Origin of the sequence: Lepagella muris (assembly GCF_004793975.1) — a bacterium.
Taxonomy (GTDB): Bacteria; Bacteroidota; Bacteroidia; order Bacteroidales; family Muribaculaceae; genus Lepagella; species Lepagella muris.
The window spans coordinates 1-105094 of record NZ_SRYB01000017.1 but is presented as its reverse complement, the minus strand read 5'-3'; the positions used below and the strand labels follow the sequence as shown (position 1 = coordinate 105094).

At 47.0% G+C, this 105094-nt stretch carries 85 protein-coding genes, 1 tRNA gene and 1 other RNA gene; 20 read left to right on the top strand and 67 right to left on the bottom strand.

Translation table 11 applies throughout. The features are described 5' to 3' along the window. Positions 1 to 70 precede the first annotated feature (70 nt). Together E5331_RS12120 and E5331_RS12115 are read right to left on the bottom strand one after the other, a co-directional pair. On the bottom strand, positions 71 to 1834 hold the full coding sequence (locus E5331_RS12120; RefSeq protein WP_168355221.1) for a tetratricopeptide repeat protein: 1764 nt from the start codon (positions 1832 to 1834) through the stop codon (positions 71 to 73). Between the two features lie 129 nt (positions 1835 to 1963). Continuing rightward, positions 1964 to 2554, bottom strand: a complete 591-nt coding sequence (locus tag E5331_RS12115; protein WP_123482306.1) for a DJ-1 family glyoxalase III — start codon at positions 2552 to 2554, stop codon at positions 1964 to 1966. A 140-nt stretch (positions 2555 to 2694) separates the two neighbouring features. Here E5331_RS12115 and E5331_RS12110 point away from each other — a divergent pair, with 140 nt between their 5' ends. Then, positions 2695 to 3723, top strand: coding sequence for an FAD:protein FMN transferase (locus E5331_RS12110; RefSeq protein WP_123482307.1), 1029 nt, complete (start codon positions 2695 to 2697; stop codon positions 3721 to 3723). Here E5331_RS12110 and E5331_RS12105 read toward each other — a convergent pair. The 5 genes from E5331_RS12105 to E5331_RS12085 all read right to left on the bottom strand — a co-directional run bounded on the left by E5331_RS12105 (position 3680) and on the right by E5331_RS12085 (position 11059). After that, positions 3680 to 6007: a patatin-like phospholipase family protein gene (locus E5331_RS12105; protein WP_123482308.1), complete on the bottom strand. Its 2328-nt coding sequence runs from the start codon at positions 6005 to 6007 to the stop codon at positions 3680 to 3682. The genes E5331_RS12110 and E5331_RS12105 overlap by 44 nt on opposite strands. 353 nt (positions 6008 to 6360) lie before the next feature. After that, a complete protein-coding gene (serB, locus tag E5331_RS12100) occupies positions 6361 to 7605 on the bottom strand; it encodes a phosphoserine phosphatase SerB (RefSeq protein WP_123482309.1) in 1245 nt (414 codons plus the stop codon). Between the two features lie 96 nt (positions 7606 to 7701). Further along, positions 7702 to 9651 carry a DUF349 domain-containing protein gene (locus E5331_RS12095; RefSeq protein ID WP_123482310.1) on the bottom strand — a complete coding sequence of 650 codons (1950 nt, stop codon included), beginning with the start codon at positions 9649 to 9651 and terminating at the stop codon, positions 7702 to 7704. 103 nt (positions 9652 to 9754) lie between these two features. Further along, the gene (locus E5331_RS12090; protein WP_123482311.1) at positions 9755 to 10621 is read right to left on the bottom strand and encodes a peptidylprolyl isomerase; all 867 of its coding nucleotides are present in this window, start codon (positions 10619 to 10621) and stop codon (positions 9755 to 9757) included. 42 nt (positions 10622 to 10663) lie between these two features. Then, positions 10664 to 11059 carry a hypothetical protein gene (locus E5331_RS12085; protein WP_123482312.1) on the bottom strand — a complete coding sequence of 132 codons (396 nt, stop codon included), beginning with the start codon at positions 11057 to 11059 and terminating at the stop codon, positions 10664 to 10666. A gap of 222 nt (positions 11060 to 11281) precedes the next feature. On the opposite strand from E5331_RS12085, the gene E5331_RS12080 reads away from it, so the two are divergent. The 6 genes from E5331_RS12080 (at position 11282) to E5331_RS12055 (ending at position 18968) form a co-directional block, all read left to right on the top strand. After that, a complete protein-coding gene (locus E5331_RS12080; protein WP_123482313.1) occupies positions 11282 to 11968 on the top strand; it encodes a cytidylate kinase-like family protein in 687 nt (228 codons plus the stop codon). A 38-nt stretch (positions 11969 to 12006) separates the two neighbouring features. Further along, positions 12007 to 12371: RNase P RNA component class A (rnpB, locus tag E5331_RS12075), an RNA gene on the top strand. 142 nt (positions 12372 to 12513) lie between these two features. After that, positions 12514 to 13941 carry a YihY/virulence factor BrkB family protein gene (locus tag E5331_RS12070; RefSeq protein ID WP_123482314.1) on the top strand — a complete coding sequence of 476 codons (1428 nt, stop codon included), beginning with the start codon at positions 12514 to 12516 and terminating at the stop codon, positions 13939 to 13941. 291 nt (positions 13942 to 14232) lie between these two features. After that, entirely contained in the window at positions 14233 to 16206 is a 1974-nt protein-coding gene (locus E5331_RS12065; RefSeq protein WP_123482315.1) for a glycogen debranching enzyme N-terminal domain-containing protein, read from the top strand. Then, positions 16203 to 17468 carry a glycosyltransferase gene (locus tag E5331_RS12060; RefSeq protein ID WP_135984976.1) on the top strand — a complete coding sequence of 422 codons (1266 nt, stop codon included), beginning with the start codon at positions 16203 to 16205 and terminating at the stop codon, positions 17466 to 17468. Before E5331_RS12065 ends, E5331_RS12060 begins: the two co-directional genes overlap by 4 nt. Positions 17469 to 17513: 45 nt before the next feature. Next, entirely contained in the window at positions 17514 to 18968 is a 1455-nt protein-coding gene (locus E5331_RS12055) for a glycoside hydrolase family 57 protein (RefSeq protein ID WP_123482317.1), read from the top strand. A gap of 146 nt (positions 18969 to 19114) precedes the next feature. Here the strand turns inward: E5331_RS12055 and E5331_RS12050 are convergent, their stop codons facing one another. The 6 genes from E5331_RS12050 to E5331_RS12025 all read right to left on the bottom strand — a co-directional run bounded on the left by E5331_RS12050 (position 19115) and on the right by E5331_RS12025 (position 25230). After that, the gene (locus tag E5331_RS12050; RefSeq protein WP_123482318.1) at positions 19115 to 19816 is read right to left on the bottom strand and encodes a Crp/Fnr family transcriptional regulator; all 702 of its coding nucleotides are present in this window, start codon (positions 19814 to 19816) and stop codon (positions 19115 to 19117) included. 214 nt (positions 19817 to 20030) lie between these two features. After that, positions 20031 to 20978 carry an AMP-binding protein gene (locus tag E5331_RS12045; RefSeq protein ID WP_168355220.1) on the bottom strand — a complete coding sequence of 316 codons (948 nt, stop codon included), beginning with the start codon at positions 20976 to 20978 and terminating at the stop codon, positions 20031 to 20033. Between the two features lie 116 nt (positions 20979 to 21094). After that, positions 21095 to 22153 carry an o-succinylbenzoate synthase gene (locus tag E5331_RS12040; RefSeq protein ID WP_123482320.1) on the bottom strand — a complete coding sequence of 353 codons (1059 nt, stop codon included), beginning with the start codon at positions 22151 to 22153 and terminating at the stop codon, positions 21095 to 21097. 2 nt (positions 22154 to 22155) lie between these two features. Continuing rightward, positions 22156 to 22977 carry a 1,4-dihydroxy-2-naphthoyl-CoA synthase gene (menB, locus tag E5331_RS12035; protein ID WP_123482321.1) on the bottom strand — a complete coding sequence of 274 codons (822 nt, stop codon included), beginning with the start codon at positions 22975 to 22977 and terminating at the stop codon, positions 22156 to 22158. Positions 22978 to 23105: 128 nt separating this feature from the next. After that, positions 23106 to 23924, bottom strand: a complete 819-nt coding sequence (locus E5331_RS12030) for an HNH endonuclease family protein (RefSeq protein ID WP_135984974.1) — start codon at positions 23922 to 23924, stop codon at positions 23106 to 23108. Further along, positions 23905 to 25230 carry an AAA family ATPase gene (locus E5331_RS12025; RefSeq protein WP_123482323.1) on the bottom strand — a complete coding sequence of 442 codons (1326 nt, stop codon included), beginning with the start codon at positions 25228 to 25230 and terminating at the stop codon, positions 23905 to 23907. Before E5331_RS12025 ends, E5331_RS12030 begins: the two co-directional genes overlap by 20 nt. Positions 25231 to 25558: 328 nt before the next feature. On the opposite strand from E5331_RS12025, the gene E5331_RS12020 reads away from it, so the two are divergent. Then, positions 25559 to 26527, top strand: coding sequence for a DUF4595 domain-containing protein (locus tag E5331_RS12020; RefSeq protein WP_123482324.1), 969 nt, complete (start codon positions 25559 to 25561; stop codon positions 26525 to 26527). Positions 26528 to 26823: 296 nt separating this feature from the next. Here E5331_RS12020 and E5331_RS12015 read toward each other — a convergent pair whose 3' ends face one another. From E5331_RS12015 to E5331_RS11815, 42 genes are all read right to left on the bottom strand, one after another. Beyond that, positions 26824 to 27435 (bottom strand): hypothetical protein, encoded by a 612-nt coding sequence (locus tag E5331_RS12015; RefSeq protein WP_123482325.1) that lies wholly within the window; start codon positions 27433 to 27435, stop codon positions 26824 to 26826. Positions 27436 to 27514: 79 nt separating this feature from the next. Next, entirely contained in the window at positions 27515 to 28300 is a 786-nt protein-coding gene (locus E5331_RS12010) for a PEGA domain-containing protein (RefSeq protein ID WP_123482326.1), read from the bottom strand. Beyond that, positions 28297 to 29889 carry a PEGA domain-containing protein gene (locus E5331_RS12005; RefSeq protein ID WP_123482327.1) on the bottom strand — a complete coding sequence of 531 codons (1593 nt, stop codon included), beginning with the start codon at positions 29887 to 29889 and terminating at the stop codon, positions 28297 to 28299. Before E5331_RS12005 ends, E5331_RS12010 begins: the two co-directional genes overlap by 4 nt. A 97-nt stretch (positions 29890 to 29986) precedes the next feature. Further along, complete coding sequence (locus tag E5331_RS12000) at positions 29987 to 30961, bottom strand: nuclear transport factor 2 family protein (RefSeq protein WP_123482328.1); 975 nt, start codon at positions 30959 to 30961, stop codon at positions 29987 to 29989. Positions 30962 to 31070: 109 nt separating this feature from the next. Further along, positions 31071 to 31913 (bottom strand): hypothetical protein, encoded by an 843-nt coding sequence (locus tag E5331_RS11995; RefSeq protein WP_123482329.1) that lies wholly within the window; start codon positions 31911 to 31913, stop codon positions 31071 to 31073. Continuing rightward, positions 31906 to 32907, bottom strand: coding sequence for a hypothetical protein (locus E5331_RS11990; RefSeq protein ID WP_123482330.1), 1002 nt, complete (start codon positions 32905 to 32907; stop codon positions 31906 to 31908). Before E5331_RS11990 ends, E5331_RS11995 begins: the two co-directional genes overlap by 8 nt. 21 nt (positions 32908 to 32928) lie before the next feature. Continuing rightward, a complete protein-coding gene (locus tag E5331_RS11985; RefSeq protein ID WP_123482331.1) occupies positions 32929 to 33672 on the bottom strand; it encodes a hypothetical protein in 744 nt (247 codons plus the stop codon). 1 nt (position 33673) lies between these two features. Further along, complete coding sequence (locus E5331_RS11980; RefSeq protein WP_123482332.1) at positions 33674 to 36781, bottom strand: tubulin-like doman-containing protein; 3108 nt, start codon at positions 36779 to 36781, stop codon at positions 33674 to 33676. A gap of 7 nt (positions 36782 to 36788) precedes the next feature. Continuing rightward, complete coding sequence (locus E5331_RS11975) at positions 36789 to 37292, bottom strand: hypothetical protein (protein WP_135984972.1); 504 nt, start codon at positions 37290 to 37292, stop codon at positions 36789 to 36791. Positions 37293 to 37913: 621 nt separating this feature from the next. Further along, positions 37914 to 38039 carry a hypothetical protein gene (locus E5331_RS20735; RefSeq protein ID WP_275441195.1) on the bottom strand — a complete coding sequence of 42 codons (126 nt, stop codon included), beginning with the start codon at positions 38037 to 38039 and terminating at the stop codon, positions 37914 to 37916. Between the two features lie 179 nt (positions 38040 to 38218). Next, positions 38219 to 42799: an FG-GAP-like repeat-containing protein gene (locus E5331_RS11970; RefSeq protein WP_123482334.1), complete on the bottom strand. Its 4581-nt coding sequence runs from the start codon at positions 42797 to 42799 to the stop codon at positions 38219 to 38221. A gap of 792 nt (positions 42800 to 43591) precedes the next feature. Then, positions 43592 to 44503 carry a hypothetical protein gene (locus tag E5331_RS11965; protein ID WP_123484844.1) on the bottom strand — a complete coding sequence of 304 codons (912 nt, stop codon included), beginning with the start codon at positions 44501 to 44503 and terminating at the stop codon, positions 43592 to 43594. A gap of 47 nt (positions 44504 to 44550) precedes the next feature. Continuing rightward, positions 44551 to 45495 (bottom strand): hypothetical protein, encoded by a 945-nt coding sequence (locus tag E5331_RS11960; protein ID WP_135984970.1) that lies wholly within the window; start codon positions 45493 to 45495, stop codon positions 44551 to 44553. 663 nt (positions 45496 to 46158) lie between these two features. After that, on the bottom strand, positions 46159 to 46629 hold the full coding sequence (locus E5331_RS11955) for a DUF234 domain-containing protein (RefSeq protein ID WP_275441194.1): 471 nt from the start codon (positions 46627 to 46629) through the stop codon (positions 46159 to 46161). Between the two features lie 16 nt (positions 46630 to 46645). After that, positions 46646 to 46795: an ATP-binding protein gene (locus tag E5331_RS20990; RefSeq protein ID WP_123483151.1), complete on the bottom strand. Its 150-nt coding sequence runs from the start codon at positions 46793 to 46795 to the stop codon at positions 46646 to 46648. 69 nt (positions 46796 to 46864) lie between these two features. Then, complete coding sequence (gene menD / locus E5331_RS11945; protein WP_123483152.1) at positions 46865 to 48571, bottom strand: 2-succinyl-5-enolpyruvyl-6-hydroxy-3-cyclohexene-1-carboxylic-acid synthase; 1707 nt, start codon at positions 48569 to 48571, stop codon at positions 46865 to 46867. After that, positions 48568 to 49524: a methionyl-tRNA formyltransferase gene (fmt, locus tag E5331_RS11940; RefSeq protein WP_123483247.1), complete on the bottom strand. Its 957-nt coding sequence runs from the start codon at positions 49522 to 49524 to the stop codon at positions 48568 to 48570. The genes menD and fmt overlap by 4 nt, the downstream gene beginning before the upstream one ends. A 73-nt stretch (positions 49525 to 49597) precedes the next feature. Continuing rightward, positions 49598 to 51400: a chloride channel protein gene (locus tag E5331_RS11935; protein WP_123483153.1), complete on the bottom strand. Its 1803-nt coding sequence runs from the start codon at positions 51398 to 51400 to the stop codon at positions 49598 to 49600. A gap of 11 nt (positions 51401 to 51411) precedes the next feature. Then, positions 51412 to 52836, bottom strand: a complete 1425-nt coding sequence (locus E5331_RS11930; protein WP_135984968.1) for an exopolysaccharide biosynthesis polyprenyl glycosylphosphotransferase — start codon at positions 52834 to 52836, stop codon at positions 51412 to 51414. Positions 52837 to 52882: 46 nt separating this feature from the next. Beyond that, the gene (locus E5331_RS11925) at positions 52883 to 53449 is read right to left on the bottom strand and encodes an L-threonylcarbamoyladenylate synthase (RefSeq protein WP_123483155.1); all 567 of its coding nucleotides are present in this window, start codon (positions 53447 to 53449) and stop codon (positions 52883 to 52885) included. 17 nt (positions 53450 to 53466) lie between these two features. Then, positions 53467 to 55419, bottom strand: coding sequence for an NAD(+) synthase (locus E5331_RS11920; protein ID WP_123483156.1), 1953 nt, complete (start codon positions 55417 to 55419; stop codon positions 53467 to 53469). Positions 55420 to 55579: 160 nt separating this feature from the next. After that, positions 55580 to 56728 (bottom strand): ATP-binding protein, encoded by a 1149-nt coding sequence (locus tag E5331_RS11915; RefSeq protein ID WP_123483157.1) that lies wholly within the window; start codon positions 56726 to 56728, stop codon positions 55580 to 55582. Positions 56729 to 56883: 155 nt separating this feature from the next. After that, positions 56884 to 58353, bottom strand: coding sequence for an NADH-quinone oxidoreductase subunit N (locus tag E5331_RS11910; RefSeq protein ID WP_123483158.1), 1470 nt, complete (start codon positions 58351 to 58353; stop codon positions 56884 to 56886). 36 nt (positions 58354 to 58389) lie between these two features. Then, the gene (locus E5331_RS11905; protein WP_123483159.1) at positions 58390 to 59907 is read right to left on the bottom strand and encodes a complex I subunit 4 family protein; all 1518 of its coding nucleotides are present in this window, start codon (positions 59905 to 59907) and stop codon (positions 58390 to 58392) included. 34 nt (positions 59908 to 59941) lie between these two features. Beyond that, the gene (nuoL, locus tag E5331_RS11900; RefSeq protein ID WP_123483160.1) at positions 59942 to 61891 is read right to left on the bottom strand and encodes an NADH-quinone oxidoreductase subunit L; all 1950 of its coding nucleotides are present in this window, start codon (positions 61889 to 61891) and stop codon (positions 59942 to 59944) included. A 3-nt stretch (positions 61892 to 61894) separates the two neighbouring features. Further along, positions 61895 to 62206 carry an NADH-quinone oxidoreductase subunit NuoK gene (gene nuoK / locus E5331_RS11895; RefSeq protein ID WP_275441193.1) on the bottom strand — a complete coding sequence of 104 codons (312 nt, stop codon included), beginning with the start codon at positions 62204 to 62206 and terminating at the stop codon, positions 61895 to 61897. Positions 62207 to 62212: 6 nt separating this feature from the next. Continuing rightward, complete coding sequence (locus E5331_RS11890; protein ID WP_123483162.1) at positions 62213 to 62740, bottom strand: NADH-quinone oxidoreductase subunit J family protein; 528 nt, start codon at positions 62738 to 62740, stop codon at positions 62213 to 62215. 36 nt (positions 62741 to 62776) lie between these two features. Further along, positions 62777 to 63409 carry a 4Fe-4S binding protein gene (locus tag E5331_RS11885; protein ID WP_123483163.1) on the bottom strand — a complete coding sequence of 211 codons (633 nt, stop codon included), beginning with the start codon at positions 63407 to 63409 and terminating at the stop codon, positions 62777 to 62779. A gap of 44 nt (positions 63410 to 63453) precedes the next feature. Continuing rightward, positions 63454 to 64344: an ATP synthase F1 subunit gamma gene (gene atpG, locus E5331_RS11880; protein ID WP_123483164.1), complete on the bottom strand. Its 891-nt coding sequence runs from the start codon at positions 64342 to 64344 to the stop codon at positions 63454 to 63456. A gap of 112 nt (positions 64345 to 64456) precedes the next feature. Continuing rightward, entirely contained in the window at positions 64457 to 66031 is a 1575-nt protein-coding gene (gene atpA / locus E5331_RS11875; protein ID WP_123483165.1) for a F0F1 ATP synthase subunit alpha, read from the bottom strand. A 4-nt stretch (positions 66032 to 66035) separates the two neighbouring features. Beyond that, a complete protein-coding gene (locus tag E5331_RS11870; protein WP_123483166.1) occupies positions 66036 to 66581 on the bottom strand; it encodes a F0F1 ATP synthase subunit delta in 546 nt (181 codons plus the stop codon). Positions 66582 to 66585: 4 nt separating this feature from the next. After that, positions 66586 to 67080, bottom strand: a complete 495-nt coding sequence (gene atpF, locus E5331_RS11865; RefSeq protein WP_123483167.1) for a F0F1 ATP synthase subunit B — start codon at positions 67078 to 67080, stop codon at positions 66586 to 66588. 30 nt (positions 67081 to 67110) lie between these two features. Next, positions 67111 to 67356 carry an ATP synthase F0 subunit C gene (gene atpE, locus E5331_RS11860; protein WP_123483168.1) on the bottom strand — a complete coding sequence of 82 codons (246 nt, stop codon included), beginning with the start codon at positions 67354 to 67356 and terminating at the stop codon, positions 67111 to 67113. 46 nt (positions 67357 to 67402) lie between these two features. Further along, positions 67403 to 68722: a F0F1 ATP synthase subunit A gene (atpB, locus tag E5331_RS11855; RefSeq protein ID WP_275441192.1), complete on the bottom strand. Its 1320-nt coding sequence runs from the start codon at positions 68720 to 68722 to the stop codon at positions 67403 to 67405. Positions 68723 to 68759: 37 nt separating this feature from the next. Next, positions 68760 to 68996 carry a F0F1 ATP synthase subunit delta/epsilon gene (locus E5331_RS11850; protein ID WP_123483169.1) on the bottom strand — a complete coding sequence of 79 codons (237 nt, stop codon included), beginning with the start codon at positions 68994 to 68996 and terminating at the stop codon, positions 68760 to 68762. Between the two features lie 43 nt (positions 68997 to 69039). Further along, positions 69040 to 70542, bottom strand: coding sequence for a F0F1 ATP synthase subunit beta (atpD, locus tag E5331_RS11845; RefSeq protein WP_123483170.1), 1503 nt, complete (start codon positions 70540 to 70542; stop codon positions 69040 to 69042). 32 nt (positions 70543 to 70574) lie between these two features. Then, on the bottom strand, positions 70575 to 71651 hold the full coding sequence (nuoH, locus tag E5331_RS11840) for an NADH-quinone oxidoreductase subunit NuoH (protein WP_123483171.1): 1077 nt from the start codon (positions 71649 to 71651) through the stop codon (positions 70575 to 70577). Between the two features lie 54 nt (positions 71652 to 71705). After that, positions 71706 to 73337, bottom strand: a complete 1632-nt coding sequence (locus E5331_RS11835; RefSeq protein WP_123483172.1) for an NADH-quinone oxidoreductase subunit D — start codon at positions 73335 to 73337, stop codon at positions 71706 to 71708. A 45-nt stretch (positions 73338 to 73382) separates the two neighbouring features. Next, entirely contained in the window at positions 73383 to 73994 is a 612-nt protein-coding gene (locus E5331_RS11830; RefSeq protein WP_123483173.1) for an NADH-quinone oxidoreductase subunit B, read from the bottom strand. Next, positions 73985 to 74356 (bottom strand): NADH-quinone oxidoreductase subunit A, encoded by a 372-nt coding sequence (locus E5331_RS11825; protein WP_123483174.1) that lies wholly within the window; start codon positions 74354 to 74356, stop codon positions 73985 to 73987. Before E5331_RS11825 ends, E5331_RS11830 begins: the two co-directional genes overlap by 10 nt. Before the next feature lie 258 nt (positions 74357 to 74614). Then, a complete protein-coding gene (locus E5331_RS11820) occupies positions 74615 to 75613 on the bottom strand; it encodes a hypothetical protein (RefSeq protein WP_123483175.1) in 999 nt (332 codons plus the stop codon). A gap of 98 nt (positions 75614 to 75711) precedes the next feature. Continuing rightward, on the bottom strand, positions 75712 to 77943 hold the full coding sequence (locus E5331_RS11815; protein ID WP_135984966.1) for a TonB-dependent receptor: 2232 nt from the start codon (positions 77941 to 77943) through the stop codon (positions 75712 to 75714). Between the two features lie 138 nt (positions 77944 to 78081). On the opposite strand from E5331_RS11815, the gene E5331_RS11810 reads away from it, so the two are divergent. Beyond that, complete coding sequence (locus E5331_RS11810; RefSeq protein ID WP_123483177.1) at positions 78082 to 79296, top strand: L-serine ammonia-lyase, iron-sulfur-dependent, subunit alpha; 1215 nt, start codon at positions 78082 to 78084, stop codon at positions 79294 to 79296. Continuing rightward, positions 79289 to 80203, top strand: a complete 915-nt coding sequence (locus tag E5331_RS11805; RefSeq protein WP_123483178.1) for a ribonuclease Z — start codon at positions 79289 to 79291, stop codon at positions 80201 to 80203. The genes E5331_RS11810 and E5331_RS11805 overlap by 8 nt, the downstream gene beginning before the upstream one ends. A gap of 149 nt (positions 80204 to 80352) precedes the next feature. Here the strand turns inward: E5331_RS11805 and E5331_RS11800 are convergent, their stop codons facing one another. From E5331_RS11800 to E5331_RS11785, 4 genes are all read right to left on the bottom strand, one after another. Next, entirely contained in the window at positions 80353 to 86112 is a 5760-nt protein-coding gene (locus E5331_RS11800; protein ID WP_135984964.1) for an alpha-2-macroglobulin family protein, read from the bottom strand. 88 nt (positions 86113 to 86200) lie between these two features. Continuing rightward, positions 86201 to 86686, bottom strand: coding sequence for a periplasmic heavy metal sensor (locus E5331_RS11795; protein WP_123483180.1), 486 nt, complete (start codon positions 86684 to 86686; stop codon positions 86201 to 86203). Between the two features lie 63 nt (positions 86687 to 86749). Continuing rightward, entirely contained in the window at positions 86750 to 87232 is a 483-nt protein-coding gene (locus E5331_RS11790) for a hypothetical protein (protein ID WP_123483181.1), read from the bottom strand. Positions 87233 to 87491: 259 nt separating this feature from the next. After that, complete coding sequence (locus E5331_RS11785) at positions 87492 to 88046, bottom strand: RNA polymerase sigma factor (protein ID WP_123483182.1); 555 nt, start codon at positions 88044 to 88046, stop codon at positions 87492 to 87494. Between the two features lie 205 nt (positions 88047 to 88251). Between E5331_RS11785 and E5331_RS11780 the strand changes: the two genes are divergently transcribed. Both E5331_RS11780 and E5331_RS11775 read left to right on the top strand, forming a co-directional pair. Continuing rightward, positions 88252 to 88932 carry a hypothetical protein gene (locus E5331_RS11780; RefSeq protein WP_123483183.1) on the top strand — a complete coding sequence of 227 codons (681 nt, stop codon included), beginning with the start codon at positions 88252 to 88254 and terminating at the stop codon, positions 88930 to 88932. A gap of 245 nt (positions 88933 to 89177) precedes the next feature. Further along, positions 89178 to 89672 carry a thioredoxin family protein gene (locus tag E5331_RS11775; protein WP_123483184.1) on the top strand — a complete coding sequence of 165 codons (495 nt, stop codon included), beginning with the start codon at positions 89178 to 89180 and terminating at the stop codon, positions 89670 to 89672. Between the two features lie 107 nt (positions 89673 to 89779). Here E5331_RS11775 and E5331_RS11770 read toward each other — a convergent pair. Then, positions 89780 to 89860 (bottom strand) — tRNA-Leu (locus E5331_RS11770). 209 nt (positions 89861 to 90069) lie between these two features. Beyond that, positions 90070 to 90633: a flavin reductase family protein gene (locus E5331_RS11765; protein ID WP_123483185.1), complete on the bottom strand. Its 564-nt coding sequence runs from the start codon at positions 90631 to 90633 to the stop codon at positions 90070 to 90072. 453 nt (positions 90634 to 91086) lie between these two features. On the opposite strand from E5331_RS11765, the gene E5331_RS11760 reads away from it, so the two are divergent. From E5331_RS11760 to E5331_RS11745, 4 genes are all read left to right on the top strand, one after another. After that, positions 91087 to 91974 carry a DUF5106 domain-containing protein gene (locus E5331_RS11760; RefSeq protein WP_123483186.1) on the top strand — a complete coding sequence of 296 codons (888 nt, stop codon included), beginning with the start codon at positions 91087 to 91089 and terminating at the stop codon, positions 91972 to 91974. Between the two features lie 168 nt (positions 91975 to 92142). Beyond that, positions 92143 to 94893, top strand: a complete 2751-nt coding sequence (locus E5331_RS11755) for a DNA gyrase/topoisomerase IV subunit A (RefSeq protein ID WP_275441191.1) — start codon at positions 92143 to 92145, stop codon at positions 94891 to 94893. A gap of 11 nt (positions 94894 to 94904) precedes the next feature. Then, the gene (locus E5331_RS11750; protein ID WP_123483187.1) at positions 94905 to 95807 is read left to right on the top strand and encodes a DUF3316 domain-containing protein; all 903 of its coding nucleotides are present in this window, start codon (positions 94905 to 94907) and stop codon (positions 95805 to 95807) included. Position 95808: 1 nt separating this feature from the next. Then, positions 95809 to 96870 (top strand): S41 family peptidase, encoded by a 1062-nt coding sequence (locus tag E5331_RS11745; RefSeq protein WP_135984962.1) that lies wholly within the window; start codon positions 95809 to 95811, stop codon positions 96868 to 96870. A gap of 25 nt (positions 96871 to 96895) precedes the next feature. Here E5331_RS11745 and E5331_RS11740 read toward each other — a convergent pair whose 3' ends face one another. Next, entirely contained in the window at positions 96896 to 97132 is a 237-nt protein-coding gene (locus E5331_RS11740; protein WP_123483189.1) for a hypothetical protein, read from the bottom strand. Positions 97133 to 97354: 222 nt separating this feature from the next. Between E5331_RS11740 and E5331_RS11735 the strand changes: the two genes are divergently transcribed. From E5331_RS11735 to E5331_RS11720, 4 genes are all read left to right on the top strand, one after another. Then, entirely contained in the window at positions 97355 to 98317 is a 963-nt protein-coding gene (locus E5331_RS11735; protein ID WP_123483190.1) for a type I phosphomannose isomerase catalytic subunit, read from the top strand. A 213-nt stretch (positions 98318 to 98530) separates the two neighbouring features. Further along, positions 98531 to 100294 (top strand): aspartate--tRNA ligase, encoded by a 1764-nt coding sequence (aspS, locus tag E5331_RS11730; RefSeq protein ID WP_136013257.1) that lies wholly within the window; start codon positions 98531 to 98533, stop codon positions 100292 to 100294. Between the two features lie 20 nt (positions 100295 to 100314). Next, entirely contained in the window at positions 100315 to 101115 is an 801-nt protein-coding gene (locus E5331_RS11725; RefSeq protein ID WP_123483192.1) for a Nif3-like dinuclear metal center hexameric protein, read from the top strand. A 16-nt stretch (positions 101116 to 101131) separates the two neighbouring features. Then, entirely contained in the window at positions 101132 to 101944 is an 813-nt protein-coding gene (locus E5331_RS11720) for a zinc ribbon domain-containing protein (RefSeq protein WP_123483193.1), read from the top strand. A gap of 67 nt (positions 101945 to 102011) precedes the next feature. Here the strand turns inward: E5331_RS11720 and E5331_RS11715 are convergent, their stop codons facing one another. The 5 genes from E5331_RS11715 to E5331_RS11695 form a co-directional block, all read right to left on the bottom strand. Continuing rightward, the gene (locus E5331_RS11715) at positions 102012 to 102611 is read right to left on the bottom strand and encodes a 7-carboxy-7-deazaguanine synthase QueE (protein WP_123483194.1); all 600 of its coding nucleotides are present in this window, start codon (positions 102609 to 102611) and stop codon (positions 102012 to 102014) included. Next, positions 102598 to 102930: a 6-carboxytetrahydropterin synthase QueD gene (queD, locus tag E5331_RS11710; RefSeq protein ID WP_123483195.1), complete on the bottom strand. Its 333-nt coding sequence runs from the start codon at positions 102928 to 102930 to the stop codon at positions 102598 to 102600. Before queD ends, E5331_RS11715 begins: the two co-directional genes overlap by 14 nt. 3 nt (positions 102931 to 102933) lie before the next feature. Beyond that, a complete protein-coding gene (gene queC, locus E5331_RS11705; protein WP_123483196.1) occupies positions 102934 to 103590 on the bottom strand; it encodes a 7-cyano-7-deazaguanine synthase QueC in 657 nt (218 codons plus the stop codon). A 13-nt stretch (positions 103591 to 103603) separates the two neighbouring features. Beyond that, positions 103604 to 104074 (bottom strand): preQ(1) synthase, encoded by a 471-nt coding sequence (gene queF / locus E5331_RS11700; RefSeq protein WP_123483250.1) that lies wholly within the window; start codon positions 104072 to 104074, stop codon positions 103604 to 103606. A gap of 225 nt (positions 104075 to 104299) precedes the next feature. After that, the coding region (locus E5331_RS11695) for a TlpA family protein disulfide reductase (RefSeq protein WP_136013256.1) at positions 104300 to 105094 on the bottom strand (795 nt) is incomplete at its 5' end.

Here is a 105094-nt window from a genome sequence, read left to right as displayed (position 1 = left end):
AATAAATTACGGAAAAATTACGGTTTTAAAACCGTAATTTTTCCGTAATTTATTAGTCGTCCAAACTTATTCATAATAAACGAATTACTTTGTCTATAATTTTTACGCTCATCTTTTCATCAAATATCTTACAACATATTGAATCTCGTCGAGAACCTATGGCTGCAATTGATCTTCCACACAATTTTGCCATGTCAGATGGACGAACGCCACATTTTATCAAAAGACATGTTCGGAACTCCGGTTGTGTTATTTGTCCAAATGTAAGAAGATTCAGTCTTTCCTTAAATTGTGGAGAACTATCAAGCACCGCATTTTCCAATTCTATCCATAAATCATCATCATTTATTGATAAATCAGCCTTGATATATTCAAGAATTTTCGCATAAGCCGCTGACTGAAGTATTATCGGAGAAATGATTTTAACCTTATCCCCCTTAGATGCCAACGACAACAATTCTTTCCTAAGCCTATTACGCAAATCTATCTCAATATTTTTGGGATTAACCGGAGAATCTTGATGATTGTCAATACAATCCCCATTGTCTTGTGGAGCATCCTCATCCAATTCTGAATAAGTCTTTTGATTTTCAGCATTACCTTTATCTTCACTCTCAACTATATTGCTCAGCATATTGACTTTATCAAGAGCTGATTTCAATATAATTATACGATCAAGAAGTTTATTCCTTTTATATAATACAATTGCAACCATAAACATCCCGACAATCAATATGCCAAAAATAAGGATTATCAGATTTTCATTCAAATTCTCCGCTTTTTTTCTTTCCCTCTCATGAATAATATAATTATATTCTGCCTGCTGCATCAATGCCAGATCCTTATTGTTGGCATTAAACTCAGATTCCAATAAATTCCTATAGGCTGAAACGTGTCCAATCAAAGTATCCACGTCTACCTTATTGTAGAACTCGGAAGAAAGTATAATCTTATAAGCCTTCCTTTTATTGAGATTATCTTTACTATTTACAATTTCAAGAGCATACATATATGCTGTATCCAGAATCCCTGCCGAATAATAAATCTGTGCTGCATAATTCATGGCAGCCTGTCTGGATATCTTGCTAACACGATCCGGAATGCCTCGGATTATTTTAAGAGCAGAATCATTCTTTCCTTTATAATATTTCACGGCAGCAAGATACATCAAACTTTTCGCCTTAAAAGAATCACGAAGGTTAACACTTCTATCAAGTGCTTCTAAAAAATGTTGCTCCGCCTTGTCCAATTGTGAATCTCTCAAACATATCGCACCCAACAACTGAAGATCGTAAATTTCATTTAATGTATCCTTCTTCTCTCTGCTGATATCAATGACTCGTTCAATACATGGTATTGCCTGGTCATACAGACGCAGTTTATCCAACAACCGACCAGTCTGACTCAACACCCGACAATACAATTCCATATCCGAGTTATCTTCTGTCAACTCATCCAATGCTTTATTAAAATATCTTAGAGCCGTAGGATAATCTCCAATATCAGCATATACCCGTCCGCCATAATACAACGCCTCCGGATAATACCCATCGTCTTTATGAGATTTTGCATAATCCATCACTTTCCTAATAAGACTATCAGAAGTATGGACTACATATCGTTTATCATTGAGTTTTATTGTCAGCAGATCATAATAATTACAGTCTGATTTTGAAAGAGAATCCCTATTAATCGTCGCAAACAATACCGTAGCTTTATCCAAAGAATCTCTTGAAAGCTCATCCACACGCGATAAGCGAGCATCCCTTTCTCCCGAACAGGCAGAGAATACACTCAATAAAATCATAAAGAGCAATAATCTGACATATATCATATTAAGCATATATATTGAAGTAGTACCATTTATTTAAATTACAAATTATATATAACCGACCCACGGATTGTCGTGAATCTGTGGGTCGGTTTTGGTGTCTATTCGGTGAGATTGACGAGGGAGTCGGAATCAGCCGAAGAAGTTGCCGAGCTCGGCATTTGATTTCGGATAGAGGAGCATGTCGTTGGCTATCTGTGTCGCCACTCTCGTGCCTTTTGTCTCTTTTACTATTGTGAGTGCCCATTGCAATGCGCTCGACGGACCGTTGGCAAGCACATATTTGCCGTCAACCGTGACGCGTGCCGCCTGCACGTCAGCTCCTTCAAGCATCTTCTCAAATCCGGGATAGCACGTAGCCTTAACCCCTTTCAGGAGTCCGAGCTGACCGAGCACTACTGCCGGAGCTGCACATATAGCCGCAATTCTCCCCTCCGGCGAGGATGCCTGACGCTGAAGAAGACCACGCAACGGTGCGAACTCGTAGAGATTTGTGGCTCCCGGCATACCTCCGGGAAGAATCAGCCATTCGGGTGCTGAAAAATGAGTGTTGTCAAAGAGCACATCTGCTGTCACTGTGATGCCGTGTGCGCCTGCCACACGCAGCGATGATGTGATGGAAACTGTCTTTACAGGGATATTCGCTCTGCGGAGCACGTCTACAACTGTAAGGGCTTCAATCTCCTCAAAACCTGCCGCAAGAAATAAAAATGATTCGTTCATATCGGTTATTTTTTTAGGTGTGATATCAAGAAGAATTAGGTTATGTAATTTTTGTCAAATTTACGCCTCAAAATTAAACATAATTATTCATTTTTACTAATTTTGCGTTATATTTTTTCAATTAATATCTCATTTATTTCATGATACGATATTTTTCAGCCTTATCTGTGGTGGTTGCGGCTTTCGCAACCGCAATTTTATCCATATCCTGCAACCGCCCGAAAGCATTTTTACGGGAGGAGGGGATGATATGGAACACGGTGTACCATATCACATACGAAAGCGAAAAGGATCTAAGTGATTCCATAATATCCACTCTCGATATGGTAGGGAAAAGTCTGAACGTATTCGACAAAGCATCGCTGCTGAGCCGAGTGAATGAGTCTGACAGCATTGAGGTAGATGATCTGTTCCGCAGAGTCTACGAGGCATCTCTCTGCATCAACGAGGCAAGCGACGGCATGTTTGACCCCACCCTCTCCCCGCTTATCACAGCCTGGGGGTTCGGACCGGGACATAAACTATCTGCCGACACGACTGCTATCGACAGTATCCTATTATTCACCGGTATCCGCAAGACACACCTCAACGGCAACATGATTGTTAAAGACGACCGCCGCACCCAGTTTAATTTCTCAGCCATAGCCAAGGGATTCGGATGCGACATGGTTGCCGAGATGATGCGGCGCAACGGTGTGGAGAATTATCTGGTGGAGATAGGCGGTGAACTGACCGTCAGTGGGCATGGTCCGAGTGGTGATGAATGGAAGATATCTATCGACCGTCCGATACAGACCGACACCACGGAGATACATGACTCAAACGCCATTATTCAGATTACCGACTGCGGCGTCGCCACGTCAGGCAATTACCGTAATTACAAGAAGACCGACAAGGGGATAATCGGACACACGATCTCACCCTTGACGGGGCGTCCTGTATCAACAGACGTAATCAGCGCGACTGTAGTGGCTCCCTCTTGCATGGAAGCCGACGGTGCAGCCACTGCCTGCATGGCTGCCGGATCAGAGATAGCAAAAAGGATGCTTGATACACTCAAATATGAGGGTATGCTCATATTGTCAGATTCCTCCACGTGGATGACTGATGGATTCAGGCTTATGGTCATCGAAGAAGCTTCGGTGCCTGGAAATAAAGTCCGAAATTGATACCGAAATTCCAGTTCCCTCGCGGTGAACTTAAATAGTTGGCATATAGCGATAGGCTCGCAAACGGGAAGTTGTAAACCAATGCAACCTCCCCTATAAACTGCGGATGACGCATCCAGCCGTCATAGACAGCATTCCCAGCCGCATCCGCAGCTACATCTCTTATCGGGCAATAGGCGAAGAAGTCGCCACGGAGCTGCGCACGGCTATATGGAGTCCATACGGGCGACAACCCTATGGCTCCGTAATTGTCGGATCGGAACGCGACGTTGAAGTAATTGCGGGTGGCTGGCGTCGGCGCAAATGCCGGGGCATGAACGAGGGTGGCGGTATAATTCTGATACAGTTTCTGCAATGTCACTATACCGTTGACCATTGCTCCAAGTTTGAACTTCGGATGAAGTGAGAAATAATGTTTCCACATCAATTCTGCGGAACCACGCAGATGTGAAGTCCACCAGTCGGATTCATCAGAATCACCTTGCATGAACTTGTTCTGCTCGTGGCTGAGTAATATATTGAGCCGCCATTCCTTTCCAGATGAAGGATACATCTGATCGTTGAGCGTGTTCAACTCTACACCAGTCTTAAATGCAGCTATCCGATAATGGCTCTTATCCTTATCCCCGTCGGCAAAGTCGCCTGAATTATACGGGAAATAGTCATTGCTCTCCCAACCCCACGTAAGGTTGGCGAACCCCTTGGCTTTCCTTCCCAATGCCCAGCAATAGTCAAGACGGAAGAAGCCTTGAAGATCAGTGATGAATGACGGGGTGGAATTCTGATAGAAGAGCAATTCAGAATCGTAATATTTCTGCCTACTGACCACGGCACTCAACTCCATATATGAGGGTAATGCCGATCTCATCGCGAAACGAGAACGCAGTTTGGCGGCATAGTATGACTGCCCGATCCATCCGCTGAGGTCGATATCCATACTGTTGAAGCTCAATGTGTGATACCCTAAATTGATGTAGAGCATATTGTTGGTGGATGACGTGATCCAGCCTCCCACTCCGAGACTCCACGGATTCTTCACTGTTGCCTCAAGTAGAAGCGTGTTGTGTCCGTCCTTACCGAGTTCCGCCTGTGGGAGAAGGTCAGACAGCTTACCGTCGGTCACAGCACGATAGTAGGCATTCTGCACCTGATCCATTGAAATCTTATCATTGGGTTTCCCTTCGTCGAAGAGATACTTCAGATAACGCGCCTGACCGGGTGTTGCACCTGTCACGGACACAGAATCAAACATCACATCCGGAGTGGCGGCGGCAAAACGTTGCCTGCGTGCCGTGACGTCGCCAAGCGGCTCGCGTGCGGAAAGACGACTCTTTATTGAATCCACCATTGACAGACCCGTCTTGTAGCCTATCGAATAAATCTCCTCTGCAGCCCCGAAATCAAGCACCCCGAAATCAAGCACAGGCACCTGTATCTTCACTCCTTCCGCTGCCGGAAGGCTATAATTGTTATTCTGGATAATCATATCCTCCAGCTGACTATATATATCCCCCTTCTTAGGTTTTGTATCGGCTGATGAGACCGACACTCCGATTATGAAATCCGGCTTGAAATCCTCCCTCATCACATCTACCGGGAAATTATCGTAGATTCCGCCGTCATACACCAGCACCCCATCCATCTCTATCGGCCTGAATACAAGAGGGAAGCTCATTGAAGCACGCACGGCATCCCCCAATGATCCCGAACGGCACACTATCTTGCGCTTATGATAGACATCACTCGTAACACAACGGAACGGCACAAACAGATCATTGAAATTCTCCCCACATTGCTCTGAATATGGTGCGTAAAGACGCATAAACTCGATGTTCATCGGCAATGGGCTTATAAGCGACGTCGGTATGATCTGACCGACCATATCGGTGGTATCCTTGAAATTCACATTCAACGACAACCATTGCGGCGTAGGGGCAGGCGTATTGAAGTAGTACACCTCATCCTTGCTTATGGTGCCGGTGCTCCAGTTGCTGAAATCCTTTGACGTGAACATTTTAAGCATCCTTTCCGGCGACCATCCGCAACTGTAAAGGCTACCCACTATCGCACCCATCGACGTGCCCGCCACATAGTCTATCGGAATATCATTATCTTCAAGTGCCTTGATTATGCCAACATGGGCTATGCCTTTCGCTCCTCCCCCACTGAGCACCAAACCTACTTTCTCCCTCTCTCCGGCATGGGCGAATGTCGTCGGCAATGCCATGACTACCGACAACAGGACAGTCCTGACGACTATTTTAGATAATTTATGAAGCAACATGATTGTGTAATATGGTTTATAGTTTATAGTTTATAGTTTATAGTTTATGGTTTATAGTTTATAATTGAAAATTGAGAATTTAGAGTTTGGAATTGGGAATTGAAGTTTAATAGTCAAACATTAACCATAAATTCTCCATTTTCCATTTTCCATTTTAAATTCTAAATTTTATTATCATAATTTATAATCTTATAATGCCTTCACTCCATAAATTGTTTGCCAGAATCATGGGTAATCATGGCTCAGGAGCCGTGTCAACAAAAAATCAGACGGATTGAGCTGTCCGTTCTTATAGAATCGGAGCCTCAATCCGTCTGAATTATATATTTACCGTGGTCCTTACACCGGATGGTTTATATCTGATGATTTATATAGGAATCCTTGAATCCGAGGAAATAGAGAACCCCGTCTATACCTATAGTGGATATACTCTGTCCTGCCTCCGCCTTCACCTTAGGTTTCGCATGGAAGGCTATGCCCAAACCTGCCTCAGAAAGCATCGGGAGATCGTTCGCTCCGTCGCCCACGGCAATAGTCTGCGCAATGTCGATGTTCTCCACCTGTGCCAACAGACGCAACAATTCCTTCTTCCTTCTGCCATCGACGATATCTCCGAGATGCCTGCCTGTCAGTTTCCCGTCGGGACCCACCTCCAGATCATTGGCATATACATAATCAAAATTATACTTCTGCTTCAGATAGTTGCCGAAATATGTGAAGCCACCCGACAGGATAGCAGTCTTATAGCCCGAACGCTTAAGCACCTCCATCATGCGATCCACACCCTCCGTGATAGGAAGATTCTCTGCGATCTCCTTCATCACGCTGACATCAAGACCTTTCAGAAGGGCGACACGACGCTTGAAGCTCTCCTCAAAATCGATCTCTCCCCTCATGGCGGATTCTGTTATCGCCCTCACCTCCTCGCCGACTCCTGCTCTGTCAGCAAGTTCATCTATCACCTCCGTGCGTATCAGCGTGGAATCCATATCAAAGCAGATCAGACGTCGGCAACGGCGGTAAAGGTTATCCTCCTGGAGAGATATGTCGTAGTTGAGTTTGCTCGACAGCTCCATCAGTTCCTTCTGCATGGAAAGCAGATCAGTAGGCGTGCCTCTCACCGAAAATTCTATACACGCCTTGGTGGCAGGCTGCTCCTTCTCGTCAAGGGGGATACGACCTGTCAGACGAGATATTGAATCTATGTTAAGCCCCTGATCTGTTATGACGCGGGTGGTCTCCGAAATCTGACGCGCTGTGATCTTGCGTCCGAGAATCGTGATGATATAACGGTTCTTACCCTGCATCCCTACCCAGCGGTCATATTCCTCTTCTGAAATGATATTGAACGACACCTGCACTTTCAGATCATTTGTCTTGAAAAGCAATTCCTTAAGAATCTCACCGCTATTCCGGCTATTGGTCTTGAAAAGTATTCCGAGAGAGAGGGTATGATGGATGTCGGCCTGACCCATATCAAGGATATCGGCATCATAGCGTGCAAGGATTTCAGTCAGTGCCGTAGTGACGCCGCATCGGTCGGCACCGGTCACATTGATAAGTATCAGTTCGCGTTCGTCCGCTTTTTCATTCTCCATATATTTGCTCTTATAAAATTAGGACGACACCGCATGGCGTGATGTCGTCCCAATAATCCGATTATAAGTCACATATTACGCATTCTTCTGCAATCTTCATTCAGCCTCGGAAGATTTCTCCTTCTTGTCAAGAAGAGCTATCTTCTCCTTGATCTGGCTTATATCCTCCTTGATCTTCTGAATCTTGCGCTCCATATCCTTCAGGAGGGAATTACCTGCCGAAGATTTGATGTTGAAGAATCCGAGGTTGTTCTCTATTGTCTTCAGCTCTGCCTGACGTGCCTCCATAGCTCTGACAAGACGGTCGCGCTCCTTACCGAGCTTATTGCCGTCGCCCTCCATCTTCTTGACCTCGCCTTCAAAGCGACGCATGCGCTGACGGGATTCGCGCAGGTCAAACGCACCGTAAAGACGGTCGAGTTGCTCACGATATTCGGCATTGATGGCATCCTTCTGCTTGAAGGGCACGTGTCCGATTTTCTGCCATTCAGCCTGAAGCTCACGGATAGTTCCGATCACGTCCTTGCGCTCAGCCTCCTCGGAGATGGCACTCAGTTTCTCAATCACGGCTTTCTTAGCCTTCAGGTTCTCGGTCTCCTCATCACGTCTGCCGTTGAGAAGCTTCTTACGTGCATCATGGAAAGCATCCACCGCAGCACAGAAGCGTTTCCACACCTCGTCGCCCTGCTTGCGGCGCACGACGCCGACAGTACGCCATTCCTTCTGGAGAGCCACCATCTCATCGTAGGCGGCACGATCCTCGTAGCGGTCTTTAAGAGCCTCCGCCTTCTCGCAAAGAGCCTCCTTCTTGGCGAGGTTATCCCTGAACTCCTCCTTGGTCTTCTTGAAATATTCAGCCTTCGCTGTGAAGAAATCATCACAAGCCTTTCTGAATCTGTTGAAGAGAAGAGTGTTCATCTTCTTGGAAGCGTAGCCTACACCCTTCCACTCTGCCTGCATCTCGATTATCTCCTTAGTCACCTTATCCCAGTCGGCGAAGCTCTTGAGGGAAGCCATATCCACAGCCTCAGCCTTTTCGCAAAGAGCTGTCTTGGCATCCTCATTTGCCTGCTCGGAAGCCTTGCGAGCCTGGAAGAAGTCCTGATGACGCTTGTTGATGATAGTGGACAGCTCCTTAAACTGGCTCCAAATCTCCTCCCTTATCTCACATGCAACCGGACCAATCTCGCGCCACTGCTCATGTAGAGTCTGAAGGCGCTTGAAGGCATCGATCGGATCCGGCTCCTCGGTCAGTTCCCTGGCTTTCTCTATGAGGGCGTTTTTCAGTTCAAGATTCTTCTTGAAATCAAGGTCGCGCAGCTCCTTATTCATCTTCAGACGATCATAGAACAGCTCTACCACGCTCTGATATGCTTTCCAGATATCGTTGTCAGCACCAGCAGGCACCTCACCGACAGCCTTGAAATCCTGCTGCAGCTGCTGGAACTTGGGGAAATGCACGTTGATATTGTCGATATCTTCGGCAAGAGTCTTAAGCTCCTCTATGATTCTGTTTTTCTCCTCAAGATTTTTACGACGTGCCTCCTCTTTCTCCTCAAGAAATGCATTCCTCTTCTCACGGAAATCGGCAAGGAGCGTCTTAAACACAGCCTCATTCTCATCGGGAGTGGCAGAGAATGTCTCCGGAGAATTTCCGGCAGACACAAAAGCATCAAGCTCTTCGGCAAGCTGCTTGTTGTGGAGAATATAGAAGGCCTGCTTCAATGCCGCCACATCCTTGTGTGCCTCCATGTCGCCGGCAGCGACAATCTCTTTGAGGGCATCCACCATCTCCTCTTTTGTCATGGAGTGGTAGTTGCGCACGGGCTCTTCCTTCTCACCCTCCGCCTGGTCGGCGACGGCTGCGATGTCGAGAGAGGGAGATGTTTCTTCGGCGCAAACGTTGTCACGTTCTGCGCATTCGCATGCTTCTGACGCTGCTTCGGCAATTGCCTCAGCGTCTACACGATTCAGGTCGTCTCCCGATGGAGACAGCTTATCAAGCTCATTCATAGCTGACAGGTAGATTTTGTTCGGGTCAGGCATCCTCCGCTTCGTGCAGAATGCTCCCGACCGTCTTGGTTGCTTATTTATGCGTCAAAATTAACAAATATATCTCAATCGGCAAATTTTAACGCACCTTAATTTATTAATTATTCTTTTTTAAAACTTTGGCGGATATTATCCTTATATCCTCCTTCGGGCGATCAGACGGGTCAGTCTCCACTTTTTGTATCTTCTCGACCACGTCCATCCCTTTGACCACTTGCCCGAAAACGGTATAGCCGCCGTCAAGGTGCGGGGTGCCACCCACTCTGGAATAGTCAGCCTTCATCTCTGCCGGCAATTCCTCATGAGCCACGTTATCCTCCGTCTCCTTTATAAGCTGCTGGCGCAGTGCCTCCAGCTTCTCGTTGTCGCCGGCATTCTGAAGAGCCATGATGCTGTCGCGATGCTGGAGAGCAAGTTTCTGGAAATAGTCCTGCATCTCTTTGCCACGCTTACGCTCCATCATCATTTCAAACTGCCGCTCACTCATCTTGGTGCCGGTCACGATATAGAACTGAGAGCCTGACGAACGCTTCTCCGGATTCATGGCGTCGCCGGTGCGGGCCGCAGCCAAGGCTCCATACTTGTGGTAATGCTTAGGATATACTATCTCCGCCTCCACCGTATAGCCAAGGTCGCCCGACCCGAGACGAGCACCGGGCTTTGCATCCTTTGATTCCGGATCACCCGTCTGCACCATAAACTCATCAATTACACGATGAAACAGCACGCCGTCATAGACACCCTCGCCTACAAGCTTCAGGAAATTGTCGCGGTGCAACGGAGTGTCGTTATACAGTTCGACTGTTATATCGCCCATTGTGGTCTTAAGCTCCACGAGCGCGTCATTGCGGTCTGCCAACACGCTGTCGGGCACTTCTTCATTAGTATTATTCATTCTTGTCTGCGAACATGCGGTGGCCACACAGAAAATTAATGCTGCCACCACGGTGAATATCTTTTTCATTCAGTTTCTTATAAGGTTGCATGATTGCCGGCAATGACGGCATCAGATGTTATGTCGCAACGTCTCGCTTGCCTGATTAGGATATATCCTCTTGTATATCCTACGGAAATTGTCGTCTTCAGCGATAAGTTCGGTTGCACGCGCCTTATAATCGGCGCCCCATATCGCCTCAAGCAACGACCCTATGTAGCGACGTTCCCGATCTTTTACTATAGCTGCCTCTATAAGCGGAGAGATCCACGGAGAGAACGATTCCTTGTCGACGGCATTGAGGAATCGCGCCGTGCTCGACAGAAACTGACCGGTATGATCCACCTTCTTTAAAATCTCTATAAGACCGGGCATATCGTCGGCAACAGTATCCACATTGTTGACAATATACTCATACGTCGACATTCCATCCGGATCGTTCTCCAGGTTCTTTAATATTGGATTCATGATTTCTTTTTTTTCACGTTTTGCCACTGCCCGGAGAAGTCGGCAAATGACATTGAAAACATAATTTGATTAGTTTTGGAAACGCAAAAGTAAATAATTTTACTCAATTAGCTAAATTAAACCCAAGATTTTTTTCCATCTTAATCCGATTTATTAATTTTGCAGAAGAAAAACAGGGTTGTTCCCATCTTTTATGGAGACAATATATGACAAAATCCGTGTATGCAGACAGAAAAAAACATAGAGAACCATAGCCGACATCCACTCCCGGCAGGCACCATCATCGTGATCGGACGGCAATTCGGGAGCGGCGGACGACGCATAGGCAGGCTCGTGGCGGAGAAGACCGGTTTCCGGTACTACGACAAGGAGCTTCTCGCAAAGGCGGCGGAAAGTCTCGGGTTCAGCCAAAAACTGTTTGACAAGCACGACGAGAGGAAGCCATCTACGCTCCATACCCTTCTTCAGGGAATATATGGAATCGCCGACAACTTCCATGATACATCTATCTGTGGGGAAAGCCTCTATCAGGCACAGAGCCGAGTGATAAAGGGGATATGCAAGGATGAGGGATGCGTGATCGTGGGGCGAACCGCCGACTATATCATGCGGCACCATCCGGGGTTGGTGAGCGTATTTCTACATGCCCCTATAGAGTTGCGTGCCGCCGACATAGTGAAAAGAGGCGACGCCGCCGACAAGGCATCGGCTATGGAGCTGGCAAAGCGTAGAGATCGCGAACGTGAAAGCTACTACAATTTCTACACCGGACGCGAATGGGGAAAGGCATCCAACTATCATCTGACCATCGATGCCTCAGGCATCCAGGAGGATATGGCAGCCGACCTGATAATCGGCTTCGCAAGGATAAGGCTCATGCCCTCATTCCGGAAGGAATTAACGACATGATAGCCAGCAAACGGAATCTTGTATTAACGACATATTAGGCAGAAATGAGGTCTGTCGCTTGGAGGAGAGCCTCCAAGAGGAAAGTCCGGGCAACATCGGGCACCATGTTTCCTAACGGGAAGCCGACGGCGACGTCGGGGATAAGTGACAGAAAACGACCGCCTCTCAGGAGGTAAGGGTGAAAAGGCGGGGTAAGAGCCCACCGGCTCCTGTGGCGACACAGGAGGCCGCACATCCCATGGGTTGCAAGGCCAAATACACCGGCAGTCAAGGGCTGCCCGTCCATTGCCGGGGGGTAGGCTGCTTGAGCCCGCGGGCAACCGCGTGGAGTAGATAAATGACAGGCACCGTCTTCTCTTTATGACAGACGGCACATAACCCGGCTTATATCATTTCTGCCGCCATTTCCGGAGAATGCCAATAGGTGTTCTCCGGTTTTTTTGAACAATTGTCATCTTTTCTGCATTTTTATAAGTGAAATAAGTTTAAATGACTTCATTGAGATAAGTTTAAATGACTCCGATAACCGAAATAAAAAATTCCACATGGCAGACAAAAAGGATTCACTGATAACAAGGATAATCAACAAGACATCCGAGATAATAAACTATTGCTGGAAAGGCGTATGGCAAGAGACTCGCGACACTACTGGAATACGCCTGCTAAAAGTGGCGAATCTCTCTGTGAGATCATTTCTCGACAGAGATCTTCAGACTAAATCAATGTCGCTGACGTATTCCACCGTGTTGGCAATCGTGCCGGCTCTCGCTCTAATATTCGCGATAGGCAGGGGATTCGGATTCCAGAATCTTCTTGAGGAGCAACTGTTCAAGAGCTTCCCAGCCCAGAAGCAAGGCATAACGTTTGCCCTGAATTTTGTAGATTCCTATCTTAAAGAGGCATCTCAAGGAATATTCGTGGGAATCGGCATCATATTCTTATTGTGGACCCTCATCTCCCTCCTATCTTATATAGAGGACGCGTTCAATCAGGTGTGGGACGTCAAGCATCCCCGATCCCTATATCAGAAAGTAACCGACTATATCGCGATATGCCTCATGGTGCCGGTGCTGATGATTTGCTCATCGGGTGTATCCATATTCATGTCGGCAACCATACAGGACAACACCCATCTGGCGTTTCTGACCCCATTCGTCAACATCGCGCTTGAAGCCGCCCCTTTCTTCCTCGCTGCGATAGCCTTCACCCTATCGTTTTTCCTGATACCCAACACCAAGGTGCAGTTCAAATATGCAGCCATCGCAGGCGCAATATGTGCCGTAGGATTCCAAATCCTACAGATGCTTTTCGTCAACGGTCAGTTGTACGTGGCTAAGTACAATGCAATATATGGTTCTTTCTCGTTCCTCCCGTTGCTGCTTATCTGGCTACAGCTGTCATGGCTTATACTCCTCGCGGGTTGCGTGCTCACATACTCGCTACAGAACGTATTCGCATTTAATTTTATCGACGATATGTCAGGGATGTCGATCAACTATTCAAGGAAAGTCTCGATCATTCTGACAGCTGCAATCGTGGGACGGTTCCGCAAAGGGAAAACGCCCCTGACCCCACAGCAACTCAGCTTCTACTATGACATTCCGCTCAGGATAGTAAGCCGCATCTGCGAACGCCTCAATAAGGCGGGACTCACGAATTATATAGTACTCCCCAATGACAAGACAGGAATCGCACCAGCCACGGAGACCGGCAAGCTTTCGGTAGGAGAATTGCTGTCGCGGCTTGACCACGTAGGAGGACACGACTTCATCCACCGATTCGCAATCGTATATTCCGGGATACTCCTGAAAATCGACAAGTGGCTCAACGAAGCATATTCTTCACTCAATAATATACTGATAGCTGACATTGACCTGCCGGAAGACTCCAACAAAGAACAAGCGATCGTCGATTCCAACAAAAAGTTTATCAATTTAGACGGCAACCCCACCACCTCCTCCGGCAATATTTAATTCTTCAAAAATAGGGCTACACTACAATTTTATCCGTATGTGTAGCTTTTTTTTTACACATTTGCCATGATTATATCTGTTATTTAGCATAATTCGGGATTTTTATCAACAAATTATTTGATTTTCTTGGAAAAATGTTGCATCTTTGCCGTCAGAATTTTCCATGTATGGGTTTTATGACGCATATCCGTATTTCTACTACAAACCTGTCTCCTCAAAGATGACAACCACAGACGCTCTCCTTACATAACCATAGACTCAAAAATACCTTAAATACAGATATAAATTCCTATGAGCTATCTGAAATTTGACAAGAACCTGATGATCAACCTGGAGCAGAGCCTTCCGAAAGAGATGCTCCGCACCAACAAATCGGGTGCTTACCATTGCACTACAATTGTGGGATGCAACACCCGCAAGCAGCATGGACTACTTGTTATTCCGATACCGGAGATGGACGACAAGGCTCACGTGCTGCTTTCATCGCTCGATGAAACCGTAATCCAGCATGGCGCACCTTTCAATCTCGGACTGCATCAATATGGCGAAGGCGTGTTCAGCCCTAACGGACACAAGTATATCCGCCAGTTTGACTGCGAATCTGTCCCGACAGTGACCTACCGTGTGGGGGGAGTTATTCTTACCAAGGAGAAAGTTTTCATCTCTCATGAGAACAGAATCCTTATAAAGTACACTCTCGTGGAGGCTCACTCCCCTACAAAACTGCAGTTCCGTCCATTCCTTGCATTCCGAAACGCCAACGACCTGTGCGTACAGAACGGAGCAATCAATACGGCAACAAATCCGGTGAAGAACGGAATATCTACATGCCTATATGCAGGCTACCCGAATCTCTTCATGCAATTCTCCAAGCAGCCCGAATGGGTCGCCGACGGGCATTGGTATAACGGCGTGGAGTATTACAAGGACCGTGACCGTGGAATCCCCTACAAGGAAGACCTGTGGGTGCCGGGATATTTCGAGCTCCCCATCAGCAAGGGGGAATCAATCATATTCTCCGCGTCCACTTTTGAGGCAGACCCCGACACGTTTATCGAGACATACGAGAATGAGCTGACGAGCAGGACATGCCGCACAAGTTTCTACAACTGTCTGAAAAATTCCGCAAAGCAGTTCTATCTGAAAAACAAGAGCGGGATGTATATCATGGCAGGGTATCCTTGGTATAACGTGCGTGCCCGCGACGAGCTCATGGCTCTCCCCGGATGTACGCTGGCTATTGACCATAAAGAGGATTTCGAACTGATTATGGAGACTTTCCTTAATGCCCTTTCTCATCTGCTGAACGACGGCATAAAGGATAGGACTATCGGCGAAATTGACCTGCCGGATATCCCCCTATGGACAATATGGGCGATACAGCAATACCGGCGCGCCACTTCCTCACGCGAATGTCGTGAGAAATATGGCGAGAACGTGCGCTACATTGTTGAGGCTATACGCAACGGAAAGGTTAACAACCTGCAACTCGACCAGAACGGGCTGTTGACATCCAACGGCATCGATTCGCCGGTGACATGGCTGTCGGCTTCAATCAACGGGCGCCCGATTATTCCTCGCACAGGATATATCCTTGAATTTAACGCCCTATGGTATAACGCGCTCCGCTTCCTCATCTCCTTATACGACGGCGACGCTGCATCTGTAGACTACGTTGACGAGATCAACGGTCTTGCAGAGAAAGTGAAGGAATCTTTCGTAGCCACTTTCCTCAACGACTACGGCTATCTCTACGATTACGTCAACGGCACTTACACCGACCTTGAGGTGCGCCCCAACATGGCGATTGCCATCGGTATGGAATATTCCCCGCTTGACCGCCGCCAGCGTAAGAAAGTGCTCGACCTCATCACTCGCGAGCTGCTGACGCCAAAGGGTCTGCGCTCGCTTAGCCCGAAGAGCTATGCCTACCGTCCGGTCTACGTGGGCGACCCGATACAGCGTGAGTATGCCGTGCATCAGGGTCCGGCACGCCCATGGCTGTTCGGATTCTACGCCGATGCTTATTTCAAGGTGTTTGGTGTGAGCGGCGTCGGATTTATCGAAAGAATGCTCATCGGATATGAGGATGAGATGACGGAAGGATGCATCGGTTCGCTTTCCGAGCTGTATGACGGCAATCCTCCCTATACCGGACGCGGTGCAGTCAGCACGGCAAAAAATGTCGGCGAGATTCTCCGTACACTTAAAAACGTAAAAGAATTAAATAAACTACAAACCTTAGAAACCGAAGAATCGAAATGAAGGCTTTAATGTTCGGATGGGAATTCCCTCCGCATATCCTCGGCGGTCTCGGCACAGCAAGCTACGGTCTGACTAAAGGCATGCACAACAATGGCGATATGGACATCACTTTCGTGATTCCGAAGCCTTGGGGTGATGAGGAACGCGGCTTTGCCAACATCATTGGAGCGGGCAACACTCCGGTCGCATGGCGCGACGTGTCTTGGGATTATGTCAATACCAGAATCGGGAAGGTAATGGACCCGCAGACTTATTTCAATCTGCGAGACCATATTTACGCCGACTTCAACTATATGCGTCTCAACGACCTGGGATGCATCGAGTTTTCCGGAAAATATCCATCCAATCTGGTCGAGGAGATCAACAATTATTCTATAGTGGCAGGTGTCATTGCAAGAACCGTGCCGTGCGACGTGATACATTCCCACGACTGGCTGACTTATCCTGCAGGGATACATGCCAAGAACGTCACCGGCAAGCCACTCGTAATCCATGTGCACGCTTCCGAATTCGACCGCTCGAGAGGGAAGCCAAACCCGACGGTGTTCGCAATCGAGAAGGATGGCATGAATAATGCCGACCATATCATCACGGTGTCAAACCTGACCCGCAACACCGTCATCGAGAAATATGGCATTGACCCGGCGAAGGTCACTACCGTGCATAATGCCGTGATCCCCTTGAGCGATGAGCTGCTCAACCTGAAACGCACCACTTCGAAGGATAAGGTGATCACTTTCCTCGGGCGTATCACGATGCAGAAAGGTCCGGAATATTTCGTGGAGGCTGCCGCCAAGGTGCTCAACAAGAACCGTAACGTGCGCTTTGTCATGGCAGGCGGCGGCGACATGGAGGAAGCTATGATCCGTCTTGCTGCCAAACACGGAATCGCCGACAGATTCCACTTCACAGGATTCCTTCGCGGGAAAGAGGTATACCAGATGTTCCGCGACTCCGACGTCTATGTGATGCCCTCCGTGTCGGAACCATTCGGAATATCCCCGCTTGAAGCCATGGAGATGGGCGTGCCATCTATCATTTCAAAGCAGAGCGGTTGTGCTGAAATCCTTGACAACGTGATAAAGACCGACTATTGGGACGTAGATGCTATGGCAGACGCAATGCACTCTATCATCACCAACAAGGCTCTATACAACACCCTGCGAGACCGTGGCATCGAGGAGATACACAACATCACTTGGGAAAAGGCAGGAAAGAAGGTGATCGATATTTACAAGAAGGTGATCGACGCCCGAAAATAATTTATCCACTCTCCGATAACATCAGAATATAAAAAAATCAAGATAATGAAATCAGTTTGTTTCTATTTTAAGATTCATCAGCCTTTCAGACTGAAACGCTACAGATTCTTCGACATAGGCAACGACCACTACTATTATGATGATTTCGCTAATGATGAGATTATCACGCGTCTTGCCGAATCAAGCTATATACCCATGGCGGAGACTCTCCTCCAGATGATCAACGACAGTAACCGCTCTTTCAAATGCTCCCTCTCCATATCCGGCACCGCCATCGAGCAGTTCCAGCTATACGTGCCGGAATTTATCGACCTGTTGAAGAAACTCGCCGACACGGGATGCGTGGAATTCCTCAGCGGGACATATTCCCATAGCCTCGCTTCGCTTGAGGATCCGGAGGAGTTCATGCGTGAGGTGAAAGAGCATGACAACCTTATCCAGCGTCTGTTCGGAGTGAAGCCTTCCGTATTCGCCAACACTGAGCTTATCTACGACGACGACATCGCTTGCCTTATCGGGGCAATGGGATTCAAGACAACCCTCACTGAAGGAGCAAAGCATATTCTCGGTTGGAAGTCGCCTGACTATATCTACTCCGCCGCTACCGCACCCGACGTGAAACTCCTTCTCACCAACGATAAGCTCGCTGAAGACATTTCCAGGAATTTCAACAACACTGCCTGGGATGAGTATCCTCTGACTGCCGACAAATATGTTGACTGGATCGCTTCTCTCCCGAATGAGGAGCAGGTGGTCAACCTGTATCTGAGCATGGATACTTTCGGCTCATTCCTGCCGAGAGAGACAGGCATCTTCGATTTCATGAAGGCTCTCCCTCGCTTCGGAAAGGAGAAAGGCGTGATGTTTACCACTCCTTCCGACGTGGTTGCAAAACTGAAACCGGTAGGCGAGATTTCCGTGCCGTTCCCCATCTCTGATATTGACGAGGCTCGCGACGTATCGGCATGGAAAGGTAATGAGCTTCAGAATGAGGCTCTCGGCAAACTATATGCCGTGGCAGAACGCGTCAATCTTTGCCAGGACCGCCGTCTGAAACAGGATTGGGAATATCTCCAGAGCAGCGACCATTTCTACTATATGAGCACGAAGAATATGGCTGACGGCGCAAGCCACGCCGCTTTCAGCCCGTATGATTCTCCGTTTGCTGCGTTCACCAATTATATGAACGTGCTTGCCGACTTCCTCGTGCGTGTCGAAGAGCAGTATCCTGAGTCAATCGACAATGAGGAGCTTAACTCTCTACTTCTGACGATCCGCAACCAGTCGCAGGAAATCAACCAGCTCAACAAGGAAGTTGCCACCCTACGTAATAATATCCTCAACTCCGACGACTCCAACAACGCTCCCAAAGAGGAACTTCTTGAGATCGCAGAGAAGGACGACGTGGAGGCTCCCGCCGAAGAGACCAAGAAAAGAGGTCGTAAGCCGGCAAAAGAGGAGAAGGCAGCCCCGGCAAAACGTGGCAGAAAGAAGAAATAAATCCGAATTAGGATTCCATTGACAACAAATTCCGGATTCAATATCGTCAACTTCAATATTGAATCCGGAATTTGTATTTTGTCGGATATTGGGTATGTGTATTGTGTATGGGTATTGTGTATTGTCGGATATATCAGCCGGATATGTCAGCCGAATTTTGAGATCTTGCGGAGTTGCGACTCGTTGAGAAGCTTGATGCGTCGCCCGTCGACGAGTATCAGTTTCTCATTCATAAACGCCGTGAGCGTGCGGATGGCATTGGAGGTAGTCATGTTCGACAGATTTGCCAGATCCTCACGACTCATGTAGATCTTCAAGGTGGCATCATCATCCTCAAGACCGTAATTATCGGCAAGCATCAGAAGAGCCTCAGCAAGACGTCCACGGATATGCTTCTGAGTGAGATTCACAATCTTCGTGTCTGAACCACCAAGATTCCTTGACAACTCATGAATAAAGAACATGGCAAGGTCATTGTTCTTACGTATCATCGACTCAACTATATGCATGGGGATACAGCCGAGGACTGAAGCCTCAAAAGCAGCACAGGAGGAGACATAATTTTCTCTGGCAAAATATGCCCTGTAGCCGAAATACTGCACAGGCCGGTATAGACGCAGAATCTGGACACGATCGCCAATCCCGCTTTTATACATCTTAACCTTTCCTTTCAGAAGGCACCATAGGTTTTCCGGCTCTTCGTGCTCCGCATATATGATCTGTCCTTTCTTATAATGAAGAATGGTGAAATTATCCGTGACTATTCGCTTCTCCTCCGGTGAGAGGATATTCCATAATTCGGATAAATCTTCACTTATAATCTGCACAAGAGTACTCTTCTTTAGCATTACGGTTCGAAAAATGATTATGGTATAGGTGTGCTGACGGCCTGAACAAGCTCTCTATCGATCTCGCTGGTTATAAGGTGAATAGCGACACTCTAACTATTTTATATGTTTCAGAACACAAATTTATAACATTTTTTTGTAACATAAAAAGTTTTTTTATACTTTTTCGCCGAAATAATTTATTTATACGGAATTTATTAAATTTTCCTATCCCCTAACGTTTCAATTTTCCGTTTGGTGTGCGTGGTAATGACTCGACAATACGTATCTCCTTTGGCATCTGCCATGGCGGCAACACCTCCCTCATCTTCGACAGCATGACGCCTTCATCATAATCCTCTATGTCATCGCTCCTCTCCATGAGCAGTACAACACGGTTGCCCCATTTCTCATCCGGAACCGAAGTGACCATAAACTCACTATCTATCAACGACGACAATCTCCTCTCAACCTCCACCGGATTCAACTTCTTGCCGCCCGTTATGATCACGTGGTCGTAACGCCCCTCTATCCTGAAGCTGTAAGGCGACTGCAATGTGGCGAGATCATTCGTCACAAAACGTTCACCACCGGCATATTCTATCACAAGGCATCCTCGTTCATCAAGGGATACTGAGATTCCATCAAGGGTAGAAAACCATTCATTACCTGCGACAATGTGCCGCAGGGCTATGTGAGATGCGGTTTCGGTCATGCCGTAGGTCTCGTAGGCATTGAGTCCAGAACGTTCAATTCTCCCTCTCAATGCTGCATTGATAGGCGAACCTCCGATAATATACGCCCTGACTTTCGGCATTTCATCTGCATGGTCAAGGATATGAAGCATCTGCGAGGGCACTATCGCCACAAGATCAAGCTCGTCGTGCGGACTGAATGCGCCAAGAGGACGGTTGGATGGAATTTCCCAAGTCAGACGGCAGCCTGCCAACACCGCACGCACCCCCATCATCTTACCTCCGATAAAATCCGGTGCCACACACGAATGGATATGACTCTCGGCAGATATGGAGAAATAGCGGATAGTGCGCCGCGCACTATCTGCCACAAAAGACTTGGAGAGCCGAATGCACTTCGGCTCCCCGGTCGACCCGGAAGTATGCGCCTCAATATAATCGGCATCATTCTTCCATTCTTTAATAAAGTCTTCAAATGAATACATCATGCACATTAAGATTTAACATCATGCACATTTTTCTTCATGATACATCATGTTACATCATGATAACACATGATACATCATGATAAATCATATCACGACGAAATCCAACTCTCCGATAGCTACAAATGCCATTTAAGATCCGCGAATTGCGCGTAATCAAAGCCCGCTGCCGGATCAAACGACAATCGTTCGGATTCAAGACGTATCGGAGTGACAAAATTATCCGAGAACACGCCACCCGTACCCAGTCCCTGCGGACCCTTAGCACCTATAAATGCCGTCCACTGAGCTATGGCATTAAGACCCACATTTGATTCCAATGCCGACGTCACCCACCAACCTATACCGCGTTTCTGAGCAAGGTCAATCCAGTCTTCCGCACCGCTGAAACCTCCACAGAGTGCCGGCTTCAATATTATATATGCCGGACGTATCGAATCGAGTATCGCCATACGTTCGCCGGAAGTGCCCTTTCCTATCAGTTCCTCATCAAGAGCGATGGGCACCGGCGAGATTGTGCAAAGGAATGCCATCAGCTGAATATTGCCCGGAGGTATCGGCTGCTCGATGGAATGCACTCCAAGGTCAGCGAGACGTTTAAGACGGGGGATCGCGTTATCCATTGAGAAACCACCGTTGGCATCCACCCTTATGGTAAGTTCAGACGGGCTGAAACGCCGGCGGATATACTCTATCATCTCCACCTCTCGTGCCCAGTCGATGGCTCCAATTTTCAATTTTATGCAGCGGAACCCTGCCCTCACCTTCTCATCTATCCTCTCGATCATCTTGTCGAAATCCCCCATCCATACAAGACCGTTTATCACGATCTCACTCTTCCCCTCTGTGAAGGTGGATGGGTAATATATGCCTCGGCATCCGTTGGAGTAGTCAAGAAGTGCCTGCTCAAGTCCAAACTGTATGGAGGAATGGCGCGACAGATCGGTATGCTTGCCTATGGCTACGTTGGCAAGGAGTTCCGTGAGTTTCCACACGTAATTTCCGTTTGCCTCCGGCGACAGACCGGGGAAAACGGCAGCCTCCCCTATTCCGAAATGTTCGGGATCCTGCTCATCGAATATCTTAACGAGAAACGTAGGTTTCTCAGTCATGACGCCGCGCGACGTGCCTCCCGGCTCCTTAAAATGCAGCAGATATGGTGCGAATGCAAATCGCATGATCAGGGGAATTTAGGGAATTGTTCGAAATCGGGATCTCTCTTCTCAAGAAAAGCATTCTTACCCTCCTGTGCCTCATCCATCAGATAATACATCAGGGTGGCATCTCCGGCAAATTCCATGAGACCTCGCTGTCCGTCGAGTTCAGCATTAAGACCTCGCTTTATCATACGGATGGCAAGCGGGGAACGCATCATGATGGTGCGGCACCAGTCTACAACCTCATCCTCAAGTTTGTCAAATGGCACTACCTTGTTGACCATACCCATATCGAGTGCCTCCTCGGCAGTGTACTGACGGCATAGGAACCAGATCTCGCGAGCCTTCTTCTGCCCTACGCAACGCGCAAGATAGGAGGAACCGAATCCGGCATCAAAGCTACCCACTTTCGGACCTGTCTGACCGAAACGTGCATTATCGGAAGCGATTGAAAGGTCGCAAATCACGTTCAGCACATTGCCGCCGCCGATGGAATATCCGTTGACCATTGCAATGACCGGTTTCGGTAGCGAACGTATGGCATGATGAAGTTCAAGCACATTCAGACGTGGCACACCATCGGCATCCACATATCCGCCGCGCCCCTTGGCATGCTGGTCGCCGCCACTGCAGAAAGCCTTGTCGCCGGCACCGGTCAACACCACCACACGTATATCCTGACGCTCCCTACAGATAGCCATAGCATCAAGCATCTCCTTATTCGTCAGCGGACGAAACGCATTATACACCTCCGGACGGTTAATCGTAATCTTCGCAATACCCTCAAATTCCTCAAACAGGATATCGGTATAGTCCTTTATCTTTTTCCAATTATACATATCCATTTCTTTTAACTATCGAAGTCTCCAAAACTTCATCTGCAAAATTAATAAAAATCCATCACAATACATTTCCCTCCACAAAGATAATTACATAACCGACACAACAAGACAGCATTATTTATAGATGGGTCTTAAGACAATTTCTGTTTGCTTAGCGAACGAATTTTTTTTGTCAGATAATAGATTGCGATACCCCTGAATTCCATATAAGCCTCGTATGTCTTTTGTGTTCCATCAAGTGGAGACACATAGGAATATGGAATGGTCTTGTTTTCATATTGTCTCAATATCTTTTCCAACCATTCTATCGTCACTTTATTCTTTTTCTCTCTGATTTTCATCGATTGAATAATACCCTTGACAACACTGATTCGTGATTCCCGTAATGTAGGATGATTCAGGTTGAGTATATTGTCATTGCTATTGTAGCACTTGTCTCCGCATCCTCCAATTTCCGTCATGATTGTTTCGTCAGATGAGATAATAGCACCTGCACGCGGATCTTTTGTATTTGTGATATAGCTAAGTGTTTTCTCTATATCCGAAGAGAGCGGCGAAAAATGTATCATACGATTTTTCTTACGAGAATCGCAATGCATTGACTTTTCAATAGATATTCCCGGGATTCTTTTTACTGACCCCGGACAACATACCACAAGATTATGATAATCCATACGTCCTAAGGCGTCTGTGTCTGCAAATGCATTCTGTGGAATAATATGCTCTATCTTTGAAGTTTCAGGCACGTATGAATCTGTTTGTCCCATTTTTGAATCCCGACAAGGGATTCTACGCCCGCAATAGGCGCATACAAATCCCTGGTCGCGCAGCAACGATAGTCGTAACGCTTCTTTAGATTCTGCATCGGCTGAGTCATAATCAGCTTGTGGCTGCAGACGATGATATGTCCATTCCGAAGGCTCTTGTCCCTTAATTATCCTCTTCATCATCCAATTCGTTGATTGAAATCATTGTCTCTGCCTCAATCAGGTCAGGAAGCGAATCCCCGTATTTCTCACGCATTCTGCCGAGAATCCGGCGAGCTTCCCGATTACTCCCAGCCTCTATGAGATCAAATAAATTGAGAAGCTCACATTCAGTTTCCGCATTTCTCGTGCGGAGGTTTAGCAATTGAAGAATCGAATTAACATCGCGTCCGAATGTGGGAAGGGTATGAGCCACAATGCCATCATCATTATGTTTTAGAAAAAGAACTTGATCACTATCGTTATTCTCAACTCCACTCATTACAAGCGGAGAATGAGTGGTAGCAATAAACTGAATTTTTGGGAAAGCATGTTTAAGAGCTTTTATGACCGTTGACTGTAAAGAGGGATGAAGATGCATGTCTATCTCATCAATAAGCACCACACCATGAGTCTGGCGCGGTGCGTCTTTGCCATAAATCTCTCCATTTAGCAACAATGCACGGAAGGCAATGTTAATGACGATATCCAGCAGACGCAAGTATCCGTCAGGAAGAATATCATACGTTACCCTCTCCCCGGACTTGTATACCACAAAAATTTCATTTAATGACACTACCGGAATCACTTCCGAAATTATATCGCATCCTTCCGGACCAAGTGCATTGACAACCGACTCTTTGACCCCTTCCAGTTCCCAAACCCTTTGATGTGTCTCGGCAAGCATTTTTATACGTTGCCACCATTGCACACCATATCCGCCTCCTGTCAGCGCATTATTATAACCTAAAGTGCATTTAGGCTTTAGAGATAAGAAGCGATTCCCTTTTACGGGTCGTGCTGTATGGGTATAGATTGTGGAAATTGAGTCAAATAGTGGGAGTGGAGCTGTCCGTGTGTAGATTTTCCCTTCCTCTCCAATTGTGTATAAATTGCTCATCAATCCACGTCCCAAGTCTCTCAATGGCTTAATCCCCTCAAGTATGTTTCGTGATTTAGGACTATTCTTCCGTATATATAACTTTTCTCCAAGCAAATATTCACTATCTTGAAAGAGTTCCGGATAGAATGAAAAATCAATTTGGATAGGTTTTTCTGTAATGGTATAATCACTGACTTCCACACGTCGGAAGTCGGCATTGTCAGGGGATTGCCACAATGTATTTTCATCGCTGAATCCACTAAAGAAAGAACTGAGCGCAAATCTTGCTGCCCGAAGCAAAGAAGTTTTGCCGGAGGCATTATCGCCTACGATAAGATTAAATCCGGAAGCAAACTGAATATCAATCTTGTCGTAACATCTAAAACCGGAAAGCGAAATAGTTTTCATACCACACAAATTTATGCAAATTTATTAAAAGCCTCAAATATATCCAACTTTTCCATATAAAAGTTAGGTGATTTTTTGAGATATGAAGTCTAAGACCATATCTCTCAAAAAATGAATCTGTAACCATTTCATAAATGACAATATAGCTTAAATGCAGTAAAGCCGTAAAGCAAAATAGAAGCTGAACGAATAAAATATCTGAAAAAATCTTGACATAGAGAATTAAAAATAGTAAATTTGCAACAATTATTAAGACATTGATAGATTTTGCAAACATTGAAGTTTAGATAGCTTCAACTTTTCACATCATAATATAAAACCATTATTTATGCAGAAAATCTTTACTTTAGTAGCTATTATGGGCGCCGGATTCGGATTGGCATCAGCCCAGCAGAATGGATCGCAGGTGAATGTGGGCAACTCTTTTCCCGGTAAATTTGTGACGGGAATCACAATGGATGAAGGTTATGGATCAAGTGCAAATTCCGTGCTCAACTATAATGATGCCCGTCAACTCATCTCTGTAGATAATAACTATGGAAATTTTTATACAGAACGTATAGAATTTGGCTACACAGGCGGTACTATCGACGGTCGCACATACGACATGACAATATCTGAAATAGATGAGGATGACGAAATAATGATCTACATCAAGATAGAGAATGGCGTAGCCGTATCTGCCTATTCAATAAGCAAGGATACGTATGAGACCGAGACAGAAGACTGGTCGTTCGCATACGACAAAGAGGGTCATCTGACAGAGGTGAAACGCAGTCAGGATGACTCCAATTCAACCATCACATTAGAATATAAGGATGGAGCCGTAATCAGTGTCACTTCCGTAGAAAACGATCTGGAAGATAACACCACCGAGACCTCAGTTTCCACATTCACATATAACGACATGTTGGAAAATACATGCGGACTCATGCTATTCGACGGCTTGTATAATGCAGATCTTGACGAGATGGATGTGGCATACATGGCAGGGGTACTCGGAAAACCGGCACGTTATCTCCCCAACTCTTGCAAGGACGAAGAAGACACGGTAAATTTCCAATGGACATTCACCTCTGACGGATACGTAGAAAGCCTGATAATGACGTGTGATGATGAAAAAGAGACCGCCAACTTCAAATGGGGTACCACTTCCGGAGTAAATGACATAACCATTGACAACGAGAACGGCTCTCAAGTATGGTACGATCTTCAGGGAGTACGCCGTCAGGGACCCACAAAAGGACTCAACATAGTACGCGATGCCGACGGCACAGTACGCAAAGTCATGCTCTAAATCCGATACCTACATCACTCCGAATCGGATATAATCAGCAATCTGAAAAAGACACAGTCATCACCCTATACAACACAACGAAAGTGGTCGCCCCGGCTTGGAGCGACCACTTTCCACATAGACTTAGAACGTAGCAGAACAAAGACATAACGTCTCTTTATCATTAGTTTTTTGCCTTTCCTCTGCCAGATGCAAAGTATATTCTTCAAACAGGTCATTTCCATCGGTATCTTCCACGATGTGACCAATTTAATGTCAATTGTCAGTTGTCGTTTATTGAATAAGATTCCTAAGGATTATATTTTATAGAATCTGCCGTCGCCTTTGAGTTCGTAGTTGCAACCATCGCTTCCATGCCATGATTTTTCGCCGAGTATGCCTGTCTCTTCTGTGACGGTCACTCCATTGGGAAGCTTGTAAGTCTTTCGTCCAAACGTATCCTTTTTAGCTGAACTTCCAGATCCGGGACTTATGAATTGGAATACGACCCACAATATCAACCCTCCCACTAAGACAAATACCACAATATTGGTGAGCATAATGGCGACTATGGTTCCTGCTCCCACCAGGAAGAGCACATACAGCGTGCGCCAGACCCTTACATTTGTGGCAGTCATTACGGTGAAGTTCTGGCGCAGAAGCTGCACGATACAATAAATGTTGTAGAGTGCAACAATGGACAGACCTATGCCGAGGACTGTCTCTTGTGTGCTTTTTTTCGCCCAGATAGTGCTTATCAAAGCAATACCCATCACCACGATAAACGTGATTGTGGCTGAGTAGACAACCAGTCCGGAAGAGAGATAGGGTCCTGTGACGTGTTTGTCGAAAATTTTACTGTCGATTGTTGTGAGTGGATTTACAATCCAGCGCTTGAGAAACCAAGGGCGTGCTTCATTTGTTTCCATTGTAAAAATATTTTTAGGTTAATGAAAAAGTGAATAATTTGCTGTAGTTAATATTTTGCGGAGAACCCAATCCAAGACGTTATCTAAGATTTATCACAGTGTCAGATTTGCACTCCAAAGTTTTCTTCATGAGCTTGCCATTGATTAGGCATTCCACCTCATGCTTCCCTCGAGTTGTGCGTTTCTCATAAGGAGCCGAAAGCGATTCCTTGTCAAACAGGATCCGGCTACCCTTCGGTGCTGTAAAACGTACAGTCACCAATCGTTCCGCAATACTTCTCGACAACTCAAATTCCAACTTCAGTGATTCTGTTGAATCAACCTTTAATGGTTTTCGTAAAGTCTGATACCCATATTTCGATATAACTATCTTATGGATACCCGGTAACAATTCCACCTCACATGGAGTGCGTCCCAAATCCTTTCCGTCAACATTAATCTCAGCAACTGAAGGACGTGATTCCATCAACACTGTAGCCGTATTCTTACTCGCCACCACATTCAAATAATAGACACCACCTCTTTGCAATGGTCTGTCATTGTCCCATAATAAAACTTCCGTTAAAGCATACTTCTCATGCCGGATTGTGAGCGTTTTCTTTGGTTTAGCCGGAGGGAATAGATATATCACCGACTTACCGTCTACAATCTCAGTCTTGGATATGAGATCTGACTCAAGTTCCAGATTCCCTACATTACAATCAACAATAATCTTGACTGAGCTCTCGCCATTGTTGTCAGAAGGCCAGAACACGGAATCCTCACCCATACCTGAAAATTTGAATCCGTCTGCACCAAGGGTCTGTGCAGACAGATTCAAATTAATTGTAATAAAGGATATTATCAGTGCGACCAGATATTTCATATCACCACGCCAATTGAGATATTTAGATTGGTAAAGAAAGGAGTGATCTTCTTCCCAAGTATAGCATTATAACCAAATCCGAAATATACTTTTTTAAATACCGAGAAACCGATGCCGGCATCAAGATCCACGCCTCTGTATTTCCCGACAGGATCATAATGAGTATCGTGCTGCTCCCCATCCTTGTTGACGGTATATCCTGCACTTTCATATTCTCCATATCCTACGCCAAGATTGACATAAAACCAATTGTTGGGGTTATATACTCCACCGATTGCCCCATAATATGATTTTATACCAAACAGATAGTATTCTGCACCTCGGTGCTCATTCTTACTCATGGTGTCAGGTTTCTTTGTTATTGCAAAATTGGTGCCTCCCGCTGCATACAGCCCCCATACAGAACGTAGATACGCCACGAAAAGTCCTAAAGGTGCACGCAGTGAACCCCTGTATGCCACAATGGTCTTGCCATAGCCGGCACGCTCAAGCTCATAATTGAAAGATCGGCTTTCATTAGAGCCAATATGAATAGTATTATAAATCGGTTCTGACATATACGACTCCACTGCCACCTCATAATCTCCATACAATCCATCAAAGAGATGCTTCGTATCGCGTTTACCATGGTGAGTATCCACAACATATTTTGTTGTGTCTGAATCGTAAAGTGGCTTAATCGATATCTTTGTACGACGCCCCGGAACAGCGGATTTCGCACGTATTAAGACAGCTCCGGTGAAACGTATCGAATGGTTGATATTTGGATTATCATCATCTGCCGTGATTATCATTGATATTGGAGAATAATTGAGTTGACTGCCATTTACACTACGATAAGGTGCGGTGGCGGTCAATTGATGCAGTCCATAATCGACAATACCTTTGTAAGGAAGACTTACTGATTCATCATCTATTGTAGCTGTTGCATCAGGCATGTCTGTTCGGATACGTATGTTAGACATACCGGCTCTCAAAGAGGAAGCTATCTGCTTCGTCTCATTTTCACTGACATTCACGACAGTGTCGGTATATAGAAATCCCGGCTTACGGAAAGATATGGTGTGCTCTTCATTTGCAAAGACCACATCTTCCAAGGGCTGATCGGACGTTACACCGAGTTCAACCCCATCTACAAGCACTTGTGCTCCGGCAGGGTAACTGCTGATCTTTATCGCGCCTTGTGGTGCATTCGCATCATGATGTCTTTCTATAATCACCTGATATGCCTCGCCACCTTTAAGTGGCTGTTGTTCTGCGAGAAGATCAAGCTTCAATTTTCCCTCTCTACCGGCATCAATTATGACATGATTCCTCTTCTTATCATTGCCAACCTTTGCAAAAAACTCATATCTACCGATTTCATGATCAACTTCTCCTATTACGACATCCGGATTGCTGATTGTCACGTTAGGTGCGTTCAATTCGACAATTATCTTTGCCACACCATCTTTCGTCCCGACATTAATAAAATCAGCCTTGGGCACCGAACCAACATGTTTCAAAGGAGATTTTATTTCCAAACGTTGTGCATTAACGCACACCCCGCCTATCAACATGGCGAAAACTATTATAAAAACGTTTCTCATATATGATGTAATGATTAGTCGAGCGATGCAAACCGCTCCATGTTAATTGTAAAACTACTTTAAATTATTGTATTGAAAGTGTCTAACCTTCATTAAATTATTTCACTATGTTCACATCGTCCATTCCAAAAATTTCGTCCTCTGATATTTTAAGTTGTGTCTCAGGATCCGTATCCGCTTGCCAGGAACGAACATGAATAGTAGGGTTATCCTCATCTGTAAAATCCCAAAGGAGGAATAGCCAACCATCATCATGATACCTATCGGCGGTATATCCTTGATGAAGTGTGACACCATACCAATCAGCCTCCGTTGGATGCATCTGCACCTTTATCTCATCAAAAGTTACTCTAATAGTTCTGTTATTTCGAAAGACCTGCGCAAGTTTCTTAAGATAAGTCTTCTTATCTTGAACACTATATTTTGTAGTAGAGGATATAAAGTTATTCTCCCGAGAAGGCTTTACCTTTACAACATGCCCAGTGATAATAAGAGCGTCCTCACTGTAGACCTGCTGAAGAAAAGGCATATCTTTAGTGCAGTAGGCAGTACGGAATTGCTCTACGTAATCAAGAATCAACTGTCTGCGACGCGCGTCTTTCACTGCCGCTCCGGATTTCATCACCTTTCTATACAGATTTTGACTTATCGCCATGTGAAAACCTGTAATTTTCCCATTATTATCAAATGAAACTATACACTCATGGTATTGGTCATCCTTTTCAAAATCTGTAAATATGAAGGGGATATTGCGTATCTGCCACCAACCTGAGACATCAGTGAATGCCGGTTCAATCACCTCTGTCTCCTCACAACGGAATGGAGAACTCTCCCACATCATCATTATTGATTCAGAGACCCTATCCGACAGGTCAATACCCTTCAATTTGGGAGTACGTTTCTCAGCACATGCCGTATTTATCTCAGATACAAGTTTTCCGAGATTGTCCTGTACCTTAGCAGTAAGAACATCGTTATTGATATCAGTTATTTCAAAAGAAGTCAGATATTGCGCCCATGATGACAGTTGGAACGCAATTGTCAATATAAATAATAAAATTATACGTTTCATTTTGTTAATTGACTATTCAATTTTAATATAATAAAGGTAGTTGTCAATAAGCTGCAAACGAAAGAAGCATTAATCCACCCATCCTCTACTCTCAAAACATATCCCATACTTATTCATATATGATAATCCAGAGTTTAGGATAGGATACATATTTATCCGCATCTATCTGCATTCCGGTCAGTAAATCTTTCGTTTTTGTCTGATCAAGAAGGGCTATCATCTTACGATCATTATTGTATATTACCCAATACGATTCAGCATCATTGAAGCTTTTAGTAAGACCAAACATTATATCATGCTCTTTCTGTTTCCTATCTTCAAGCCATTGCTTCTGATTCGCATAGTCCGACATACCGCCTAACACCGACAATATCTCTACACTTTTTGCCGACATATCCGCCTGATTCATCTGATTCATCCGATTTGACTGATTCAGTTCTATTTTTTCTTCCTGCTTTTCTTTTGTTGCACCCGGCTTGGAATTAATTAATTTCGGATTAACCGGATCTTTATGATCTGAAGAAACATTCCCAGGCTTATCAGCTTGATTTTTTGATACCTTATCATTTGTCAGATTGATTTCCTGTTTACCTTCGACATTCTTGTATAACGGTTTGATATCTGCCTTATTAATATAAAGACATACCACCTTTACATTAACTCGCCTGTCAAATGAAATCTTCTTAATCGACTTATTAATCGTAGGCATCATGACTGCAAAAGCATCCTTCAGTTCAGGCATACTTTCAATATAATTTTGCAAATTACTCATGAATTTTTCATTAGCAAGCTCATACGCCTCCTCCTCGGTTGAACCCGTTGATTCTCCAAATATATACTCCGTTCGATTGCGTTTGATTGAATTGACTTGCTGCTGGGGAGTCAATTCCTCTTGCGCAAAAGCCAATAGCCCTATCAGGGAGAAAATATATGCAATTAAATATTTATTCATATTCCGAAAAAAGTGATTTCAAATTATGTGTAGGAATATATGTGTAAAAATCAGCGGTCGCCCTCGATTCTTTCTCTGCAATATCTTCAACCGCGATAGTCATATAAAGAAGATGATTATAGGAGAAAAAATTATTACGGTAGACCAAGACTGCCTTTATTTCCCTATCATCCGCTGATTCAATACCAATATAGGGACGACAACCCGTAGCAGCACAATAATCAGCCAACACAGACATAGGAAGCGAAAAACTTCTTTTTTTATACCCATACAATCTCTGAGTGATATCAAGGTTCATATCCGAATCAATCACAGACAGCAACTGGTTACTGATTGTCTCTATCGGAAATTCCTTACTATAGACAGGGACCAATGAATCTGATGAAGATGAGCGGATATAGAATTTATCTGTATTTATCCCTTGAATCATATAACTTTCACCAATCCTTTTTACAATCGAATCGCCGACGGTAATGGTATTTTGCTTCTGTGGCAATGGTTTACGGTCCATAAGTCCGTAGTATATATAATCGTCCGACTCCTTCTTATTCAAGCCATATATCTGTGAAAAAGAATTTGGGAAAGAGATGCACCATCCTCCACAAGACACGGTGATTGTAGTGCCATTATTATCGATTGAATAATCCGACTTGGGAGATTCTCCGATTGTAAGTAACCCATTCTCTTTAATTTTGTCATCATCCGAAAGATATTTCGCCTCTATTGCCGGAAGCAACTTCTTATGGAGTTTGACACGTTCGATATATCTCAACACCGCATCTACGTCATCATTTCCCGACATATTGAAAAGTGGTAATCCAAGATGCATGATTTTATCTGTCAGAGTATCTTTCTCGCATTTATGACTTATGTTTCGATTAGCTAAAAGAAGCCCAATCCCTTCAAGTTCTGAAGAGGCATATTGAGTCTGCGCATAAGCCCCTGAAGAGCTTATGCACAGACCTAACAATATGAGTGCATATCTATTATTCATATATGCTTGATAATACGGAATTTATTTTTGATCGTATGCATTTGACACAGGCACACCGATCATAAGAGTCTCAATCAGATTACCATCAGAATCATAATGCTTACCCTGCACAAAGAAACCTCTTACAAATTCACCTATCACATAGTCGCCTGCATCAGCCATGCGTCCTTTTGAATCATATTTATTGATTTGACGTGATTTGGAATAAGTGAGACGTCCCATTCCGTCAGGATAACCTCCTTTGATATCTCCTGAATAGGAACCATAGCTCAACGATAATTTCCCATTCTTTTGGGATACGATGTTGGTCTCTGACGATTTCTTATCCTTATTATCTGTCGCAACCTTGTTATCTTCCGTCTGTTGAATGGCGACAGCTCCCTCTTGCTCCAACTTAATACTGTCAGTTTTCACCTGAGCCAATTCAGGACTGTCGGTCTGTGTCTCACTCGGTTCATTCGCGACAACGGATGCCACATCTTTCACTGAAGTATTGCTATCAGAAGACTCACCGCCACGCATAAATAACCATACTAAGACTCCGATGATAATGAGTGCCACTATCACGAAAAGGGCTATAACTCCAGTCTTTTTATTATTTCTACTGCCTGACCTTTCTTCCATAATGTCCTCTTTCACCTCTTCAAGAGGCTCATGACATTCCGGACATTCAAACGGTTCGTTATCATCGTTTATGATGATAGTCTCATGACGGTTTGCCTTATTGCAGATACCTACATTTTTACATATTCCTTTACGTTGCATATTACATGTCGTTTATGCGTTCAAACATATCCTTGATACTCTTGAACGCAAGGTTAAACTTCTTAGAAATCTCACTGAAAGCACCGTTTTTGGCTATGACTTGCTTGATTTCCGCCAACACGGTGTTTTTCAATTCAGCCTGACGGTTGACATGCCTGTATTCTTTAAGAATTTTCTCCTTTACAGCCTTGTCAATTATCTCAGCTATCTTGACATCAATCTTGTCAAGACTTTTCTCAATTGTCTTGCCAAGAGTGACCATATTTTCAAGATCCGGCAAACCATCCTCATCTTCAGGGATGTAGACAAGTTTTTCCAATCCGGTTTCAGGATCTTCCATCATCGTCAGTATGCCCATTGCTTTTGCAAGCAAGATATTCGGAAGAGCTCTCTCAGCGACAGCTTCCTGCATAGCCCGAATTTCAGCATCCGTTGGTTTGAAAAGACTCGGAAGAGGCCTCTCATAATCCTCCAGTCTTGTCTCAAATCGAGCCACCTCTCCCCTCTCAGATGACATTAGCTTATCATGCTCTTTCCGCAGTCTGTCCACGGAAAGAAGATAGCGAGGTGTGACATTCGCCTCAAGATTCATAACTATAATCTCATTTTCGTCACCACCTTCCGATACTTTTATTTCCCCAGTAGATGGTGCGAGACTCTGCAATATCATCTTTAGCTTGTCCAAAAACGCCTGGTCCTTTTCATATCGAGGCACAACAATAAACATGCTGCGTCTTATCTTAGGACCATCATGAATCTCAGTCGGATTTTCCTTAGCCATCACCGCTGCATGCAACACCAGATTGCGTAGTCTCTCTTTGAGACCTTCATCATTCCCTGAAAATTCATTTTTCAATCTCTCTATGATATTGACTCCAAGAAGCTGTTCAAACTGAGGAATATTTTTTGTCTCATTAGCATCCGCAAAGAAGTTTGCCACTTGTTCCATGACAATTTTTTCAAGTTGATTCTTGATATCTCCACAATGCAACTTATCAGCCGCCTCTTTAAAGTTCTGCTTATCTGAAGCCAAACGTTCGGCTATTTTTGCTCTCACATCTCTGACCCTTGCCATATTCGATTCCAACTGAATTGCCCCATTGCATATCTGGTGTACCCGGTCAGAATCATAATATTTTATGATCATCCCTTTTCGGCTCTGTTCCTCTTCAGTTTCATTTGAACAGCGAGATTTAACCTCCCCTTCAATATCTTCAGCTACGGCTTTGAATTCCGCATTCACTCTGTCAATGTTCCCTTTCAACAATACCAGAAGGTTGATTATTGCATCACTGAGCTGGATGGCAAATCCGTATGCCTCTGCCCATGCCTTGAACGTATATTTGTCAATGACAGCTTGAACAAAACCATTTTCAATCTTTGACATGGAATTACCCAGTCCGAGCTTGCTGATTGCACCAAGTCCATTCCAATCCTTCTCCAGTTGCTGAATTGCCCTGGATGCCTGCTCTATATTATCATTAGCTGAGGATATGGCTACTTTCAGATTGTTTTTCTCCTCATCCAATGTCTGGATCAGACGGGCGGTCATTGCACTGAGTTGCTGCAACGAATACTCTCCATTAATCCATGAAGCAAAAAAGTCACTCCCTATCCGATCTGCGATAAACTCAGCCATCGCAGTCTTGCCATATTTGTTTTTATCTCCATAAAAATTCGCCACACCATTTTGACCGGCTTCCCTTATCGGACGGAAATCCTTATCATAAAATTTACGCGCTAAATTATGTATGGCTGTAAATTTATCGGTGTGCTTGATTGCCTTGTCGTCCATAACCTTATGGCGAATCTTTCCAATCACCGAAGAAAACTCCTCCTTGATAGGGAGCCATCCCTCCTTCTTATGTTCCGGCAAAATAGGTAGTGACAGGCATAGGTATTGACGCGACAAGAACCATTTGTCGCGGTTTTTCCTGTCTATAACCAAGGAATAATCATCTTCAGTAATCGCTTTCGGCTCGCCGACAAATCCTTGTTCATTTGTAAGATTGTTGAACAACATCTGATAGACTGCCTGTGCCGCGAAATTATAACCGAAATATTCCATTATCTCAGTTTCCGGGAATGCCAATCTCTTGATACCGTATGTCATAAAATTGTATGACAACGGCTGATCATATTCTGTGTATTTAGGATTTTCGCCTCGCTGTGCACTGTTGAAGAACTCCTCTATATCCTTTGTCTGACCATCCCCTTGTTTGGAGTTCTCTTCATTAATGGCCACTCCGACTGTCTTCTGAAATAAAAATTCCGCAATTGATGCAGGGACTGTTTTAGCCACATCAAAACTTACATTTCGGGAGTTTTCATTAGTGATGAGATAAGCGGAATAAAATGGCAGATCCTGTTTCAATCGTGTTACCTCATAATCTCTTTCACCTACATTCCACGGATTGAACACACTCATTTCCATTGCATTCAATTCTGTCAGCGCAACATAACCATTCGGTCTATAGTTGTCAGTCGTTGCCCATGATGTAGAGCCAATCTCCGGAAGAAGGAGATAAAGGAAAATTTTAAAGTTTTCAACATCAGGATACTGGTTGCGCAACTGGGCAACAGCATCCACTATACTGCCACTACCGGTACCACCCGCAAGACCGGCTATCACATGGAAATTCACTCTTTGTCCTTGAGGATTTTGGGCAAGAGGATAAACCTTTTTCCCGATAACCTCATTAAACATCGGTGCACCGTTTGCAAAAAGAAGCCTTCCTAACCGACGCTTCTGCCCTGCCGCACCCTCACTGATTTTCGGATCGCGTATTATATTAGACCACTTGCTTTCATCTCCCAACCAAGGTGAAAGATACTTATATCTGTTTTTATTCTCTACAAATTTTGCAAGATCGGATGCAGGGATTCTGACAAGGGCACTATCATCCAGCTTTATCGATTGACCCATAACACTCCATAGCTCAGGATCCTCCATCTTCAGATCCTTCGCGCTTGAATCAACATAGACATAATCCAACCAAAGCCAATCCGGCTTCATGTTGCCGTCAAGCTTTTCATAAACTATTTTTCTAAATGCAGAAAGCACCCTGCCTCCTGTGCCTCCTAATCCAATTATCAAATGACTTTCCATGATGTATTTAATATTTATGCCAATCGGAAATATCTATTGATGATGTATCTCCGTAGCTATAAGTTGATTTTGATTTATTTTTTGAAGTTAACAACACACTTGCCAGAATGTATAAGAATATGGCTCCGGATACCCAGCCAACTCTTTTCCATATATATACATTGAAATAATCGTTTAATGCGTCAATTGATTCCTTTAACGATTTATCCGAATTTTCAAGATTCAGTCCAAACATCTCAAAATACGGTTTATATTCATTGGCAAGCTTCTCCGCATCTGTATTCTCTTTTACTGAGTCTACAAAATCCGATGCGGAAGATATTATTAAATTGACAGAATCCGACCATTCATTCAATGCCTGTTTTGCTTCCAATGCAGCGAAAAACAAAAAGGATTGTACTGCAATAAAAATAAAAAGACACCCTAATGCTCCAATATGAATGATATTCAAGTCAACAGCAATTAATTTTGAACTAATTGCATACACAATTGCCGTAAGGATAACTGCCACTAATATCCCATATAAAATGGAAGACATCAACCACATCTCCGTAAAGTAATGAAATGATATGACTGGAATGAAAGGCTGATTGCTCCGTTTGGCGTATAAAAATGTCGGGGTAATGAAGTTCGATTTCGAGCCATAGATGATGCTGGCTCCGATTGAATCCCTTATCGGATTTTGTGATTAAGTATTTTCATGGCATATAAAACAGAAAACGTGGGATTCTCTTTCTTTGCTCGTCCCACTCCGAGCGGCCTTTCCACGTGCCTATCCAGTCGAGACGAGCAACGCAGAAGCCCACGTGTAGGTATATAGAAACACATGTACCTACACATACAGGTACACCAAGGACTATAACCATGCCGTGAGCGACCTTGTTGCCTTTGTCTTTGACTGGAAAAGAATTTGTGGAAAGTTTCTCAGAGTCAAGAACAAAGCGCACAAAGACGCTCTATTATAATATGTCAGCAGACCCACCCCCAAACCCTTCGGCTCGCCGGATTCGCTTTCCGGAAACCTTATCGGGCTCCTGCGGGCAGACTTTGCCGCACAAATTTAAGCATAATTTTTCAATTTACAAACATTTATCTCACTTTTCAAATTATTTTCAACCTTTTACGACACTTCTCACGACAATATGCCTAATAGCCGCCGTGGGGCTGCATCCACGAGCTGAAGCCATAATGATTTAGATAGCGCGGACGTTGATAGCAGATCACGCGCAGCGTGATGCCCCTCCTGATGTATCGTCATTGGTATTTTGATTACAAATTTATTTTTCCCAATCAATTTTCCACACTCCTTTTTTCCCTCTCGGGCATCTCATGCATTGGCAGACATAATCCTCACCCTATACAACACAAGGAAAGTGGTCACCCCGACTCGGAGCGACCACTTTCCATATAGACTTATAACGTAGCATAACAGGTATATCAAATCATGACCCTACGTATACGTTTGTCCGACTTCACGATGTAAAGACCTTTTGACAGATTATCGATTCTGCATGGTTTTCCGGTATAAATCACAATACCTTGAGCATTCACAACAGTCACGTCAGCGTCAGATATGACTGTCATACTGTTACCTTCCTTGACAACGTAGAAGCCATCCTCTAACACATCATCAACACCGCTATCCGATACAGACACCACATTAGAACGCGATCTCAATGTCTCAGTGGCGCGTGTCCCGACATTAAGAAGTATCTCAACCGCATAATATGCATCGGTCGGAACGTCGTAGTCGGTGTAAGAGGTGACGTTTCCCGACACCTCCGCTATACATTCAAGAGTCTGCGGAGAATTGCCACGCAAGATGCGGTAGGTGGTTATGTTGCGACCCTCATACTTACCCCAATAGAGATTCCAGATATTCGCACCACCTTGGTTTATCTGCAGATGAATCGGCTGATGAGCCACCGACATCATTGTCTCCCCATAACCCATTTTATAGGAGAGGGAGTAGCGTGATGCCATCTTGTCGGGATCGGAATATTCATCAATATGCGAGGTGTAATCATCGGCAGACATAGTACTCAACAACTCATATACGCCGAATTCAGAGGTTTCCTTATAGACATTCGCCATATATGCACGGTGTAATCCTGAACGAAGTTCCTCAGGCACACTCCAGCGGATACGATGCTTATTGGTCTCCTCATCAATATCCACTAATGTGATAGTCGGATTCTCCTTCATCCTCACTGTCTTGAACTCCACTGAATAAGAGTCTGTACCATAGCTTTCAGTCAATGTATGCGTAATCCTAAGTTTATAGTAAGATGATCCATTGTTATTTCCAATTGTCAGATATCCGGAGTTGTCTTCTGTCTGTGTATAAGTTACTCCATAATTATTTGAAGAAGATGGTAAAATACCATCTCCCGGAAATGGTAATCCTTCTACTTTCCATTCACTGTTGTGATCATTATCCCAGTTGACATTAACTTTTGAAAATAAGAATACCTCTTCAGGAATATAGAAAGAAGCATCAAGGGCTGGATGCACAAACACCGCTTTGGAATATTCGCCATAAGTAATGTTCTTCTCCCCTTCTGAGGTCCAATACACAGTTATACTCTTATCCTCCACGCTTTCTACCACGGCACCCTCTCCGAAGTTGATTGTGGACGCATCAATTCCGGGGAAGAGTCGGAACATATTCCTCTTGTTGACCATAGTCTCTGACGGACCGGATATGAAGTTGTTCATAGAAACGGAGAACCCGTATGCCTCGGAGAAATCGCCACACTCCATCTGAGTGTCTACAGCCTGCACCTTAAACTCATAGTCACCGGGACCGACAGCACTCTTCGGGATAGAGACTGTGGTGGATACAAGCAACTGGGCACTGCTTGGCACCGGCACTCCATTCATACCGCCATTCAATGGCGACCAGACGTAGGAATTATCCCCCTCCTTATCCTTCAGTTTAAGGGAAATATTGTATTTCAATCCGGCAACAGGAGTCTCGGCATCAGATGCAGCATCCCAAGAGAAGACATAGAAGTCATCCGTCTCTGTCATCTTGATTCCGGTGGGAGCGGTTGGAAGAGTATTTCCAGGACCTATCACGATATTGGCTCCAAGTCCCATTCTACCATCAGCACGCCGGAAGAATGCTTCACCAAAATTACGTCTTTCTCCGCAATTCACTATTTCATAGCTCCGATCTGAATAAAAGAAAATAATACATGTTGAAACAGACTCGCCATTAACTACATCTAATATGATATCATTACAGCCATTATTATCAAGGTCTGCGATTTCGCTGATATCACAGAATTGATGTCCTGCTGGCGCGGGTATTTTCATGTTTGTTCCATCGCCCCAATAAACATATACGTAATCGGAATAAGAAGTCACTCCCAAACCCGAAGCATAATCGGAACTAACCATATCCATTTTGCCGTCACCATCAATATCCGATGAAATTATATTTTTAACAGATGTTTCAACTGAAATTGTTTTATCCAATTCAAAATTACGATTTCCCAAATTGCGATATAAATAGACATGCTCCCAATCAATAAAATTATTTACTCTTATCACGCATAAATCCATAAAGCCATCGCCGTCATAATCATATATCTCCTTGATAGTTCCCCAATAGAGAAGTGTGTTTAAATCGGTAATATCCTCCATTGACTTGTAATTTCCCCTATTATAACCCAAATCGACACCGAAATAGCCGTCGGAGAAGCCATCATTATCCAAATCTGCGAATAATTTAATTGATTTTCTTTCAAGATTGTCAAAATCAACAATTTCCATATCCTTGTCTCCAAGATTCAAGGTATGTGATATTTTATTAGAAGTGTTACAGTAGACATCGGGCATACCATCTCTGTTGATATCAGCAATGTTTCCCCCACCAGGGAGATTATTATTAAACAATCTTTTCAACAGATTGTATTCTCCATCAGCATTTGCTTCGTAAAAACGACCATCAAACAATTCATAGACACCATCGAAATCCAAGTCTACAGCTACTGAAGGTTCCAGGTATATCTCCCCCATCTTCTTATCCGGAACAAGTTTTGCCGGAACTACCTTCAATTCCTTTGTCTCCGTCCTTGTCTTACCGACTGCCGTAGTTGCCGTCAAGCTAATCTTTTTCGTGCCAGGCGTTGCCCATTTCACGACAGCATCCACTCCATTCTCAGAGACAATCTCAGCACCATCAAAATCCCAACCGTAAGTGACGGAGGAATCCGGTGTACCGAAGAATCTGAGTTTCACCTCTTCCGTGACTGCGGTAGTGACTGCGCAATCTATCAGGAAATCGGCGGCAGCCGTCTTCTTCTCAACTATTGCGTAATCACTGAATTCCGAACCCATATAATTACCGTCAATTGACTGGATGGAGATATAAATCTTCCCTTCAGGCCAAGAGGTTGTGTTGAACTTACGCATTGTCAGATATCCGCAATTTCCATCCTTAAAATTACGGCGATGACCATCGGCAAGAGCATCAACCCAGAGGATATCACATTTATCAGGAGCTGTACCTATCCTCAGTTCGTAAGTGAGGTCGAGAGAGGCTGTCTCTTTATCAGCACCAAGATCCCATGATATCTCAATTGTCTCATCCTCCTCATTGTAAACGACAGATGGCTTAGCCATCTTTTCGGGTCGTGTGTTTGGTACGTCTCCGAAAGAGAATGATTTATATTCATAATCCGGATATGAACCAAAGTAGCTGTAAAGTTTTACAAAACCACTGTTGTTAGCATCTAAAAGGGCAATCCTTTCATCATTAGGTTCTTGGTCATGAAGCTTAACTGCATTTTCATCCACATCAACTCCTGTGACTTTAAGATACCAAACATACATATCATTACCATAATATGTATCACCTCCCAAAAAGAAGACTTCGTAATTACCGTCATTGTCAACATCTGCGCAATCCAAGAATAATTGCCCCTTATCAATATAATGCTCATGCTTTTTGAAGGAACCATCCCCTTTGTTCTCAAGCATAATCAGATATCCTTGTTCATTGTTTTCCAATCCATTGAAAGGCACCAATATATCTATATCACCATCCTTATCAAAGTCATGACACCATATCTTGTCGCCACATGCCATACCACTGACAAGCTTCTTTGTCTCCGGCTCACCATCCTTATTCTGATAAGTGACAGTGAGCTGTTTCTCCTTGTCATTGTATGAGAGCATGTCGTTTAAACCGTCGTCATTGAAATCACGGAAATAGATTTTTCCGGCAAACTTACTTTTCATGAAGGCACCATCGCCTATGTTCATCAGATACTCACCGGTAGAAGGCAAGATGTAATCCATCAGACCGTCATTGTTGATATCTATCTGTTGGAAAGAACCGAAACAGCCCGGTGTTCCGGTTGAAATATCAATCACAGACATTCCGGAACCCAATCCCGAACTCGGTTTCTCAACTATATAGTCATAGTACTCCTGAGGTGACATTATCTTCACCGTACGATACATAAACCTCTCGTCAGGTCCCATGATTGCAACATTGGCATCATTATTGTATCCACGAAGCCATATATCATTTGTGCCGTTGTTGTCAATATCAATGAAATTGACAGACCTTGCCTGCACCGTATCAATGGGTACAGGATCCTCAGTGCCGTTGGTCTTGTATATAGGAAATTCCTTTGAACCGCCATAGGCAAAACCCGGAATATCAAGACCAAAGTTGACAATATTCGCCATTGCGTCACTTCCTAAATTTCTGTAAGAATCAATGATATAATTCGCCAGATTACATTCTTCATTCAACCGGAACAATCCTTTATAACGACGATTACCCACGTATACGTTTGATTGATAGAATTCTCGTTTCCCATCTCCGTCAAGATCATACCAACACTCCTTGTTAAGGTCAACCACCAAAATTCCCTCCTCAGAGGCTCGTGTCGGATTGCCGTGCGAAAAGCCGCTTTGCGACATGGCGATAGCTGTGGTCAGCAATGCGAAACCACCGGCAAGCACCAGATTTCTGTTTAATTTTGAGCTTTGTTTCATTTTATGTTAGTTTTTATATGTATCAAGGTAAAAAATCATCCTATATATTCACGCAGATGATGCAAACAAGCGCACTAAAAGCAGAACTCAATAACTGTATCTAATGACGATCCACAACAATTGCTACGGCTATATGATCATTTCATAACCGTTTACTGTTTTTATAAATCTAAAATATTGAAGATGTAGTGTAGTAGTGTATCAGATAGAGCCATAGATGATGCGGCTCCGATTGAATCCCTTATCGGATTTTGTGATTAAGTATTTTCATGGCATATAAAACAGAAAACGTGGGATTCTCTTTCTTTGCTCGTCCCACTCTAAGAGGCCTTGGCGTTGCCGTTCCAGTCAAGACGAGCAACGCAGAAGCCCACGTGTAGGTATATAGGAACCCTTGTACCTACACATACAGGTACACCAAGGACTATAACCATACCGTGAGCGACCTTGTTGCCCTTGTCCTTTAACTGGATTTTGTTTGAAACCGCCAAGTTTCTTAGAGTCAAGAACAAAGCGCACAAAGACGCTCTATTATAATATGTCAGCAGACCCACCCCAAACCCTTCGGCTCGCCGGATTCGCTTTCCGGAAACCTTATCGGGCTCCTGCGGGCAGACTTTGCCGCACAAATTTAAGCATTATTTCTCAATTTACAACTATTTGGCATCCATTTTTATGGAATGAAATCTAAACTTATTTCGAAAAATTAAATTTGTCATATCAATACTGGTCTAAAAAGGAGTCTGATTATCGCAGACTCCTTTCCAATGTCTTTTTAAAGATCCAGCACTGTCACGGTTTCAGATGAAGACCTTTGATAATACAGGTATTGCCCGCATACACATCAACAACTTCCACATCTGAATCAACATCCTCTATTATTACACCGAATGCCATGATATCATACCCCTGAATGTATTGAAAATTATCTTTCCCGAGCGGAAAACCGAACACCGCTCCTGATTTGTAAGTGCGATTCTTTGATTGATCCACTAGCGAGAAATTATTATTGAGCCAGAAACTGATTGATCCATATTGACTATTTGCTTCCACATTCCGAAAAGCAAGATTTAGAAAAAGATGACTTTTCCCATTTTCCGGTTCTGCGTCTTTTGCCAACCCAAGCGGAGTATAATATTTGATTTTGTCTGCTTTTGGCTCAAGGTTTACCCACTGGTATTTATCTTCGGCATAAACCTTTCTTTTAGTCATGTCAATGTCAAAGAAAGTTTTCGAAGAATAGTATTTGTCAAAGTTTTCCCATCGTGGATTATGATGAAATTCCACCATCTTGACATCCTGAGGGACACGATCAAACAGAAGGGTATACTCAATATCATAATTGGTTGGCATTCCATTCTTTCTTTTTAAATATTTAATCCCACGAAATTTAGGTAAGTTCTCGGAATTCACAAGATGATATCTTTTCCCGGTGACGGGATCACACAGAAATTCGTATGGATGAATATATACATCAGCACTGTCTGCCAAAATTCTCACTTTATCCGACATCCTAACTGCGGTAAACGGTCCCCAGTCCGAAATTTCCAAGATGCGGTTTGTCTCATTTGTATAATCGGTCTTATAAGCCACCGGAGTCTTAAATACGAAGTCATCAAAACTGCTTTGTCTTGGTTCCTGTGCAAACGCGCACAAAGATGGGAAAATCAAGGAGATAAATAGTAACGCAATTTTCTTAATCATATTTTCAGAGATTAAGTACATGAATATTAATTATTTAACACTATAACTCAATATGATGCCGGTCTATATGCCACGCTGTCAACGTACATGAGATTTGACCTGATCGTGGAATACACCATAATGTCAAACGGTTTATCCAATTTTGTGAACTTGGATCCATCTGCATTCTCAAAAGCATCGTAGTCATCCGTGATCGAATCCACCACTATGCGGTTGCCATCGGAATGCCCAAGATAATAATTGCTGTATCCACGGAACTCTTCCATGAGATTCTTCATTATCTTGAAACGCTGGTTCTTACTGTTTGAATCGCCCAAAGTAATATCGGATATCTCATACGATGTACCATCCTTTGCGGTGGATTCATACATTCCACCAAATCCTGCGAGGTTGCACTTGGCGTAATCAAACCCCACCCTATTATTTGGGAGACATACAGTATCCTTCCCATTTAAGAGCAACGCAGTGTAAGTCGGATGCAGCGAAATGATGGGGAGTGCCACATATTTTTCTGCCAAACCTGCCACTACCGTGCATGCCGTGTCGGAATAGACTGTGCGCTGATCATCCTTACTCCTTGAGACAAGACCTCCGTATGTCGGATATGGTGTGCTCTGCTCCGAGAGACACATTTCTCCATCCGCAACATTATATATCTGCAAGTCTATAAAGTTATCTGTGAATAATACAAGACCACGTTTCTTCTTATCTTGGAATTCCACTGTAGAATCAGTACGGTTAGTGACTATGTATCTCTGGGGCATATTACCGAAGCCGTATTCATAGTAATCCACCTCGTCATCCCTGATTTCAAGTAGAGGACCCTCATCATCCATACCGATCATTTCCCATATTCCTTGGGTAGGTTTTGGAGATTCAGCCACTTGTGAATCGGTTTCGTTGTCTGCTGTGGTGGCACTACCGGAATTTTTGCAAGCCGTTGAAAAAAAGCTCAATGAGGCAAGCAGGATTGCTAACTTAGAATTGTTCATAATGTAGATATTAATTATGTTTGAAAAATACATCCAATGTGTCCCCGATTGAATCCCTTATCGGATTTTACGTAATTCTTGGCATATAAAAATAGAAAACGCAGGATTCTCTTTCTTTGCTCGTCCTGCCCTGAGAGACGTTGGTATCCTTCTCCCAGTCGAGACAAACAACGTAGAAGCCCACGTGTTGGTATATATAAACCTCAGGTACACTATACATACAGGTACACCAAGGACTATAACCTTGCCGTGAGCGACCTTGTTGCCTTTGTCTTTGACTGGAAAAGAATTTGTGGAAAGTTTCTCAGAGTCAAGAACAAAGCGCACAAAGACGCTCTATTATAATATGTCAGCAGACCCCACCCCAAACCCTTCGGCTCGCCGGATTCGCTTTCCGGAAACCTTATCGGGCTCCTGCGGGCAGACTTTGCCGCACAAATTTAAGCATTATTTCTCAATTTACAAACATTTATCTCACTTTTCAAATTATTTTCAACCTTTTACGACATTCCTTACGACACTCTGACAAACTTTCTCGCAACTTCAATAAAGGCAATATTCCCTCGTAATCTCCATACTGACATCAATAAAATATCATCATAAATAATAATGAGCATAAACATAATGTTGCTACTCATTATTATTTTTCATTTTGATTTGTTATTAATCGGCAAGGACTATATCGTCCGGATAAAATACCAGGCAAGCCGGTGAATCCAATAATTTTGTTTTTGTGAAGAGAGCATAGTGTATGGTCATATCTTCTATTACGAATGGAGCACACGATGTCTTTTCTCTCAATTCTTCAAGAAAACATTCGCCATACTCTCCTTCGGTCCACTTACATTCCCCTACTAAAAGATGCTTGCCATCAAGTGATTTCGCAACCACATCAAATTCCATGGCTACGTTACGTTTCTCTTCCTTGACAGCCACATTACCCCACCATCTGGATGCCAAACCATAATATATCCCATCTATCTCCCTTCCGCTGACATACTCCCTGCATAGCTTCTCCCATACGCCTCCCAAATAACCGGGCAGACTGACTGATATCTTCTGCCACACTGCCTCACTTCGTCCCAATGATATAAGCGAGGCATTCGGTGATACGAAATGGTAGTAGGAATCCAAGAAATAATCATCTATCTTATAAAGCGGTTCTATCTTGCAGACATTTCCTGATTAGTGTAGATTTTCCTACACGACGCCGACCGTATACAACGATTAATTTCGATGTCGCCGAATCCAACACCTTCTCTATCCGGGCTTTCTCTTTAGTTCTGTCTACAAATTTCATAACGCAGCATAATTAATGAGTACAAAAATAATGTTTCTACTCATTATTTCCAAACAGAATGACAACTATTTATTCCGGGACGGTGATTTGCATGTATTGTCGGAGGATTGCCGCGCTGCTCTCTCCGTCGCATACTATGCGCAAGACACCTCTCTTCGGAGATGAGAGGAGCATAGAAAGCGATTCCCGTAAGGTGGTTGCATCCGTAGCTTCGTGATATTCCCAACCATAGCCTTCGGCAAGATGCCGGAGTGGAAGCTGAGGGGCACAACAGAAGTAGCGTTCGCGTTCCTCAAGTCGGGAGGTGGAGGGTATGAACCGGAAGATTCCACCGCCGTTGTTGTCTATTACTATTATACGCATCCGGTCAGGTATACCAGGCAACGATAATGCTGCAACATCGTATGCCATCGACATATCGCCCGTGACAAGCACCGTCTTGCCATTATATTTCATTGCGCCACCTACGGCTGTCGAGCCGCATCCGTCTATGCCCGACACCCCCCGGTTGCAATACGTGGCATGCGGCTGATGCTTCCCTACTATCTGAGCGTAGCGCACCGATGTGCCGTTTGAAAGGAAGAGATTCACATCTCTCGGCAGCATCTCATCTATTATGGAGAAGGCTTTAAGTTCGCTCCAGCCTACGGAATCCACATATTCATCCTTCGCCTTGAATGCCTCACGCCTTGCCTCGCTCCAGATGCTGCTATAACTGTTGTCACCGACGTGCTTGACCGCTGCGGCATACAGCTGATGAAGGAATCTTGCCGGGTCTGCCTCTATCCGTTTGGTCAGCGACATGAAGCAGTCAGACGTGGTGTGATTCCATCCCACCGACCAATGTTCACATACCGAATTGTTGCGGCGAAGATATTCCTTCAGTTTCCGCGAGACGAGCGACCCGCCTACTGATATGACTATATCGGGCGACATGGAATCAAGACGCGTCTCCGGCAATGCGGTGAGCACGGAGTCCACACCACTCGCCTCCTCTCCAAGATGCAGGTTTGACAGAGTTTCGGTCATAGCCACTACATTCGGAAGGCTACAGAACTCCCCTACCGACTTATGCATACGTGAGTCAGGGGGAAGGAATCCAGCCACAAACATCACCTTCGAGCCTGCCACACTACGTCCGAGTTCCCTGACAATCTCCTTATTGACAATACCATCGGATGAGATCATCTCTATGACTCTTGGCGATGTGCCTATTGCCTCCCGTTTGAGCCCGAGCGGTTCCGCAAGACGCACGTTGATATGCACCGGTCCCTTACGTCGCGACATCGCCTCTATCATGGCATCGTTTGATATGCGGTTGGCATACCATAGCATCTCCTTATCATCGTTGCCCCATGCCGGCAATTCGTAGCTACGTTTCACGAAATTCAACAACGCCTCAAACTGGCGCAGCGTCTGCGAATCATCCTGATCAATCCATTGCTCAGGACGATCAGCGGAGATCACGATGAGTGGTACACCCTGATAGAACGCCTCCGCAACCGCCGGGGCATAATTGAGGAGCGCGGTGCCGGAAGTGCACACCAGTGCCACAGGCTTACGGCTCACCACCGACATGCCGAGAGCCATGAAGGCGGCTGCACGCTCATCGACCACGTTATATTTCCTCATACCTCTGCGCGACTCCGCAGCTATCAGCAGCGGGGCATTACGTGAGCCCGGTGAGCACACCACGTCTCTCACCCCGTGCGCCTCCATGACGTCAAACAATATGGAGCAGAACCGTTTGTCGGTATCTTGTCGGTCTGTCATCATACGAAACGCTCCGGTTTATATCCGCGAAGGAAGGCATCCGCCCCCATACGCTTCTTACCCGCCGGCTGCAACGACACAATCTCAAGCATACCGTCAGCCACCGCGACAAACAATCTGTCCTTAGCCACAATCACCTCTCCCGGCTTCCTGTTGCCCGCAGGGGTATCTCCGCAGAGTGCCGTCTCAAAAATCTTGACATCGGCAAACGTTCCGAGAGTACGTGAATCCTCAAACGTGGACCACGCCGCAGGATAAGGCGACAATCCGCGCACAAGGTTATGGATTTCAGTGGCAGGACGATCCCATGCTATGCGACACGTATCCTTGAATATCTTCGGGGCTGGGATAAACTCACCCTCCGGCTGAGGCTGAGGCGTCACATTCCCGGCTGCAATATCCATTACTGTATGAGCCACCATATCGGCACCAAGCGTCATCAACTTGTCATGCACGTCGCCGACGTTATCCTCCGGAAGGATAGCGATGGTGCGTTGCTCTATTATGTCGCCGGTATCAATCTCATGCTTTAGGAAGAAGGTGGTGACGCCTGTCTCCGTCTCCCCGTTGATAACCGCCCAGTTGATAGGTGCAGCACCGCGATATTTCGGGAGAAGCGACGCATGAAGATTGAATGTGCCAAGACGTGGCATCGACCATACCACCTCCGGCAACATACGGAATGCTATCACTATGAAAAGATCGGCATTTATGGCACGCAACTCCTCCACGAAGTCGGGTGATTTCAATTTCTCTGGCTGAAGCACACGGAGTCCGTTTTCCACGGCATACCGCTTCACGTCGCTCTGAATAAGCTTATGTCCGCGTCCGGCAATCTTGTCGGGCATCGTGACGACTGCAGCTATATCCTGACCATCCTTCATCAGTCGGTCAAGACTCGCAACGGCAAATTCGGGGGTTCCGAAGAACACTATCTTTAGTTTGTTTTCACTCATCTGGTTATAATTTTTCTGTTTATGCACCGCAATTTCCGGTGACATTATCTTTCAATCCAGCTCGCCGACAGCGTCAGTCATCACAATAATGACGCAACACGCGACGATAGGAATTGAATATCTTTGATTTGGAAACGAATCCGATATATTTCCCTTTCTCCACTACGGGAAGGTTCCATGCGTTTGTCTTGTCGAAAATGCGCATCACCTCCTCCATCGGCTGACCTATCTCTATTCGGGCAGGAGGCATCGACATGAAGCGCGTCACGTGCATCTTCTTGTAGAGATCAGGACGGAACATTATGTTGCGGATATCATCGAGCAACACTATACCCACCAGCACCCCTTCAGCATCAATTACAGGAAAAAGATTACGGTTTGACGTGGCGATAATATCTACCACCTCCTTAAGATTCATCTCCGGACGCACCGTCTTGAAATCCTTCTCTATGAGATTGTCGATTTTAAGAAGGGTAAGCACCGACTTATCCTTCTGATGAGTCAGGAGGTCGCCCTGCTTGGCGAGACGCATGGTGTAGATACTGTAAGGCTCGAAGATTCTTATGGTCATGTATGACAATGTGGAGACGATAAGCAGAGGCAGAAACAGGTTGTAACCACCGGTCATCTCCGCCGTGAGGAAGATAGCCATCAGCGGGGCATGCATCACTCCGCTCATCAGTCCTGCCATACCGAGAAGGGTAAAATTCTTGTTGGAGATTCCCACGCCCCCCTCAAATATATTGTTGAGAAGGAAAGCAAACAGGAATCCGCACATCGCACCTACAAAGAGGGAGGGGGCAAACGTGCCGCCTACACCTCCGGCCCCATTGGTGGCACTCGTTGCAAATACTTTCGTCAGTATTATGGCGACAATGAAGCAGGCTATGAACCATATATTATCGCGGTCAACATAAAAGAATGTGCCGTCGACAATCTTTGAGTAGTCACCTTCAAGGAGATTATTGATAGCCCCGTAGCCCTCACCATAGAGCGGAGGCAACACGAAGATGAGTCCGGCAAGAATCACGCCACCTATCGCCACCTTCAACATCCGGTATTTCAATCGGGAGAACATGGATTCCATCATAAACATGACGCGCGTGAAATACAACGACACCAATCCGCAGAATATGCCAAGAAGTAAGGTATATGGTATCTTGCTCACGGAGAAAGGTTCACTCTGCGAGAAGAAGAATTCGGAATTGTAGCCCTCCAGCACGTATGCCACAGTCGCTCCCGTGATTGATGAGATAAGCAACGGCATGACGGTGGCTCCCGTGAGATCAATCATCAGCACCTCGAGAGTGAAAAGCATACCGGCAATAGGCGCACGGAATATTCCAGCTATGCCTGCCGCCGCGCCACATCCCACAAGAAGCATCAATATGCGGGGCGACATACGGAATGCCTGACCCACATTCGAGCCTATCGCCGCGCCCGTGAACACGATCGGTCCCTCTGCTCCGACCGATCCGCCGAATCCTATCGTGATGGAGGAGGCCACAAGAGACGCATACATGTTTTTCTTCTTAAGGCGCGACTTATTGCGGGAAATAGCATACAGCACCTTCGTCACGCCATGAGATATGTTGTCCTTCACCACATATTGAAGGAACAGGAGCACTATCAATATGCCCACCACCGGATAGACAAGATAGAGATAGTTGGCAGTGGTCGCGCTGAAATGAGACGTAAGCAACCCGGAGATAAGATGAATCAGCAGTTTGAGCAACTGGGCGGCAAATCCACACGCCACCCCCACCACGAGCGCAAGAATCAACACGAAGTTACGCTCTTTTATGTGGGTCTCGCGCCAGCTGACCACCTTAAACCACCATTCCGTAAATCTGTTGTTATGTTCTGTATATGCCATGTGTTGACTTATTACATTCCTTTACCCCCCGCGACTGTCCGCAAGGTGTAGATTAATATTTTTATATCGAGGGAGAGCGACATATTTGATATGTATATCAGGTCATACTTCGTGCGTTCCACCATCTGGTCGAGGGTGGAGGCATATCCGTATTTCACCATTCCCCAGGATGTGATGCCGGGACGCACCTGATATACGAGTCCGTAGTAAGGGGCATGCTGCATTATCCGCTCTATATAGTATCGCCGCTCCGGACGCGGTCCGACTATCGACATATCCCCCCTCACCACATTCCAGAACTGCGGGAGTTCGTCAAGACGATATTTGCGGAGCACCCTCCCCACCGGAGTGACACGCTCATCGTGCTCGCTTGAAAGACACGGTCCATCAGCCTCGGCATTCTCTATCATTGTACGGAATTTGTAGATGGCAAACGGCTTCTGTTGCCGTCCCACACGCTCCTGGCTGTAGAAGACCGGTCCCGGAGAGCCAATCTTTACCATTACCGCTATCAGCAGATAGAGCGGAGAGAAAAGGAGCAGCACCAACAACGATATGACTACGTCACACGTGCGTTTCACGTTTTTTGCTGACTCAGAGAGTGCCGGCGACGTGATATCCACAAACGGGTCGCCATATATATCCTTCAGGCGTATCGACGACGTGATGAAAGAGAACGTGTCCGGGGCTATTCTCACGGAGAGTCCGCAGGAGAAGAGATGAAACAGCAGCTTAAGCAACTTATCCTCATCTTTTGTGGCAGGAGCCACGATCAGATGCGTCACCCCCTTATCCGCACATATCGTCTGCAAAGATTCCAGATCATATACGTCTACCCCATCTCCGGAATCCGGTTCGCCCGGAATCCTCACAAATCCACAGACATCGTAGCTGACCCTTGACGGTGTTGTCATCAGCCGCCTTGCTGAGAGGCGTGCCGACTCGGAATTTCCTATGATTAGAGTCCGAAGCTCCCAATTATGATTTCTGAAATTCTTCAGTGCCCGCTGCGTTATTATTATACGCCCGGCATAGCAGAAGAGAAACAGCAGCCCGAAAAGCGACAATATCAATTCGTAATTGATGATGCGCAATCCCGTCTGGTCGTTTATCAGCAGGATGAGATAGATAAGCGAAGAGTTGATAAGCGCGGAACAGAGTGTGGTCTGAAGTTCCTGAAGACGCGACTTGCCAAACGGCTGATTATAGTAGCCGGAAAGCCAGAACACTGCCATCATGGCAAGTGGCACCGACAGCTGCTCGGCTATAAGTTTGCCGGAAAAGAGGAAACGCTCAAGACTACCCCACGACGAATTATCACGCAGGATGGCAAAACGGCAGATATTAAACAACAGGAATGCGATGTTGCCGGTAAGCCAATCCGTTGCGGCATACCTCATCTGTTGCACCCTTATAGATACTGCTGATTTCCTCATCTTCTGCTCAGATCAATTTATTCCCCCTGTCTGACAACTGCAATTCTCATCTTATCACTTTTATCAATCCTCCGTCTGACACCTTTATGATATTGCTCGGCGAGGGAGCCGAGTTCTCATCGCGCCGGTAGGATGCTATGTAGTCAACCCCGTTCTTTATATCGTCGGAAATATCATTGAATATTCCGGAGGTCTTCTCTCCGCTTATGTTGGCGGAAGTCGACACAAGCGGACGACGCAGACGCCGGCACAATTCTTGGGAATATCTCTCGCCGGTGATCCTTATCCCAAGCGACCCGTCGGGCGCAAGAAGGTTTCCCGCCACATTGTGCGGATGATCGTAAATAATGGTGAGCGGGTCGACGGCAGCTTCTATCAGTTGCCATGCCACCTCCGGGACATCATCGACAATTCTGTCGAGTGCACCTTCACTGTCAACCAGCACAAGCATTGACTTGCTTTCAGCACGGCGTTTCAGATCATAGATCTTTCTGACCGCCTCTGCATTTGTGGCGTCACACCCTATCCCCCAAACCGTATCGGTCGGATAGAGTATGATTCCACCATTACGCAGGCATTCCACTGCCTTGTTTATATCTTCCTGAAATGTCATGAAGTGAGATGTATGAATTATATATTCTGTGAGGATTTCAAATCCTCTTCCAATCTATCTATTTCCGACAGCCATAATGCGCTTGAAGCATCGGAGGGCATACGCCAGTCGCCACGCGGGGAAAGACACACGCTGCCTACCTTCGGACCATCCGGCATACATGAACGCTTGAACTGCTGATTGAAAAATCGGCGGTAGAAGTTGCGCATCCATTTGAGTATCGTGGCTGAATTATAGCTGCTGCGAAACGCAACTGTAGCGAGATAGTAGATTTTCCGTGGAGTGAAGGAATTGCGAAGCACATGGTAGAGGAAGAAATCATGCAGCTCGTATGGTCCCACCAAGTCTTCCGTCTTCTGCGAGATCTCATCGTCGCCGGAGGGTATGAGTTCCGGACTGATCGGGGTATCCACTATATCAAGCAGTATCTCGCGCGATTTCGCGCCCAACTCTTCGGCAAACCATTTCACGAGATAGCGCACGAGCGTCTTAGGCACTCCGGCATTGACCCCGTACATCGACATCTGGTCGCCATTGTAGGTGCACCATCCGAGAGCAAGCTCCGACATGTCGCCGGTGCCGATCACTATCGCGTTCTCCTTATTTGCCACGTCCATCAATATCTGCGTGCGTTCACGTGCCTGTGAGTTCTCGAATGTCACGTCGTAGTTTGTCGGATCCTGACCTATATCGGTGAAATGCTGTGCGACTGCCTTGCCGATAGGAATCTCCATTGAGGTGACACCCAAGGCATGCATCAGATCGACGGCATTGTTATGGGTGCGCGAAGTGGTTGCCATTCCCGGCATCGTGATGCCTATTATGCCGCTGCGGTCAAGGTCAAGCATATCGAAGGCTCTTACCGTCACGAGTAGTGCGAGTGTGGAGTCAAGACCTCCGGAAATACCTATCACTGCCCTATGGCAATGGATCGCATTGAGACGCTGCATGAGTCCGCGCGCCTGGATATTGACAATCTCCTCGCAATGCTCCCCAAGCTTCCTCTCGTCATGCGGCACAAAGGGCTGTGGGTCTACCTGCATATCCGGAAGTGGAGACTTGGGAACCTCCTGACACATTGCCGTCATCAATCGCAATCCCGATTTCACACCGGCGTTGTCGAAATATGTGGAGAATCTTGCCCTATCATTCCGGAGTTTCTCCACGTCTATATCTTTCACAAGAATTGTAGCCGCAGTGAAGAAACGCTGTTCCGGTTGGGTGACGGCACCATCCTCAGCTATGATTGCATTTCCGGCAAATACCAGGTCGGTCGATGACTCTCCCCATCCGGCAGAGGCGTAGACGTAGCCGCAACGACAACGTGCCGACTGCTGAGAGATGAGCCGGCAGAGATAGTCATGCTTCCCTATCAATTCATCGGAAGCCGACAGGTTGAGCATTATATCGGCACCTCCAAGACATAACGGTGTGCTCGGCGGATTGGGCACCCAAAGATCTTCGCAGATCTCCACGCCCACCTTTGCCCCCTTATATTCGAAGAGCAGATCAGTGCCGAATGGAACCATCCTCCCGGCAAACATTATCTCGTCGGCGGATATACCATAGCCGGATTCAAACCATCTTTTCTCGTAGAACTCTCCGTAATCGGGTATGTAGGATTTCGGCACTATGCCCAGAATCCTTCCGGAAGCCATCACTATCGCGCAATTGTATCGTCTGCCGTGGGCTATGACGGGCGCACCGACAGCTATCATAATCTGATATTCTGCCGTCTCGCGTGCAAGTTCGGAGATAGCCTCTGCAGCCGCATCCATCAGAAGGGGCTGCATAAATAGATCTGCACAGGTGTATCCCGTAACAGACATTTCCGGAAAAACCACCACGTCACATTCCTTGTGGTCGGCATCCTTCACAATCTCAATGAGGCCATTGAGATTGTAGTCAACGTCTGCCACTCTGACATTGGGCACTGCTGCGCCTACGCGCAAAAATCCATATTCTGTCATCTGCTATTTTTCTTATACTCTATTTTTTTACAAATTTACACAATCTCTTTTATTTCTCCATCTTTTTCCAGTATTTTTAAACTGCCGTCTGATTCCGATTGGATGCTAAGGTTGTGTCTTAAACTAATATGGCAAAGAATGTCATTGGGAAATTATCCAGCTATCTATTCCCCGAATTAAGCGGCATCAGCTGATTGAAGAACCCATTCTCCACCTCTTTGTTAGGGAAACCGAGTGTGGCAATATCAAAGCGTTCGTCATACCCCTTTATTGTGAGATAACCACTCTGATACAATACCGGGATTATATCGGTCAGTTGAAACGACACATCGGAAAGAGATGAAAGACCGATTTCATAGCTTGCCAATTCAGGAAGTGGAAGCCCCTCCACTCTTATCATCTTTATAAGGAATGAGGGGGTGCCTGTCCTGAACCAATAGTTACCAAACCACTCTTCCGACATACAGTTGAGCAGACTGAATGGATTATAGACATCTTCTCCACCTTTCGGAGTAAAATGATAACCATCGTAATTCTCCCTCAATTTTTCATAGATCTCTTCCGGAGTCTTATCTACATTTTTGGAAAACTTCCGGATACCCTCATCAAAATATTCATGCAACTCCTCCTTCGTGATGCCACATATACCGTTATATTGCATGCTGAGAGATATGTCTTGCAAATTATTCAGATCGCTGAAAATGCTAAGATGACCTAATTTGGTCACACCCGTCAACATGGCAAACCTAATATGACCGTCAAGGCTTTTTAGATTGCTGTAAAACATCCGAAGTTCCCTCCGTATGCGCTCCTGCAATTCCGGATTGTCAACAGTTTCAAGCAATGGCTTGTCGTACTCATCCACGAGAATCACGACCGGCTTTCCAGTCTGTTCATGAGCACAGAGTATAATATCCTTAAATCGTATTCCCACTGATTTATCACTATCTGTGGTGATTCCATACTCCTTTTCCCAACGTGTCAGAAAATTATTGAAATATTCAACAAATCTATCTAAAGAATCCGGGCTACATCCAGCAAGGTCAATATGAAGCACAGGATAAGCGTCCCAATCATAAGGCTGACGGGAGATTGCCAATCCTTCAAACAGACGGCGGTTCCCTTTAAAAAACTCCTCAATGGTTGATATCAGAAGCGACTTTCCGAAACGGCGCGGTCTGCTCAGAAAATAACACGTTCCATTTGATACCAAATCATGGATATATCCCGTCTTATCGACATATAAATAACCACCCTCTCGAATTTTCGCAAACGATTGCATTCCTATAGGGTATCGTAGATTTGCCATAATTATATCTTTTAAAATATTAGAAGGAGCCTTCTTATTCGCAAAGTTAGCAAAACTTTTCAATATAGTGTAAGTCAAGTATTATAAAAAACGTATGGCTCCCTCTCGCGAAGAAGCCATACGCAGAATTATGGTTGTCAGTATTTCTATCCTATTCAGAAAAGAAGGAGGAATGAGAGTGAGTTCTGAACAGCATCGTAGCAGTACTCGTAGATGTAGGGAACAAGTCCGAACAATACAATACCTGCCACACAGATCCAGATTGCAGCACGTGCGCTGCATGCGCTGCGGAATGTCTCGATCTTAGGTTCATCCGCGCTGATCCACATAGCCTTCACCACGAGCAGATAATAGTAGAGCGAGATGATGGTGTTGATCAATGCGATGAGCACGAGCATATAGAGTGCCCATGAGCCGGTGCCTGTCACTGATGTGAAGATAAGTATCTTGCTGAAGAAGCCGGCAAACGGCGGGATACCTGCAAGTGAGAACATCGCGAGAGTCATGGCGAATGAAAGCCATGGGTTGGTCTTGTGAAGTCCGTTGTAGTCGTCCATACCGACCAGACCTGTCTTGTCTTCAATGGTGGAGATAACCGCGAATGCGCCGAGGTTGCTGACCACGTAAACGAAGATGTAGAACAACATGCCTGCGAGTCCGAGTCCGTCAGCCGCCATTACACCAAGCATGATGTAGCCTGCCTGTGAGATGGAGGAGAACGCCATGAATCGCTTCATGTTCTTCTGACGCACTGCGAAAAGGTTGCCCACTGTGATGGTCAGGATAATGATGCCGTAGAGCATCCATTCCCATGCCTCGCTGTAGACAGCACCGAAACACTGCACGAAGATGATGAAGAACGCTACTGCCGCCGCACCTTTTGAGATAACGGAAAGGTAGCTCGTGATGGCTGTCGGTGCTCCCTGATATACGTCGGCTGTCCAGAGATGGAAAGGCACGAGGGAAAGTTTGAAACCGATGCCGGCTATCACGAATGCGAGTGCCACTATCAGGAGTCCGCTTGTCTGACCTTGGCTGATGGTGATTGCAAGATCATCAAAATAGAGCGATCCGCCGGAGAAGGCGTAGACAAACGACAGACCCACGAGAAGCAATGCAGAGGAGAACACGGCTGTCATGATATACTTGATGGCTGCCTCATGGCTCTCGTAGTGATTCTTATTGAACGCAACGAGTGCGGCAAGAGGAAGTGATGCCGATTCCAGACCGATGATGAAGAGAAGGAAGTGACGTGCAGATACCATAAGGTACATGCCGAAGAGAGTCACCAGAATAAGTTCGTAGAACTCACCCTTGCGGATTGCCACTTCATCACTCTCCACCCATTTTGCACTCTGAAGGAACACGATGAACACACCGACGTTCAGTATTGCCTTCAGTGCATTTGTGGTGGTATCGTTGATATACATTCCACCGAATACCAGTTCCCCGTCGGCAGGAAGAAGCCAGATGGCGATGGTGCCGAGTCCGAAAAGTATGGTGGTGAATGGTGTCAGTATCTTTTTACCCTTCTCACAGGAGAATGTGTCGAATAAAAAGACCAGCATGAATATTCCAAGAACGATAAGTTCAGGAATCATAGATCCAAATTGAGAATAGTCCATTGTAGATTGCTTGTTTTATTTATTCAATACATTTTATTAAAGGGCTGCTGACTGGATGGCTGCCATAATCGGGGCGAAGCTATGCTGGATAGTCTCGTTGATCCAATTGGGGAAGCAACCGATGCCGGCTATGCAGAGTATGAGAGTCACTGTAGAGAGGCGTTCAAACCATGTTGCATCAGTCAAGGCAAGGTGATGCTCATCCTGCACCGGACCGAGAAGAAGCTTGCCGACAACTCGCAGGATGTAGACTGCCGTGATTACAATCGAACATGTGGCTGCAATCACGAATACCCTGTGGAAGAGATCTGCATTCTGGAACGAGCCGAAGAAGATTGTCATCTCTGCCACGAAGCCGGAGAGACCCGGGAGACCCAGCGATGCGAAACCGGCAATCATATAGCAGACGCCGAGATAAGGCATAATCTTCATCAAGCCGCCCATCTGACGGATGTCGCGCGTATGGGTGCGTCCGTAGATCATACCGATGAGGGCAAAGAAGAGTGCTGTCATCAAGCCGTGGGAAAGCATCTGGAGGATTGCGCCTGTCATAGCAGTGGTGTTGAGCATGAGGATAGCGAAAAGCACCATGCCGCAGTGCGACACCGATGAATATGCATTGATGTATTTGAGGTCGGTCTGCACACATGCGGAGAACGCACCGTAGACGATACTGATGCCCGTGAGCACGATGAATATCCATGCAAGCTCATTGGCTGCCTGCGGAAGAAGATAGATGGCGATACGGAAGCAGCCGTAGCCACCGAGCTTCATAAGCACACCGGCATGAAGCATTGATACGGCGGTAGGCGCACATGCGTGACCGTCGGGGCTCCATGTGTGGAACGGGAACATTGCACCAAGGACACCGAAACCTACGAATGTGCAGCAGAAAAGAAGGTTCTGCCATTCGGGGGCTATCGAAGCGTTGTGCGCAATCTCAAGGATATTCCATGTGGGCTGTCCACCCTCCGGAGCACTGTGCCAGTAGATACCGAGAAGACCGAGCATGAGGAATGCCGAGCCGCCCATGAGCATAAGAGTCAGCTTCATGGCTGAATATTCCTTGCGGCCTGTGCCCCACACTCCGATAAGGAGGTACATCGGGATAAGTGCCACCTCATAGAACATGAACATCGTGAAAATGTCAATCGAGATGAAGAAGCCGAACACTCCGGTGCTCAGAAGGGCAAACCAGAGGAAGAAGTTCTTGGGAAGCGGATTGATTTTCCAAGAGGCGAATGTGCCGGCAAATACAATCACTGAAGAAAGCATCAGCATGAGCACTGAAATGCCATCGACACCTACTGCAAGATGAATGTTGAGCGGTGCATACCACATCCAGCTGCCCGTGTAAAGCATCTCGTCGGTGACTCCCATCTCGCGAAGGCGGAGGAAGTCGATACAAAGCCAGACTGAGAGTCCGAGAAGAATGGTTGAGCATACCACCATCACGCTGCGGATCGCATTCATACTGCTGTTGCGGCATAAACCCAATCCCGCCATCATGATGACCGGAATAACAACGAACCAGATTAATATATTTCCAAACATAATGTTAAGTTGTTTCTGAGTTGCAATATGAATGTTAAATCAGACAAATCCATGTGATAGCCGCGAGTGCGACAGCGCCGGCAAGATACCATGCCACGTAGGCCTGTATTGTGCCTGCCTGCATTCCGCGGATAGCATAAGATGCTTTCTGGGTGATCTTTGCGAATCCGTCCATAGTAGCGTCGATGACATGGCGGTCAAACCATGCGATGCTCTTACAGATGATGTTGAAGATGATCTTATGAGTGATGAACATATAGATCTCATCCCAGTAGAAGCGACGGTTGGCTGCGGTCCATAGTGTAGGCCAGAAGTTCTTGACCTTGGTCGGGAGATCGTTCTTCTTGTGATACATCACGTAGGCAAGTGCAATGGCAACACACGCCGTGAGGATGCTCGGGATTGCCACCTTCACCCACTCGATGTGGATATGATACGGCTCACCGTTCCAAGTCACAAGTTCGCCAAACGGAAGTGCCCAACCGCATACGCATGACACTGCTGCGAGGAACAACAGAGGCACCGACATCTGCCAGGGGGCATCGTGCGGCTTATGCTCCTTATAGTGGGGATTCTCCTCCCACCAGAATACGAGGAAGTACATACGGAACATATAGAACGCCGTAAGACCTGCAACCATCGTCATCCATGCGCCCCAGAACCAGTGGCGAGCAAACATTGCTGCAAGCATCTCATCTTTTGAGAAGAATCCGGCAAAGGGCCAGATACCGGCAATAGCGAGACAGCCGATAAGGAATGTCCAGTGGGTGATCGGCATATATTTGCGAAGACCGCCCATAGCCGTATAGTTGTTGGAGTGTACGGCATGAATCAGCGCACCGGCTCCGAGGAACAGGAGTGCCTTGAACATCGCGTGAGTGAAGAGATGGAACATACCCGCCATGTAGCCGAGTCCGGAATAGTGGACACCCTCGATGGGCTTGTCGTAGGCAACGCCGAGAGAAACCATCATGAAGGCAATCTGCGAGATTGTGGAGAATGCAAGAATCCTCTTTATGTCGATCTGAGCACATGCCACCACTGCCGCATAGAAAGCCGTGATAGCACCGACGCAGCAGATAAACGTCATCGCCGCATCAACCACACAGTATACGGGGAACATACGAGCCACCAGATACACACCGGCAACCACCATCGTAGCAGCATGGATAAGGGCTGACACCGGAGTCGGACCCTCCATTGCATCGGGAAGCCAGATATGGAGAGGCATCATTGCTGATTTACCCATACCGCCTGTGAAGATCAGCACCATTGCCCATGTCAATACGGATGCACCCATGAATGATGCGCCGCCCGTGGAGGCAAGCACTCTCTCAGGATTGCTGGTAAGATCCATAAAGTTGAACGTATCGGTGTAGAACGAGAGAAGGAGTATACCGATGAGGAAGCCGAGGTCGGCGAAACGGGTCACGATAAATGCCTTCTTTGATGCCGACACTGCCGACGGAAGCTTATAATAGAATCCGATCAGAAGGTAGGATGAGACGCCCACAAGCTCCCAGAAGATATACATCTGGAAGATGTTGGTCGCAACCACAAGACCAAGCATAGAGAATGAGAAGAGCGAGAGGAAAGCGTAGTAACGCTGGAAACCCTGCTCACCTTCCATATAGCCCCAGCTGTAGAGATGCACCATGAAGGAGATAGTGGTGATCACTACGAGCATCATCGCGGAAATCGGATCGAGGAGGAAACCGAGTTTCACTACGAGTGTATCCGTAAATGAGAGCCAGGTAAAGTCAAACACCTGATACTGCTGGCGCACTCCGTCGATAATGAAATTGGCATCACCACTGAAGAAGTAAGTGATAGCCACTGTATAGGCGATTGTGGCAGTCGTGCCCATGCCGATGATGCCAAGTATGCCTGCCATCTTCTTCGACATCTTCACCCCGCCTATTCCTAAGACGAGGAACATCGTGATCGGAATCGCCAAAATTAAAATTGGAAGTGTAATGTCCATATCTTAGAATTTCATTTTATTTATTTCTGTAATGTCAGTATTCCCTATCGCTCTGTAGATATTGATGATGAGGGCAATAGCGATTGCAGTCTCCGCAGCGGCTATCGCTATGGCGAAGAGGGTGAAGACCATGCCGTCCATAGAGCCGGGGAAAAGGAAACGGTTGAACACGATGAAGTTCAGATCCGCCGAATTAAGCATCAGCTCCAGAGAGATGAGAATCGCAATCAAATTTTTACGGGTGACAAAACCGTAGATGCCGCAGGCAAGCATCACCACACTCGGCACAAGATACCATAACATACTCAAGTCCATATCTCTTTAGTTTTTACGGGCAACTGTCACGCCACCGATTATACATGCGAGCAACAACACACTGATTGCCTCAAACGGGAGAAGATACTGGAAGCGTCCGCTGCCTGTAAACACCTCTCCTATCTCATGCATCGTGATCTCATTGCCTGCCTGAAGCGACTCTGCAAGAGAGACGCCGTTAAGCACCGGCATATAGAACAATGCAAGGAGCAGCAACACTGCGGATACACCCGAGAGGGTGAGTCCGATCTGTCTGCGGTGCGACCCGATGCGGCCCGATGAATCATCAGGTCGGTGGGTCAGCAAAATTGCGAAGACAAAGAGCACCATTATACCACCTGCATACACGGCTATCTGCACGGCTCCCAGAAATTGGTAGCCGAGCTGGAAATAGAACACGGCAGTGCCGAGCAGCACGAAAAGCAAGTAGGTAGCGGCACGCAATATCTTGCCCGTCGTCACTGCCTTGAAGGAGAACACCACCATGACAATGGCAACTACGAAATACACGATTATATTTCCTACTGAATCCATTATGATTTATGTTTCTGATTATCGGTTAGTTGTTTCTTATGCCTTGGGTGCATCCGGCGAAGCTGCATCAGGAGCGTTTCCGGCAGCGGCAGCCTTGGCGGCAGCCTCTTTCTCCGCCTTTATCTTGGCAGCCTTAGCGAGCGCCTCCGCCTTTATCTTGGCGAGTTTCTCCGGATCCATTGCTGGCTTGGGAGCCGGTGCTGCGGCATCATCCTTCGGTTCCGGACGATAGTTGAGCTGCTTGACAAGACCTTCACGGGTGAACATTGCCTGCTCGAAATCATTTGAAAACTCAAGGGCATCCTGCGGACACGTGGTCACACACAACATACAGAACGTGCAGCTCCCCAAATCATACATGTATTTGTCGAGCTTACGTTTCTTCTTGCCGTCGGGCAAATCCACCATCTTTGTCGTCAGCTGAATCGTACCGTTGGGGCAATTCATCTGGCATATCCCGCAGGCGATACACTTGTGGCGCCCATCCTTGTCATATTTCAGGGTCAATTCTGCCCTGAAACGATCGGCGATATTCAGAGTCGCACGGTTCTCGGGATAACATTCGGTGATTTTCGGAGTGACCAATTCCTTTCCTGTCACTACCATGCCGTCAATAAGACTCTTCAATCCCTTGCCGGCTTCCGAAAAATATTCCTTTATACTACTCATTTAGTAAATCTTTTGATTCGGTTTCATGATTTTTACCAACCCGGTTATCTCTCCACCTGCCCTCCCAGGATGTCGAGCAACTCGGTGGTGATGCCTTGCTGACGGAGCTTGTTGAATTCAAGCTGCAACGACTCCAAAAGCTTCTTGGCATTGTCGTTGGCACTCTGCATCGCCATGACTCTCGCCGCCTGTTCGGAGGCACGGTTCTCTATGGTGATCTCCTGCATCGTGGATGCCACAAACATAGGCAGAACCTCATTGAAAATCGTGTTGACGTCCGGTTCGAATATATATAGCTTGTTATCTGATTCTCCTTCTGTGCTGTTCCCCTCTATCGCCGCACGACTTACGGGGAATAGCTGGTCGACAGTCAGTATCTGCTTGCTCATGCTCTTGAATTGCATGTAGACCACCTCGATCATATCAAGGTCGCCGGAGATGAAACTGTCTTTCAATTCTCTGACGAAACCATTGACAACAGACGGCGCCATCTTTGAGTCGACCCCTTCTGTGAGATGCACCCGCGTGAGATGATCCTGCAATTTCTTCGTTGCCTTCGCTATCTTCTTTCCGATAGGATAAAGCGTGATCTCAAGATGCTCCCCATATTTCTCACGCAACGTCCTCAATTCTATAAGCACCTGCTTGAAGATGTTGAGATTGTATGCGCCACATAGGCCATCATCCGTGCCGAACACGACCATTCCCATACGCTTCACCTCCCTTTCCTGAAGGAGCGGCGAATCGAATTCCATACCCGTGTCGAGCAAATGACCCATGATCGATTTCACTTGGTTTCGGAAGGGAAGAAGCTTCTTTAGCTCCTGCTCATTCTTATGCACCTTTGCGGAGGAAATCATCTTCATCGCCCCGGTGATCTTTTCGCTTGACGATACCGAACCGATACGAGTTTTTAAGGCTTTTAGTGTTGCCATCTGTGTTGCTTGTAATGGTTTTATTTGTTATGGCTGCCTGTCGCAGACAGACCGCACGTTATGACATGACAGGGGTGGAAGCTGAATGACTTCCACCACTGTATGACATTTTTCAAGATTTATATCGCGAAGCGACCTCTTCGGCACACTGACGCAGTTTGTTTTCCACATCTTCGGTGAGCTTGCCGGCGCGAAGCGTGTCAAGCACATCCTGATTGCGAGATTTCAGAAGCTGGATAAACAGCTCCTCAAATTCGTGGACCTTGTCAAGGGGAACGTTCTCAAGGAGACCGTTGACACCACAATAGATCACTGCCACCTCATTCTCCACGGGCCAAGGCTGATACTGCGGCTGGATGAGCAGCTGCTGATTCTTACGACCTCTGTCGATCACCTTTGCAGTCACCGGATCTATATCGCCACCGAATTTTGTAAACGATTCAAGCTCACGGAACTGTGCCTGGGCAATCTTCAGTGTGCCCGCCACCTTCTTCATCGCCTTTATCTGCGCATTACCACCCACACGGGATACAGAAATACCCACGTTGATGGCAGGACGGATACCCTGGTTGAAAAGACTCGTCTCAAGGAAGATCTGTCCGTCGGTGATGGAGATCACGTTGGTCGGGATATATGCCGACACGTCGCCTGCCTGTGTCTCAATGATCGGGAGTGCTGTCAGCGAACCGCCGCACTTCACCAACGGCTTGAGAGCATCGGGAAGGTCGTTCATCTTCTCAGCCACCTCCTGATTGTTGATGATCTTGGCGGCACGTTCCAACAGACGTGAATGGAGATAGAAGATATCACCCGGATATGCCTCACGTCCTGACGGACGCTTCAGGATAAGTGAAATCTCACGGTAAGCCACCGCCTGCTTCGAGAGGTCGTCATATACGATCAGCGCGTCGCGGCCGGTGTCGCGGAAATATTCTCCGATAGCCACTCCGGCAAACGGGCTGTAGTAACGCATGGATGCAGAATCGGACGCCGTGGCAGCCACCACTACAGTGTAGTCCATAGCCCCGTATTTCTCAAGGGTATGCACCGTAGCTGCAATTGACGAAGCCTTCTGTCCGATTGCCACGTAGATGCAATACACGGGCTTGCCGTCGAGATAGTTCTGACGCTGGTTGATGATCGTGTCGATTGCGATTGCAGTCTTACCGATCTGACGGTCGCCGATGATAAGCTCACGCTGACCGCGTCCGATAGGTATCATTGCGTCGACCGCCTTGATACCGGTCTGGAGAGGCTGGGTCACGGGCTGACGGAAAATCACGCCGGGAGCCTTACGCTCGAGCGGCAGATTGATACGGTCGCCGATGATCGGTCCTTTGCCATCGATCGGCTCGCCGAGAATATTGATCACACGGCCAAGAAGCCCCTCCCCTACAGGAATAGAAGCGATCTCACCCGTGCGACGCACCGACATGTTTTCTGTCACTTTGTTTACATTGTTGAGAAGCACAACACCCACATTGCTCTCCTCAAGGTTGAGTGCGACGCCCTTGACGCCGTTTTCAAACTCCACGAGCTCGTTTGAGCGCACGTTCTCAAGTCCGTAGACGTGGGCCACACCGTCGCCTACTTCCAGCACGGTGCCCACTTCCTCAAACTTGACTTTTGACGTGACGTTGTCAAGCTCCTGTTTTAGAATATCTGATATTTCGCTTGGGTTAAGCATTTTCTCACTTGCTACTTAAGAGGGTTTGACGTAGTTGTTCGAGTTCGTTGCTTATAGAGGCATCCATCCTTACGGAATCGACGTCTATGACGAACCCGCCGATCAGGTCAGGGTTGACCGATTGTGAAAATTCGAGTGTTGAACCTTTGAACGCACGCTCCACCAACTGACGCAACTGTTGCATCTGCGAGGCAGGCAATTCTGCAGCCGTCGTGATGTTGACCTGAAGGATATTATTCTCCTTCCGATATATATCGCGATAGGCAAGCATCATACGGTAGGCGTATTCCGTGCGCTTATGCTCAAGTATCAGCTTGACAAATCGAGCATACGCACCGTCGGTCTCACCACCTGCCGCCGACAACAGGAGCTTCTCCTTATCTTCGGCCTTGACAAACGGATTTGACAGTACCTTCTGCATGTCGGGGGCACTCCGGAAGGAGTCAACCACCCTGTTCATCAGGTCGTATACAGCTTTCGTCGTGCCGTGTTCCGACGCATATTTATACAGCGCCTTTGCATATCTATATGGTATGAGACCGTTGTCCATCAGATCAATTATTCTCTATTTCGTCCAACAATTTGTTTACAAGCTCACTCTGTGCCTTATCGCTCTGAAGATTGTTGCGAACCATCTTCTCGGCTATGTCGAGAGAGAACTTGCTTACTTCATTTCTAAACTGAAGCTCTGCTTCCTTGCGTGACTGTTCTATCGACACCTTGGCAGCATCCATTACTTTCTTCGCCTCCTCGGAAGCCTCTTTCTTTGCCTCCTCGATGATCTGAGATTTCATTTTTGCCGCATCACGCAACATTTCGGCCTGCTGCTTCCTTGCCTCATCGATATATTTCTGAGCGTCGGCACGGGCGGAATCGAGTTGAGCCTTTGCCTCCTTCGCATATTCCACTCCCTTGTCGATTGTGTCTGCTCGCTCGTCCATATTCTTGAGTATCACCGGCCATCCCCACTTCCACAACACTATGAAGAGGATCGCGAAGGCGATAAACATCCAGAAGACCAAGCCTAATTCCGGCGTGAATAATTCCATTATGATAAATTATTACGGTGGTCGATTGGCTTATAGGAAGAGTGCGAGTGCTGATACGATCACAGCGAAGAGAGCCACACCCTCGATAAGAGCCGCGATTACAATCATGTTCGAACGGATATCTCCGGCTGATTCAGGCTGACGGGCAATAGCCTCCATGGCAGATGAACCAATATTTCCGATGCCGATGCCGGCTCCGACTGCTGCTATACCGGCTCCGATTGCTGCACCAAGTGCTGCAAGAGGTGCAACTGCTGCTAAAATCATTGATAACATAATTTTAATGGTTTAATGTGTTATTTGTATTATTTATTGTTTTTCTTTATTTGGTTGCCGGGATGGATACTTCCGTATCTTCCGACGGGAGTTGCTCATGCTTCACCTCTTCATGCTTCGATTCATGATGGCCGTCCTCCTGGCTCATAGAGATAAACAGGGTGGCGAGAAGGGTGAATACGTATGCCTGGATAAAGCTCACCAGAACATCGAGCGCAAGCATGAATATAGAGAAGAGCAAGGAGACCACCACCGAGCCTTTTGCCGCCATGTCGCCGAATGCCGCAAAGATGAAGATCAGAAGCGTCAGCGTGATGACAATCATGTGACCGCCCATCATATTCGCAAAGAGACGGACACACAAGGCTGCCGGCTTAGTGAAGATGCCGAAGATCTCGATAAACTGCATGATAGGCAACGGGAACTTCAGGAACAACGGAACATCGGGCCAGAAAATCTCTTTCCAATAATGCTTCGTGCTGGTGACGTTAGTGACTATGAATACCAACACCGCGAGCACAAGCGTGATGGATATGTTGCCTGTCAGGTTTGCTCCGCCGGGGAAGATCACGATGAGCCCGACAAGGTTCATCACGAGGATAAAGAAGAAACACGTCAGCAGGAATGGCGCGAATTTCTTCGACTTGTCCTTCAGTGTCGACTTTATGACGCCCGTATAGATGAAATCTATCAGCATCTCCATGAAGCCCATGCCCTTGCGCGGAGCCTTCAGACCCTTCCGGGCATACCATCTCACAACCGACATGACCATTGCCGTCACTATAATCACAGTGATGAACAGGGCAAGCACGTTCTTTGTGATGGAGATATCCAACGGACGATATTCCCTGTAGTACTTACCATCAAACAGCACGTAGCCGTCAACCACGCGGTCAACGCCATATTCGCCGCTGAGTGTGGAGTCGGATTGCGCGGCGGCAAGCCTGGTCTTATCTGACTCTGTATCGGCAGGGAAGATTTCGACCAGTTTGTTGGCATGGCTGCTGACATGAGCCAATACGAAACGATAGGTCTTACCATCTTTCTCTATCTCCACAATCTGAGGCACAGCCTCTGTCTCTGTCTTGCCTGTGGCGTCATCAGCCACCTCTTCCATCTTCGTGAGACGGGAGGAGGAAAATGTGATCCATTTGCCATCTTCCGCTCTGACTATCACGGGAAGAGGTATGCGGTAGACATGGCTGAAGGGTACTTCCCAGCCATATCCATCGCCAAGGTGATGGAACATTATCTCTTTGACATTCACCTTGCCCTCCTCTCCGGAGCCGGATGCTTTCATTTCTGCCGGCAGGATGCAGAGAAAGGCGAGGATTGCCAAAACCGTTATTTTTATTCTTGAGTTCATTCCTTGTTGTTTTTACCGATTTCTATCCCTGATGTCGTCAATAGACGCATACTGACACCACGTTATTGTCAACGTCTACCAGCCCACCGCCGATTTCCACACTGATTTCCTCGCCGCCCGGAGTGCGATACTGCACCGAGCCCGCCTTTAACACCGAGATCAGAGAGGCGTGGTTCTTCAACACAGTGAACGACCCGAGGGCTCCGGGCATCGTCACCGCCTCTGCTTCCCCTTTGAAGAGGATTTCATTTGGAGATATTATTTCAAGTGTCATGTACTGGATTTTAGTTGATTTATTTTGTCAGCTGCGGTTTGTCTCATTTCACTTCCGCGAGAAGTTTCTTACCTTTCTCTATTGCCTCATCGATAGTGCCGACATTGAGGAAGGCCTGCTCCGGATATTCATCCATCTCGCCGGAGAGGATCATCTTGAAGCCTCTGATGGTCTCTGCAAGCGGCACCATCACACCCGGAAGACCCGTGAACTGCTCTGCCACGAAGAAGGGCTGCGAAAGGAATCGCTGAGCGCGGCGAGCACGTGCCACGACGAGTTTATCCTCATCTGAAAGCTCATCTACGCCGAGAATGGCGATGATATCCTGAAGGTCGTTATATTTCTGGAGAAGCTGCTTCACTGCCTGGGCGGTATTGTAGTGCTCCTCGCCGATAATATTCGGATCAAGAATACGCGATGTGGAGTCGAGCGGGTCAACTGCCGGATAGATGCCAAGCTCGGCAATCTTACGGCTCAACACCGTTGTGGCGTCGAGGAAGTTGAAGGTGGTGGCAGGAGCCGGGTCGGTCAAGTCGTCGGCAGGCACATAGATAGCCTGTACTGATGTGATACTGCCCTGCTTGGTCGACGTGATTCGCTCCTGAAGCATACCCATCTCTGATGCCAGAGTAGGCTGATAACCTACTGCCGACGGCATACGTCCGAGAAGTGCAGAAACCTCCGAACCTGCCTGAGTGAAACGGAATATGTTGTCGATGAAGAGAAGGATCTCCTTGCCGCCTCCATCGTTGTCGCGGAACTGCTCTGCTACGGTCAGACCGGAAAGAGCCACGCGAAGACGTGCGCCCGGCGGTTCGTTCATCTGTCCGAACACGAGGGTGGACTGTGAATTGTTGACCTCCTTCATGTCGACGTCATGGAGATTCCATTCGCCTTTCTCCATACCCTCCTTAAACTTCTCACCATATTTGATGACACCGCTCTCAATCATCTCGCGGAGAAGGTCGTTGCCCTCACGGGTGCGCTCGCCGACGCCGGTGAACACCGAGAAGCCGTTGTGACCCTTCGCGATATTATTGATAAGCTCCATGATGAGCACTGTCTTGCCTACACCGGCACCTCCGAAGAGACCGATTTTACCACCCTTTGAGTAAGGCTCGAGAAGGTCAATCACCTTGATACCGGTGTATAACACCTCGGTAGAGATTGCAAGATCGTCAAATGCCGGCGCCGGCTGATGTATCGGGCGCAGATGGTCTCTGTCGAGATCCGCGAGGTGGTCGATAGGCTCCCCTATCACGTTGAGAAGGCGGCCCTTCACCTGATTGCCTGTAGGCACCGCGATAGGACGACCGAGATCCTCCACCTTCACACCACGGCGCAGGCCGTCGGTGCTCTCCATGGCGACACACCTTACAGTGTCTTCGCCGATGTGCTGCTCAACTTCAAGGATTAGTTCCTCGCCGTTGTCGCGCACTACTTTCAGGGCGTTATATATAGGCGGGATACATTCTTTCCCTCCCTCAAACGACACGTCGATCACCGGACCGATCACCTGAGTCACTGTTCCGAAATTAGCGCTCATATATTCTTGTAGTATTTATTTCTTGGTTATGTTTAGAAATGCCAGCCGAATGCCACGATGACAGCCATCAGGATAAGGTTGAAAAGCGACAACGGCATCAGATATTTCCATTCGAACGACAGCATCTGGTCAATTCTCACACGGGGGAACGTCCATTTGAACCATATTATGACATACGATACAAAGAAACTCTTGCCCAGGAACCATACGATCGACGGAATATAGTTCATCACGTTGTTGAATCCTTCCCACCCGGGGATATGGAGCGGCATCCATCCTCCGAGGAACATAAGGGAGGCGATACCCGACACGATGAACAGGTTGAGGTATTCTGCAAGATAGAAGAATCCGAAGTGAATACCGGAGTATTCGGTGTGATAACCGGCGGTAAGCTCATGCTCTGCCTCCGGAAGGTCAAAAGGACCACGGTTGGTCTCCGCTGTCGCTGCCACGATATAGATCAGGAAAGCGATGACTGCGGGGATATGGCCTCTGAAGATAAACCATGCCTTATCCTGTGCCCATACAAGCTCGTTGATGTTCATTGTGCCTGACATCACGATGATGGTCATGAGGGCAAGACCGAGCGACAGCTCATAACTGATCATCTGCGCGCCGCTTCGCATTGCGCCGATGAGCGTATACTTGTTGTTGGATGCCCAGCCGGCAAGCAGGATGCCGAGTACACCCACGGAGGAGACGGCGAGGATGAAGAAGATGCCTATGTTGTAGTCAATGATCTGAAGACCATTGCCCCATGGCAGACACGCAAGCATCACTACTGAAGAGGTGATCACCAGATACGGCGCAAGTTTGAAGAGGAAGCGGTCGGTGTCCTTAAGGCTGATAAGCTCTTTGACGAGAATCTTGAACATATCGGCAAACACCTGCAGCAAACCCCATTTACCTACGCGCATAGGTCCGAGACGACACTGGAACCATGCACACAGTTTGCGCTCGTAAAGAATATAGAAAAGGGCGAGCACCGTATAGGTGAGCAGCACCAGCAGAGCTATGACGACACATTCCACGAGAACAGTGGCCCATTCCGGGAGGAAGCCCATCAGAAAATTATTGAACTCGCTGGTCCATATTCCGAAATTAAACATAATTTTTTATTGAAAGTCGTTTGCGGTTGTTTTGTTAAGTCGCTTATTATAGTATTAACGGTCAATATCCGGTATCACAAAGTCAAGGGCGGCACCGATCGTGATCAAGTCAGCGATCATATAGCCCGAGCATGTGAGATCCATGACTCCGACAAGGTTGAAACACGGGCTCTGGAAATGAACACGGTAAGGATTCTTGCCTCCGTCCGACTCAATGTAGACTCCAAACGTGCCACGGCTTGCCTCCACCTGCTGATACCAATTGCCGGCAGGAAGTTTCACCACCTTCGGCACCTGTGCGCGTATATCCCCTTCCGGAATCCTGTCAACAAGCTGCTCAAGAATCTTGCAGCTCTGCTCTATCTCTTTCATTCTCACCATGTAGCGTGAATAAGAGTCGCAACCGGTCTCAAGCACCTCCTCGAAATCAAGTTCCGAATAGATGGAATACGGGTGCTTCTTACGGCAGTCGCAGCTCCAATTGGAGCCTCTTCCGCTCGGTCCGGTGATGGCATAATTGATAGCATCCTCTTTTGAAAGATGACCCACTTTCTTAAGACGGTTCTTGGCGATAAGGTTGCCGCTGAACACCTTGTGATACTCCTTCAGACGCTCCGGCATGATGCGAATAAGCTCCTTTACGTCTTTCACGAAATCAGGATGAAGGTCGGCAATCACGCCGCCTATCACGTTATAGTTCATCGACATACGTGCACCGCAAGTCTTCTCAAAAATATCAAGCACCATCTCACGCTCACGGAAGCCGTAGAAGAATGCCGTGGTTGCGCCGAGGTCCATGGCAGTACAGCCAAACGATAGCAGGTGGCTGGATATACGCATCAGCTCATCCATCATCACTCGTATCACCTCTGCCCTCCGCGGAATCTCAAGTCCCATGGCCTTCTCGATACACATACAGAGGCAATGACGGTTCTGGTGGGCGGACATATAGTCCATACGGTCAGTGAAATGAAGGATCTGCGGATAGGTCATCCCTTCGCAAAGTTTCTCAATTCCACGATGGATATAGCCGGAAACCACGTCTACTTTCTTCACTGTCTCGCCATCTACGGCTGCACGGAAACGCATCACACCGTGGGTAGAGGGATGCTGCGGACCGATGTTGACCACATAGTCATCCTCCTCAAACACCTTGCCGGGCACTGCCTTCACCTTGCCGGAGGCATCCTCCACGTAGCTGACCGTGTCATCCTCATTCTGCTCGTCTTCAGCAGGTATGGGGTTGAGTTTCGGATCAGCATCGTAGTCTTTTCTCAAAGGATAGCCCTTCCAGTCGTTGCGAAGGAAGAACCTGCGCATATCCGGATGGTTGATAAACTTTATGCCGTAAAAGTCGAATACCTCTCTCTCCTGAAAGTTAGCCACTTTCCACAGATCGCTGACGCTATGAATCATAGGATTCTCGCGATCTGCCACTGCCACCTTGACAGATATGACCTCCCAGTTGCGCGACGTCGACGTCAGATAATATACCACGCCGAGAGAATCTTTCCAATCCATGCCAACCACTGCGGTAAGGACATCGAACTCAAGTCCTCTGGTCTCTTTGAGAGCCTTGGCAAAGCTATGCCAGTCTTTCTCCTCGACTGTCACCATCAGGGTCTCGCCCTCTGTGAAGACAGCTCCGGGAAGAATACTGCTGATTTTTTCTTTTATATCGCTCATCTTGTCTCTTGGTTCCAATATAATCTTCTACTTAATCAAGGGCTCTCAATCTATCCTACCCTTCTCCTCGGGATGCTGTGCGAAGAATTCCGCGATTTTCTCCTTGCGGTTGACGCCTCCGAAGAATTTCTGCACCTTGATCTTACGCTGCAACTGCATCAGACCGTAGAACATTGCCTCCGGACGGGGCGGGCAACCGGGGATGAACACGTCGACCGGAAGGATATGGTCAACACCGGGCACTACACAGTAGGAGTTTTTGAACGGACCGCCGGATACGGCACAACCTCCGCACGCTATCACGTACTTAGGCTCGGCAAGCTGCTCATACAGACGACGGAGCACCGGCGCCATGCGATGCACAATCGTGCCCTGCACCATTATATAGTCGGCCTGACGGGGTGAGTTACGCGCCACCTCAAAGCCGAAACGAGCCATGTCGTAGCGTGCTGCGCCAAGGCTCATAAACTCTATGGCACAGCAGCTCGTGCCGAAACACAAAGGCCAGAGTGAGTTGGCTATACCCCAATTGATCAGCTGATCAATCTTGCCTACCATCACATTCGCTCCCGTAGCATTGAGTTCCTCCACGAGTTTGTCGATATACTCGTTGTCTTTGAAGTCCTCATGCTTCATGCTCTTGATCTTCACTTCCATTGCAACGCTCCTTTCCGCCATGCGTAGGCAAGGCCCATAATAAGCACAAACATGAAGATGCCGATGCACAGAAGACCCTGCGGACCAAGGCTGCGCATCACCACTGACCAAGGATAGAGGAACACTGTCTCCACATCAAAGATAAGGAAGAGTATGGCAAAGATATAGTAGCCAGCCTTGAACTGAATCATTGACTTGCCACGCGTTGGTATACCACACTCATAAGGCTCCGACTTCTTGACAGAATACGATTTCGGAGAAATCAACTTCGCTATCAACAAAGCAGCAAATACAAGACCGATGCCCGTCAACGTGGCGGTCACTGCCAATGCATTGTTGCTTATCTCCAACAAAAGATTCATATAATCGTCTTATTTTTAAATAATTATTCTCTCAACTTTTTATTTTGACCGGGTTATGGTACTCAATCATTTGCAAAGGTACGAAAAATTATCGTTCTTAAAAATTTTTATTGCACATAAATTTGACTTTTATGCAACTTTTATTTTCTATTTCCAATCTCCGTAATACTCATATCCACTCTCATGACAAAAAATGAGGAAGCCTTTTTCTGACTTCCTCATTATCTGTAGGTAGATTTATCGGACGATGGATACAGATCACATGTTCTCGGGAATCTTGACGTAGCTGCCGGAGAAGTAGCCCTTGTAGGTGTCGGCCACGCTGAATTCCATTCTGGTGCTTGTGAGCCATGAGTTTGTCATCACCATCTTGAACTCATTGAATTTAAACGTCGGATAGGGAGTAAATTTATCCGGATCCGGGAGTGCGGGAAGATTCCCTTCCGGAATCAGAGGAATGATATCCTTTCCGCTGATCTCATAGCTTTCGCCTTGGAAGGTTATGTCAAGACCCGGAATATAGATAGCTGCCTTCTCTGGCTCTTTGTCGGAATCTGAGAATTTGGCATTGTAGATAACTATGCCAGCTTTCTTCTTATCAAGGTCCATGATCACCCTGTATACCATCTTCTCGCTCTCAGCCATTCCCGACATGCCGTTGGGTAGAGAATACGAAGTGTTGGTCTTGCCGGCATAGAAGGCATCGCAGAAGAAGGTCTTCACCTTATATTCTGACCCGAAATCATACTGTGCCACCACAAGCGGAGATATATAGCCTGTCATGTTGGGATAGAACACGGTGCCGGGGATGTAAGAGATCTTACCCTTTTCATCCTTCTGTGTGGGAGTGAACACCTTGTTGGGCAGGAAATCTTTAGGGAGATTATCGTATGCACTCAGCATGAAAGTGCCGTTGCTTATCTCATATCCTCCTGATGCCGGATCGCTGCTAACGTTCTTGATTATCTGCTTATATCCGCCGACGTTGACCACGGGATAAGTCTGAGTTACAAACGTGCGGGCAGTATTGTTGATGGAAAGACTGGTAGTCGAAACCGACATATCCCATAACGATGCCGACATCTTGCTCTTGAAGGTATAGGAACCGTAAGACATTGTCGGAGTGGTGCCATCCTTCGGAATCACGAAGTTGCAGGTGGGATAAGTCATCGTCTGCTCATTCTCTCCGTTGCCGGTGTTGCAGGCAGTCAGAAGAAGCGAACATCCCGCAAGTGCGTAAATCAACTTTTTTTTCATTTCAATTATATTTATGTTATTGGTTATATTATTTTTTCAGTTTTCGACATGAGCATACGCCCACTTTTTTAGAGACATAATACCGGCATACCCTCAGCTCAGAAATTGTATCTCAACGTGGCTCCAAGCTCCAAGCCTCTCCCCCTTTGCAGAAACTCATTACCCATCGACTTGAAATAGAACGTATGGTATTTCGTGTCAGTAAGATTCTTTCCCCAGAGTTGGAGAGAGAGCCGGTCATCCCCCAAGGTTATACCTGCCCCGAGCAACGCATAAAAATTCTGGTGTTCGGTGTTCGATTCGTTCCAATAGATATCACCGGTGCCGCGTATGTTGACATCAAAAGTCACATCTCCGAGCCACGCCACCCCCGTAGGCACACTCCAGATACCCTGCACGAAGAAGGTATTTCGTGGCGCGTAGGGAAGATATTTACCTTTGTAGTCGCTGATACCGTCATTGAATCGGATGAACCGTGCATTAGTATAACCATAGCTACAGTTGAGTATCAGGCGGTCGGTGAGCTCTGCATTTACAGAAATCTCTCCGCCGAAACTGCGGGTGCGTCCGGCATTCGTCATGATGCGTCCGGTAGTGGTGCCATCAGGGAACATGGTCAGCTGCTGATCGCGGCAGTCTATGTAGAATGCAGCAAGATCAAGTCTGACGCCTATCTCCGGGAAAAGAAGATGGCTGCCTATCTCGTAGTTCCAACTCTTCTCCGGCTTATAAGAAACGATACGGTCAACGTCATATTGTGTGCCGACGCCCATCATCACCATAAGCCGTTGTTGGAGTACATCACTGAACATCTGCGTGTTAAATCCTCCCGCCTTATATCCTTTAGAAACTTTAACATAAATATTGCCCCCATCCTCACCCAAAGAATAGGTTGCCGACAATTTAGGAAGCAACGTGAGGAAGTCGCGGGAGATGCGCCCTTCGTCATTGATGTATATCTCTGTGTCGCGATAATATTCATATTTCCCGTCGGTGAGCTGATATATGGCATATCCCGTGTCACACGAGCTGAGATAGTTCAGCACCGATTTCTCATAATCCAGACGCAACGCCGCGCTTAGAGTCCATTTGCCGAGAGTGAGGTCCGATTCATGATATGCAGATAGTCCCCATGTTGGGATTGTAAAATTGCTATTGAGTGAAAATTCTCTTGTATTCCAACTTATTGGATACATCGGATTGGCTTCATTACGGTGCTTCTCAATAAGATCGGCGATGCCACGGTCCTTGAACGTCACGGGCGCATCCATATCAAGATGCTTATAGAATGCAAAGATTCCGGCAAGCCATCTGTAGCTGCCGTCCTCCTTCCCTTTCACCACGATATCCTCCGTCAGTGCCGTCTCACGTTTCTTCTGCGTGAGCGTGAAGAAATCCTCCGGAAGGAAATCCTGGTCGAGGGTCATATTGTCATTGATATGCTGCACCGACGTGATTGATGCCACGGAATAGTTGTCGCCTGAGTATCTTATGGCAAGACCATCCGTAAACGTGAAACGATGATAGAAGCAGGTGTCGTTGTAGGCTATCTCTCCCGTCTCTTTCCATTCGTAGGGATACCCTCCCTGTTTCAGATAACCGGCGGCGGCTGTGTTCTGAAGATTCCAGCCATCCTTGAAACGCCAGTGGAACTTGACCCTACCGCTCCAGTTTCGTTCATGATCCACCTTCTTACCGTTATATTGGTTGGTGAAAACTCCATCGCGGCTTCCGTAGGCTCCCACAATGGCTAATCCGGCACGCGAATTAAACTTATGATACCATCCGGCAGAGATCTTGATTGCCTCCCCTGATCCATATTCCGCCATAAGACGCCATCCCTGATAGCGCATTGGTGAGAGGGTGGTGACATTTATGACCCCCGCCATCGTGTTGCGCCCATAGAGTGTTGACTGAGGTCCGCGAAGCATCTCTACGGAAGCGATATCGGGGATATCGAAATCGTAGGCATCCTTGTTAAGATATGGCACATTGTCAACGTTCAACCCTACCGACGGCTGATCCATGCGTGCGCCTATGCCCCTCACATAAATTGACGAGGTCATGCGTGAACCGTAGTCCGGCACGTAGAAGTTGGGAACCACATCCGAGATTCCCTTTATAGCCGCCACTCCAAGGCGTTCGAGTGCTGACCCGCTGAGAACAGTAGCCGCTTCCGGCTCATCATTCAGACGCGCCATCTGCTTGACTCCTGCGACATTCACCTCCTCAAGCATCACACCGACAGTGTCCGGACGCACCTCATCCGCTCTCATCATGAGAGGTACGCATCCCAGTCCGACCGACATTATAATTCCTATCTTTTTCACACCGCAAAATTAACGAGAGTCAGCGATGCCTGCAATCCTCATTTCTGATGATTTTATCGCCGGCTGACAAAGAATAGACAAGATATTGGATAAAACGCCTTTATTTATTAATTTTGCAAATCAGAAACTGAATTAACCATGAAATCTATAAAGGAACTATACAGAATAGGCACAGGTCCGTCATCAAGCCATACAATGGGACCACGAAAGGCCGCAGAGATATTTCTCTCCAATCATCGCCACGCATCGGGATATGAAGTGATATTATATGGAAGCCTTGCCGCCACAGGCAAAGGACACATGACTGACGCTGCCATCATCGACGTGTTGTCGCAGAGCGACCTTCCGGTAAAGATTATATGGAAGCCCGACGTATTCCTGCCATACCACCCCAACGGCATGACATTCCGTAGCCTTAACGCCGCCGGATTGCCATCCGATGAATGGACGGTCTACAGCGTCGGCGGAGGTGCTATCGAAGGGGAAGGTCTCGCCCACGAAGGTGGCGCGGAAATCTACGGAAAGAATACCATGTCGGAGATCATGGACTATTGCGACCGTAGCGGACGAAGCTACTGGGAATATGTGGAGCAATGCGAAGGGAAGGATATAAACAATTTCCTTGATGAAGTATGGGCTACTATGAAAGCTGCCGTTGAAAAGGGTCTGGCTACCGACGGACGTCTCCCCGGTCCGCTTAATCTGCGAAGAAAAGCACGCGCATACTACATGAGGGCTGAGGGATATCGCGACAATCTGCGCTCCCGCGGACTCGTATTCTCTTACGCACTTGCCGTCAGTGAGGAGAATGCTTCCGGTGGCACCATCGTTACAGCTCCTACGTGCGGAAGCTGCGGTGTGGTGCCTGCCGTGCTCTATCATCTTTGGAAAAGCCGTAATTTCTCCGATATGGAGATACGCCATGCCCTCGCCACTGCCGCCCTAATAGGCAACGTGGTGAAACACAACGCAAGCATATCGGGTGCAGACGTAGGTTGCCAGGGGGAAGTGGGCGTGGCTTGCGCTATGGCTGCCGGTGCCGCCTGCCAGCTGTTCGGTGGTTCTCCCGCACAGATAGAATATGCTGCGGAAATGGGTCTCGAGCATCATCTCGGCATGACCTGTGACCCTGTGTGCGGACTCGTGCAGATTCCATGTATCGAAAGAAATGCATACGCCGCCGCCAGAGCTTTGGATGCCAACATTTATTCCTCGTTCTCCGACGGACGACACCGCGTCAGCTTCGACAAACTGATTCAAGTGATGAAGGAGACCGGCCATGACCTGCCGTCTCTCTATAAGGAGACCGGTGCCGGCGGTCTTGCGAAAGATTATAAAATAGATAATGTCTGATTTCAAGATTCATACTTTAGGCTGCGGTTCCGCACGCCCATCCCTTAGGCATCAACCCTCTTCCACGGTGGTAAATCATCGGGGCAACCTATTTATGGTAGACTGCGGTGAAGGGGCACAGCTCGCCTTTATGCGACAGCGGCTTTCGTTCAGCCGCCTGCAACATATCTTCCTCACTCATCTTCATGGCGACCACGTGTTTGGTCTTCCCGGTCTTATCGGAACGCTTGCCCTTAACGGGACGGGCGGACACATCACCATCCATACGTTTGAGGAGGGGATGAAGCAACTCTCAGCAATCTTCGATTATTTCTGCCGCGACACCCCTTTCGATATACGGTTCAACGTAATCAAACGCGAAGAGGCGGTCATATTGGAGACAAAATCCCTTACCGTAAGGACCGTACCGCTCAATCATCGTGTGCCTACCGTAGGTTTCATTTTTGAGGAGAAACCGAAGGAGAGGCATATCAAGGCTGACATGACTAAGTTTCATGAGGTGCCACTTACCATGATGCGGCGTATTAAGGCGGGTGAGGATTTCGTGAAACCGGATGGAACCGTGATCTGCAATGCGATACTGACCACTCCCCCATCCCCCTCCCTTTCGTATGCCCACATAAGCGATACTGCCTACATGAAGGATCTGTCTCAGAAGATTGGTCCTGTAGACCTTCTCTTCCATGAGACAACATATCTGGAGGAGCACAAAGCAATGGCGGCACCACGCGGTCATTCCACCGCCCGACAGGCAGCAATGGTGGCAAGAGATGCAGGAGCCAAGGCTCTCCTCACGGGTCACTACTCCTCCCGCTATAACGACGACACTCTCTTCCAAAAGGAGGCCGCCGAAATCTTCCCCAACGTCATCCTCAACCGTGAGGGACTGGTAACAAATGTTGGTTAGCCCCACTCCCCAAAAGGGAAGCTAATGAGAAGGTACAGAACTGGAGACGGCTGAAGAATTACCAAGAGTGTAATTCTTCAGCCGTCTCCTTTATTATTTCACTTGCTTCTCAACACCCCCTTTAGGGAACCGAGGGGTCTAACCGGATATTATCTCACTATCACTACCTCACCGGCAGAATGTGCCACCTGCAACGGTGAGTATTGACTCTGAACTGAGGCGATACCGATTGAGTAAGTACCCTCTCGGTCAGCATAGCAATCATAGGTGATCACATTGACACCTTTCGGAAGGAACTCAATGAAGAATGACGTGCGCGAATCCCTTACCTCCCTATAAATGCCAAGACCATCCTGAGATGTATAGCCCGACAACTGGTCAGCAGGTTCGAACGCTGCCCCACGCTCATCCGTGATCGCCACGTAATTCATATCCTTGTCGCAAGTCAGGGTCAAAGTCACACGAACCTTGTCGCCCACCTTTATCTGCGACTCTTTAGCCACCTCTCCCGCAGGGGTGTCAGTGACAACAAGAAGTTGCTTCCTTATCTTCAGATTCTCGCAACTTTCTGCCTTCACATCCTTCATCGGTGCCACATACTGACTGATGACTCCGCCCCATGCCGGACCGTCGCCACCTTTTCGTATGGTCAACCCCTTGCCCGACGCAAGTTCTGCACTTATCGGAAGGGTCATAATCCCTGTCAGCATCTCGCCCTCAGGCAAGCTGAGCGTGTTGTCGCCAAGCTTTATCTCCGGAATGCCTGTCGATGCACTCCAGTCAGAGCCACTTGACAATATCGACTGTATGACCTCTACCGTATTGGAGTTGGCACCCCAGTCCTCTGTCTCCTTCTGCAGAACGAGCCACTGACGAAGACCATCCACAGCCTGTGCCTTCGGTGAGATTTCAGAATATGCCTCAAGCACTGTAGCGGTGGTCGAAAGCTTATCCCAACCGTTGTAGCCCGACGACAGATTGTCATACCACCAGCCTTTCGTCTCATCTTTTGAGGCATACTGGTTGAGTGATTCCAATATAACTCCTGCTGTACGCTCATACCCGTTGCTTCGCGACATCAATATGGCTGCAATCGCCTTCTCCTTTACAGAGAATTTCTGCCACTCCTCCGATATACGTTTCAACGCCTTATTCTTCAAGCCGGAGAATCCGGAAGGTCCGTTGCCGGCATCAAAGAAACTGCGCACATAAAGATAGTCAAGCATATCGTATACTGAGAACTCATGTTTTGACTTCACGTAGTCGTCATATTCCGACTTATCACAATAAGCAATACCCTTACGTATCATGGCGTTGCAACCATCAGGAAGCGCACCGGTCTTCTTCATCATACCGAAACGCCGGAGCACTTCCCGCGTCATAAACGATGATGAGCGCATATCCGGGCACCAGCTCCAACCTCCGTCGGAGTTCTGAAGACCCTTAACCTGATCAAGTATCGAAGCCACGGCTGAATCAGCACCCTTCTCATCAAGCAATGTGTTGAGGCTATGCATGCGCAGCGTCTCTGCCGACGCATTGTTTACCCATGGAGTGTTGATAAGCTCCACAGTCTTCAGTTCGGCATCCTTCTCAAGATTTGATTTGAGAGCATCACGTGCACTCATGGCGTCAGAAGCAAGCACCTTCTCAATGCCACTCTTTATGACAGGATATTTACGCGTGATCGTTAGTGCCGTTGAATTGGCATAGAGAGCACGCATCAGTGCCACGACATTCTTAGATTCAGGAGAGGAAATCGACGGGAGAGCGAGCACACATTCCCAAATCGGATTGTCGCAATATTTCAAAGTCAGGTTGGCATCCTTTCTGAACTTCGGCAATCTCTTCACAAATGAATCCTTATCTGCTCCAAGATAGAACTGCACAGACTCTATCACGGGAGTTGACGAAGGGAGAACCGGGATGACCGTCTGCTCCCCATCCGAGTGATTCTCTCCGTAGGCATACGCTCGCATACCGACAGCCGAAAGGTCGGTCGGCACATGGAACCTCACTGCAATCTTTCTGTTTGCCGACGGCTTGGTGAGTTCTGAAGCGGAGCGTTCTGATGCTATGGTCTTACCTGTCATCGGGTCAAACAGCTCTATTTCGCCATATAGATGCAAGTCATGATCGGTATTATTGAAGAGCAGAGCGGAAACTTCCACGTCATCCCCTGTGCGGACAAAGCGCGGAGGATTACTCTTCACCATCACCTCTTTCGTCGACATGGCATCCTTCAGCATACCTGCCGTCAGAAGGTCGTCGGTATAACCCATTATCTGGAACTGCCATGTGGTGTTGAAATTCGGGCTGTCAAACTCCACCGACACGTTGCCGTCGGCATCCCCTTTCAGATCGGGCATGAAGAAAGCAAGCGGCATCTCCACCGGACGAAGCTCCACCTCCTCACGGGCAGCGGCTCCACCATCAGCATTGACAACCTTACCCTCTTCCAGCACGGCTTCATCCGCCGCCATATCTACAGGATCCGGTGCCGCGGCTGCCAGATTGAGAGAAGTGGTCTGAACAGTAACCAACACCTCTTCCGCTTCTGCACTCTCCTCCTTGACGTCATTGATCCCTCTTATCATCACTCCTGCTGAACGCGCTGCCGTCTTATACATCACCATACGTCCGCCACCTCCGGAAAAACCATATCCGTAGGTCTCCCAATCCGGTATCGGATCACCTACCCGGTCATAACGCGGCAATGTGGAGAATGTGCCTCGCGGTGAGATGGAGCCGATTCTTGTATTTGATACGAAAGTATTATCAAAACCAGATCCTCGCCCTACGTTGAAACTCCATGCGAACGGCGACAAGGCATTAAGCGATTTGTCAGTCATGACTGCAAACGCCGGAATATTCTTTACAGCATTTCCATCGACCGTAAATTTAAAACGCCATTGTTCATGCGAGCCCGACGTGATGTTGCTGCGGAATGATTCTGCCTTAACCGACAGTTTCTTTTCAGCCGATGCCGGAAGGATCTCCACCTTCGTTACCTTCTGATTGAATTCATGCATACCGCTGAAAGCCACCCATACGCGTTCGTTACCCTGTGGAGCCGCTACGCTCAGACTCTTATTGTCGCCATCTATCTGAACCCATTCGCGGCTGATTATGCCGTCATCTCCGGAAACAACCGCAAGAATCCAGGATCCAGCATATCCGCTTCCAAACTCCACATCTACCGACGAGGAACCCTCAGATGCCACGATCTTATGGAGTGGCACCCACAACGGAGTCTTATATGGAGCCTTGCGGTCATCCTTACGCCATATCACAGTCTCTGTCTCGCTTTTCAGCGTATCGCCGGAGAGACAGAACGCCAATTTATATTTGCCTGACGGAAGATCTGATGAATTTAGTATCAATGTCGGGCTGTCAAAGGTGCCGGAAAGGATTGTGGCATCGCCATCGGTATTGACAACAGAATAATCCACTCTCTTCCCCACCGGAAGACCGAGTATGTCATATACCGGCACATTGAAACGCACCTCCTTATCCGAAGCGCACACCTCTGACGGTATTGACGGATTTACACTGAATCCCTTCCCTATCGAGAATCTGAACGGGGATGCTTTCTGAGTCTCGCCTGACGGGGATGTGGCATCAACGTTGAGCGTGTAGGCTCCATATTCGAAATCGGTGCCTTTCAGATTCTCTGTAGGCAACGATATGGTAAACTTACCATCGGCATCGCTCTTGACTTCACCTCCAAACGTGGCGTCAGGATTAGTGCCATGCCACAGTCTCCACCAGGGATTCCATGATATATTGAATTTCACATCCGCTCCATCCAGAGGCATACCGCTGTAAGTCTTCACCACGCCCGTAAATTTCAGCAAGTCGCCTGCCTTATAATTCGTGGTGGAATCTGCATTTATCTCCACGTAGAAACCCGGAGCCTTGTATTCAGCGACCTCCACATTCCCCCTTGCAGCAACAGAGGGCTTATATTTTTCATAGATTGCCTCAAGTGTAAATGTACCGAGCAATCCGTTCTTTGGAAGATCAAACGCACCGTTACAGCGTCCGTCGGCATCAGATGTCAGCGACAGCGTATCGACAGGATTATAGTTTGCATCACGCAGCACCACACTGAGTGATTCATTCTTCAGCAATCTGTTACCCTCTCGCGAAGGCAACCAGCCTACAATGCCGAATTGAAGACGGTCGCCGGGCTTATAGATTGCCAAATCCGTGAATATATTACCTACAGCCACCACCTTTTCGTCGTTCTTATAATAGCCGTAGCTGCTCCACATTTCCGCTACAGACTTACCCTTGGTGGCTTTCACCCGATAATAACCCTTCGGAATAGAAAATGCACCGTTGGCATCCGAGACTCCCGACTTTACAAGCTTGCGTCCGTCATTGGAATATATTTTCACGGATGCACCTGCCACAGGACGCTGATCGCGGGAATCCACCACATAGACAACGCCGGAATCCTTCTGTGATGAGTTCGAAACCGTTACTATAGAAATATCCGTCACATTGATCGCTCCTATCGACCATTGCTCCAGTCTGTTGCGCCAATCCTTGCCGAGCGAGGATGTGGGCGAAGGCAATGCCACGTAACGACCAGGCTCCAATGCAGGAATATCAAATTCAAGTTTCTGCGAGAATGGTATCTCTCCCGAAGCCGACAGCGGAATGGATGCAATCTTGACTGCTCCTGTCGGGAAATTCTTTATCTTTACGGAATTGACCGTAACCATAGATTCCGGCACCTTATATATAAGCACGTAGGCACTGTTCATGTTGCGCACGTTGACCTTACCCTTGCCGGGAGTGTTGCACATCATGACATCCGGCACGTCAATACGCACCACAGCCTGAGCAATCATTGCCATATCATACTTCACCATCCCGACGCCAACAGCTTTCGGGAAACGTTTTGTCCAATCCTCCATCTCTCGATAGAGTGCCACAGATTCCGGAGAACCGACAAATTCCGTATTCGACAGAGAGTGATAATATTCATTCAGCACAGTAGCAGCCCAAGGGGTGGAAGAGAGACGTTTCGCCCAACCCTGCAGGAAATTCGTCTTCTCATCCCTATCCAGCATGGCGGCACGCTGCACCACGGCTACAGAAAGAGCTGACGCATCAGAATCCTTTTCCCGAAGTGAGAGAAGGGCGTCAAGCATCTCCATACCCTTATTCTGGCATCTGTCGGGATACGACAAGTTCTGCTGGGTCATATCCGTTCTGAAAGGTATGACTTTCGTCTCCGACCCGTTGCCGAATGAGTTGAGAAGGGCAACTGATCTATAGACGATAAAATCATACACGGTCAGATTCCAATCCTGTGCATCTTTCGTATCGGTCAGCAAAGGGGCTATCTTTGCAATCGGCATACCCTCGGCATCCTGCATACCTGCCGACACCTTGTCAATCAGTTCAAGGGTCTTTTTAGCAAAAAGGCTACCGCTCCAACTATTCGGGTCGTCGGGATAAGAATCCGTCGGCAAGTTGCGGCGATTGTAGTCCCAGGCATTCTGCCTGTAAAGACTCACGTATAATGTAGCCTCAAGCAGATATGATAACGACGAATATGGAGCCGGAAGAATATTAGCTGCCGAATCGATCATCGACACGTTGGCTTCAAATGATGACTGCGACACTTGCTGACGCGCCACTACCATCTGTATCGCCGCTTTCAGAGCCTTCACCCCGTCGCGCTCATCAAGCGCAACAGAGAACTGCGCAGAGGCATCTTTCTCAACTGTCTGTGGAAAGGCAAAATCCGGATTTTCAAACGTAGATTGTGTCATTTTCTGCTTTGGTGTTGAAGTTGATCCCTTTGCCGCTGCCGACAATGGGATTTGCAGGATAAGCAACAAGGCAGTCAACAGGACTGCCTTGCATTTATGGGTACGAATCTTTATCATAATAAATTGGTCATAATTAAAATGTTTTGGTCATGGAGTAAAATCCTTAATCACCTAAAATCTATTTAAACCTAAGATATTCACCTCGTTAACGGTTGTGTCCCTTACGACCTTTATGACGCATCTCCTCCATCTTCTTCCTGAACTTATCCTCAGCGGATTTCATCTGGAAAATCTGCTTCTGTGTCAAGAATTTTGAGAATTTCTCGTCATATTCCTTTGCTATTGCAGCATCTTCTGTCTTAGCCTTGTTCCAGGCATCCGTCACAGCCTGATAGTCTGCTTCCGTAGCATCGGCATTCTTCTTTACTTTTCGTTCAAGCTCTCGCGCAGACTTCATCGCGGCAAAGCGTTTTCTACTCATTTCATCATATAGCTCGAAGAATTTCTGCTGCTGATCCTCCTTCAAGTCCATTTCCTGAGCAAGAAACTTCATCTTGAACTCCTGTATCTCCCGGAACATCTGTTCCTTCGACTTCCCCTCCGGAGGAGGGGGACAACATCCTGCTGAAGCCATGGCGTTTCCGGCTGCCATCACTATCAGCATCAATGAAAGTAATATGTGTTTTACCATAATTATTCGGTTAAGCAACTGTTTTTGCTATAATTAATCAAACTGGGAAATCAGACCGGGAAATCAGACTGACCGGGATTCTTTCTTGGAATCCTTTGCCGACACTGACACCTGCATCGCTGAGTATTCCGGCTCAAGTTCATATCCGAAATCATCCTCAAACTCATCAAATGAGTCATAGTTCACGCTCACATCCTTCTGAAGGTCATAGTCTGTTTCTTCCGAGAAGACCGGAATCATGTCGTAGCCTCCGGCATCGATCATATCCACAAGTGCCTCCGGCGGATTTTCAAGGCTTAGGGATGTGGCAGATGACGAGACGTGATGAAACATATTCATCATCAGCCATATTCCAGCAAACATCGCCGCAAGATATGCATACGGCTTGATGCGCTGCCATAACGACATATCCACACTTCGGGGTGCTTCCGGATATGGAGGGAGTTTCGACATGATGCTGACGTTCAGCTCTTCAAAATAACCGTCAGGCACCTCAAATCCGGGATCTGAACCATATTTTTCTTTTAGCTTATCTTCGTGTCGCATATTTATTACCTTTTTAAGCTATGACTATATTGGAGCCTTGAGGTTTAATCCTATTTTAAAATATTTTCTCACCGGAATACCTCTTCAAAATTCAGAATCTCCATTTTTTCACTTATCTCATGAACATTTTAATCATGACCGACGTTCTATTAGCGTAAAGAAAATCGATTCATGATGTTAGGTTAGTGAAAATAATGTATTATGGAAAACACGAACGGTTGATTGTGAAATCAGCCGTTTTTTTATTTTCTCAGTTTTTTCACTCCAAAAGGGATTCCGTCACTTTCTTTACTGCATGATGATAGCTTGCCTTCAATGCGCCGACCGAGGTGCCGAGTATTTCCGACATATCCTCATATTTCATCTCGTCGTAATATCGCATGTTGAACACGAGACGCTGCTTCTCCGGCAATTTCGCTATCGCCTTCTGCAACTCTTTCTGCAATTCGTCACCATCGAAATAATCATCGGCTTCCAGATTATTGATAAGAAACGCCTCATCCGCATCCTCACTGAGCTGAAGACGCTGTTTCTCCTTATTGATGAAATTTATCGATTCATTTATGGCTATCTTGAAGAGCCATGTCGATAATTTTGCATCTCCCCGGAAATTATGAAGATTATTCCACGCCTTGATGAACACATTCTGCACCAAATCGTTAGCATCATCATGATTCATCACCATCTTGCGTATCTGCCAATATACCGGCTGCGAATATTTCTTTATAAGCGCGTCAAATGCCTGCGAAGCAGTAGCCTTGTTCTGCAACTGCTTCACCAATTCTTTCTCATCAATCGGTGCAGTATATACCATCGGTCGTTTTGTTTGTCTTGTAAAATTACTAAAGTTTCACCATATTTGTGACAAAACCCATACGTATATAACTTAATTTAACAAATCCTTTTTCGGCTGTTATTCCATTTGTCGGTGTTTTAATCCCATTACCAACCGACATAAACCATATACATCCCCAACGTGTTATTGTTGTGAGTATTCTAAAAAAGTAAACCGGTATATTATGAAAAAACATTTTTACGCATCAGGCATTATTGCCATAATATTATCAATGCTATCCTCTTTGTCGGCATCAGCCCAGTATTATGAGATAGCCAACAGGATACCGTCGCTGATACAGCCCGCCCTATCCGGATCAGGACAATATAAGGGGTTTATCGAGGCTGGATATTCAAAGACACTCGGTAATTATGACGCCGATTTCTTGGAGCTGTCCACATCTCAGGGGTTCCAGTATAACTCCTGGTTCTATATGGGCGTCGGTCTGGGGGTAGACGTGCTATTCTCCCACAAGAACGATGACTGGGGATCCGATTGGGAGAACCCATCCTACGGTTCCGACCGAGGATCTACCACAACAGCTGCAATGATACCTCTCTTTACCGACTTCCGCTTCAACATCGGTGGTAATTCCGGCGCATCGTTCTTCATCGACATGAAAGTGGGATGCTCTTTCCTTCTCGGCAATAAGTATATCTCAATCGGCGACGGATACCTCACTAATCAGGAATATTTCTACCTGCGTCCATCCATCGGCATGAGGATTCCGACCAACTCCCGCAATCCAAAGCAGGCGGTCGATATAGGGATAAATTATCGGCTCCTGACCTCCAACTACTGGAACTCATGGAGCCGAAATATCACGCTAAACAGTATCGGCGTGTCGCTTGCTTTCGAATGGTAGGTAACGCCTCACTACCATACACCTCTATAGACAATAGTGGTATTCATATATTTCTGATGCCCTCTTATATGGCAACCTTTTCTCATAATTCCTAACTAAGTCTAAATTTTGGATTCGCTAAATTACACAAAATATCCGACAATTCCATAATCCCTCACGGACTGCATGATTTTTTGGTGATGACTTAGGGAATATTGACAGGCTTTTTGTAATTTTGTGAGAATCTTAAAAAATAGGGATGTAATATGAAAAAAGTATTGATTACATTATGCGTGGCATTGGTGTCGCTATCAATGTACGGACAAGGGAAAGTGAAGAAAGTGTATGACGAATCCGTCAATCCTGTCGAGCAGATTAACGATGCCGTGAAAAAGGCTGACAGCGAAGGGAAGTTTGTAGTGTGTCAGGTAGGTGGCAACTGGTGCAAGTGGTGCCTTTGGTTTGCCGCTTTCATCGAGAATGACGAGGAGATCAAGAAACTCGTTGATGATAATTTCGTCTACGCACACGTCAACTACAACCCGCGTCAGGAATCGGATGACGCAACCAAGATGATGCTTGCAATCCTCGGCAATCCGGCACGTTTCGGCTTCCCCGCTCTTGTGGTGCTCGACGGCAAAGGGAATGTGGTTCACATCCAAGACTCCTCATTCTTGGAATCAGGCGAAGGCTACGACAAGAAGAAAGTGATGCGATTCTTCCGCAACTGGACACCATCAGCAGTAGCGACAGGCAAATAAAAAGCATCAAAACACGCGACAAAAGAAATCTCGACACAGAAATCACGGCATAAAAGCCCTGACAAAAGAAAGCCTCTTAACTTCATCAGCTAAGAGGCTTCTCTACGTGCGCATGAAGGGACTCGAACCCCCACGTCGTGAGACACTAGATCCTAAGTCTAGCGCGGCTACCATTACGCCACATGCGCATTTGCGACTGCAAAATTACAACTTATTTTTATATTGACAAAATATTTTCCATTTTTTTTGAAAAAAGAAGCATGATATATCATGATGCAATCCGTCATATCACGATAAAACATGCTACACCATGATATAACATGATAAAACACGCCACATCATGATACATCACGCTCCAAAATTATCCTTTTCAAAATCCCCACACTCTCCCCTGTTTTTATTTCAGCAAGGCTCCGTCATGGAAGGCAGTGCCGATACGCTTTCCGAGTGCGATATAGCCGTGATGTACCGGATCGTATGTGATGAGGTTCATCTTCTCCACATCCGGCTTACCATCTTCCGCAAGATATTTCTCATCACAAACGATGTTGACTATCTCCGCGATGATATAGAATCCACTCTCAGACTCATATAGCTTCTCCTTTATACGACATTCCATCGTCATGGGGAAACTGTCGAATATAGGCGCATTGACATGCTCACCCTTTACGGCATTCCAGCCGGTATTGGCTATCTTGTCATGGCATTTCTTGCCACTTACTATGCCGACATAATCAGCGGCTATCATGGTCTTATCCGTGGAAAAAGCCACCGTGAAGTCAGGACACCTCTTTAGGTTCTCCGTCGTGGTATGGCTACCCATCGAAATCATTATCTCCTTCATATCCCATTGTCCGCTCCATGCGGCATTCATGGCGTTGGGAGTACCATCGGAGTCGTATGTACCGATAATCAGAACCGGCTGCGGAAGCAGCCATGCTTGCGGTTTGAAATTTTTCATATTTATAATTTATTTTTGATTCACCTTGTAAAGTTGTCAAGGGCAAAGTAATTGAGATTATGGAGTGGCATATTTAAAATGCTGCACCTATTTACTATAACATCAGGAATATTAAAACCTATACAATTCGGTCGGGAAATTTTAATTTTTTTAGTAAAATCCGTCATCACCTGCCTCAATAGGCAATTAATGTTTTCAATATTTGTTGTTATATAAAGAGGAAGTCATAAAACTTCAATACGAAGTTGTCTAAACCTCAAAAGTTAATAACTGAAGTTTCGCAAGCTGCACTTCAGTGGTTTAACGTTTATAGTTTAAGGTTTAAGATTCATGAAAATCCACGAATCTTTTCATTATACAAAATTTAATGATCATAAACCATAAACATTAAACCTTAAACCATTTAAGTGAAGCAAGTTGGAAAACTTGCGAAACTTAAATTAATAATCGCCTATGAAATTTCTTATAATCCTATTCGTGTGCATTCTCAATATTGCAGCGTCTTCATCGGCAAGCGCCGCCGGTCAATATAGCTATCCGAAGGATTTTCCTCTTCCGAAAGTGCCGGACTCAATATCCGACACGCTGAAACGTGCCGATTTTGTCGCGACTCACTTCTGGGATAATTTTGATTTCTCCGGAAACCAATCTGACGATAAGAACACTCTTATCGAACAGGCGTTTGTGGATTTCATCGACCTTTTCAGATTAACCGCGTCCGACAGATTGCCTGAATATGTGTCGAATCTCACATCCAAGGCTGAATCGAATCCGGAAGCCGCAGAATTTATCTACGACTTGGCTGACAAGTATATTGCAACAAAGGATTCCCCGATGCGCAATGAGGAGCATCATATACTATTTCTTCAAAATGCCGTCAAATCCGAAGCGTTGGGTGAGGCAGGACGGGAAAGGGCGAAATATCGCTTAATCGCCGAGATGAAGAATCGTCCCGGCATGACAGCCTCGGATTTCAATCTGGAGACAAGAGATGGAAAGACTTCAACCCTATCCGGCTTATTGTCGAATGATTATAACTTAGTGGTTTTCTACGATCCCGACTGCAATCATTGCTTGGAGACAATGGATGAACTCAAGAAAATGTCTCTTCCTGACACGCTTGCAATCATCGCCATCGACGTCGTGGAGGACAAGATGACATGGGACAACACCAAACATTCCCTACCCGAAGACTGGACAATAGCCTTCTCCCTTGATCCGATACAAGATGATGAGCTTTACATCTTCGACGAGATGCCGTCGCTCTACCTCATTGACAGATCCGGCACCATCCTCCTGAAAGACACATCATGCACAGACATCATGCACACAAGGCTATGAAATCATGATATAACATGATACAACATGGTAAATCATGATACAACATGGCAAATCATGGTAAATCATGACATAACATGATACATCATCATAACATTATTTTTAAGCTTCCTTCATGATTAATCAACAAAATTTGCTAACTTTACGGAAAAATTATACTTTTCCGAACAAATGGCCGAAGAATTAGATATAACCGACAACACATTCGAAGAAGAAGACATCAACGCAACGGCAATGGAACCATCTGCCGAAGAGACTAAACATATATCTATAACGCAAGATCCTACTGCCAAGAGAACTGTTCTGACAGGTATGTTCCGCAACTGGTATCTTGAATATGCAAGTTATGTCATTCTTGAGCGAGCCGTCCCGCATATCGAGGATGGTCTGAAACCCGTGCAGAGACGTATACTACATTCCATGCAGACGCTTGACGACGGACGTTTTAACAAGGTTGCCAACATTGTCGGCAACACTATGCAATACCATCCACACGGTGATGCCTCCATCGGCGACGCTCTTGTGCAGCTCGGTCAAAAGGAACTGCTTATCGACACCCAGGGCAACTGGGGCAATATCCTCACCGGCGACTCTGCCGCCGCACCACGTTACATCGAGGCACGACTCTCCGAGTTTGCCCTGGAGACTGTGTTCAGCCCGAAGATCACGGAATGGACTCCATCTTACGACGGCAGGAAGAAGGAGCCGGTCACTCTTCCCGTGAAATTCCCGTTGCTTCTCGCGCAAGGCGTGGAGGGTATCGCCGTGGGTCTTTCCTCCAAGATACTGCCTCATAATTTCAATGAGATATGCGAAGCTGCCGTATCATATCTGCATGACGAGCCCTTCAGCCTGTTGCCTGATTTCCAGACGGGCGGTCTGCTCGATGCTTCAAGATATAACGACGGTGCACGTGGCGGAAGCGTAAAGGTGCGTGCAAAAATAGAAAAAATTGACAACAAGACTCTCGCAATCACCGAACTCCCTTTCGGCAAAACCACGACCACGCTTATCTCCTCCATACTCTCTGCAATGGAGAAAGGGAAAATCAAGATCAGGAAGGTTGACGACAACACCGCCGCCACTGCCGAGATTCTCGTGCATCTGATCCCGGGCACATCCTCCGACAAGGCTATCGACGCACTGTATGCCTTCACCGACTGCGAAGTGAGCATCTCCCCCAACTGCTGCGTGATTGTCGACAAGAAACCTCAGTTTATGTCGGTCTGCCAATTGCTCCGATATTCCGTTGACCATACGAAAGAATTACTACGTAAGGAACTGGAGATTAAATTAGCTGAGACAAAGGAGACAAGGCTCTATTGCTCTCTTGAGAAAATATTCATCGAGGAGCGCATATATAAGGATCGGGAGGTGGAGTTGGCAGCCAATATGGATGAGGCTATCAAGCATGTCGACAAGCGTCTTGATCCGTTCAAACCCGATTTCTTCCGTGAGGTTACTCGCGAAGACATCATCCGCCTTTGGGAGATAAAGATGGGACGCATACTTAAATTCAACACCGATAAGGCAAACCAGCGTATCGCCGACCTGGAGAAGGATATCGAGCGTCTGCAGTTCGACCTTGACCATATCGTGGAATATACCTCTGCATGGTATTCCCATCTGAAGGATAAATATGGCGAGGCATTCCCCCGCCGCACTGTGCTACGCGGATTTGATTCCATTGAGGCGGCTAAGGTGGCGGAGGCAAACAAGCGTCTCTATTACGATAAATCCGGCGGATTCCTCGGCACGTCTCTGAAAGATAATGAATTCCTCTTCACTTGCTCCGACATCGACGATATCCTCATAATCTATAAGGATGGCACTTATAAGCTCGTCAAAGTGCAGGATAAGCTTTACGTAGGGAAGAAGATAATTCATATCGGTCTTTTCAAGAAAGGCGACAAACGCACGATATACAACGTGGTCTACCGCCACGGAAAGCCCGGAACAAAGGATGCCGACGGGAAATATCTCGGATATGCATATAAGAAACGTTTCTTCATCGCTGGACTGACAAGAGAGAAGGAATATAACCTTACGAAAGGTGCACCCGGCTCAAGGGTGGAATGGCTCACTTGCAACCCCAACGGTGAGGCGGAAGTGGTGAAAGTGGTGCTAAAGGATGAGCCGAACGAGACCGGACGACGCCCAAGACTGAAAGAGGTGATTGTGAATTTCGCCGAACTCGACATAAAGGGTAAGGAATCTCTCGGCAACCTGGTAACTAAGTATCAGGTGGACGACATAAAGCTTGTAGAGAAAGGCACCAGTACTCTCGGCGGTCGTGAAGTCTGGTTTGACCGCGACGTGCTGCGTCTCAACTATGACGGACGTGGAGAAAGCCTCGGCGTGTTCCAAGGCGACGATCTTGTGCTGATAATCACTAAGAACGGTGAGTTCTTCACATCATCATTCTCCGATGCCAACCATTATGACGACAATATCCTGAAAATCGAGAAATTTGACCCGCATAAGATATGGACTCTCGCCCTATTCGATTCTTCACTCGGATTCCCATATCTGAAAAGATTCCAGTTTGAGCCTTCGGCAAAGCCACAGCGTTTCGTCGGCACCGAACCGGAATCAAGGATATTGCTACTCACCGACACGGCATTCCCTCGGTTAAGCGTCAGCTTCGGAGGTGCCGATGCCATACGTCCCGACCTGGAGATAGATGCCGAGGAGTTCATCTCTGTGAAAGGATTTAAGGCTAAAGGGAAGAGAATAACCACGTTCCAGCTCGACACTATCACCGAACTTGAGCCGACTCGCTTCCCACCCGAACCCGAACCGGAGCCGGAAACTGAACCGGAAACGGAGACCGATGAGAAATCCGGTCCGGTGGTGATGCAGGGCGACCTGTTTGCTTTTGATGAGAACGACGACGCTTCCGGAAACGGCAACGACGCTTGACAATTTTTGCAATGAGAAAATTTATCAGAAACCTTATCCTACCGATTCTTTTCCCGATGTTGGGGTGCGGTGTGGCTAACGCCCGGCATGATGCCGACCGAGAGAATACCGCCCCGGAGACAACCGGGAATATGACCTACGTGGAATCCCGACCGGTGACAGGATATTATTCCCTGGAGATAGGCAGGAAAAGCGTACTCGCCACATATCTCTCCCCGTTGAAATATCATGGCACCTCATACACCCTTTCGGGTGAATGGAGCAAGGCGATGCCATTCAATCCACGCAACGCAATAATGCATTTCGACGGTAAGGTTTGTTTCGACAACCTTAGCAACCCTGCCGGAACCGCACGGATGATCGGGCTTAATGCCGGATTCAAATGGGGTATATCGTGGAGAAACGTGTTCCCCAACGGCGTGCAGGTCACTGGCGGTGGATCCGTCGACATCGACGGCGGGGCATACTATCTGCTTCGCAACGGCAACAATCCCGTGCAGGCAATGGCTACGGCTGCCATCTCCGCCCGCCTGTCGGCAAGCCGTCCGTTCAGGATAGGAGCAATCGATTTTCTCATTGCCGACAAAGTGTCGGTGCCTTCACTAAGCGTATTCTTCTCGCCGGAATATGGTGAGACTTACTATGAGATATATCTCGGCAATCATTCAGGGCTTGTGCATGCCGGATGGTGGGGCAACAATTTCAGAATCGACAACCTACTCTCCGCCACCTTCGACTTCGGAAGAACTGCCGCAATGATAGGCTACAGATTCTCCGTCGACACCCAATGGGCAAACAATCTGAACACTAAGATTTTCACCCACTCCCTCGTTTTGGGAATAGTGCCGGGGGGTATCGGTCTTAAAAAGAAACCGGTGAGAATCCCGTCTGAAACAATATATTCCATCTACTGACATGCGCATCCCTACCACCATACTGCTGACCCTCATTGCCATTATGCCGGCATTCCTCTCCTCCTGTCATGATGAACCGGAATATTCCGACACAATATATGGCAACTTCGACGCGCTATGCGACATCGTCGACACCAGATACTGTTTTTTCAAGGAGAAGGATCTCGATTGGGTAAAGATCACCAAAGCTTATCGGGAACAGATCACTCCGGAGACAAACAGCATGGAACTGTTCTTCATCTGCGCTGCAATGCTCGACGAGCTGAAGGACGGGCACGTCAACCTGACATCACGCTATAATACAAGCTACTACCGAAAGTGGTGGTCAGACTATCCGCAGGATTTTAACCTGCGTACCATCGAAGAGAATTATCTCGAATTCAATTGGCTGACCACAAGCGGAATAATGTATAAGCAACTCCCCGGAGAGATTGCCTATATCTATTATCCGTCATTCTCCTACATCATCAGCGAGACCTCACTCGATTATATACTTGCGATTCTACATAAGAGCCGCGGACTCATAATCGACATCCGAAATAACGGAGGCGGAGCATTGACCAACATCAAGACTCTGGTGGGACGGCTGATCAGCGAGAAAATCACCGGAGGCTACATCATGCACAAGACAGGTCCGGGGCATGAAGATTTCTCCAAGCCCTTCCCTATAGAGTATGAACCCGCCGAAGACTGGCACGTGAAATGGGATGGACCTGTAGTGCTTCTCACCAACAGATCATGCTTCTCGGCAGCCAACGACTTCACGGCTGTCATGAAAAGCCTGCCCAACGTCACGGTAGTCGGCGCACGCACCGGAGGCGGAGGCGGACTCCCCTTCTCTTCCGAACTGCCAAACGGATGGGGCGTAAGATTCTCGGCATGTCCGTTGCTCGACTCATCCATGCAATGCACGGAATTCGGTATCGACCCTACCGAGGGGTATGAGGTGCATGCCTCCGATGAGGAGCTGGCTCAAGGGAAAGATGCCATTCTGGATCGTGCCATAGAAATGCTGAAAGATCTCCCTCTTCCCGGAGATGACGAAGGCGAGACGGAGAAATAGCCGGCTGAGGACAGAGGGCTGAAAATCACGATGCGGCATAATGCAACACCGTGGCACTCTTGACATCCACACTATATTCCTTCGCAAACCGCAGTATGGCACGCGCAAGTTCAGGCTTCAGATTATCCGGACAATACCGGAAATAAGCCTCGGCTGCCCTCACATGGGCTGCATCAGGCATTGGATACTCCCGTCTCTCGGGAAGTCCGAAAATGGAAGATGGAAGACTTTTCTTCTCTTCGCTACTAAGAATGTCGCTCATAATTATCTGTTTTAACGTTATACAATTTGACTATTATAACGTCTGAAAAGGTCATTATGACGACGAAATTGCCTAAACTTATTTCAAAGATGGGAATTTTTCATAATTTTAGGGTATTTTGACCTTCCGGAATAAGTTTAGACAACTTCAAGACAATACATACATATTTTAAGGAAGTTCAGACAACTTCTTATTCATAAACCCAAAAACCAATTCATCCTTATGTGGACTTTTAATCCTATTTTGAAATCAATCATCTGGGGAGGCGAGAAAATCGCCCCGTTCAAAGGCATACAGACCGATCTTTCCACCATCGGCGAGAGCTGGGAGATATCAGGAGTGGAAGGCTCCGAGTCAATCGTTGCGGACGGACCTGACAAAGGTCTGTCGCTCACCGAGCTACTGAAAAAATATGGTGCAAGACTGATGGGAGAGAAAAACTATACCAAATATGGCGACTCTTTCCCGTTGCTCATAAAGTTTATCGACGCATGCCAGGATCTGTCGGTACAGGTGCATCCCGACGATGAGCTTGCTCAGAAAAGAGGCTCTAAATTCGGAAAGACCGAGATGTGGTACGTGCTCTCCGCTGAAAAGGATGCACGTCTGGCAAACGGGTTCAACCGTCCGGTCGACCCACAGGAATATGAGCATCTTGTGGAGACAGGTGAAATTATGGACGTACTCAACTTCAATGAAATCAAACCGGGCGACACGTTCTTCATTCCGGCAGGAAGAGTGCATGCCATCGGCAAAGGTGCCTTCGTAGCCGAGATACAGGAGACATCCGACATCACTTACCGCCTCTATGACTACAAGCGTAAGGATCAGGACGGCAACGAACGCCAGCTACACACCAAAGAGGCTTTCGATGCTATCAACTTCAACGACACAGAAGGGAAACCGGTGGACTACAAGGTAATCCCCGATATCCCGGTGAATCTCGTGACCTCCCCGTTCTTCACCACCAACCTTCTGGAAATAGACCATGAGATGATGCGCGACTACTCTGAATGGGATACTTTCGTAATCCTGATCTGTACAAAAGGGAGTGCCACAATCACTGCCGAGAATGAGACAAAATCAATCAAGGAGGGCGAATCAATCCTTATTCCGGCATCGTGCGCAAGCATCGTGATTGAGCCTGACAAGATCTTCGAGGCTCTTGAGACCTATATAAAATAAACCTAAAACCGGCATAAAAAACACTTTAAACCCACGTAAAATAAAGTGGATTAAGCCGCTTGATTAAAAAAATCGCTTCCATAGGTGGGAAATACGCGATTTTCTATGTAACTTTGCATGTTAAAACGATATGACGACCCTCTCGGGCATACTGAGAGGGCCGCCACGTCGCAACAATTAGAAGAAAAGATCTCAATTTATTCAATTTCCGATATGTATAGAGACAAGACATGCGGTGAACTGCGTCTCTCCGATGCCGGCAGCAAAGTGACTGTTGCAGGCTGGGTGCAACGCAGCCGCAAAATGGGTGGTATGACTTTTGTGGATGTACGCGACAGATATGGCATAACTCAGGTCGTGTTCAACACCAGTGACAATACTGAAGAAAACGCGCTTTTTGATGCCGCCAACAATCTGGGGCGTGAATATGTGGTGCAGGTCTCCGGCACTGTGACCGAGCGTACAAGCAAAAACAAAAATATACCCACCGGCGAGATAGAGATTATTGCCGAGAAACTCAAGGTGCTCAACAAGAGCGAGATTCCGCCGTTCACGATTGAAGACAACACCGACGGTGGCGACGACTTGAGAATGAAATTCAGATACCTCGACCTCCGTCGTCCCGCTGTCAGAAAGAATCTTGAGCTTCGCCACAAGATGGCTTTCGAAATCAGAAGATACCTTGACTCTAAAGGCTTCCTGGAGATTGAGACCCCTATTCTTGTAAAATCCACTCCCGAGGGTGCACGCGACTTCGTGGTGCCCTCAAGAATGAACCCCGGTGAGTTCTACGCTCTACCCCAGAGCCCGCAGCTTTTCAAGCAGCTACTCATGGTCAGCGGGTTCGACCGTTATTTCCAGATCGCGAAATGCTTCCGTGATGAAGACCTTCGTGCTGATCGCCAGCCGGAGTTCACTCAGATCGACTGCGAGATGAGCTTTGTGGAGCAGGAAGACGTAATCGAGATGTTTGAAGGGCTTGTGAAGCATATCTTCAAATACGTGAAGGAGATCGATTTCACCGATCCTTTCCCCAGAATGACATGGAACGATGCCATGAAATTCTACGGCAGCGACAAACCGGATATCCGCTTTGGCATGAAATTCGTGGAGTTGACCGATCTCGTGAAAGGGAAAGGTTTCTCCGTAGTGGATGACGCCGAGCTGACTGTCGGAATCGTGGCTCCCGGTTGCGCCTCCTACACTCGTAAGCAGATCGATGAGCTGACGGAATTTGTGAAGCGTCCGCAGGTGGGCGCGAAAGGTCTGATGTGGGTAAAGGTTGAGCCCGACGGATCATTCAAGAGCTCTGTAGGCAAATTCTTCTCTGCTGACGAACTCAAGACATGGGCAGAGAGAATGGATGCTAAACCCGGCGACCTTATCCTCGTGATGAGCGGCGACGCCATGAAGACACGCAAGCAGCTCTGTGAGCTTCGCCTGGAAATGGGCAACCGTCTCGGCTTGCGCGACAAGAACGTGTTCGCTCCACTCTGGGTGATCGACCTCCCCCTCTTCGAGTGGGATGAGGAGACCCAGAGATATTACGCAATGCACCACCCCTTCACATCGCCAAACCCCGAAGATATCGACAAGCTGCGCACCGACACAGGCAACGTGCGTGCCACTGCCTACGACATTGTGGTAAACGGCACGGAACTGGGTGGCGGCTCAATCCGTATTCATGAGGCTGCGCTGCAGGATGAGATGTTTGAATTGCTCGGATTCACTCCCGAAAAGGCTCAGGAACAGTTTGGCTTCCTGATGAATGCATTCAAATATGGCGCACCACCTCACGGAGGACTCGCTCTCGGATTCGACAGATTCGTATCAATACTCGCCGGTCTTGACACCATACGCGATGTCATAGCGTTCCCGAAGAACAATTCCGGACGCGACGTGATGAACGAATCCCCGTCACCCATCGACCAGGCACAGCTCGACGAATTGCAGCTGACGCTCAAACCGATGGAATAATATTTAATACTTTCCTCTAAGTGAACAACGTAAGACATTTAAAAGTAAAAGACATTGCAGAGGCAATAGAGAATTTCGCTCCGAAAAGGCTACAGGAATCCTACGATAATGCCGGACTACAGGTAGGCGACCCGGAGATGGACGTCTATGCCGCCCTGCTTTGTCTTGACGTCACGGAAGATGTGCTTAACGAGGCTTTGGAACGGCATTGCAATCTTATAATCTCTCATCATCCTCTACTATTCAAGGGGCTGAAAGAGGTCACGGGACGCACCGCCACCGAACGCATCGTGATTTCTGCAATCAAGAAGAACATCGCAATATATTCTGCCCACACCAACCTTGACTCGGCATGGGAGGGCGTAAGCCACGAGATCGCACATGTGCTCAACATGCGCGACCTCCGTGTGCTTGAACCTCACGATGGCGAAGAATTGACCGGTCTCGGGGTGGTAGGAAATGTGCAGCCTACCCCGAAAATCGAATTTCTCCGCAAAATCAAAGAGGCTTTCAAAGTGAAGAGTCTGAGATATTCATCCCAAAGTCCGCAATTGGTGGTCAGGAAAGTGGCTGTCTGCGGTGGTGCCGGTGCATCTCTTATCAGAGACGCTATTAATGCGGGTGCCGATATGATTATCACCGGCGACGTGAAATATCACGACTTCACCACATACGGTCTCGACATAATAATAGCCGACATCGGTCATTATGAAAGCGAACTTTGCACAAAGAAGATATTCTCCACAATATTGAAGGACCGATATCCCGACTTTGTGACTTATTTCGCAGAGAGTGAGACTAACCCTGTCAATTATATGTAAAATATCATACACGCCTATGGCAACTGAAAAAAAGAACGATAAGGAACGCAGCGTTGAAGAACGCCTTCAGAATCTCTATCAGCTACAGTCGTATCTTTCCGAAATCGACCGTATAAAGATTCTTCGCGGCGAACTCCCCAACGAGGTGAAGGACCTTGAAGACGAAATTATCCGATATCAGACTCGAATCCAGAAATATAAGGATGAAATCGAGGAACTGAAGAATCTTGTGGCTCAAAAGAAAGGGGATATCAACGAGCGTCGCATCAAAATCGAGAAATACGAGGAGCAGATCAACAACGTCCGCAACAACCGCGAGTTTGCTTTCCTCGAGAAGGAGAAGGAATTCGAAGGGCTCGAAATTGAACTCGCTGAGAAGAACATTCGTGAGGCTAACGAGAAACAGGAGCAGAAAGCTGCTGAAATCGTGCGTGCTGAAGAGGGTCTCGCCGACAATAAGCATATTCTCGAAGAGAAACGCAAGGAGCTGGAAGAGATCGTATCCGAGACCCGCATGGAGGAGGAGAATATCCGCATGAAGGCTAAGGATCTCGAACAGAAAATCGACGATTATACTCTCGCCGCTTTCAAGAGAATCAGAAAGAACGCCCGCAACGGTCTTGGAATCGTGACTGTGCAGCGTAGCGCATGCGGCGGATGCTTCAACCGTATCCCGCCTCAGCGTCAGCTCGAAATCAAGATGCACAAGAAAGTGATTGTATGCGAATACTGCGGTAGAATCATGGTAGACGGTGCTCTCGTAGGCGAAGTGCAGCCGGAAGTGGAAGCACCCGTAAAACCGAAGCGCAAACTCTCCAAGAACTCCTGATAATATCCCCCCAACAATCACATAAAAACGGCGTGAAGTCTTTGGAACTTCACGCCGTTTTTTTATATCACCTTATTCCGAGGAAACGATGCGTCTGCAAAGAAAGCGTCCAGCGGGGATCATGCATCACCCTGCGAACTGTAGCCTCCCTCAGACGAAGACTTTTCTCCTCATCCCCCACATAACAGGGCTGAAGATACATCTCCGTAGCCGGAGTCACGAATGGAAGGCTGAAATACGGCTCCAAATCCTGACCGACATCCACCACTTTCAGCTCATCGGCACGACTGACGCGCATCTCATACTCTCCGGCTCCGGACATTCCTGTCTTTGGCGATACCGTAACCCAGTCAATCTCATCCGGCACCTCGCGGCTACCGTTTGTCTCAATAGCCACACGTTTACCCGTGACACGTTTCAACATCGAAACAAACTCAGAGTCAATCCAGAGCGACGGCTCCCCCCCGGTAAGTATTATCCATTCTCCCGGATAGCACGCCACTTCCTCGGCTATCGCCTCATCAGTCATCTCCACACCCGACTGATGCTCAGTGTCGCAGAACGAGCAGCGAAGGTTGCAGCCGGAGAATCGCACAAACACTGCCGCCTTCCCCGTATGTGCCCCCTCCCCTTGGAGAGAATAGAATATCTCATTAATCTTTCTCATAGATCGCCACGTTACCTTCGCTCTCCTGCACCTCACAGCGCCAGCAGTTGGGCACAGTGTCCACAATCCAGCGGGCTATATTCTCTGCCGTCGGATTACAGTCGATCACATCATTTATGACGGCATGATCCAGACGATCCATCACAAGCTCCTTAATCTTCGTGAAGTCAACCACCATGCCGTCGGCATTCAATTCCCTTGCACGACATTCCACCGTGATTATCCAGTTATGCCCATGCAGGTTAGTGCACTTGCTCGGATAGCTCAGTTCAAGCTGATGAGCAGCACTTATCTCAAGTCTTTTTCTGACGTAATACATCTCTTAATCCTCATAAATTGTAGGGTCATCAATTCCGGCTTCAGCCATAGCCTCGCGACGCTCGACACACGTGCCGCATTTGCCGCAATGCTTCTCTCTACCTTTATAGCATGAATAGGTCTTGGAGTAATCCACGCCGAGTTCCTTACCGAGACGCGCTATGTCGCTCTTCGTGATGTCGGTGAAAGCCGCCTCTATGTCGATACCCTCATAAGTGCCCTCACGCATCGCCTCGCTCATTGCCGCCACAAAGCCGGGACGGCAATCGGGATAAATGGCATGGTCGCCCCCATGATTCGCCATCATGACGTGGCGCAAGTCGCGCGACTCTGCAAGACCGCACGCTATCGAGAGCATTATGCCGTTACGGAAAGGCACAACCGTCGATTTCATATTATCGTCGGCATAATGACCCTCCGGGATGCTGTCGGCACCCTCAAGCAGAGAACTTCTGAAATACTTGCCCATAAATTCAAGGGGTATCACAAGATGCTCTATACCCAACATCTCACATTGCTGACGCGCACACTCTATCTCACGCGCATTATGGTTGGAGCCGTAGTCAAAACTGACCGCCAACGCTATCCTATCCTTACGGTAATGGAGAAGCGTCACGCTATCCATACCGCCTGATAATATAATCAATGAATCCTTAGCCATCTCTTCCCCCCTTTCATTTCTTCATGTCGAGTGCAGCCACTCTTCTTGCCTTGCAGAGATCCTGATGATCGGCATCACCCATATTGGCAAACGGATAAATCGATATGCCTCCACGCGGCATGAACAATCCCTTCACCTCGATATATTTAGGATCCATAAGTTTCCAGAGATCCTTCATAATGATATTGACGCAATCCTCATGGAAGTCGCCGTGATTTCGGAAACTGAATAGATAAAGTTTAAGACTCTTGCTCTCCACCATACGTTCACGTGGTATGTAGGAGATGATGATATGTCCGAAATCCGGCTGACCCGTCTTGGGGCAAAGTGTGGTAAACTCCGGACAGTCAAACGTCACGACATACTCGTTTTCGGGATGTTTGTTCTCAAATGTCTCCAGCAACTGGGGTGCATAATCCGTGGGATACGCCACTCCCTGGCAGCCCAGAAGCGTGACGCCTTCAAGTTCTGATTCTTTTCTCATAAAAAACGTTTTTTCGCGGAGAGCTGCCACCATCTCCGGCATTATTACAATTGAGTCGTAGTTCCGACTGCAATGCAAAATTACAAAAAATCCACCTCATCCACAACCCATACTGCCAAAATCAATAAGAATGACGGGAATGACGTGCTACCAACGTAAGCAAAGACAGTAAAACCCTTAAAAAATTGAGACGGCAATTTTTTCAAGTTGCCGTCTCATTAAACATCAGTCTACTGTTGATGAGATCTGTTTAAGGAGAGATTCGTAATGCTCAACGCCGGGGAAACCGGTCATCTTGTCCACCACCTTGTGATCCCGATCGAAAAAGATATAGAAGGGACTGCCCTCGCGCCCATATATATCATACATATCAGCGCCGGTTGTCTCCCTGTCAATCTTCAGATGCTCTCCCTTAATCTCCGGAATATATTTCCGCAGACCTCTCTCCTCAGAACTTGTGGAGCACACATAGAGGAACACCACATCAGGATATTTCTCATGCAGTTTGCGCTCCCTAAGTTCGAAAATCGCCTTCAAACACGGACCGCACCACGACTCCCAACAGTCAACTACCACAGGTTTACCGGGGAATCTTTCGGCAATATACTCCTCCAGGTTTATTCTCTCCGAAGTTTTGTCATCATACAACTCCCTACCGTAAGACGCACGTAACACACTGTCTGCCTCAAGCACAAGTTTGCCGATATCATCTTTATAATAAGCGGCTATGTTTCTTTTCTGGACTTCAGTCAAGGGTTTTCCGTCAAGTTCGAGTTGGCGGATGTAGGAGACTCCCGAAAGGAGGTCGAGCATGAGTGGTGTCGGCTTGTCAATCACTTTCTTCAGTTGGACTTCAGCCTTTTCCCTCCATTCCTCAATATCTGTGTCGCCGATCGCCGGTATACCAAACGATTCAAGGGCGAGGAAGCGGTTCAGGAATGAACGGAGCATGTTGTAACTCGGTGTCTGCATCAGCATGATATCCGAATAGTCTATCTCGTTGAGGAATGTATATGCCTC

Coding starts and splice junctions, on each gene's coding strand:
- E5331_RS12120 (WP_168355221.1), bottom strand. CDS start 1,834: ATGATATATGTCAGATTATTGCTCTTTATGATTTTATTGAGTGTATTC.
- E5331_RS11970 (WP_123482334.1), bottom strand. CDS start 42,799: ATGAAACAAAGCTCAAAATTAAACAGAAATCTGGTGCTTGCCGGTGGT.
- menD (WP_123483152.1), bottom strand. CDS start 48,571: ATGATGACAGACCGACAAGATACCGACAAACGGTTCTGCTCCATATTG.
- E5331_RS11765 (WP_123483185.1), bottom strand. CDS start 90,633: ATGAAAAATTTCAAACCGCAAGCATGGCTGCTTCCGCAGCCGGTTCTG.
- queF (WP_123483250.1), bottom strand. CDS start 104,074: ATGAGAAAAGAATCAGAACTTGAAGGCGTCACGCTTCTGGGCTGCCAG.
- E5331_RS11910 (WP_123483158.1), bottom strand. CDS start 58,353: ATGGACTATTCTCAATTTGGATCTATGATTCCTGAACTTATCGTTCTT.
- E5331_RS11795 (WP_123483180.1), bottom strand. CDS start 86,686: ATGGTAAAACACATATTACTTTCATTGATGCTGATAGTGATGGCAGCC.
- E5331_RS12065 (WP_123482315.1), top strand. CDS start 14,233: ATGAGCTATCTGAAATTTGACAAGAACCTGATGATCAACCTGGAGCAG.
- atpE (WP_123483168.1), bottom strand. CDS start 67,356: ATGTTATCAATGATTTTAGCAGCAGTTGCACCTCTTGCAGCACTTGGT.
- queC (WP_123483196.1), bottom strand. CDS start 103,590: ATGGCTAAGGATTCATTGATTATATTATCAGGCGGTATGGATAGCGTG.
- E5331_RS11915 (WP_123483157.1), bottom strand. CDS start 56,728: ATGGCAAATCTACGATACCCTATAGGAATGCAATCGTTTGCGAAAATT.
- E5331_RS12090 (WP_123482311.1), bottom strand. CDS start 10,621: ATGAAAAAGATATTCACCGTGGTGGCAGCATTAATTTTCTGTGTGGCC.
- atpD (WP_123483170.1), bottom strand. CDS start 70,542: ATGAGCGCTAATTTCGGAACAGTGACTCAGGTGATCGGTCCGGTGATC.
- E5331_RS11885 (WP_123483163.1), bottom strand. CDS start 63,409: ATGAGTAGTATAAAGGAATATTTTTCGGAAGCCGGCAAGGGATTGAAG.
- E5331_RS12030 (WP_135984974.1), bottom strand. CDS start 23,924: ATGATGAAGAGGATAATTAAGGGACAAGAGCCTTCGGAATGGACATAT.
- menB (WP_123482321.1), bottom strand. CDS start 22,977: ATGGATATGTATAATTGGAAAAAGATAAAGGACTATACCGATATCCTG.
- nuoH (WP_123483171.1), bottom strand. CDS start 71,651: ATGTTTAATTTCGGAATATGGACCAGCGAGTTCAATAATTTTCTGATG.
- E5331_RS12020 (WP_123482324.1), top strand. CDS start 25,559: ATGCAGAAAATCTTTACTTTAGTAGCTATTATGGGCGCCGGATTCGGA.
- E5331_RS11890 (WP_123483162.1), bottom strand. CDS start 62,740: ATGGATTCAGTAGGAAATATAATCGTGTATTTCGTAGTTGCCATTGTC.
- E5331_RS12015 (WP_123482325.1), bottom strand. CDS start 27,435: ATGGAAACAAATGAAGCACGCCCTTGGTTTCTCAAGCGCTGGATTGTA.
- E5331_RS11930 (WP_135984968.1), bottom strand. CDS start 52,836: ATGAGGAAATCAGCAGTATCTATAAGGGTGCAACAGATGAGGTATGCC.
- atpB (WP_275441192.1), bottom strand. CDS start 68,722: ATGAACTCAAGAATAAAAATAACGGTTTTGGCAATCCTCGCCTTTCTC.
- E5331_RS12085 (WP_123482312.1), bottom strand. CDS start 11,059: ATGAATCCAATATTAAAGAACCTGGAGAACGATCCGGATGGAATGTCG.
- E5331_RS12070 (WP_123482314.1), top strand. CDS start 12,514: ATGGCAGACAAAAAGGATTCACTGATAACAAGGATAATCAACAAGACA.
- E5331_RS11830 (WP_123483173.1), bottom strand. CDS start 73,994: ATGGAAGTGAAGATCAAGAGCATGAAGCATGAGGACTTCAAAGACAAC.
- E5331_RS11905 (WP_123483159.1), bottom strand. CDS start 59,907: ATGTTTGGAAATATATTAATCTGGTTCGTTGTTATTCCGGTCATCATG.
- E5331_RS11735 (WP_123483190.1), top strand. CDS start 97,355: ATGTGGACTTTTAATCCTATTTTGAAATCAATCATCTGGGGAGGCGAG.
- queD (WP_123483195.1), bottom strand. CDS start 102,930: ATGTATTACGTCAGAAAAAGACTTGAGATAAGTGCTGCTCATCAGCTT.
- E5331_RS11785 (WP_123483182.1), bottom strand. CDS start 88,046: ATGGTATATACTGCACCGATTGATGAGAAAGAATTGGTGAAGCAGTTG.
- nuoL (WP_123483160.1), bottom strand. CDS start 61,891: ATGGACATTACACTTCCAATTTTAATTTTGGCGATTCCGATCACGATG.
- E5331_RS12095 (WP_123482310.1), bottom strand. CDS start 9,651: ATGCCTGACCCGAACAAAATCTACCTGTCAGCTATGAATGAGCTTGAT.
- E5331_RS11995 (WP_123482329.1), bottom strand. CDS start 31,913: ATGAATAAATATTTAATTGCATATATTTTCTCCCTGATAGGGCTATTG.
- fmt (WP_123483247.1), bottom strand. CDS start 49,524: ATGAGTGAAAACAAACTAAAGATAGTGTTCTTCGGAACCCCCGAATTT.
- E5331_RS12025 (WP_123482323.1), bottom strand. CDS start 25,230: ATGAAAACTATTTCGCTTTCCGGTTTTAGATGTTACGACAAGATTGAT.
- E5331_RS11740 (WP_123483189.1), bottom strand. CDS start 97,132: ATGAGCGACATTCTTAGTAGCGAAGAGAAGAAAAGTCTTCCATCTTCC.
- E5331_RS11850 (WP_123483169.1), bottom strand. CDS start 68,996: ATGACACTTGAAATAATATCTCCAAATGAAATCCTCTTCAAAGGGGAA.
- E5331_RS11965 (WP_123484844.1), bottom strand. CDS start 44,503: ATGATTAAGAAAATTGCGTTACTATTTATCTCCTTGATTTTCCCATCT.
- atpA (WP_123483165.1), bottom strand. CDS start 66,031: ATGCTTAACCCAAGCGAAATATCAGATATTCTAAAACAGGAGCTTGAC.
- E5331_RS11760 (WP_123483186.1), top strand. CDS start 91,087: ATGAAATTTCTTATAATCCTATTCGTGTGCATTCTCAATATTGCAGCG.
- E5331_RS11870 (WP_123483166.1), bottom strand. CDS start 66,581: ATGGACAACGGTCTCATACCATATAGATATGCAAAGGCGCTGTATAAA.
- E5331_RS11745 (WP_135984962.1), top strand. CDS start 95,809: ATGCGCATCCCTACCACCATACTGCTGACCCTCATTGCCATTATGCCG.
- E5331_RS12000 (WP_123482328.1), bottom strand. CDS start 30,961: ATGAAACGTATAATTTTATTATTTATATTGACAATTGCGTTCCAACTG.
- E5331_RS20735 (WP_275441195.1), bottom strand. CDS start 38,039: ATGACGATACATCAGGAGGGGCATCACGCTGCGCGTGATCTGCTATCA.
- E5331_RS11805 (WP_123483178.1), top strand. CDS start 79,289: ATGTCTGATTTCAAGATTCATACTTTAGGCTGCGGTTCCGCACGCCCA.
- E5331_RS11755 (WP_275441191.1), top strand. CDS start 92,143: ATGGCCGAAGAATTAGATATAACCGACAACACATTCGAAGAAGAAGAC.
- E5331_RS11820 (WP_123483175.1), bottom strand. CDS start 75,613: ATGAAAAAAAAGTTGATTTACGCACTTGCGGGATGTTCGCTTCTTCTG.
- E5331_RS11920 (WP_123483156.1), bottom strand. CDS start 55,419: ATGACAGAATATGGATTTTTGCGCGTAGGCGCAGCAGTGCCCAATGTC.
- E5331_RS12005 (WP_123482327.1), bottom strand. CDS start 29,889: ATGAGAAACGTTTTTATAATAGTTTTCGCCATGTTGATAGGCGGGGTG.
- E5331_RS11935 (WP_123483153.1), bottom strand. CDS start 51,400: ATGGCATATACAGAACATAACAACAGATTTACGGAATGGTGGTTTAAG.
- E5331_RS11925 (WP_123483155.1), bottom strand. CDS start 53,449: ATGACATTTCAGGAAGATATAAACAAGGCAGTGGAATGCCTGCGTAAT.
- E5331_RS11990 (WP_123482330.1), bottom strand. CDS start 32,907: ATGAATAATAGATATGCACTCATATTGTTAGGTCTGTGCATAAGCTCT.
- E5331_RS12010 (WP_123482326.1), bottom strand. CDS start 28,300: ATGAAATATCTGGTCGCACTGATAATATCCTTTATTACAATTAATTTG.
- E5331_RS11800 (WP_135984964.1), bottom strand. CDS start 86,112: ATGATAAAGATTCGTACCCATAAATGCAAGGCAGTCCTGTTGACTGCC.
- E5331_RS12105 (WP_123482308.1), bottom strand. CDS start 6,007: ATGTTGCTTCATAAATTATCTAAAATAGTCGTCAGGACTGTCCTGTTG.
- E5331_RS11790 (WP_123483181.1), bottom strand. CDS start 87,232: ATGCGACACGAAGATAAGCTAAAAGAAAAATATGGTTCAGATCCCGGA.
- serB (WP_123482309.1), bottom strand. CDS start 7,605: ATGGAGAATGAAAAAGCGGACGAACGCGAACTGATACTTATCAATGTG.
- E5331_RS12055 (WP_123482317.1), top strand. CDS start 17,514: ATGAAATCAGTTTGTTTCTATTTTAAGATTCATCAGCCTTTCAGACTG.
- E5331_RS20990 (WP_123483151.1), bottom strand. CDS start 46,795: ATGAAATTTGTAGACAGAACTAAAGAGAAAGCCCGGATAGAGAAGGTG.
- nuoK (WP_275441193.1), bottom strand. CDS start 62,206: ATGGACTTGAGTATGTTATGGTATCTTGTGCCGAGTGTGGTGATGCTT.
- E5331_RS11720 (WP_123483193.1), top strand. CDS start 101,132: ATGGCAACTGAAAAAAAGAACGATAAGGAACGCAGCGTTGAAGAACGC.
- atpG (WP_123483164.1), bottom strand. CDS start 64,344: ATGGCAACACTAAAAGCCTTAAAAACTCGTATCGGTTCGGTATCGTCA.
- E5331_RS12050 (WP_123482318.1), bottom strand. CDS start 19,816: ATGCTAAAGAAGAGTACTCTTGTGCAGATTATAAGTGAAGATTTATCC.
- E5331_RS12115 (WP_123482306.1), bottom strand. CDS start 2,554: ATGAACGAATCATTTTTATTTCTTGCGGCAGGTTTTGAGGAGATTGAA.
- E5331_RS11985 (WP_123482331.1), bottom strand. CDS start 33,672: ATGCAACGTAAAGGAATATGTAAAAATGTAGGTATCTGCAATAAGGCA.
- E5331_RS12080 (WP_123482313.1), top strand. CDS start 11,282: ATGCAGACAGAAAAAAACATAGAGAACCATAGCCGACATCCACTCCCG.
- E5331_RS11825 (WP_123483174.1), bottom strand. CDS start 74,356: ATGAATCTTTTGTTGGAGATAAGCAACAATGCATTGGCAGTGACCGCC.
- E5331_RS11715 (WP_123483194.1), bottom strand. CDS start 102,611: ATGAGAAAGATTAATGAGATATTCTATTCTCTCCAAGGGGAGGGGGCA.
- E5331_RS12040 (WP_123482320.1), bottom strand. CDS start 22,153: ATGCGATTTGCATTCGCACCATATCTGCTGCATTTTAAGGAGCCGGGA.
- aspS (WP_136013257.1), top strand. CDS start 98,531: ATGTATAGAGACAAGACATGCGGTGAACTGCGTCTCTCCGATGCCGGC.
- E5331_RS11835 (WP_123483172.1), bottom strand. CDS start 73,337: ATGAGCGATATAAAAGAAAAAATCAGCAGTATTCTTCCCGGAGCTGTC.
- E5331_RS11775 (WP_123483184.1), top strand. CDS start 89,178: ATGAAAAAAGTATTGATTACATTATGCGTGGCATTGGTGTCGCTATCA.
- E5331_RS11980 (WP_123482332.1), bottom strand. CDS start 36,781: ATGGAAAGTCATTTGATAATTGGATTAGGAGGCACAGGAGGCAGGGTG.
- E5331_RS11780 (WP_123483183.1), top strand. CDS start 88,252: ATGAAAAAACATTTTTACGCATCAGGCATTATTGCCATAATATTATCA.
- atpF (WP_123483167.1), bottom strand. CDS start 67,080: ATGGAATTATTCACGCCGGAATTAGGCTTGGTCTTCTGGATGTTTATC.
- E5331_RS11960 (WP_135984970.1), bottom strand. CDS start 45,495: ATGAACAATTCTAAGTTAGCAATCCTGCTTGCCTCATTGAGCTTTTTT.
- E5331_RS11750 (WP_123483187.1), top strand. CDS start 94,905: ATGAGAAAATTTATCAGAAACCTTATCCTACCGATTCTTTTCCCGATG.
- E5331_RS11810 (WP_123483177.1), top strand. CDS start 78,082: ATGAAATCTATAAAGGAACTATACAGAATAGGCACAGGTCCGTCATCA.
- E5331_RS12045 (WP_168355220.1), bottom strand. CDS start 20,978: ATGATGTATTCATTTGAAGACTTTATTAAAGAATGGAAGAATGATGCC.
- E5331_RS12110 (WP_123482307.1), top strand. CDS start 2,695: ATGATACGATATTTTTCAGCCTTATCTGTGGTGGTTGCGGCTTTCGCA.
- E5331_RS12060 (WP_135984976.1), top strand. CDS start 16,203: ATGAAGGCTTTAATGTTCGGATGGGAATTCCCTCCGCATATCCTCGGC.